This window comes from Pseudomonas sp. DF5 (genome assembly GCF_058148225.1).
On the sequence record NZ_JBYVYM010000024.1, the window covers coordinates 1 to 115343 of the forward strand.

107 protein-coding genes (1 of these 107 running past the window's edge) are annotated in these 115343 nt (G+C 59.7%); 83 read left to right on the forward strand and 24 right to left on the reverse strand.

What is annotated here, in order from left to right; all coding sequences use genetic code 11:
• Positions 1-158 precede the first annotated feature (158 nt).
• Positions 159-680, reverse strand: a complete 522-nt coding sequence (locus AC30D7_RS20795; protein ID WP_490135309.1) for a DUF2062 domain-containing protein — start codon at positions 678-680, stop codon at positions 159-161.
• A 136-nt stretch (positions 681-816) separates the two neighbouring features.
• Between AC30D7_RS20795 and AC30D7_RS20800 the strand changes: the two genes are divergently transcribed.
• The 15 genes from AC30D7_RS20800 to AC30D7_RS20870 all read left to right on the forward strand — a co-directional run bounded on the left by AC30D7_RS20800 (position 817) and on the right by AC30D7_RS20870 (position 15366).
• Positions 817-3051 (forward strand): DNA internalization-related competence protein ComEC/Rec2, encoded by a 2235-nt coding sequence (locus AC30D7_RS20800; protein ID WP_490135310.1) that lies wholly within the window; start codon positions 817-819, stop codon positions 3049-3051.
• A gap of 97 nt (positions 3052-3148) precedes the next feature.
• Positions 3149-3784 carry a MotA/TolQ/ExbB proton channel family protein gene (locus tag AC30D7_RS20805; RefSeq protein WP_007941964.1) on the forward strand — a complete coding sequence of 212 codons (636 nt, stop codon included), beginning with the start codon at positions 3149-3151 and terminating at the stop codon, positions 3782-3784.
• A complete protein-coding gene (locus AC30D7_RS20810; RefSeq protein ID WP_018926235.1) occupies positions 3781-4209 on the forward strand; it encodes an ExbD/TolR family protein in 429 nt (142 codons plus the stop codon). Before AC30D7_RS20805 ends, AC30D7_RS20810 begins: the two co-directional genes overlap by 4 nt.
• A complete protein-coding gene (lpxK, locus tag AC30D7_RS20815) occupies positions 4209-5219 on the forward strand; it encodes a tetraacyldisaccharide 4'-kinase (RefSeq protein WP_490135311.1) in 1011 nt (336 codons plus the stop codon). Before AC30D7_RS20810 ends, lpxK begins: the two co-directional genes overlap by 1 nt.
• A 25-nt stretch (positions 5220-5244) precedes the next feature.
• Complete coding sequence (locus AC30D7_RS20820) at positions 5245-5430, forward strand: Trm112 family protein (protein ID WP_003179363.1); 186 nt, start codon at positions 5245-5247, stop codon at positions 5428-5430.
• Positions 5427-6191: a 3-deoxy-manno-octulosonate cytidylyltransferase gene (gene kdsB / locus AC30D7_RS20825; protein WP_490135312.1), complete on the forward strand. Its 765-nt coding sequence runs from the start codon at positions 5427-5429 to the stop codon at positions 6189-6191. The genes AC30D7_RS20820 and kdsB overlap by 4 nt, the downstream gene beginning before the upstream one ends.
• Positions 6191-6655 (forward strand): low molecular weight protein-tyrosine-phosphatase, encoded by a 465-nt coding sequence (locus tag AC30D7_RS20830; RefSeq protein ID WP_490135313.1) that lies wholly within the window; start codon positions 6191-6193, stop codon positions 6653-6655. The genes kdsB and AC30D7_RS20830 overlap by 1 nt, the downstream gene beginning before the upstream one ends.
• Complete coding sequence (gene murB, locus AC30D7_RS20835; RefSeq protein WP_490135314.1) at positions 6652-7671, forward strand: UDP-N-acetylmuramate dehydrogenase; 1020 nt, start codon at positions 6652-6654, stop codon at positions 7669-7671. The genes AC30D7_RS20830 and murB overlap by 4 nt, the downstream gene beginning before the upstream one ends.
• Before the next feature lie 242 nt (positions 7672-7913).
• Positions 7914-8384, forward strand: a complete 471-nt coding sequence (locus AC30D7_RS20840; RefSeq protein ID WP_007941956.1) for a (2Fe-2S)-binding protein — start codon at positions 7914-7916, stop codon at positions 8382-8384.
• Positions 8381-10702, forward strand: a complete 2322-nt coding sequence (locus tag AC30D7_RS20845; RefSeq protein WP_490135315.1) for a xanthine dehydrogenase family protein molybdopterin-binding subunit — start codon at positions 8381-8383, stop codon at positions 10700-10702. The genes AC30D7_RS20840 and AC30D7_RS20845 overlap by 4 nt, the downstream gene beginning before the upstream one ends.
• The gene (locus tag AC30D7_RS20850) at positions 10702-11685 is read left to right on the forward strand and encodes an XdhC family protein (RefSeq protein WP_490135316.1); all 984 of its coding nucleotides are present in this window, start codon (positions 10702-10704) and stop codon (positions 11683-11685) included. Before AC30D7_RS20845 ends, AC30D7_RS20850 begins: the two co-directional genes overlap by 1 nt.
• Complete coding sequence (locus AC30D7_RS20855; protein ID WP_490135317.1) at positions 11682-12275, forward strand: nucleotidyltransferase family protein; 594 nt, start codon at positions 11682-11684, stop codon at positions 12273-12275. The genes AC30D7_RS20850 and AC30D7_RS20855 overlap by 4 nt, the downstream gene beginning before the upstream one ends.
• A 195-nt stretch (positions 12276-12470) precedes the next feature.
• Positions 12471-13832 (forward strand): acyltransferase, encoded by a 1362-nt coding sequence (locus AC30D7_RS20860; protein ID WP_490135318.1) that lies wholly within the window; start codon positions 12471-12473, stop codon positions 13830-13832.
• 11 nt (positions 13833-13843) lie between these two features.
• Positions 13844-14761, forward strand: coding sequence for a DMT family transporter (locus AC30D7_RS20865; protein WP_490135319.1), 918 nt, complete (start codon positions 13844-13846; stop codon positions 14759-14761).
• A complete protein-coding gene (locus tag AC30D7_RS20870; RefSeq protein WP_490135320.1) occupies positions 14761-15366 on the forward strand; it encodes a hypothetical protein in 606 nt (201 codons plus the stop codon). The genes AC30D7_RS20865 and AC30D7_RS20870 overlap by 1 nt, the downstream gene beginning before the upstream one ends.
• Positions 15367-15381: 15 nt before the next feature.
• Here the strand turns inward: AC30D7_RS20870 and AC30D7_RS20875 are convergent, their stop codons facing one another.
• Together AC30D7_RS20875 and rne are read right to left on the reverse strand one after the other, a co-directional pair.
• Complete coding sequence (locus AC30D7_RS20875) at positions 15382-16269, reverse strand: LysR family transcriptional regulator (RefSeq protein WP_490135321.1); 888 nt, start codon at positions 16267-16269, stop codon at positions 15382-15384.
• A 260-nt stretch (positions 16270-16529) separates the two neighbouring features.
• Complete coding sequence (gene rne / locus AC30D7_RS20880; protein WP_490135322.1) at positions 16530-19733, reverse strand: ribonuclease E; 3204 nt, start codon at positions 19731-19733, stop codon at positions 16530-16532.
• Between the two features lie 700 nt (positions 19734-20433).
• Here rne and rluC point away from each other — a divergent pair.
• The 3 genes from rluC to sppA are packed head-to-tail and all read left to right on the forward strand — an operon-like array spanning position 20434 to position 23056.
• Positions 20434-21393 carry a 23S rRNA pseudouridine(955/2504/2580) synthase RluC gene (rluC, locus tag AC30D7_RS20885; RefSeq protein WP_205889447.1) on the forward strand — a complete coding sequence of 320 codons (960 nt, stop codon included), beginning with the start codon at positions 20434-20436 and terminating at the stop codon, positions 21391-21393.
• On the forward strand, positions 21380-22042 hold the full coding sequence (locus tag AC30D7_RS20890; RefSeq protein ID WP_490135323.1) for an HAD-IA family hydrolase: 663 nt from the start codon (positions 21380-21382) through the stop codon (positions 22040-22042). Before rluC ends, AC30D7_RS20890 begins: the two co-directional genes overlap by 14 nt.
• Before the next feature lie 24 nt (positions 22043-22066).
• Positions 22067-23056, forward strand: a complete 990-nt coding sequence (sppA, locus tag AC30D7_RS20895) for a signal peptide peptidase SppA (protein ID WP_490135324.1) — start codon at positions 22067-22069, stop codon at positions 23054-23056.
• Positions 23057-23117: 61 nt separating this feature from the next.
• Here sppA and AC30D7_RS20900 read toward each other — a convergent pair whose 3' ends face one another.
• Positions 23118-23696: a Maf family protein gene (locus AC30D7_RS20900; protein ID WP_490135325.1), complete on the reverse strand. Its 579-nt coding sequence runs from the start codon at positions 23694-23696 to the stop codon at positions 23118-23120.
• Positions 23697-23802: 106 nt separating this feature from the next.
• Between AC30D7_RS20900 and AC30D7_RS20905 the strand changes: the two genes are divergently transcribed.
• The 17 genes from AC30D7_RS20905 (at position 23803) to AC30D7_RS20985 (ending at position 37474) form a co-directional block, all read left to right on the forward strand.
• On the forward strand, positions 23803-24330 hold the full coding sequence (locus tag AC30D7_RS20905; RefSeq protein WP_007942001.1) for a YceD family protein: 528 nt from the start codon (positions 23803-23805) through the stop codon (positions 24328-24330).
• Between the two features lie 13 nt (positions 24331-24343).
• The gene (gene rpmF / locus AC30D7_RS20910; protein ID WP_003179396.1) at positions 24344-24526 is read left to right on the forward strand and encodes a 50S ribosomal protein L32; all 183 of its coding nucleotides are present in this window, start codon (positions 24344-24346) and stop codon (positions 24524-24526) included.
• A gap of 4 nt (positions 24527-24530) precedes the next feature.
• Positions 24531-25541: a phosphate acyltransferase PlsX gene (plsX, locus tag AC30D7_RS20915; RefSeq protein ID WP_490135326.1), complete on the forward strand. Its 1011-nt coding sequence runs from the start codon at positions 24531-24533 to the stop codon at positions 25539-25541.
• 125 nt (positions 25542-25666) lie between these two features.
• A complete protein-coding gene (gene fabD / locus AC30D7_RS20920; protein WP_490135327.1) occupies positions 25667-26605 on the forward strand; it encodes an ACP S-malonyltransferase in 939 nt (312 codons plus the stop codon).
• A 16-nt stretch (positions 26606-26621) separates the two neighbouring features.
• Positions 26622-27365 (forward strand): 3-oxoacyl-ACP reductase FabG, encoded by a 744-nt coding sequence (gene fabG, locus AC30D7_RS20925; RefSeq protein ID WP_490135328.1) that lies wholly within the window; start codon positions 26622-26624, stop codon positions 27363-27365.
• A 192-nt stretch (positions 27366-27557) separates the two neighbouring features.
• Positions 27558-27794: an acyl carrier protein gene (acpP, locus tag AC30D7_RS20930; protein ID WP_003175607.1), complete on the forward strand. Its 237-nt coding sequence runs from the start codon at positions 27558-27560 to the stop codon at positions 27792-27794.
• A gap of 109 nt (positions 27795-27903) precedes the next feature.
• Positions 27904-29148, forward strand: coding sequence for a beta-ketoacyl-ACP synthase II (gene fabF / locus AC30D7_RS20935; protein WP_007942005.1), 1245 nt, complete (start codon positions 27904-27906; stop codon positions 29146-29148).
• On the forward strand, positions 29148-29963 hold the full coding sequence (gene pabC, locus AC30D7_RS20940) for an aminodeoxychorismate lyase (protein ID WP_490135329.1): 816 nt from the start codon (positions 29148-29150) through the stop codon (positions 29961-29963). Before fabF ends, pabC begins: the two co-directional genes overlap by 1 nt.
• A gap of 3 nt (positions 29964-29966) precedes the next feature.
• Positions 29967-31151 (forward strand): endolytic transglycosylase MltG, encoded by a 1185-nt coding sequence (gene mltG / locus AC30D7_RS20945; RefSeq protein WP_490135330.1) that lies wholly within the window; start codon positions 29967-29969, stop codon positions 31149-31151.
• Positions 31152-31170: 19 nt separating this feature from the next.
• Positions 31171-31803, forward strand: coding sequence for a dTMP kinase (gene tmk / locus AC30D7_RS20950; protein WP_490135331.1), 633 nt, complete (start codon positions 31171-31173; stop codon positions 31801-31803).
• Entirely contained in the window at positions 31796-32782 is a 987-nt protein-coding gene (locus AC30D7_RS20955; protein WP_490135332.1) for a DNA polymerase III subunit delta', read from the forward strand. The genes tmk and AC30D7_RS20955 overlap by 8 nt, the downstream gene beginning before the upstream one ends.
• A gap of 41 nt (positions 32783-32823) precedes the next feature.
• Positions 32824-33180, forward strand: coding sequence for a PilZ domain-containing protein (locus tag AC30D7_RS20960; RefSeq protein ID WP_019650437.1), 357 nt, complete (start codon positions 32824-32826; stop codon positions 33178-33180).
• A gap of 14 nt (positions 33181-33194) precedes the next feature.
• Positions 33195-33986, forward strand: a complete 792-nt coding sequence (locus AC30D7_RS20965; protein ID WP_490135333.1) for a TatD family hydrolase — start codon at positions 33195-33197, stop codon at positions 33984-33986.
• A gap of 382 nt (positions 33987-34368) precedes the next feature.
• A complete protein-coding gene (locus AC30D7_RS20970) occupies positions 34369-35007 on the forward strand; it encodes a TetR/AcrR family transcriptional regulator (RefSeq protein WP_007942012.1) in 639 nt (212 codons plus the stop codon).
• A 146-nt stretch (positions 35008-35153) separates the two neighbouring features.
• Positions 35154-36122 carry a GTP 3',8-cyclase MoaA gene (locus AC30D7_RS20975; protein ID WP_490135334.1) on the forward strand — a complete coding sequence of 323 codons (969 nt, stop codon included), beginning with the start codon at positions 35154-35156 and terminating at the stop codon, positions 36120-36122.
• 169 nt (positions 36123-36291) lie between these two features.
• Complete coding sequence (locus AC30D7_RS20980) at positions 36292-36897, forward strand: DUF4823 domain-containing protein (RefSeq protein WP_490135335.1); 606 nt, start codon at positions 36292-36294, stop codon at positions 36895-36897.
• Positions 36898-36913: 16 nt separating this feature from the next.
• Positions 36914-37474 (forward strand): DUF1285 domain-containing protein, encoded by a 561-nt coding sequence (locus AC30D7_RS20985; RefSeq protein WP_490135336.1) that lies wholly within the window; start codon positions 36914-36916, stop codon positions 37472-37474.
• A 60-nt stretch (positions 37475-37534) separates the two neighbouring features.
• Here the strand turns inward: AC30D7_RS20985 and AC30D7_RS20990 are convergent, their stop codons facing one another.
• Entirely contained in the window at positions 37535-38407 is an 873-nt protein-coding gene (locus AC30D7_RS20990; RefSeq protein ID WP_490135337.1) for an esterase/lipase family protein, read from the reverse strand.
• A 254-nt stretch (positions 38408-38661) separates the two neighbouring features.
• Here AC30D7_RS20990 and AC30D7_RS20995 point away from each other — a divergent pair, with 254 nt between their 5' ends.
• From AC30D7_RS20995 to AC30D7_RS21040, 10 genes are all read left to right on the forward strand, one after another.
• Positions 38662-39378 (forward strand): FadR/GntR family transcriptional regulator, encoded by a 717-nt coding sequence (locus tag AC30D7_RS20995; protein WP_490135338.1) that lies wholly within the window; start codon positions 38662-38664, stop codon positions 39376-39378.
• A 132-nt stretch (positions 39379-39510) separates the two neighbouring features.
• Complete coding sequence (locus AC30D7_RS21000; protein ID WP_490135339.1) at positions 39511-40386, forward strand: SMP-30/gluconolactonase/LRE family protein; 876 nt, start codon at positions 39511-39513, stop codon at positions 40384-40386.
• 273 nt (positions 40387-40659) lie between these two features.
• The gene (locus AC30D7_RS21005; RefSeq protein WP_490135340.1) at positions 40660-41478 is read left to right on the forward strand and encodes an SDR family oxidoreductase; all 819 of its coding nucleotides are present in this window, start codon (positions 40660-40662) and stop codon (positions 41476-41478) included.
• Between the two features lie 130 nt (positions 41479-41608).
• Complete coding sequence (locus tag AC30D7_RS21010) at positions 41609-42613, forward strand: substrate-binding domain-containing protein (RefSeq protein WP_490135341.1); 1005 nt, start codon at positions 41609-41611, stop codon at positions 42611-42613.
• Positions 42614-42678: 65 nt separating this feature from the next.
• Positions 42679-44223 carry an L-arabinose ABC transporter ATP-binding protein AraG gene (gene araG / locus AC30D7_RS21015; protein WP_490135342.1) on the forward strand — a complete coding sequence of 515 codons (1545 nt, stop codon included), beginning with the start codon at positions 42679-42681 and terminating at the stop codon, positions 44221-44223.
• A gap of 9 nt (positions 44224-44232) precedes the next feature.
• Complete coding sequence (gene araH / locus AC30D7_RS21020) at positions 44233-45201, forward strand: L-arabinose ABC transporter permease AraH (RefSeq protein WP_018926203.1); 969 nt, start codon at positions 44233-44235, stop codon at positions 45199-45201.
• Positions 45202-45400: 199 nt separating this feature from the next.
• A complete protein-coding gene (locus AC30D7_RS21025) occupies positions 45401-46114 on the forward strand; it encodes a GntR family transcriptional regulator (protein WP_490135343.1) in 714 nt (237 codons plus the stop codon).
• A complete protein-coding gene (locus tag AC30D7_RS21030) occupies positions 46111-47109 on the forward strand; it encodes an ADP-ribosylglycohydrolase family protein (protein ID WP_490135344.1) in 999 nt (332 codons plus the stop codon). Before AC30D7_RS21025 ends, AC30D7_RS21030 begins: the two co-directional genes overlap by 4 nt.
• A 218-nt stretch (positions 47110-47327) precedes the next feature.
• Positions 47328-48794, forward strand: a complete 1467-nt coding sequence (locus AC30D7_RS21035) for a purine-cytosine permease family protein (protein WP_490135345.1) — start codon at positions 47328-47330, stop codon at positions 48792-48794.
• Positions 48787-49716 carry a PfkB family carbohydrate kinase gene (locus tag AC30D7_RS21040; RefSeq protein ID WP_490135346.1) on the forward strand — a complete coding sequence of 310 codons (930 nt, stop codon included), beginning with the start codon at positions 48787-48789 and terminating at the stop codon, positions 49714-49716. The genes AC30D7_RS21035 and AC30D7_RS21040 overlap by 8 nt, the downstream gene beginning before the upstream one ends.
• Before the next feature lie 111 nt (positions 49717-49827).
• Here the strand turns inward: AC30D7_RS21040 and AC30D7_RS21045 are convergent, their stop codons facing one another.
• The 3 genes from AC30D7_RS21045 to AC30D7_RS21055 all read right to left on the reverse strand — a co-directional run bounded on the left by AC30D7_RS21045 (position 49828) and on the right by AC30D7_RS21055 (position 51260).
• On the reverse strand, positions 49828-50208 hold the full coding sequence (locus AC30D7_RS21045; RefSeq protein WP_490135347.1) for a Rho termination factor N-terminal domain-containing protein: 381 nt from the start codon (positions 50206-50208) through the stop codon (positions 49828-49830).
• Between the two features lie 17 nt (positions 50209-50225).
• Positions 50226-50480, reverse strand: coding sequence for a hypothetical protein (locus AC30D7_RS21050; RefSeq protein ID WP_490135348.1), 255 nt, complete (start codon positions 50478-50480; stop codon positions 50226-50228).
• Positions 50481-50606: 126 nt separating this feature from the next.
• On the reverse strand, positions 50607-51260 hold the full coding sequence (locus AC30D7_RS21055; protein WP_490135349.1) for an HD domain-containing protein: 654 nt from the start codon (positions 51258-51260) through the stop codon (positions 50607-50609).
• A 250-nt stretch (positions 51261-51510) separates the two neighbouring features.
• Here AC30D7_RS21055 and AC30D7_RS21060 point away from each other — a divergent pair, with 250 nt between their 5' ends.
• The 6 genes from AC30D7_RS21060 (at position 51511) to AC30D7_RS21085 (ending at position 57413) form a co-directional block, all read left to right on the forward strand.
• Positions 51511-51993, forward strand: coding sequence for a GNAT family N-acetyltransferase (locus tag AC30D7_RS21060; protein ID WP_019582750.1), 483 nt, complete (start codon positions 51511-51513; stop codon positions 51991-51993).
• Between the two features lie 216 nt (positions 51994-52209).
• Entirely contained in the window at positions 52210-53202 is a 993-nt protein-coding gene (locus AC30D7_RS21065; protein ID WP_490135350.1) for a 2-dehydro-3-deoxygalactonokinase, read from the forward strand.
• A 19-nt stretch (positions 53203-53221) separates the two neighbouring features.
• Positions 53222-53842 carry a 2-dehydro-3-deoxy-6-phosphogalactonate aldolase gene (locus AC30D7_RS21070; RefSeq protein WP_018926189.1) on the forward strand — a complete coding sequence of 207 codons (621 nt, stop codon included), beginning with the start codon at positions 53222-53224 and terminating at the stop codon, positions 53840-53842.
• 47 nt (positions 53843-53889) lie between these two features.
• The gene (gene dgoD / locus AC30D7_RS21075) at positions 53890-55038 is read left to right on the forward strand and encodes a galactonate dehydratase (protein WP_007903915.1); all 1149 of its coding nucleotides are present in this window, start codon (positions 53890-53892) and stop codon (positions 55036-55038) included.
• 200 nt (positions 55039-55238) lie between these two features.
• Positions 55239-56549 (forward strand): MFS transporter, encoded by a 1311-nt coding sequence (locus AC30D7_RS21080; RefSeq protein ID WP_019582752.1) that lies wholly within the window; start codon positions 55239-55241, stop codon positions 56547-56549.
• A gap of 60 nt (positions 56550-56609) precedes the next feature.
• Positions 56610-57413: an IclR family transcriptional regulator gene (locus tag AC30D7_RS21085; protein WP_018926186.1), complete on the forward strand. Its 804-nt coding sequence runs from the start codon at positions 56610-56612 to the stop codon at positions 57411-57413.
• Here the strand turns inward: AC30D7_RS21085 and AC30D7_RS21090 are convergent.
• Positions 57410-58462 (reverse strand): NAD(P)-dependent alcohol dehydrogenase, encoded by a 1053-nt coding sequence (locus AC30D7_RS21090; RefSeq protein WP_490135351.1) that lies wholly within the window; start codon positions 58460-58462, stop codon positions 57410-57412. The genes AC30D7_RS21085 and AC30D7_RS21090 overlap by 4 nt on opposite strands.
• Positions 58463-58652: 190 nt before the next feature.
• Between AC30D7_RS21090 and AC30D7_RS21095 the strand changes: the two genes are divergently transcribed.
• Positions 58653-59543: an AraC family transcriptional regulator gene (locus AC30D7_RS21095; RefSeq protein ID WP_490135352.1), complete on the forward strand. Its 891-nt coding sequence runs from the start codon at positions 58653-58655 to the stop codon at positions 59541-59543.
• Between the two features lie 183 nt (positions 59544-59726).
• Here the strand turns inward: AC30D7_RS21095 and AC30D7_RS21100 are convergent, their stop codons facing one another.
• Positions 59727-61391, reverse strand: coding sequence for an electron transfer flavoprotein-ubiquinone oxidoreductase (locus AC30D7_RS21100; RefSeq protein WP_490135353.1), 1665 nt, complete (start codon positions 61389-61391; stop codon positions 59727-59729).
• 547 nt (positions 61392-61938) lie between these two features.
• Here AC30D7_RS21100 and AC30D7_RS21105 point away from each other — a divergent pair.
• The 10 genes from AC30D7_RS21105 (at position 61939) to AC30D7_RS21150 (ending at position 71443) form a co-directional block, all read left to right on the forward strand.
• The gene (locus AC30D7_RS21105) at positions 61939-62688 is read left to right on the forward strand and encodes an electron transfer flavoprotein subunit beta/FixA family protein (RefSeq protein ID WP_028938957.1); all 750 of its coding nucleotides are present in this window, start codon (positions 61939-61941) and stop codon (positions 62686-62688) included.
• A gap of 2 nt (positions 62689-62690) precedes the next feature.
• Complete coding sequence (locus AC30D7_RS21110) at positions 62691-63620, forward strand: electron transfer flavoprotein subunit alpha/FixB family protein (RefSeq protein ID WP_019582611.1); 930 nt, start codon at positions 62691-62693, stop codon at positions 63618-63620.
• Positions 63621-63701: 81 nt separating this feature from the next.
• Positions 63702-64550 carry a substrate-binding periplasmic protein gene (locus AC30D7_RS21115; RefSeq protein WP_490135354.1) on the forward strand — a complete coding sequence of 283 codons (849 nt, stop codon included), beginning with the start codon at positions 63702-63704 and terminating at the stop codon, positions 64548-64550.
• Between the two features lie 9 nt (positions 64551-64559).
• Positions 64560-64916 (forward strand): DUF4398 domain-containing protein, encoded by a 357-nt coding sequence (locus tag AC30D7_RS21120; protein WP_490135355.1) that lies wholly within the window; start codon positions 64560-64562, stop codon positions 64914-64916.
• The gene (locus tag AC30D7_RS21125) at positions 64913-65725 is read left to right on the forward strand and encodes an OmpA family protein (protein ID WP_490135356.1); all 813 of its coding nucleotides are present in this window, start codon (positions 64913-64915) and stop codon (positions 65723-65725) included. The genes AC30D7_RS21120 and AC30D7_RS21125 overlap by 4 nt, the downstream gene beginning before the upstream one ends.
• Before the next feature lie 201 nt (positions 65726-65926).
• Complete coding sequence (locus AC30D7_RS21130) at positions 65927-67366, forward strand: aminotransferase-like domain-containing protein (protein ID WP_490135357.1); 1440 nt, start codon at positions 65927-65929, stop codon at positions 67364-67366.
• An 87-nt stretch (positions 67367-67453) separates the two neighbouring features.
• A complete protein-coding gene (locus AC30D7_RS21135) occupies positions 67454-67924 on the forward strand; it encodes a translation initiation factor 2 (RefSeq protein WP_490135358.1) in 471 nt (156 codons plus the stop codon).
• 166 nt (positions 67925-68090) lie between these two features.
• A complete protein-coding gene (locus AC30D7_RS21140) occupies positions 68091-68345 on the forward strand; it encodes a YkgJ family cysteine cluster protein (protein ID WP_019582607.1) in 255 nt (84 codons plus the stop codon).
• A gap of 41 nt (positions 68346-68386) precedes the next feature.
• Positions 68387-68989 (forward strand): START domain-containing protein, encoded by a 603-nt coding sequence (locus tag AC30D7_RS21145; RefSeq protein WP_490135359.1) that lies wholly within the window; start codon positions 68387-68389, stop codon positions 68987-68989.
• A 360-nt stretch (positions 68990-69349) separates the two neighbouring features.
• Positions 69350-71443 (forward strand): LTA synthase family protein, encoded by a 2094-nt coding sequence (locus tag AC30D7_RS21150; RefSeq protein ID WP_490135360.1) that lies wholly within the window; start codon positions 69350-69352, stop codon positions 71441-71443.
• 60 nt (positions 71444-71503) lie between these two features.
• Here the strand turns inward: AC30D7_RS21150 and AC30D7_RS21155 are convergent, their stop codons facing one another.
• Positions 71504-71662, reverse strand: a complete 159-nt coding sequence (locus tag AC30D7_RS21155; protein ID WP_177324963.1) for a DUF3309 family protein — start codon at positions 71660-71662, stop codon at positions 71504-71506.
• Positions 71663-71951: 289 nt separating this feature from the next.
• Here AC30D7_RS21155 and AC30D7_RS21160 point away from each other — a divergent pair, with 289 nt between their 5' ends.
• The 3 genes from AC30D7_RS21160 to csrA all read left to right on the forward strand — a co-directional run bounded on the left by AC30D7_RS21160 (position 71952) and on the right by csrA (position 73503).
• Entirely contained in the window at positions 71952-72767 is an 816-nt protein-coding gene (locus AC30D7_RS21160) for an SDR family oxidoreductase (RefSeq protein ID WP_490135361.1), read from the forward strand.
• 64 nt (positions 72768-72831) lie between these two features.
• A complete protein-coding gene (locus AC30D7_RS21165) occupies positions 72832-73164 on the forward strand; it encodes a YnfA family protein (RefSeq protein ID WP_490135362.1) in 333 nt (110 codons plus the stop codon).
• Between the two features lie 153 nt (positions 73165-73317).
• Positions 73318-73503 carry a carbon storage regulator CsrA gene (gene csrA, locus AC30D7_RS21170; protein ID WP_064616631.1) on the forward strand — a complete coding sequence of 62 codons (186 nt, stop codon included), beginning with the start codon at positions 73318-73320 and terminating at the stop codon, positions 73501-73503.
• A gap of 5 nt (positions 73504-73508) precedes the next feature.
• On the opposite strand, the gene AC30D7_RS21175 is transcribed toward csrA, so the two are convergent.
• From AC30D7_RS21175 to mnmC, 5 genes are all read right to left on the reverse strand, one after another.
• Positions 73509-73736: a YheU family protein gene (locus AC30D7_RS21175; RefSeq protein ID WP_003199186.1), complete on the reverse strand. Its 228-nt coding sequence runs from the start codon at positions 73734-73736 to the stop codon at positions 73509-73511.
• A 188-nt stretch (positions 73737-73924) separates the two neighbouring features.
• Positions 73925-75115 (reverse strand): osmoprotectant NAGGN system M42 family peptidase, encoded by a 1191-nt coding sequence (locus AC30D7_RS21180; RefSeq protein ID WP_490135363.1) that lies wholly within the window; start codon positions 75113-75115, stop codon positions 73925-73927.
• Between the two features lie 37 nt (positions 75116-75152).
• Positions 75153-76901, reverse strand: coding sequence for an N-acetylglutaminylglutamine synthetase (ngg, locus tag AC30D7_RS21185; protein ID WP_490135364.1), 1749 nt, complete (start codon positions 76899-76901; stop codon positions 75153-75155).
• Between the two features lie 3 nt (positions 76902-76904).
• Positions 76905-78677 carry an N-acetylglutaminylglutamine amidotransferase gene (locus tag AC30D7_RS21190; protein ID WP_230175289.1) on the reverse strand — a complete coding sequence of 591 codons (1773 nt, stop codon included), beginning with the start codon at positions 78675-78677 and terminating at the stop codon, positions 76905-76907.
• 122 nt (positions 78678-78799) lie between these two features.
• Entirely contained in the window at positions 78800-80782 is a 1983-nt protein-coding gene (gene mnmC, locus AC30D7_RS21195) for a bifunctional tRNA (5-methylaminomethyl-2-thiouridine)(34)-methyltransferase MnmC2/FAD-dependent 5-carboxymethylaminomethyl-2-thiouridine(34) oxidoreductase MnmC1 (RefSeq protein WP_490135365.1), read from the reverse strand.
• Positions 80783-80989: 207 nt separating this feature from the next.
• On the opposite strand from mnmC, the gene pap reads away from it, so the two are divergent.
• Both pap and AC30D7_RS21205 read left to right on the forward strand, forming a co-directional pair.
• The gene (gene pap, locus AC30D7_RS21200) at positions 80990-82513 is read left to right on the forward strand and encodes a polyphosphate:AMP phosphotransferase (protein WP_490135366.1); all 1524 of its coding nucleotides are present in this window, start codon (positions 80990-80992) and stop codon (positions 82511-82513) included.
• A gap of 105 nt (positions 82514-82618) precedes the next feature.
• Positions 82619-83803 (forward strand): thiolase family protein, encoded by a 1185-nt coding sequence (locus tag AC30D7_RS21205; RefSeq protein ID WP_490135367.1) that lies wholly within the window; start codon positions 82619-82621, stop codon positions 83801-83803.
• 136 nt (positions 83804-83939) lie between these two features.
• Here AC30D7_RS21205 and AC30D7_RS21210 read toward each other — a convergent pair whose 3' ends face one another.
• Positions 83940-84134 carry a DUF6316 family protein gene (locus AC30D7_RS21210; protein ID WP_490135368.1) on the reverse strand — a complete coding sequence of 65 codons (195 nt, stop codon included), beginning with the start codon at positions 84132-84134 and terminating at the stop codon, positions 83940-83942.
• 200 nt (positions 84135-84334) lie between these two features.
• Between AC30D7_RS21210 and AC30D7_RS21215 the strand changes: the two genes are divergently transcribed.
• Entirely contained in the window at positions 84335-85294 is a 960-nt protein-coding gene (locus tag AC30D7_RS21215) for a DMT family transporter (RefSeq protein ID WP_490135369.1), read from the forward strand.
• A gap of 131 nt (positions 85295-85425) precedes the next feature.
• Here the strand turns inward: AC30D7_RS21215 and AC30D7_RS21220 are convergent, their stop codons facing one another.
• Positions 85426-86820, reverse strand: a complete 1395-nt coding sequence (locus tag AC30D7_RS21220; RefSeq protein ID WP_490135370.1) for a class II fumarate hydratase — start codon at positions 86818-86820, stop codon at positions 85426-85428.
• A gap of 192 nt (positions 86821-87012) precedes the next feature.
• Here AC30D7_RS21220 and AC30D7_RS21225 point away from each other — a divergent pair, with 192 nt between their 5' ends.
• The 5 genes from AC30D7_RS21225 to AC30D7_RS21245 all read left to right on the forward strand — a co-directional run bounded on the left by AC30D7_RS21225 (position 87013) and on the right by AC30D7_RS21245 (position 91349).
• Complete coding sequence (locus AC30D7_RS21225) at positions 87013-87543, forward strand: DUF2059 domain-containing protein (protein WP_490135371.1); 531 nt, start codon at positions 87013-87015, stop codon at positions 87541-87543.
• Positions 87544-87555: 12 nt separating this feature from the next.
• Positions 87556-87855 (forward strand): BolA family protein, encoded by a 300-nt coding sequence (locus AC30D7_RS21230; protein WP_490135372.1) that lies wholly within the window; start codon positions 87556-87558, stop codon positions 87853-87855.
• A 103-nt stretch (positions 87856-87958) separates the two neighbouring features.
• Positions 87959-88900, forward strand: coding sequence for an oxygen-dependent tRNA uridine(34) hydroxylase TrhO (gene trhO / locus AC30D7_RS21235; protein WP_018929865.1), 942 nt, complete (start codon positions 87959-87961; stop codon positions 88898-88900).
• A gap of 36 nt (positions 88901-88936) precedes the next feature.
• The gene (locus AC30D7_RS21240) at positions 88937-89539 is read left to right on the forward strand and encodes a DsbA family protein (RefSeq protein WP_172901241.1); all 603 of its coding nucleotides are present in this window, start codon (positions 88937-88939) and stop codon (positions 89537-89539) included.
• On the forward strand, positions 89532-91349 hold the full coding sequence (locus AC30D7_RS21245) for an ABC transporter ATP-binding protein (protein WP_490135373.1): 1818 nt from the start codon (positions 89532-89534) through the stop codon (positions 91347-91349). Before AC30D7_RS21240 ends, AC30D7_RS21245 begins: the two co-directional genes overlap by 8 nt.
• Before the next feature lies 1 nt (position 91350).
• Here the strand turns inward: AC30D7_RS21245 and AC30D7_RS21250 are convergent, their stop codons facing one another.
• Positions 91351-95526 (reverse strand): hypothetical protein, encoded by a 4176-nt coding sequence (locus tag AC30D7_RS21250; protein ID WP_490135374.1) that lies wholly within the window; start codon positions 95524-95526, stop codon positions 91351-91353.
• Positions 95527-95745: 219 nt separating this feature from the next.
• On the opposite strand from AC30D7_RS21250, the gene AC30D7_RS21255 reads away from it, so the two are divergent.
• Complete coding sequence (locus tag AC30D7_RS21255; RefSeq protein WP_490135375.1) at positions 95746-98205, forward strand: EAL domain-containing protein; 2460 nt, start codon at positions 95746-95748, stop codon at positions 98203-98205.
• Positions 98206-98282: 77 nt separating this feature from the next.
• Positions 98283-99044 carry an iron-containing redox enzyme family protein gene (locus AC30D7_RS21260; protein WP_490135376.1) on the forward strand — a complete coding sequence of 254 codons (762 nt, stop codon included), beginning with the start codon at positions 98283-98285 and terminating at the stop codon, positions 99042-99044.
• Between the two features lie 138 nt (positions 99045-99182).
• Here AC30D7_RS21260 and AC30D7_RS21265 read toward each other — a convergent pair whose 3' ends face one another.
• The 5 genes from AC30D7_RS21265 to AC30D7_RS21285 form a co-directional block, all read right to left on the reverse strand.
• Positions 99183-100109 carry a GGDEF domain-containing protein gene (locus AC30D7_RS21265; protein ID WP_490135377.1) on the reverse strand — a complete coding sequence of 309 codons (927 nt, stop codon included), beginning with the start codon at positions 100107-100109 and terminating at the stop codon, positions 99183-99185.
• Between the two features lie 374 nt (positions 100110-100483).
• Positions 100484-101224, reverse strand: a complete 741-nt coding sequence (locus AC30D7_RS21270; protein WP_490135378.1) for a YciK family oxidoreductase — start codon at positions 101222-101224, stop codon at positions 100484-100486.
• A 182-nt stretch (positions 101225-101406) separates the two neighbouring features.
• A complete protein-coding gene (mupP, locus tag AC30D7_RS21275; RefSeq protein WP_490135379.1) occupies positions 101407-102078 on the reverse strand; it encodes an N-acetylmuramic acid 6-phosphate phosphatase MupP in 672 nt (223 codons plus the stop codon).
• Between the two features lie 4 nt (positions 102079-102082).
• Positions 102083-102781, reverse strand: coding sequence for a bifunctional 2-polyprenyl-6-hydroxyphenol methylase/3-demethylubiquinol 3-O-methyltransferase UbiG (gene ubiG, locus AC30D7_RS21280; protein ID WP_018929858.1), 699 nt, complete (start codon positions 102779-102781; stop codon positions 102083-102085).
• A 57-nt stretch (positions 102782-102838) separates the two neighbouring features.
• Positions 102839-104173: a TRZ/ATZ family hydrolase gene (locus tag AC30D7_RS21285; RefSeq protein ID WP_490135380.1), complete on the reverse strand. Its 1335-nt coding sequence runs from the start codon at positions 104171-104173 to the stop codon at positions 102839-102841.
• Between the two features lie 108 nt (positions 104174-104281).
• On the opposite strand from AC30D7_RS21285, the gene mtnA reads away from it, so the two are divergent.
• From mtnA to rpsA, 8 genes are all read left to right on the forward strand, one after another.
• Positions 104282-105358 carry an S-methyl-5-thioribose-1-phosphate isomerase gene (gene mtnA / locus AC30D7_RS21290; protein ID WP_490135381.1) on the forward strand — a complete coding sequence of 359 codons (1077 nt, stop codon included), beginning with the start codon at positions 104282-104284 and terminating at the stop codon, positions 105356-105358.
• A 336-nt stretch (positions 105359-105694) separates the two neighbouring features.
• Entirely contained in the window at positions 105695-108364 is a 2670-nt protein-coding gene (gene gyrA, locus AC30D7_RS21295) for a DNA gyrase subunit A (RefSeq protein ID WP_490135382.1), read from the forward strand.
• Positions 108365-108630: 266 nt separating this feature from the next.
• Entirely contained in the window at positions 108631-109716 is a 1086-nt protein-coding gene (gene serC, locus AC30D7_RS21300; RefSeq protein ID WP_086944626.1) for a 3-phosphoserine/phosphohydroxythreonine transaminase, read from the forward strand.
• Positions 109716-110810 (forward strand): prephenate dehydratase, encoded by a 1095-nt coding sequence (gene pheA / locus AC30D7_RS21305; RefSeq protein WP_007939916.1) that lies wholly within the window; start codon positions 109716-109718, stop codon positions 110808-110810. The genes serC and pheA overlap by 1 nt, the downstream gene beginning before the upstream one ends.
• A gap of 12 nt (positions 110811-110822) precedes the next feature.
• Positions 110823-111935: a histidinol-phosphate transaminase gene (hisC, locus tag AC30D7_RS21310; RefSeq protein WP_490135383.1), complete on the forward strand. Its 1113-nt coding sequence runs from the start codon at positions 110823-110825 to the stop codon at positions 111933-111935.
• A gap of 28 nt (positions 111936-111963) precedes the next feature.
• The gene (locus tag AC30D7_RS21315; RefSeq protein ID WP_433786743.1) at positions 111964-114171 is read left to right on the forward strand and encodes a bifunctional prephenate dehydrogenase/3-phosphoshikimate 1-carboxyvinyltransferase; all 2208 of its coding nucleotides are present in this window, start codon (positions 111964-111966) and stop codon (positions 114169-114171) included.
• Positions 114168-114857 carry a (d)CMP kinase gene (gene cmk / locus AC30D7_RS21320; protein ID WP_007939921.1) on the forward strand — a complete coding sequence of 230 codons (690 nt, stop codon included), beginning with the start codon at positions 114168-114170 and terminating at the stop codon, positions 114855-114857. Before AC30D7_RS21315 ends, cmk begins: the two co-directional genes overlap by 4 nt.
• A gap of 119 nt (positions 114858-114976) precedes the next feature.
• Positions 114977-115343: the 5' end (the start) of a 30S ribosomal protein S1 gene (gene rpsA, locus AC30D7_RS21325; RefSeq protein WP_018929851.1), read on the forward strand. Its footprint extends 1325 nt past the window's final position; 367 of the gene's 1692 nt are visible here — the first part of the coding sequence; the start codon lies at positions 114977-114979; its stop codon lies beyond the right edge, outside the window.

Below are 115343 nucleotides of genomic sequence, written 5' to 3' on the forward strand. Positions count from 1 at the left end.
CATGTTTCAACGGACCGGGTAATCAAGGCCGCCAAAACGAAAAGACCTTGAAAGGGATGGCCGTAAGGGCGGAACCCTAAGTGGTCGTTACAGAAAAAACGGATATGTACGCCACCAAAAAGCCATAAAAAAACGGCCTCCCAAGTGGAGGCTGTTTTTCATTCCTGCATCCGGCTGCGCTTACGCCGTGCCCACTGCCGACTCACCCACCAGCGCCAATACATCATCACCAGACAATAAGCCAACGCCCCAAGCACCAGCCCCGTTACCACCGAGCCCAGTAAAAACGGCTGCCACAAAGTCGAGAGCTCACCGCTGATCCATTCCCAGGTCAACTCGTCCGGCAAGCTTCTGGCGGGGACGTCCATCAGCCAGGCGCCAGTCTGGTAAGTGCAGAAGAACACCGCAGGCATGGTAATCGGGTTGGTCAGCCAGACCAGGCTGACGGCAATCGGCAGGTTGCCGCGCACCACGATGGCGAGGATGGCAGCCAGTAGCATTTGCAACGGGATGGGCAGGAACGCCGCGAACAGGCCGACGGCCATGGCCCGCGCGACGGAATGGCGATTGAGGTGCCAGAGGTTCGGGTCATGCAACAGGGTGCCAAGAAAGCGTAAGGATTTGTGTTCCCTGATGCTGGTCGGGTCTGGCATGTAGCGTTTGAATAAGCGCCGGGGCATAAGGCTTCTCGGTCGGTTAAGGCGGCAAGTATGTCTGGATTCTACGAACCGCCCATTCAGACTTTGTGACAATTGTTAACGACGCCTGTGCGGCGCGACGGCTAAGCCTAGGGAGGGGACTCTCAAGGACGGGTTTATGCGCACAGGGATGATGGCGCTGGCGTTGGGTCTGCTGGCCCTGCGTTTTTTGCCGGCACTGCCGCCGGCAGGGTTGTGGCTGTTGTTGCCGGTAGTGGGTTTGATGTTGCTGCCGTTTCGAACCTTTCCACTGGCATTTTGGTTGTTCGGTTTCAGTTGGGCGTGTGCGAATGCGCAGTGGGCGCTGGATGATCGCCTGGCGCTGAAGCTCGATGGCGAGACTCGCTGGGTCGAAGGCCGGGTTACCGGGTTGCCGCAGCAGACCGAGGGTGTAGTGCGTTTCGAACTGACAGACAGTCAGTCGCGTCGCGCCCAACTGCCTCGGCACCTGCGTCTGGCCTGGTATGGCGGGCCGCCCGTCAACAGCGGTGAACATTGGCGGCTGGCGGTCAAGTTGAAGCGTCCTGCGGGGCTGCTCAACCCCCATGGTTTTGATTACGACGCCTGGTTGCTGGCCCAACGCATCGGCGCCACCGGAACGGTCAAGGACGGTCAGCGACTGAGGGCGGCGCAGTGGGCCTGGCGCGACGGCATACGTCAGCGTTTGCAGGCCGTCGACGCGCAGGGGCGAGCGGGGGCGCTGACGGCGTTGGTGCTGGGGGACGGCGCCGGGCTGAGCCGTGAAGACTGGCAGGTGCTGCAAGACACCGGCACCGTGCATCTGTTGGTGATTTCCGGGCAGCACATTGGTTTGCTGGCGGGGCTGGTGTATCTGCTGATCGCCGGGCTGGCGCGCTATGGCTTATGGCCCAGGCGCTTGCCGTGGCTGCCATGGGCGTGTGGGCTGGCGTTCGCGGCGGCGCTCGGTTATGGGCTGCTGGCCGGTTTCGAGGTGCCGGTGCGTCGGGCCTGCCTGATGATTGGTCTGCTGTTGTTGTGGCGGCTACGGTTTCGTCACCTCGGCGCCTGGTGGCCGCTGTTGCTGGCGCTTGACGGTGTTTTGCTGCTGGACCCGCTGGCAAGCCTGCAACCGGGTTTCTGGTTGTCCTTTGCGGCAGTAGCGGTGCTGATTTTCACCTTTGGCGGGCGATTGGGCCCGTGGCGTTGGTGGCAAACCTGGACCCGTGCCCAATGGCTGATCGCAATCGGTCTGTGCCCGCTGCTGTTGGTACTGGGGTTGCCTATCAGTCTCAGCGGGCCGCTGGCCAATCTTCTGGCGGTGCCCTGGATCAGCCTGCTGGTCTTGCCGCCGGCCTTGCTCGGAACGCTGCTGTTGCCCGTTCCCTATGTGGGCGAGGGGTTACTGTGGTTGGCTGGCAGTCTGATCGACCTTTTGTTCAAGGGGCTGGCGTTGGTGGCCGGGCAATTGCCCGCGTGGGTGCCGGTGGCGGTTCCGTTGTGGGTTTGGGCGTTCGGCGCGCTGGGCGCATTTCTGCTGTTACTGCCACCGGGGGTGCCGTTGCGCCTGCTGGGCTGGCCGATATTGCTGTTGCTGGTTTTTGCGCCCCGGCACACGCTGCCTGAAGGCGTCGCCGAAATCTGGCAACTGGATGTCGGCCAGGGGTTGGCCATTCTGGTGCGCACCCGCCATCACACACTGCTGTATGACGCCGGACCACGGTTCGGCGATATCGACCTGGGTGAGCGGGTGGTGTTGCCAACATTGCGCAAACTGGGGGTGAATGGACTTGATCTGATGCTGATCAGCCACGCCGACGCCGACCATGCTGGTGGCGCGCGAGCCATTGCCGGGGGATTGTCGGTGACGCGGGTGCTAAGCGGCGATCCATTGGCCCTGCCGGACGAGCTACACGCCGAGGGCTGCGAGAGCGGTCAACAGTGGACCTGGGACGACGTGCGGTTCCAACTCTGGCAGTGGCCGTCGGCCAGTGACAGCAATCAGAAATCCTGCGTGCTACAGATCGAAGCCAACGGTGAACGATTGCTGCTGACCGGCGATATCGATACCGCAGCCGAGCGGGCGCTGCTCGACAGTCCACTGGCGGTGCCGACGGACTGGTTGCAGGCCCCGCACCACGGCAGTCGCAGTTCATCTTCGATGGCGTTACTCAGCGCTCTGCAACCCAAAGTCGTGCTGATCTCTCGCGGCAACGGCAATTCTTTCGGCCATCCCCATCCCACGGTCGTGGCGCGCTATCAAAAACGTGGCATGGCGATCTACGACAGCGCCGAGGAGGGCGCCATTCGTCTGCAACTGGGGCGCTTCAAACCACCGTGGACGATGCTTCAGGAACGGCGCTTCTGGCGCGATCCGCCAGCATTGCGCCAGTAACCAGCGTCATCAAACCCCGACCGGATGCGACATCGCGGTCTTCGGTGCGCTCACCCCCTATGTTAGAGTGGCGCACTTTTTCGAGGGGACTGTCACTGTGTGGGAATTGGTCAAATCCGGCGGCTGGATGATGCTGCCGATCATTCTGAGTTCCATCGCGGCCATGGCGATCGTCGCCGAGCGTCTCTGGACCCTGCGCGCCAGCCGCGTGACCCCGGAGCACTTGCTCGGGCAGGTCTGGGTCTGGATCAAGGACAAGCAACTCAATAAAGAAAAACTCAAGGAACTGCGCGCCAACTCCCCGCTGGGCGAGATCCTGGCCGCCGGTCTGGCGAACTCCAAGCATGGTCGCGAGATCATGAAAGAGTGCATCGAAGAGGCCGCCGCGCGGGTGATTCATGAGCTCGAACGCTACATCAACGCCCTGGGCACCATCGCCGCCATGGCCCCGTTACTGGGGCTGCTGGGTACAGTGCTGGGCATGATCGATATTTTCAGTGCGTTCATGGGCACGGGCATGGGTACCAACGCCGCCGTGCTGGCCGGTGGTATTTCCAAGGCCTTGATCACCACCGCCGCTGGCCTGATGGTCGGTATCCCGGCCGTGTTCTTCCACCGCTTCCTGCAACGCCGGATCGATGAGCTGGTGGTGGGCATGGAGCAGGAAGCGATCAAACTGGTCGAGGTCATACAGGGCGACCGCGATGTGGACCTGGCCGAGGGTAAAGCGTGAAATTCCGTCGTAAACCACGGGAAACGGTAGACATCAACCTCGCGTCGCTGATCGACGTGGTGTTTATCCTGCTGCTGTTTTTCGTCGTGACCACCACTTTCACCCGTGAAACCCAGTTGCGCGTCGACCTGCCGGAAGCGGTCAGCGGCTCCCCGGCCGAAGACCAGCAGCTCAAGCAGCTGGACATCGCCATCAGCGCCGACGGGGCGTATTCGGTCAACAACCAGCTGTTGCCGAAGAACGACCTGACCAGCCTGATGGAAGCGCTACAGAAAGAGTCCAACGGCGACACCAATCTGCCGCTGTCCATCAGTGCCGATGGCAAAACCCCCCATCAGTCCGTCATCACGGCGATGGACGCTGCCGGCAAGCTCGGTTTCAGCCACTTGCGCATGACCACCGTCGAGGCGGCGCCGGCGTCCTGATGGCCATGTCCGATCGATTGCTCGCCGCGTGGTACGAAGGTCATCCGGCGTTGAAGCTGTTGCAGCCGCTGGAGTGGCTGTATCGACGCGTGGTCACCGGCAAGCGTGAGCGCTTTTTGGCGGGCGAGGGCGAGATCTACCAATCGCCGGTGCCGCTGATCGTGGTCGGCAACATCACCGTGGGCGGTACGGGCAAGACGCCACTGATTCTGTGGATGATCCAGCACTGCCAGCGCAGCGGCCTGCGGGTCGGTGTGGTCAGCCGTGGTTACGGCGCCAAACCGCCGCAATTGCCGTGGCGGGTCGCGGCAGATCAAGGCGCGGACGTGGCGGGCGATGAACCGCTGTTGATCGTCCAGCGCACCGGCGTGCCGCTGATGATCGACCCGGACCGCAGCCGTGCGGTCAAAGCCTTGCTGGCGAGTGAGCCGCTGGACCTGATTCTGTCCGACGACGGCATGCAACATTACCGGTTAGCCCGGGACCTGGAACTGGTGCTGATCGACGCCGCCCGGGGTCTGGGCAACAAACGTTGCCTGCCGGCCGGACCGTTGCGCGAACCGGTCGAACGTCTGCAAAGCGTCGATGCGGTGCTGTACAACGGCGCTGCCAATGATCGCGAAGACGGTTTTGCCTTTCAGTTGCAACCCACCGAACTGGTCAACCTGCACAGCGGCGAACGGCGGCCTCTGGACCACTTTCCCGCTGGTCAGGCCCTGCACGCCGTGGCCGGGATCGGCAATCCCCGGCGTTTCTTCACGACCCTCGAAACGCTACACTGGCGGCCAGTGCCCCATGCATTTGCCGACCACGCCGAGTACAGCGTGCAGGCCTTGAATTTCACACCGTCATTGCCCGTGGTGATGACAGAAAAGGACGCGGTGAAGTGCCGTGCCTTCGCCGCCGCCGATTGGTGGTACCTGGCGGTCGATGCTGCGCCGTCGCCGGCCTTCGTGGCCTGGTTCGATACGCAACTGATGCGCCTGTTGCCGGCTCGTATTTTGCCTTAACTCCGTTTCTATCCAGGGAATGTACATGGACACCAAATTGCTCGACATCCTCGCTTGCCCGGTCTGCAAAGGCCCGCTCAAGCTCAGCGCCGACAAAACCGAGCTGATCAGCAAGGGCGCCGGCCTCGCGTACCCGATTCGCGACGGCATCCCGGTGATGCTCGAAAGCGAAGCGCGCACCCTGACCACCGACGAGCGTCTGGATAAATGACCACAGCCTTTACCGTTGTCATTCCATCGCGCTATGCCTCCACCCGACTGCCGGGCAAACCGCTGCTGCTGATCGCCGGCAAGCCGATGATCCAGCACGTCTGGGAACAGGCGAGCAAAAGCAGTGCCCAGCGCGTGGTGGTTGCCACAGACGATGCGCGCATCGTCGAGGCCTGCAAAAGCTTTGGCGCCGAAGTGGTGCTGACCCGCGAAGATCACAACTCCGGTACGGATCGCCTGGCTGAAGTGGCGGCGAAACTGGGCCTGGCCCCCGACGCCATCGTGGTCAACGTGCAGGGCGACGAGCCGATGATTCCGCCAAGCGTGATCGATCAGGTCGCCGCCAACCTGGCCGCTCACACCGAAGCGCGCATGGCCACCCTGGCCGAGCCGATCGAGGACGTTGAAACCCTGTTCAATCCCAATGTGGTCAAAGTGGTCAGCGACCTCAATGGCCTGGCGTTGACCTTCAGTCGTGCCACCTTGCCGTGGGCCCGGGACGCGTTTGCCAAAAGCCGCGAGCAATTGCCGGAAGGCGTGCCGTATCGCCGTCACATCGGTATCTACGCTTACCGCGCCGGTTTCCTGCATGACTTCGTCATCTGGGGCCCTTGCTGGCTGGAAAACACCGAGTCTCTGGAGCAGCTGCGTGCCCTGTGGCACGGCGTGCGGATTCACGTCGCCGACGCGCTGATCGCGCCGCCCACCGGCGTCGACACCATTGAAGACCTCGAGCGCGTTCGTCGCTTGCTGGAGGCTTGATGCGGGTTCTGTTCGTTTGCCTGGGCAACATCTGCCGGTCCCCCACGGCCGAAGGCGTATTGCGGCATAAATTGCGTGAGGCGGGGCTGGCCGATCAAGTCGAAGTGGCTTCCGCCGGCACTGGCGATTGGCATGTCGGCAAGCCCCCGGACAAGCGCAGCCAGGCTGCGGCCAAACGGCGCGGCTATGACCTGTCCGCCCAGCGTGCCCAGCAAGTGACCCGCGCCGATTTCGCCACCTACGACCTGATCCTGGCGATGGACAACAGCAACCTGCGCCACCTCAAGGCCTTGCAACCGGCCAAGGGCAAGGCCGAACTGGATTTGTTCCTGCGTCGCTTCCAGTCGGAAATCGATGAAGTGCCGGATCCTTATCATGATGGCGAACAGGGCTTCGAGCAGGTACTGGACCTGATCGAGCGCGCCAGCGAACTGCTGGTGATCGAATTGAAGGGACGGTTATGAGTTTGCAGGTTCAACCCCAGGTTTCGCTCAAGTCGTTCAACAGCTTTGGTGTGGACGTTCAGGCTCGGCTGTTTGCCGAAGCCCATAGCGATGCCGACGTGCGCGAAGCCCTGGCCTACGGGTTGGAACATGAAGTGCCTGTGCTGGTGATCGGCGGCGGCAGCAATTTGCTGCTAACCGCCGATATCCAGGCGCTGGTGCTGCGCATGGGCACTCGGGGGATTCGCCTGCTGAGCGATGACGGCAACCAGGTGGTGATCGAAGCCGAGGCGGGCGAGCCGTGGCATCCGTTTGTGCAGTACACACTGGCGCAAGGGTTGGCGGGGCTGGAAAACCTCAGCCTGATTCCCGGCACCGTCGGCGCTGCCCCGATGCAGAACATCGGTGCTTACGGTGTCGAGATCAAGGACGTATTCGCCGGCCTGACGGCCCTCGATCGCCAGACCGGCGAGTTGCGGGACTTCACGCTGGCCGAGTGCAACTTTGCCTACCGCGACAGTCTGTTCAAACAGGAGCCGGGGCGGTGGTTGATCCTGCGGGTGCGTTTCACCCTCACGCGCATCGCGCATCTGCATCTGGAGTACGGCCCGGTTCGTCAGCGCCTGACCGAGCAGGGTATTGATCACCCGACGCCGACCGATGTCAGCCAGGCCATTTGCAGCATCCGCAGCGAAAAACTCCCGGACCCGGCGGTGCTCGGCAATGCCGGCAGCTTCTTCAAGAATCCCTTGGTCCCGGCGGCCTTGGTGGCGCAACTCAAAGAGCAATATCCCGACCTGGTGGCCTACGCGCAACCCGATGGGCAAATGAAGCTCGCGGCGGGCTGGCTGATCGAACGCGCCGGCTGGAAAGGCTTTCGTGACGGTGATGCCGGTGTGCATAAATTACAGGCGCTGGTGCTGGTCAACTACGGCAGCGCAACGGGCCTGCAATTGCTGAATTTGGCGCAGCGTATTCAGAAAGACATTGCAGAGCGTTTCAAAGTCGACCTGGAAATGGAACCCAACCGGTATTGAGGCTACGCTTTCAGGCGGATTCCAAAGCCCTGCGCATCTTCAAATGTGCAGGGCTTTTTTGTTAATGCTGGGTTAACTTAGCTACCTAACGATGCAAGCATTTGCTCCATCAAAGGCCCGGTGCAGACGTCGCGTCTACATAAGAGAGCCGATTAGCCTGAGTCGATCTGCGTGTAGTGAACCGCGAACCCCAGCGGCAGATTGCTCGACCCCATAACCTCTATAACTATGCGGGCGTGCCCATGATTACCCTGAAACTCAATGGTCAAGATCATCAACTCGATGTCACCGAGGACATGCCGCTGCTCTGGGCGATTCGTGACGTGGCCGGTTACAACGGCACCAAATTCGGCTGCGGCATGGGCCTGTGTGGCGCCTGCACCATTCATATCGACGGCGCGCCAGCGCGCAGTTGCATCACACCGATCGGCTCGGTGGTCGGCCAGAACGTCAGCACCATCGACAACCTGCACGCCGACCCGGTGGGCAAAGTCGTCCAGCAAGCCTGGCTCGACAGCGCCGTGGCCCAGTGCGGTTACTGCCAGGGCGGGCAGATCATGTCGGCCACCGCGCTGCTGAAAACCAACCCGAATCCCAGCGACGAGCAGATCGAAGAAGCGATGGTTGGCAATATTTGCCGTTGCGGCACCTACAACCGGATCAAGACCGCCATCCGCCAGGCATCCACTCACCTGAAGGAGGCCAAGGCATGAGCCAGCTACCGAATGATTTTGCGCTGAGTAATCTCAGCCGCCGCGGTTTCCTCAAAGGCGTGGGCGCCACCAGTGCGCTGGTGCTGGCTGCCAGTTGGGGCTGGCAAGACGCATTGGCCGCCGAGAAAGAGCAGAAGTTCGGCGCCGATGGCATGCCCAACGGCTGGGTCGATGACCCGAAGGTTTACGTCAGCATTGCCGTCGATGGCAGCGTGACGGTGATTTGCAACCGTTCGGAAATGGGCCAGGGTGTGCGCACCAGTCTGTCCATGGTGGTGGCCGATGAACTGGACGCCGATTGGGCACAGGTCAAAGTGCAACAGGCGCCGGGCGACGAAGTACGTTTCGGCAACCAGGACACCGACGGTTCGCGCAGCATGCGTCACTGGTACGAGCCGATGCGCCGTTGCGGTGCTGCCGCGCGGACCATGCTTGAGCAAGCCGCTGCCGAGCAATGGAAAGTGCCGGTCGGCGAGTGCCATGCGCAACTGCACAAAATTATCCATAAACCGACCGGCCGTGAACTGGGCTACGGCGCGTTGGCCGCGGCTGCCAGTGCGCTGGCGGTGCCGGCACGCGACAGCCTGCGGCTCAAGCAGCCGTCGGAGTTTCGCTACATCGGCAAGGAAGGCACCAAGGCCATCGACGGTGCGGACATCGTCAACGGTCGCGCGGTCTACGGCGCTGATGTGCATTTCGACGGCATGCTTTTCGCCACCATCGCCCGTCCGGCGGTCTACGGCGGCAAGGTCAAATCCTTCGATGCCAGCGCTGCGATGAAAGTCCCTGGTGTGATCAAAGTCCTGCAGATCGAAAGCCGTCCATTGCCGTCTGAGTTCCAGCCTCTTGGCGGTGTGGCCGTGGTGGCCAGCAACACCTGGGCGGCGATCAAGGGCCGCGAAGCGCTGAAGATCGAGTGGGATGACGGCCCCAACGCCAGTTACGACTCGATCGTCTACCGCAAGGAACTCGAAGCCGCGTCGCTCAAACCCGGCAAAGTGGTGCGCAATACCGGCAACATTGACCAGGCCATGAGTGCTGCCGACAGCACCCTCGAAGCGTCCTACTATCTGCCGCACCTGACGCAATCGCCGATGGAGCCGATGGTCGCCATCGCCCGTTTCAAGGACGGTGTGTGTGAGGCCTGGGCGCCAAGCCAGGCGCCGCAAGTCACCCGCGAGCGGATTGGCGAGCGCCTGGGCATTCCGTTCGATAACGTCACGTTCAACGTCACCTTGCTCGGCGGTGGTTTCGGTCGTAAGTCCAAGCCGGATTTCGTCATTGAAGCGGCGATCCTGGCCAAGGAGTTTCCGGGCAAGGCCGTGCGGGTGCAGTGGACCCGTGAAGACGACATCCACCACTCGTATTTCCACACCGTGTCTGCCGAATACCTCAAGGCCAGTCTGAACAAGGACGGTCTACCTTCCGGCTGGCTGCACCGCACGGTGGCGCCGAGCATCACCGCGCTGTTCGCGCCGGGCATGAACCATGAAGCGGCTTTCGAGCTGGGCATGGGTTTTACCAACATGGCTTATGCGATCCCCAATGTGCGCCTGGAAAACCCTGAGGCGACGGTTCACACGCGGGTCGGCTGGTATCGCTCGGTGTCGAACATCCCCCACGGCTTTGCGATTCAGTGCTTTGTCGATGAACTGGCGCATAAGGCCGGCCAGGACCCGCTCAAATACCAGATCAAGCTGCTTGGCCCGGACCGTCAGATCGATCCGCGTACCTTGAGTGAAGAGTGGAACTACGGCGAATCCCCCGAGCGTTATCCGATCGATACCGCGCGGATGCGCACCGTGCTGGAAACCGCCGCCAAAGCCGCCGGATGGGGGCGTAAGCTGCCCAAGGGCCGTGGCTTGGGCCTGGCGGTGCATTACAGCTTTGTCACTTATGTGGCAGCGGTGATTGAAGTTGAAGTCAAAGACGATGGCACGCTGATTGTGCACAAAGCCGACATCGCCGTGGATTGCGGCCCGCAGATCAACCCCGAGCGAATTCGCTCGCAGTTCGAAGGCGCCTGCGTGATGGGCCTGGGCAACGCGGTGCTGGGGGAAATCAGCTTCAAGGACGGCAAGGTCCAGCAGGACAACTTCCACATGTACGAAGTGGCGCGCATGTCCCTGGCACCGAAGGAAGTCGCCGTGCACCTGGTCACGCCACCGGGCAATGTACCGTTGGGCGGGGTCGGTGAGCCGGGCGTGCCGCCGATTGCGCCAGCGCTGTGCAACGCGATCTTCGCCGCCACGGGCAAACGCATCCGTAACTTGCCGGTTCGCTATCAGCTGCAAGGCTGGCAGAAGGCTGACGCCTGATGGACAGCGTCGATCTGAACGTCCTGCGCAGCGTGCTGGAATGGCGCCGCACCGGTCAGCGGGTGGTGCTGTACAGCGTGGTTCAGACCTGGGGCACCGCGCCCCGGGCACCTGGCGCCATGCTCGCCTTGCGTGAAGACGGCGTGGTGATTGGCTCGGTGTCCGGTGGCTGTGTCGAGGATGACCTGATTGCCCGGCTGCACGATGGCCGTATCCCGGCTGATGGGCCGCCGGTGCAGTTGATTACCTATGGCGTCACCCGTGAGGAGGCCGCGCGGTTTGGTTTGCCCTGCGGCGGCACGTTGCGCCTGACCGAGGAGCGCGTCGGCGATCCGGCGTGGGTCGCCCAGTTGCTGGCGCGCTGCGAGGCGCATGAAATCGTGGCGCGCTCGCTGGATATTGCGAGCGGTGAAGTGGTTTTGCAGTCGGCGAACAAACACGATGTGCTGAGCTTTGATGGCAACACACTGCGCGCCATCTATGGCCCGCGTTGGCGTTTGTTGCTGATCGGCGCGGGGCAGCTATCGCGGTATGTCGCCGAGATGGCGCGGCTGCTGGATTTTGAAGTGCTGATCTGCGATCCGCGCACCGAGTTCGTCTACGGTTGGGAAGAGCAACACGGTCGCTTCGTCCCGGGCATGCCCGACGAAGCAGTGCTGACCATCCAGACCGACGAACGCACCGCCATCGTCGCCCTGACCCACGATCCACGCCTGGATGACATGGCGCTGCTCACGGCCCTGGACTCCAGGGCGTTTTATGTCGGTGCGTTGGGCTCGCGAGTCAACAGCCAGAAGCGCCGGGACAACCTGGCTCAGCTAGGCTTGTCCCAACAGGCCATCGAGCGTTTGCACGGCCCGATCGGCTTGCACATCGGCAGCCATACTCCGGCGGAAATCGCCCTGTCGCTGCTGGCCGAGATTGTGGCGATCAAGAACGGCATCGAGCTCAAGCAGAAGAGGCCGTTGCAGGAGGGCGTATGAGCGACTCCATTGGCGTTATCGTTTTAGCCGCGGGGCAGGGCAGCCGGTTTCGACAGGTAGCAGGTGATGACAAGGACAAGTTGCTGGTGGACTGCACCGCCCGTGACGGCATCACCGTGCACTCAATGATCGAGCAGGTGCTGGTGAATCTGCCAGCCACGCTCGAGAAGCGTGTGCTGGTCACCTCCGCGGACCGCCCGCAAGTGATTCGCATGGCGCAGGCCTATGGTTGCGAGATTGTACGAATCGAGTCGACTGGCCTGGGGGACAGCATTGCGGCGGGCGTGTCGGCCTGCTCGCACCTCGGTGGCTGGCTGATCATGCTGGGTGATATGCCGTTTATTCTGCCGTCGAGCATTGAACAGGTCGTCTCGGCCATTGCGGATGACGCCATCAGCGTGCCGGTGCATGAAGGGCAATATGGGCATCCGGTGGGGTTCGGGCGAAGCTTCGGTCCGGGATTGATGGCGTTGACCGGCGATCAGGGCGCCAAGTCACTGTTTGCGCAGGCGAGGGTGGTCGAGGTGGCGGTGGGGGATCCAGGTGTGTTGTGGGATGTGGATGTTCCTGAGGCGCTGGTTTTTCAATAACGGTTGTCAACGGGATTGCATTCGCACTTTTCTCGGAGTAATCGACTCTTCCTTTCGCCCATTCGTATTTATCGATGGGTACCAGATATAGAACTCGTTATTCAGCGGGTTCTATCCGACATACGATCATGTGGCGTGTGGTGTTCACAGTTGGGGTGAACATCCGGTCAGTACTCATTAGAAAAAAGAGCCTACATGATAAAGCACTATATGGATGCGTCGGTCAGTGTCAGTCCTTTGGAGCTGGGCAGTGATATTCAGGAGTTGGGAGCATTGGAGCGGGCATTAAGTTCTGCAGATGTTTTTCAACCTGTTCCGCGTTATGTCAAAACACTTCGGCAACTTAGAAAAGAATCGCAAACAATTAGTTGCCATCGCGACGAGATCAAGTTTGGGGTCGCTTTTGGAGAGCGTTTGAAAGAACTGGGTGACGACTTCGGTTTGTCCCCGGAACATTTTTCGGTCAATACCAGTGGCTCACCGCTGCTCGTCAAGGAGCAGGTCGGAGAACACCTTATTTCGCCCACTCATTTTGAAAACGGTGCGTATTTCAGCCACCCCCATGCCGATCATCAACTCGATCACTCGGCGCAGGAGCTACCTTCGATCAAGATTGGACAGTATGTGCGTTTTGGTCGTAACGCTGCGGTCAATGCCGGCGGCGATGTGGATATAGGCGATGGTGTCTGGCTATCGCCGGGAAGTCAGTTACTGCGTCAGGACCATGACCCGTATGGCCGGCTCTCCATCGGCTCGAGGACTGTCGCGATGACGCGCCTGCCTCCGGTGCGACTGTGCGATTACGCGTGGGTGGGGCGTGAAGCGATTGTGGGCTGGAACGCGGATTATCTGGGCAAGGCGAGCATCGTCGGGATCCGTTCCTTCCTCAATACATGGGTCGGCGACTATTCCATCGTTGGCGATCAGGGGAAGGTCCTGCAATACCTGCCGTTCAAGGCTCACCTCATGGAAACCTATCAGCCGTCGATCGAGCAGACGCTGCAAGTCAGCAATTGGGCCGCGATCAATTCTGACTGGTTGATGATCTACCGTGATGGCCCGAAGCGCGAGACGCCGATCTTGCCAGCGCCACTGGTGGAGTATCTCGATACACCGGGCAAAAAGTCCGTATTGCTGATTGCCCCGTCCGATAACGCTCAGCTTCAAGCGTTCGGCCAGCACAGCCTGGATGTCATTTCCAGTTCCAGGCAGCCGTTTGCCCACCACTTGCAGTGGGCTCAGGACTACGGCCATAAGCAGCTGAGATTGCGCGCCGATCTGGATTTTTCGAGATTGCCATTCGCCTCGGCCGGCGACTTTCACTACCGCCGTCGATTGGGTTACTCACTGATTGTCGCCAACAGTTCGCCTGTCGAGGCCGAGCCTTGCCGAGTCTATGTCAATGAACTGGCTCGGGTGCTGGCGACGCAGGCACTGTTGTTGGTGCCCATTACGGATGTGTTGCAGGCGCAACTGTCTGTGTATCAAGACTTGTTCCATCTGCAAGGGGAAGTCGAGTTCGACGGTGCCTCTTTCATGTTAATGAAGAAGATCTAACGGAGGCGTCAATGCCGTATTTGTTGCTTTCACTCGCGGCCGTGTTCTGGGGCGGTAACTATGTCGTCGGAAAGTTGATGGTAGTGGATGTTGATCCAGTGCTGCTGTCGCAACTTCGATGGCTGATTACCAGCGGTTTACTACTGCTGATTAACTATAAAGCCGTAATCGCCAGTTTGCCGGGCGCCCGTAAGTCATGGTTGACCCTGGTTATGTTGGCGGTCTGTGGCCAAGTTATATTTCCGCTGACCTTGTATATCGGTTTGCAATACACCAGTTCGTTGAATGCGGCGATTTACCTGTCGGCCACGCCGTGTCTGGTACTGGCTCTCAACCGTTTCGTTTTCGGTGATTTCATCTCCAGGTCGAACATGCTTGGGGTGGTCATCAGTACGGTGGGTGTGTTCTGGCTGGTGACGATGGGGCATCTGTCCGATTTGAGCTTCCTGGAAGGCTTCAACAAAGGTGATTTCTGGACCATGGCCTCGGCTGCCAGTTGGGCTGTCTATTGCTCTTTTTTGCGGACAAAGCCAAAAACCATCGCCGGCAATGCATTCGTGACATATTGCGCGGTGGTGGGGGCGCTGTGCCTGATTCCGTTCAGCCTGGGTATTTGGTTGTTGCACCCTGATCTGACGTTCAACCTGGGGCAGGGCGCTGCACCGTGGCTGGGCCTGGCGTATCTGGTGATCTTCCCGTCCTGGCTGTCGTACTTGTTCTGGAGCAAAGGCATCGGTGAAATCGGTGCCACCCGTGGTGAGATCTTCACTCACTTGGTGCCACTGTCCGGTGGGCTGTTCAGTATCGTGTTCCTCGACGTGCAACTGCACGCCTATCATCTGGTCAGTCTGGTGCTGATCGTATTTGGGGTGATCCTCTGTTCCATTAAAAGACGGGCACCGGTGATACTGCGCACGGAGGCGACTTGATGGACAGAATCATCGATTCGCTCGACCGTCACGGTGTGCGGTGGGTGGGGATTGTGCAGGGCAAGGGGGCATCGGCTACGGTCTGGCAGGTCGAAGATGCCGAAAGTTCTCAGGCGCTGGCTGTGCGATTCATGCGTAGCAAGCAAAGCTGGGAGCACTTCAAAAGCAACTTGTCCTTGGTGGCGGTGCCGGTGGATTTTTCTGACCCGGTGCTGCGTCACACTCAACCCGGGCTGGCCGGTCTCTCCAAGTTGCGCAATACCGCGTTGTGCCACGAACTGGTGATCGCAGAACCACCGCGTTACTCAGTGGTGAGGAGTTCGATTGTCCGGCGTGGTGAAACCGTGTGGGACAAACAGTCGCTATTGGGCCTGGATCAGTTGATGTTTGCCAAACATGAACTCGAAGCCCTGTTGTTCCAACATGAAGAGCTTTGCGAGCCCGGTACGGTTCACTATGTTTTGCTCGGTGCCTCATTAAGCACCGACAAGGATGCCTTCGAGTTGCAGCACGGTGACGTCATTCGGGCGAGCAGTCAGGAGGATGGACTGCAATTGTCCAATTTCTTCGAAGACGACGTGGTGCGGCAATCGTGTAACTGCTGACGGGTGCCCGGCCCATTACCCTTCCGTCAGCGGTAAGCGTGCCGGTCTTTCGAAGTCCAGCACCCATTGCGCCAGCGCTCTGGGGGCTGGTTTGCCAGGGTGATCGAAAAACACAAATTCGGTGGTCAGTGAGGCATATGAACCACTCAGGAAATACGTTTGCACCTGTTCACTGCGGCAGCACGAATCGACCAGTGACAACGGCACCAAGGCAACGCCCACGCCGTTGATCACATTAGAAAACAACAGCGGATAAGAGCCACACTCGATGATTTTCTCCGGGGTGATATTACCCATCATGAATAGTTCGTCGAGATTACGTTGCGAAGCGCTGCGTCGGCTGTTGACCAGGAACACTTGGCCACTGAACGCTTTCAGGTCCTGGATGGCGGGGTGTGCTGCGCTGTAGATCAAGGCCAGCGGATCGTTAAACAGCGTTACCCGGCGATAATGTGAAGGTGCAAAGCCTGCACCGACAATCACTGCGTCGAGCTTGCCGGCCTCTAGATCCTTGAGTAGCGACTGTGTATTACCAATGCTGACATCCACTGCCAGCCCGTCGGGATTGGCAACGATGCTCTGCAACAGGTTCTGGCGAGTAATAGTGAGGTTTTCGATGACACCCAAACGCACCCGTGTTTCGGTTTTTGTCTGGCTCAGGCTGGCTTGAGCGCGAGCAACCAGTTCGAGGATTTGTGAGGCGTAGGCATAGAGCTCCTTGCCTGGCGCCGTCATCGTGATACCGCGACCGGAGCGTTCGAACAGTTTGGTATCGAGCCGTGATTCGAGTGTCTTGATGCGGAAGGAAATACTGGATTGAGCGCGGTTTAACCTGATTGCTGCTTGTGTGACGCTGCCGTAGTCAACAATCGCTTTGAAAGCGTCCAGTTCAGCAATTTCCATAGTCACGCACTCTTTGCTCCATAACGGGCCGAAGGCTTTCGGACCGTGGCGGGACCGATTTTGAGCCCTGCACCGCTCTATTCTGCACGTTGCACAACTATTTCGTAATACTTGCTTACAAATATTTAAACGGATGTTTAGCGAGGAACGCAATCGCCTCGGCAATAAAGCGTTGCCAGGTAGCGACAGGCTTCAGTTTCTATAAGTAAAAAAAAGCCCCGCCTGGATCACCAGGCGGGGCTTTTTAGTGGCCGATGGAATCAGGCGAGGGGTTTAGGCTCGTGCTCTTTTTCCAGGGCTTGCTCGTGTTGCTCTACCGCTTCTTGAACGGAGCGCGGTGCTTCGTCAATCGCGGATTCAACCGGCTCGGCAGGCACTTCAGCGGCCGGGGCAGGGGCTGCCTCGACGACTTCAGCAACAACCGGTGCTGGCTCGACAGCAGCCGGAGCAGCAGCGGCAGCCAGTTCGGCTTCCTTCTGCAGGCGCTCGGCTTCACGCTTGCGACGACGTACTTCACGCGGGTCGTTCGGCGCACGGCCACTTGGGGTCAGAGCGCTGACAGGGGTGGCTTCGACCACGGGTGCAGCTTCGGCAACCACCGGTGCTTCAAGCAGCGGAGCAGGCTCGGCAGCCGCAACCACTGGCTCGGAGGCCAAGGTTTCAGCCGCTGGGGCTTCAGCAACCGGAGCCTCAGCGACTGGCGCTGGAGCTTCGACAGCAACTGGTGGCTCGGCAACCCAGTTGAACGTGGTTTGTTCTTCACGAACTTCGCGAACTTCACGTACCGGTTCAGCCACTGGTGCTTCAACGACAGGTTCTGCGGCAACCACTGGTTCGGCGGCAGCTTCAACTTCAGGCTGCGCTTCACGAACCGGGGCCACTTCGATTTCCGGAGCGGCGATGACTTCTACCGGCGTGGTCGCTTCAACCACTGGCGCTTCAACCTGAGCGGTTTCCAGGGTGGCGGCAGTGGCGCGTTCGGCTTGCTCGTTGGCTTGTGCTTCAGCAGGTGCGCTGATCACGGTGCTGGCAACGGCTGCGGTAACAGCCAGGCCGGCGGCCAGATCGGCAGCGCTTGGGGCTTCGGCGTTTTCAGCGGATTCGGATTCTTCCGAACCTTCGATCACGTTGCCGTTGGCATCGCGCTGACGCTCACGACGATTGCTGCGACGACGCTGGCCACGGGAGCGGCGGCGTGGACGATCGCCTTCGGCGACTTCCTGACCGTCTTCCTGCAGTTGCTCTTCGTTGGTTGGCAGCTCTTCTTCGGCAACAGCGGCAGCGACTTGCTCGGTGCGTGGCTGACGTTCTTCACGCGGTGGGCGTGGAGCGCGTTCCTCGCGTGGCTGACGGGCCGGACGCTCTTCAGCGGTGGCAGCGGCGGCCGGAGCGGCATCCAGAGGCTCGCGCAGTTCACGGACCGGACGTTCTTCACGCTCGCCACGAGGCTTGCGATCTTCACGCGGTGCGCGCGGTGCACGTTCTTCACGAGGAGCGCGTGGTGCACGTTCTTCACGGGCTACTACAGGCGTTTCTTCGCGGGCTTCGCGTGGTTGACGCTCTTCGCGTGGCTCACGTGGTGCGCGCTCTTCACGCGGTGCACGTTCCTCACGAGGCTTGCGCTCTTCATCGCGGCGACCGTTACGGTTGCGGCTCTGCTGACGACCGTTGCGACGCTCTTCGTTGCGGGCAGGGCGCTCGGTGGTCGCTGGTTTTTCAACCACAACCGGTGCAACAGGCTCTTCCTTGGTCGCGAACAGGCTGATCAGCGACTTCACCAGACCCTTGAACAGGCTTGGCTCAGGCGCGGCAACCGGTGCAGCCACTGGCGCGGCGACGACTTCGGTCGGAACCGGAGCGTTGGCGCGGGCCGGTGCAGTCTTGACCGCGGCTTCCTGGCGAACCAGGGTGCGGGTCGCGGCGGCTGGCTGGACTTCTTCGACTTCCGCAGCGGCAGCAGCGATCTCGTAGCTGGACTGGTTGATGCTGGCTTCCGGGCTGTCATCGCGCAGACGCTGAACTTCGAAGTGCGGCGTTTCGAGGTGATCGTTCGGCAGAATGACGATGCGGGCACGGGTGCGCAGTTCGATCTTGGTGATCGAGTTGCGTTTTTCGTTGAGCAGGAACGCAGCCACCGGGATCGGCACTTGGGCGCGAACTTCGGCGGTACGGTCTTTCAGGGCTTCTTCTTCGATCAGGCGCAGGATCGCCAGCGACAGCGATTCAACGTCACGGATGATGCCGGTGCCGTTGCAGCGTGGGCAGACGATGCCACTGCTTTCGCCCAGCGATGGACGCAGGCGCTGACGGGACATTTCCAGCAGGCCGAAGCGCGAGATGCGACCGACTTGCACGCGGGCACGGTCGGCTTCCAGGCATTCGCGGACTTTCTCTTCCACGGCACGCTGGTTCTTGGCCGGGGTCATGTCGATGAAGTCGATGACGATCAGGCCGCCGATGTCGCGCAAGCGCAACTGACGGGCGATTTCTTCGGCAGCTTCAAGGTTGGTCTGCAGCGCGGTTTCTTCGATGTCGCTGCCTTTGGTGGCGCGCGCCGAGTTGATGTCGATGGACACCAGGGCTTCGGTCGGATCGATGACGATGGAGCCGCCGGAAGGCAGTTCGACGACGCGCTGGAAGGCGGTTTCGATCTGGCTTTCGATCTGGAAGCGGTTGAACAGCGGAACGCTGTCTTCGTACAGCTTGATCTTGCTGGCGTACTGCGGCATCACCTGGCGAATGAAGGTCAGGGCTTCGTCCTGGGCTTCAACGCTGTCGATCAGCACTTCGCCGATGTCCTGGCGCAGGTAATCGCGGATGGCGCGGATGATCACGTTGCTTTCCTGGTAGATCAGGAACGGCGCGGCGCGGTCCAGCGAGGCTTCTTTGATGGCGGTCCAGAGTTGCAGCAGGTAGTCGAGGTCCCACTGCATTTCTTCGCTGCTGCGACCGAGGCCGGCAGTGCGAACGATCAGACCCATGTCGGCCGGGGCAACCAGGCCGTTGAGGGCTTCACGCAGTTCGTTGCGCTCTTCACCTTCGATGCGACGGGAGATACCGCCGGCACGCGGGTTGTTCGGCATCAGCACCAGGTAACGACCGGCCAGGCTGATGAAGGTGGTCAGGGCGGCGCCCTTGTTGCCACGTTCTTCTTTTTCGACCTGAACGATGACTTCCTGGCCTTCGCTCAGGACGTCCTTGATGTTGACGCGGCCTTCGGGGGCTTTCTTGAAGTATTCGCGGGAGATTTCTTTGAGGGGCAGGAAGCCGTGGCGCTCAGAGCCGAAATCGACAAAGGCAGCCTCAAGGCTTGGTTCGATGCGAGTAATCCGGCCTTTATAGATGTTGGCCTTCTTCTGCTCGCGTGCACCGGATTCGATGTCCAGGTCGTAGAGGCGTTGGCCATCTACCAGTGCAACACGCAACTCTTCGGGTTGAGTCGCGTTAATCAGCATTCTTTTCATGTAGTACCGTCGGTTTCCGGGCTGCCGGAAACGGCGTTCGGCACACACGACTTCTCACGGTCGGTGTCAGGTGCGTCGGGAGTGGTTGGCCATTCCCGTGTCCAGCGATGTCCGACCAATTGGGCCGGTATCGCGACGTACGCGTCCTGCTTGCTGTGGCTACTTAAGCACTCAGTCAGGAGGAGGAATCAACCGGCGGCTGTGGACGAGATGAAGCGTCTTGATAAAGCCTATTGCTACACAGTCCAGCGGTTGTGCATCTCCACCCTACACGTATCCCTGATAATTCGGGTGCTGCCGCGCGCAGAATCCGCAGCGGGTTGGCATTTACCGTGAGCTCCGAAAGGGGAGGTCACGCATCATGGCTAATTTAGGCGTTGTTTCCGAAGCCTTCGCTCGGGGTCGTTTGCAGCTGACTGCACTTTGTGAACTGGCCGTGAATATTTGCTCGGAAGGCGAGTGAAAACTCTGCTTTGCGGCATGATTCAGGCCTTATGTCACCTGCGCTTGTTACAACTGCAAACTCTGCCGTTACGTAGCGAAAGCCCCGTAGGACGGCCTCTCGTCCTCATGAATTGCGTTGGTCAGGGCCGGTTTTTGACCGCTAGTCCGCTGTCCAGGCCGCTTTTGGCGGCGTTCGCGACTATAGCAGCAATGATTAAGTGCTTCAATTCCATAAAAAATTGTTATCATCCGCACCATGACGACTACTGCCCCTTCGACCCCAGGCGTACAACTGCTTGAGGTCTCGCCGGAATATGCCGGCCAACGTATTGATAACTTCCTTCTCGCTCGGCTCAAAGGCGTGCCCAAGACCTTGATTTACCGCATTTTGCGTAAAGGCGAAGTGCGGGTGAACAAAGGTCGGATCAAGCCCGAATACAAGCTGCAGGCGGGCGATATCGTGCGCGTGCCGCCGGTTCGCGTGCCCGAACGCGACGAGCCCGTGCCGCTGGCCCAGGGTCTGTTGCAGCGGCTGGAAGCCTCGATTGTCTACGAAGACAAAGCGCTGATCGTGATCAACAAGCCCGCTGGCATCGCGGTTCACGGCGGCAGCGGCTTGAATTACGGGGTGATCGAAGCCTTTCGTCAGTTACGTCCTGATGCAAAAGAGCTCGAGTTGGTTCACCGCCTGGACCGGGACACCTCCGGCCTGCTGATGATCGCCAAAAAGCGCAGCATGTTGCGTCATTTGCACGCCGCATTGCGTGGCGATGGCGTCGACAAGCGCTATATGGCGTTGGTGCGCGGCAACTGGGCAACCTCGATCAAGCAGGTGCGTGCGCCATTGCAAAAGAGCAATCTGCGCTCCGGCGAGCGCATGGTCGAAGTCGACGAAGAAGGCAAGGAGGCCCTGACCGTGTTCAAGGTGCTGCGCCGCTTCGGTGACTTTGCCACCATGGTCGAAGCCAAGCCGATCACCGGGCGCACTCACCAGATTCGCGTCCATACTTTGCATGCGGGGCATTGCATTGCCGGCGATACCAAGTACGGCGATGAGGGCTTCAGCAAAGAGATTCGTGACTTGGGCGGCAAGCGTCTATTCCTGCATGCCTACATGCTGACTGTTCCGCTGCCTGATGGCGGCGAGTTGAAGTTGCAGGCGCCGGTCGACGAGATGTGGGCCAAAACCGTGGAGCGATTGAGTGCACCCATCTGATTACAAGCTGCTGATTTTCGATTGGGACGGTACGCTCGCAGACTCCATTGGTCGGATTGTCGAGGCGATGCATGTGGCGTCCGAGCGTTCCGGCTTCCAGTTGCGCGATGATTTTTCCGTAAAGGGAATTATCGGTCTTGGGTTGCCGGAAGCGATTCGTACCTTGTATCCCGAGATCAGTGATCGCGAAATGGTGGCGTTCCGTGATTATTATGCGGAGCACTACATCGCGGCGGAGGCAGTTCCTTCGCCGTTGTTCGAGGGCGTGCTCGAGTCGATGGAAGCGTTTCGTGCTGACGGCTATCACCTGGCGGTCGCCACCGGCAAGGCCCGGCGCGGGCTGGACCGGGTGCTGAAAGCCCATGGTTGGGAATCTTATTTCGATGTCACCCGTGCGGCCGACGAAACAGCCAGCAAGCCCCATCCGTTGATGCTTGAGCAGATCCTTGCCCATTGCGAGGCTCGTCCGGAGCAGGCATTGATGGTCGGGGATTCGTCCTTCGATCTGCAGATGGCACGCAATGCCGGCATGGATTCGGTCGCGGTCAGCTATGGCGCTCAATCGATTGAGGCGTTGCAGCAGTTCGAGCCGCGACTGTCCATTGATCGTTTTTCAGAATTGCGCGCCTGGCTGAGTCAGCGGGCATAACGGTTTTTTGCAGGGGTAAATGTCATGACCGACGAATGGAAAGCGCCCGCCAAGGCGGACGCGGAGAGCGGTGACGAGAAAAGCTGGAAGCTGCTGGAAAAGACTCTGCTTGCCAGCGTGCAGGAGCATCGCCGGTCCCGTCGCTGGGGGATTTTCTTCAAGCTGCTGACCTTTGCGTATCTGTTGCTTGCGTTGTTTCTGTTCACGCCGCTGATGGATATGGAAAAAAGCGCCACTCGCGGTTCCGGTTACACAGCGCTGATCGATATAACCGGCATGATCGCCGAGAAAGAGCCGGCCAGTGCTGACAATATCGTTGGCAGTCTGCGTGCGGCCTTCGAGGACAAAAAGGTCAAGGGTGTAATCCTGCGGATCAACAGCCCGGGTGGTAGTCCGGTGCAGTCGGGTTATGTCTACGACGAGATCCGTCGTTTGCGCGGCCTGCATCCCGATATCAAGGTTTACGCGGTGATCTCGGATCTGGGCGCTTCCGGCGCCTATTACATTGCCAGTGCGGCAGATCAGATTTACGCCGATAAGGCGAGCCTGGTGGGTTCCATTGGTGTGACGGCGGCGGGTTACGGTTTTGTCGGCGCCATGGAGAAGTTGGGTGTCGAACGTCGTACCTACACCTCTGGCGAGCACAAATCATTCCTCGATCCGTTCCAGCCGCAGAAGCCTGAAGAAACTCAGTTCTGGCAGGGTGTGCTCGACACCACTCATCAGCAGTTCATCAGTAGCGTCAAGAAGGGGCGTGGCGATCGTCTCAAGGACAAAGATCATCCGGAGCTGTTCTCCGGGCTGGTCTGGTCGGGTGAGCAAGCGTTGCCCCTGGGCTTGATTGATGGTCTGGGCAGTGCCAGTTCAGTGGCGCGTGACGTGATTGGCGAGAAAGAACTGGTGGACTTCACTATCGAGGAGTCGCCGTTTGATCGCTTCTCGAAAAAGCTCGGTGCCAGCGTGGCTGAGCATTTGGCGATGTGGATGGGGTTCCAGGGACCGGCGTTGCGCTGATCGTTGTCTGCATAAGAAGCCGGCCTGTGTGGCCGGTTTTTTTTGTGCGCGCGCAGTCGGTTCAGGGTATTTGCACGCCTTCAGTCAGCAACATGTCAACCAGGCGAATCAGTGGCAGGCCGATCAGGCTGGTGGCGTCAGGGCCTTCGGTGCTTTGAAACAGGCTTACCCCTAATCCTTCAGCCTTGAAGCTGCCAGCGCAGTCGTAGGGCTGTTCGGCGTGCAGGTAGCGTTCGATGCGTGCTGCGTCGAGTGCGCGCATGTGCACGGTAAACGGCACGCAGTCGACCTGGCAGTGACCGGTCTGGCTGTTGAGCAATGCCAGGCCGGTGAGGAATGTCACGCTGGCACCGCTCGATGCGAGCAGTTGTTCGCGGGCCTTTTCGAAGCTGTGTGGCTTGCCGATAATCCGCTGGCCAAGTACCGCGACCTGATCCGAGCCGATGATCAGGTGAGCAGGATGGCGGGTGGCAAGTGCGCGGGCTTTCTCTTCGGCAAGTCGCTTTACCAGTTCGATGGCTGGCTCGTCCGGGCGATGGCTTTCGTCGATATCCGGTGAGCTGCAAGTAAACGGCAGCTGCAGGCGGGTCAGCAATTCCCGGCGATAAACCGAGCTTGAGGCGAGTAATAAAGGCAGCATGCGCATCTCCAAAGGGCAAGGGGGGATTCTAGCGGAGGCCTGCAAGTGACGGACAGGGCTGAATTTCCTTTGACATGGCCGGGGGCATCCCTATAATGCTGCGCCTATGTTGAATGACCCGATTCCACCTCACGTTGACCCGCGCAAATTGGCTGACCGTGGCACCACCCTTCAAGGTGAAATGCTGCTGGCCGATTTGGAGAGACTCTGCGACCCGCTTTCCGACAATGTCGGTACGGTGCAGGCTAAATTCGTTTTTGAACGAGATGAACGTAAGTCTGTGGTGATCCACAGCTTTATCGACACCGAAGTCAAAATGGTTTGCCAGCGTTGTCTTGAGCTGGTCACCCTGCCGATCCATAGCGAATGTAGTTATGCTGTGGTGAAGGAGGGTGCGAATACCCAGTCGTTGCCGAAAGGTTATGACGTGCTGGAACTGGGCGAAGATCCATTGGATCTGCAGTCACTGATCGAGGAGGAGCTTCTGCTCGCCTTGCCCATTGTGCCTGCTCATCATCCGGAAGAATGCCAGCAGCCGGCGGGAGCAGATGAGCCCGAACCGAGCGAGGACGAGGTAACGCGGTCCAACCCGTTCAGTGTATTGGCGCAGTTAAAGCGTGACCCAAACGTTTAGGAGTTAATCAATTATGGCTGTTCAGCAGAACAAAAAATCCCGCTCTGCCCGTGACATGCGTCGTTCGCACGACGCTCTCGAGGCTAGCACCCTGTCTGTAGAAAAAACCACTGGTGAAGTTCACCTGCGTCACCACGTATCGCCAGAAGGCGTATACCGTGGCCGTAAAGTGATCGACAAGGGCGCTGACGAGTAATCACTTGTCCGCTCAAGTCATCGCGATTGACGCAATGGGCGGGGACTTCGGTCCCCGCAGCATTGTTCAGGCCAGCCTTGCTTGTCTGTCTGCTACACCCTCGCTGCACCTGACCCTTGTCGGTCAACCCTCCCTACTTGAAGAATTGATCGCTGGCCAATCGGCTGTGGATCGCTCGCGCCTGTCGATTGTGCCGGCGTCCGAAGTCATCACCATGGACGAAAAACCTGCCCAGGCTCTGCGCGGCAAGCCTGATTCGTCGATGCGTGTGGCGCTGGAGTTGTTGCGCGACGGCAAGGTCCAGGCATGTGTCAGTGCCGGCAATACCGGTGCGCTGATGGCGTTGTCGCGGTTCGTGCTCAAAACCCTGCCGGGGATTGATCGGCCAGCCATAGTTGCCGCCATTCCCACCGAGAAAGGTTTCTGTCAGCTGCTCGATCTGGGCGCCAATGTCGATTGCAGTGCTGAGCATCTGTTGCAGTTTGCGGTGATGGGCTCGGTCGCGGCGCAAGCCTTGGGGGTTGTTCGACCACGGGTTGCGTTACTGAATATCGGCACCGAAGACATCAAGGGCAATCAGCAGGTCAAGCTGGCGGCGACCCTGCTGCAAAACGCTCGTGGCTTGAACTACATCGGGTTTGTCGAAGGTGACGGTTTGTACCGGGGCGAGGCGGATGTGGTGGTGTGTGACGGTTTCGTCGGCAATATCCTGCTCAAATCCAGCGAAGGCCTGGCGACCATGATCGCTGGGCGCATCGAAGCCCAGTTCAAGAAAAATTTCGCGTCGAAACTGGTAGGCGCACTGGCGCTGCCGCTGATGAAGCGCTTACAGGCCGAGCTGGCGCCGGCGCGCCATAACGGCGCAAGCTTCCTCGGTTTGCAGGGAATTGTCGTGAAAAGTCATGGTTCGGCGGGGGTTCAGGGCTTCCAGAGTGCGATTCAGCGCGCCTTGATCGAGATCCAGGAAAACTTGCCGGAACGTCTTCATGGGCGTCTGGAAGATTTGTTGCCTTAGGCGTTTTCGTCAGACAATGCTTAAATGTGACCGCTCAGTTCAATGAGCCATCCAACTGTCAGTTTCTTGCGTTCCCCTGGCGGGACGTCAATTCTCCGACGACAAGATCATTAGGGGCTTGTTACATGTCTGCTTCCCTCGCATTCGTCTTTCCAGGACAAGGTTCGCAGTCCCTCGGCATGCTGGCCGAGTTGGGCGCGCAACATCCGGTGGTCCTTGAAACATTCAAAGAAGCTTCCGATGCTCTGGGTTACGACCTGTGGGCGCTGACCCAGCAAGGGCCGGAAGAGCAACTCAATCAAACCGATAAAACCCAGCCGGCCATTCTGACCGCCTCGATCGCCTTGTGGCGCCTGTGGTTGGCTGAAGGTGGCGCGCGTCCGGCTTACGTTGCCGGTCACAGCCTGGGCGAATATAGCGCTCTGGTGGCTGCGGGCAGCCTGAGCCTCGGCGACGCGGTGAAGCTGGTAGAGCGTCGTGGTCAGCTGATGCAGGAAGCCGTTCCAGCCGGGCAGGGCGGCATGGCCGCTATCCTGGGTCTGGACGATGCTGATGTGCTGGCAGCCTGCGCCGAAGCGGCGCAAGGCGAAGTAGTCAGCGCGGTCAACTTTAACTCGCCGGGCCAGGTAGTGATTGCCGGCGCCAAGGCTGCGGTCGAGCGTGCCATCGAAGGCTGCAAGGTGCGTGGTGCCAAACGCGCCATGCCGTTGCCCGTCAGCGTGCCGTCCCACTGCGAGCTGATGCGCCCGGCTGCCGAGCGATTCGCCGAATCGATCGCAGCGATCGACTGGCAGGCGCCGCAAATCCCGGTGGTACAGAACGTCAGTGCCGGCGTGCCGGCCGATCTGGAAACCCTCAAGCGCGATCTGCTTGAGCAGCTTTACAAGCCTGTGCGCTGGGTCGAATCGGTCCAGGCACTGGCTGCCAAGGGCGCGACCCAACTGGTCGAGTGCGGCCCGGGCAAGGTCCTGGCCGGTCTGAACAAGCGTTGCGCCGAAGGCGTGTCGACCTCTAACCTCAATACCCCAGACGCTTTCGCTGCCGCTCGTGCAGCGCTGGTCTGATCAAGGAGAAGCTTGCATGAGTCTGCAAGGTAAAGTTGCACTGGTCACCGGTGCCAGCCGTGGTATCGGCCAGGCTATCGCTCTGGAGCTGGGTCGTCAGGGTGCCATCGTTGTCGGCACTGCGACCTCTGCATCAGGCGCCGAGCGTATCGCCGCCACTCTGAAGGAAAACGGTATTCAGGGCACTGGCCTGGAACTCAATGTCACCAGCGACGAGTCCGTAGCGGCTGTGCTGGCGAGCATTCAGGAGCAGTTCGGTGCGCCGGCGATTTTGGTCAATAACGCCGGTATCACCCGCGATAACCTGATGATGCGCATGAAAGATGACGAATGGCATGACGTTATCGACACCAACCTGAACAGTCTGTACCGCTTGTCCAAGGGGGTTTTGCGCGGTATGACCAAGGCCCGTTGGGGACGAATTATCAGTATTGGCTCGGTTGTGGGTGCCATGGGCAACGCAGGCCAAGTAAACTACGCAGCCGCCAAGGCAGGTCTGGAAGGTTTCAGTCGTGCACTGGCGCGTGAAGTCGGTTCGCGTTCGATTACGGTAAACTCGGTGGCCCCAGGGTTCATCGACACCGATATGACCCGCGAACTGCCCGAGGCGCAGCGTGAAGCCTTGCAGGTGCAGATTCCGCTGGGTCGTCTGGGGCAAGCTCAAGAGATCGCGTCTGTGGTCGCTTTTCTTGCGTCCGACGGTGCGGCTTACGTTACTGGGGCTACAATCCCGGTGAACGGCGGGATGTACATGAGTTAAATGTGACGGATTGCTTCAAAAAAATGTCATACGAGCTGTCTAAAATCCGTTATAAAGCTGCAATCTATTTTATCGGCAGAGGGCCGCAGGGTTTGAGGAGTGAAGCTTTCAGTTGAAAAGCTGAAAAGTCTTTCTATACACTTACCCACTGGCCAGCTGCCTGAATTTGTCCATTAGGAGTGAAAACAAGGTATGAGCACCATCGAAGAGCGCGTCAAGAAAATCGTTGCTGAGCAACTGGGCGTTAAAGAAGAAGAAGTGGTCAACACCGCTTCCTTCGTTGAAGACCTGGGTGCCGACTCCCTTGACACCGTTGAGCTGGTGATGGCTCTGGAAGAGGAATTCGAGACCGAAATTCCTGACGAAGAAGCTGAAAAGATCACTACTGTACAAGCAGCAATCGACTACGTTACCAGCCATCAGGCGTAATAGTTTTTAGTCGTCGCTCGCTGTCATGGAAAAACCGCACTGCCATCATGGCGTGCGGTTTTTTCTTTAGGCCTTGTGCGAAGTCGTCATTTGAAAAAAGGAGAGTGCTGTGTCGCGTAGACGCGTCGTAGTCACCGGTATGGGTATGTTGTCGCCACTGGGCACGGATGTGCCGAGCAGCTGGCAGGGCATTCTGGCTGGCCGCAGTGGCATTGGTCTGATCGAACACACCGACCTTTCTGCCTATTCCACCCGTTTTGGCGGCTCGGTAAAGGGCTTCAATGTCGAGGAATACTTGTCGGTCAAGGAAGCCCGCAAACTCGACCTGTTCATTCAATACGGTCTGGCTGCAGGTTTTCAAGCCGTGCGTAACGCAGGTCTCGAGGTTACCGACGCCAATCGCGAGCGTATCGGCGTGGCCATGGGGTCGGGTATTGGCGGTCTGACCAATATCGAAGACACCAGCCGCACACTGCATGATTCCGGCCCACGGCGGATTTCTCCGTTTTTCGTGCCCGGCTCGATCATCAATATGATTTCCGGTTTCCTGTCCATTCATTTGGGTGCACAGGGGCCTAACTACGCCATCGCCACGGCGTGTACCACGGGTACGCACTGCATCGGCATGGCGGCACGTAACATCATGTACGACGAAGCCGACGTAATGATCGCCGGTGGCGCCGAGATGGCTGCTTGCGGTTTGGGCATGGGCGGCTTTGGTGCCTCCCGCGCACTGTCGACCCGCAACGACGAGCCGACCCGTGCCAGCCGTCCATGGGACAAAGGCCGTGATGGCTTTGTGCTGTCCGACGGCGCTGGCGCGCTGGTTCTCGAAGAGCTGGAGCACGCCAAGGCGCGTGGCGCGACCATTTACGCCGAGCTGATCGGTTTCGGCACCAGTGGCGATGCTTACCACATGACTTCGCCACCGGCCGATGGCGCGGGTGCTGCGCGTTGCATCACCAATGCCTTGCGCGATGCGAAGATCAATGGCGATCAGGTGCAGTACATCAACGCCCACGGCACCTCGACCTCGGCCGGCGACCTCGCCGAAGCCTGTGCGATCAAGTCCGTGTTCGGCGATCACGCCTACAAGCTGGCGGTCAGTTCGACCAAGTCCATGACCGGTCACCTGCTGGGTGCGGCAGGGGCGGTCGAGGCGATTTTCAGCGTACTGGCCATCAACAGTCAGGTAGCCCCGCCGACCATCAACCTCGATGAGCCGGACGAAGGCTGCGACCTCGACTTCGTACCCCACACCGCGCGCGGCATGGATATCGACGTGGTGCTGTCCAACTCCTTCGGATTTGGCGGTACCAATGGCTCGCTGGTGTTCCGCCGGTTCGCTGACTGATGGACGGCTGGGTCGACGGTCAACCGGCTGACGCTTTGTCGCTGAAGGATCGCGGCCTGGCTTACGGCGATGGTCTGTTCGAGACCATCGCCGTCAAGGGCGGGCAGCCGTTGTTGCTGGATCGGCATTTGTCGCGTCTGGCCGAAGGCTGTTCGCGCTTGGCGATTGCCACCGATCATGAGTTGATCCGCGCGGAGCTGCTGGCTTACGCCGCAGCGCTGGGCGAAGGCGTGCTCAAGCTCATCCTCACCCGAGGCGACGGCCTTCGTGGATACGCCCCTGATCCCTCGGCCCAGGCCCGGCGCATTCTGCAAGGCAATCCTCCCGCTGCCTATCCGGCTGTGCATGCGAAGCAAGGCGTGCGTCTGTTCCCTTGTGCAACACGGCTTTCCAAGCAGCCATTGCTTGCCGGTCTCAAGCACCTGAATCGTTTGGAGCAGGTTATCGCCCGTTCAGAATGGCAGGACACCGAGCATGCTGAAGGCTTGATGCTGGATCAGGCCGGGCGGGTGATCGAAGGTGTGTTCAGTAATCTGTTCCTGGTGCGCGATGGCGTGCTGGTGACCGCCGATCTCAAACGTTGCGGCGTGGCAGGCGTGATGCGTGCCGAATTATTGTTTCAAGCCGAGTCTATGGGGATCCCCACACAAATTACCGACATTACCCTCGAACAGCTGCAATGGGCTGATGAGGTCTTTGTCTGCAACAGCGTTTATGGCGTTTGGCCGGTGCGTGCCTATGCTGCACTGAGCTGGCCGGTTGGGCCGCTCACCCGTAAACTCCAAACCATTGCCCGTGCGCTACTGGATGCTTGATTCGTGAGACGTAAATTATTGCTGCTGCTGGAAACCGGACTGGTTCTGGCGGGGCTGTTGGCGGGCGCTTGCGCCTGGAAAATCCATTCGGCGCTGGAACAGCCGCTGAACATCGCCCAGGAAGAGTTGTTGGAAGTGCCCAAAGGCACTACGCCGAACCGCACTTTCATTCGACTTGAAGCCGATGGCGTTATCAAGGACGCTTTCTGGCTGCGTGTGTACTGGCGCTTCAACCTGGCGAATCAACCGCTGCACAGCGGCGAATACCGCATGGTTCCCGGCATGACGGTCGAAGGGTTGATCGACCTGTGGAAGCGCGGGGAAATGGTTCAGTACAGCCTGACGCTGGTCGAAGGCTGGAATTTCCATCAGGTCCGTGCAGCCTTGGCCAAGGATGAAAAACTCGAACAGACCCTCAACGGTCTGAGCGACAGCCAGGTGATGGATAAGATCGGGCATGGTGGGATTTTCCCCGAAGGGCGCTTCTTTCCCGACACATACCGTTTCGTGCGTGGCATGAGCGACGTCGATCTGCTCAAGAAGGCTTACGACCGCCTCGACGAAGTCCTCGCCAAGGAGTGGAGCCAGCGTGCTGCCGACGTGCCCTACACCGAACCCTATCAGGCGCTGATCATGGCCTCGCTGGTGGAAAAGGAAACCGGTGTGCCGCAGGAACGCGGGCAGATTGCCGGCGTGTTCGTGCGGCGTATGGAGATGGGCATGTTGCTGCAGACCGATCCGACGGTGATCTACGGCTTGGGCGATCGTTATAACGGCAAGTTGACCCGCGCCCATCTCAAGGAGCCGACGCCGTATAACACTTACCTGATCGCCGGCCTGCCGCCGACGCCGATTGCGATGGTCGGCCGCGAGGCTATTCATGCGGCGTTGAATCCGGCGCAAGGCAACAGCTTGTATTTTGTGGCACGCGGTGATGGCAGCCACGTGTTCTCCGATGATCTGGATGCCCATAACAACGCGGTGCGGGAGTTCCAGCTCAATCGCCGTGCCGATTACCGTTCCAGCCCGGCGCCGACTACCGTGCCGCCGACGGAAAATGCACAGGCGCCGATCCCGGCGGCTTCACCCGATGTGGTGCCCGAAGAGGTGCCACAGATAGCGCCGCAGAACTCTGCACAAGAGTCTGCACCATCGCCCGATGCACCCGCGCCGCAAAGCTCGCAATGACTCTGATTAAGGACTGCCTGTGACTGGCCTGTTTATTACCCTGGAAGGCCCGGAAGGTGCCGGCAAGAGCACCAATCGCGAATACCTGGCCGAGCGTCTGCGCGCCGCCGGGATCGAGGTGGTGTTGACCCGGGAGCCGGGCGGCACGCCCCTGGCCGAGCGGATCCGCGACGTGCTGTTGGCGCCGGTCGATGAGGTCATGAACCCCGACACCGAGCTGCTGCTGGTGTTCGCTGCGCGAGCCCAGCATCTGGCCGAGGTGATCCGCCCGGCGCTGGCCCGTGGCGCGGTGGTTTTGTGTGATCGTTTTACCGATTCGACCTATGCCTATCAGGGCGGTGGTCGCGGCTTGTCGCTGGAGCGCATCGCGACCCTCGAAACATTCGTCCAGGGCGATCTGCGCCCGGACTTGACGCTGATCTTCGATCTGCCGGTAGAAGTAGGCTTGGCCCGCGCCAGCGCCCGCGGTCGCCTGGATCGCTTCGAGCTTGAAGGCCGCACGTTCTTCGATGCCGTGCGCAGTGCCTTCCTCGAGCGCGCCAAAGCGGATCCTGCGCGTTATGTCCTGGTGGATGCGGCTCAATCGCTGGCGCAGGTTCAGCAGTCTCTGGATGCTCTGCTGCCACGATTGCTGGAGATGACCCGTGGCTGAAGCCTATCCATGGCAGGACAGTCTCTGGCAGCAATTAGCCGGTCGCGCACAGCACGCCCACGCCTATTTGCTGCATGGCCCGGCCGGGATCGGCAAGCGTGCGCTGGCCGAGCGTTTAATGGCCAGTTTGTTGTGCCAGCGTCCGACCGCGCAGGGCGCCTGTGGTGAGTGTAAATCCTGCCTGCTGCTGAACGCCGGTAGTCATCCCGACAACTACATCCTGGAACCGGAAGAGGCAGACAAGGCGATCAAGGTCGATCAGGTGCGTGATCTGGTCAGCTTCGTGGTTCAGACCTCGCAGATGGGCGGTCGCAAAGTGGTGCTGATCGAGCCGGTCGAGTCGATGAACATCAACGCCGCCAACGCCCTGCTCAAAAGCCTTGAAGAGCCGTCCGGCGACACCGTGCTGCTGCTGGTCAGCCACCAGACCAGCCGTCTCCTGCCGACCATCAAGAGCCGCTGCGTGCAACAGGCCTGTCCGTTGCCGAGCGAAGCCATGAGCCTGGCGTGGCTGGCCAAGACATTGCCGGACTGCTCGGAAGACGAGCGCATTGAACTGCTGACCCTCGCCGCCGGTTCGCCATTGGCCGCGGTCAAATTGCAGGCCCAGGGCGTGCGCGAGCAGCGGGCGCTGGTGGTCGAGGGCGTGAAGAAGTTGCTCAAGCAGCAGCAATCACCGACGCAACTGGCCGAGGAATGGAAAACCATTCCCATGTTGCTGCTGTTCGACTGGTTCTGCGACTGGTCGAGCCTGATCCTGCGGTATCAGTTGACTCAGGATGAAGCGGGGCTGGGGCTGGCGGACATGCGCAAGGTGATTCAATACCTGGCGCAAAAAGCCCCTCAGGATAAGGTTCTGAATATCCAGGACTGGATTCTCGCCCAGCGGCAGAAAGTCATGAGCAAGGCCAACCTCAATCCGGCGCTGTTGCTGGAGGCACTGTTGGTGCAATGGGTATCCTTGCCTACCCAGAAGTGACCTCTGAGCCTAGACTCTGATCATCAGAAATGGAGGTCAGCATGAACGAACCCATCAGTCCGGGGCCGCGCAATGGCATTTTGTCCTTGACCATCAAGGACAGGTCCGTGCTCTACGCGGCCTATATGCCATTCATCAAGAACGGTGGTCTGTTTATCCCGACCAACAAGAGCTACAAGTTGGGCGATGAGGTCTTCATGCTCCTGCACCTGATGGACGAACCGGAAAAGATCCCGGTCGCTGGCAAGGTCACCTGGATTACCCCCAAAGGGGCCCAGGGCAACCGCGCCGCTGGAGTCGGCGTGCAATTCAATGAAGGCGACGACACCGCGCGCAGTCGAATCGAAACCCATCTGGCCGGAGCCCTGAAGTCCGACCGTCCCACTCATACGATGTAAGTTGCAGCCCTTTTATGCTTGTAGATTCCCATTGCCACCTTGATCGCCTCGACCTCTCCGCCCATGACGGCTCCCTGGATGCTGCACTCGATGCGGCCCGTCAGAGGGGGGTAGGGCACTTTCTGTGTATTGGCGTCAGCGTCGAGAACGCCGCCGACGTCAAAGCCCTTGCCGAACGCTATGACGACGTCGATTGTTCGGTTGGGGTGCATCCGCTGGACGTGCAGCCGGGTGCCGCTCCGGCGCTGGATTGGCTGTTGCGCGAACTCAATCATCCGCGGGTGGTAGCGATCGGGGAAACCGGCCTGGATTACCACTACGAACCGGAAGCGGCAGAGTTGCAGCAGGAGTCGTTCCGCCTGCACCTGCAAGCGGCGCAACAGACCGGCAAACCGGTAATCATCCACACCCGTGGCGCCCGGGCCGACACCCTCGAACTGCTGCGTGAAGCGGCGCTGCCTCAAGCAGGCGTTCTGCATTGCTTCACCGAAGACTGGGAGATGGCCAGGGCCGCGCTGGATATGGGGTATTACATTTCCTTGTCCGGTATTGTCACTTTTCGCAATGCCGATGCTCTGCGCGATGTGGCCAGCAAGGTGCCGGCCGACCGATTGCTGGTGGAAACCGATTCGCCATACCTGGCGCCGATCCCGCATCGCGGCAAACCGAACCTGCCGCAATACGTACGTGAGGTAGCGGAATTTCTGGCAATGCTGCGAGGCGAGTCATACGAGCGATTTGCCGAACAGACCACCGAGAATTTCAAGCGGTTATTTCCGTTGGCGCATGTCAGGGCATCGGCGTAACGCTGGAGAAAATCGCAGCCTGCGGGGGTTTGGCCCCTGAATCGCAGGCAAAAAAAACCCGGGTTCTGGGGGGTGAATCCGGGTTAAGACCATTAGGAGTAAAACAAAGGTACGCGGTCCTTTGGTACCTTCATCGGCGCGACACTTGGGGGAGATGCCTCGCCGACAGTTGAAGTATTGATCAGTATCGCGCCGAGTCCAGTTTGGTTGGTCGGGTTTTTAAACAAATTTGGAATACGCGCGCTTCGGTTGAGTTCTCATCGACTGGCGAGGTAGCGTGAATTCATCAAGAAACACATATATGGTCGGATGATCCGTGCATTTTTGCGCAAGTTAGGCATAATACGCGGCTTCGAATTTTGACCCCTACAGACCTTTTCTTATGCATAAAGAACCTCGTAAGGTCCGTGAGTTTCGTCGCCGCGAGCAAGAAATTCTCGATACCGCGCTCAAGCTGTTCCTCGAACAAGGTGAAGACAGTGTCACCGTCGAGATGATTGCTGATGCCGTAGGTATCGGCAAAGGCACGATCTACAAGCACTTCAAATCCAAGGCGGAGATCTACCTGCGCCTGATGCTCGATTACGAGCGCGATTTGAACGAGCTGTTGCATTCCGCCGATGTCGATAAGGACAAGGAAGCCCTGTCCCGGGCCTACTTCGAATTCCGCATGCGCGATCCGCAACGCTATCGGTTGTTCGATCGCCTGGAAGAAAAGGTGGTCAAGGGCAACCAGGTGCCGGAGATGGTCGAGGAACTGCACAAGATCCGCGCCTCGAACTTCGAACGCCTGACCTTGCTCATCAAGGGCCGGATCAGCGAAGGCAAGCTCGAAGACGTGCCGCCCTACTTCCATTACTGCGCAGCCTGGGCGCTGGTGCATGGCGCCGTGGCGCTGTATCACTCGCCGTTCTGGAGCAATGTGCTGGAAGATCAGGAAGGTTTCTTCCAGTTCCTGATGGACATCGGCGTGCGCATGGGCAACAAACGCAAGCGCGATACCGATACTCCGAGCAGCTAAGCCACTCAGTTGTCTAATTGCGCCATGAGCCATGATTTAGCTACGTGGCGCAGTACCGCAGGAATATACTCAGGCATAGGGCTTGCTAAAACTTGATTTGTGAGTCAAGTTTTGCGCGTTCGAATCTTCTTTCGCCGGAGTGATCCATGATCGTTGACCGTCAAGGCAGGCGTTTTCGCAATTTGCGGATCAGTCTGACCTCCGCCTGCAACTACGCCTGTACCTACTGCGTGCCCAACGGCAAACGGCTGGTGGCTGCGCAGGATGAGTTGTCGGCCGAGGCGATGGCACGCGGCGTGGCCTATCTCATCGAAGCAGCCGGCATCGAGCGCCTGCGCATTACCGGTGGCGAGCCACTGGTCAGTCCCAAACTCGAAGCCTTCATGACCGCCGTCGGGCAGATGGGGCTGGCGGACATCAGCCTGACCACCAATGGCCAGCTGTTGGCGAAGAAGCTGCCGCTGCTGGTGGATGCCGGCATTCGGCGCATCAACGTTTCCCTCGATACTCTGGATGCCGGGGCTTTCCGCAGCATTTCCCGCGGTGGCGATCTGGCGACTGTCCTTGGCGGCATGGATCAGGCTGCGGCAGCCGGCATGAAGATCAAGGTCAATATGGTGCCGCTGCGTGGGCAGAACCTCGATCAGGTGATGCCGCTGCTCGATTACTGCCTGGAACGCGGCTACGAGCTGCGCTTCATCGAGTTGATGCGCATGGGCCACCTGGCCAACGATTCCAACGCCTTCCTGCAACAGTTCGTCAGCCTTCAGCAATTGCTGAGCCTGATCGGCGAACGCTACGAATACCTTCAGGCCGACGCACCAGTCGATGCCACGGCGGTGCGCTACGAGATTCCGGGGCAGGGCCACTTCGGTGTGATCGCCAACGAAAGCGTGCCGTTCTGCCGCACCTGCTCGCGTCTGCGCTTGTCGTCCACTGGCTGGCTGCACGGCTGCCTGTCGTCGAGCAATCGTCACTATGTCGGCGATCTGCTGGACAAACCTCGTCACCAGGCATTGCCGGCGTTGCAGCGGCTGTTGGTGAAAGCCTTGGGGGACAAGCAGGAAGTGGCGTTCTCCGGTGGCGCAACCATCATGAAGATTATTGGCGGCTGATCGGGCCTCATCGCGGGCAAGCCACGCTCCCACAGGTTTACAAATATCCTGTGGGAGCGTGGCTTGCCCGCGATTGCGTTCTGCCAGGCGACGATGCCCATGAGCTGGCGCGGAAGCTGCATCCCTCGGCCATTCGCCGGTTTTCCGTCACCGGCTTCTGGAGGGAAGGATGCGTAGCCTGGTTTTGCTGCTGGCCGTTTTGGCGCTTGGCGGCTGCATGAATGTCAGCGATATGGCCGAAGGGACTCGCTACCACATGAGCGACGCGGGGCTGCTGGACCACAGCGACAGCCGTCGCGTGAATAACATCCGCATTCAGCCGGACTCCTTCATCTACATCGCCCAGGGCGCCTTCGCGCCGCCGGGCACTGCCTATCCGCGACCTAACGTGGTGGCCGAAGAAGCCTTCAACGGCTTTATCGAATATTTCCCGATGGTGCGTCGCGCCCGCGCGCCGGAAGGTCTCGACGCGGCCATGGGTGAAGCCCGTGCCGCCGGTGCCCATTATCTGCTTTACACCCGTTTCGCCAAGGCCGACGACCGCATCGGCAACACGGACGAATTGATCGACCAGGAACGCTCGGATCGCCTCGGGATCGACAGTGGCGTGATTCAGATCATGTTGATCGAGACCAGCACCCAGTATTTGATCGATACTGCACGTATCAAGAGTCGTGGCGGTTTACTGACGTTCCACGATAACAAACCAGAAGATCTGCTGGGCCCGCCGCTGGAGCAATACGCTCGTAGCCTGCTGGGGCTCAGTGACCAGTAATTCAAAGGAGAACGCGATGAGTGGCCCGCAAAAAGCCAATGACCTGTTGGGACAAATCCCCAAAACCAAAGGCTTGCCACCGGTCCACTTGTGGAACCCCGACTTCTGCGGCGACATCGACATGCGCATCGCCCGCGACGGCACCTGGTATTACCTGGGCACGCCGATCGGGCGCAAGCCGATGGTCAAGCTGTTCTCCACCATCATTCGCCGCGACGGCGATGATTACTTTCTGATTACTCCAGTCGAGAAGGTCGGCATCAAGGTCGACGACGCACCGTTCGTGGCGATTGCCGTGGAAGTCGAAGGCGAGGGGGAGGCTCAGGTCTTGCGCTTTACCACCAACGTCGATGAAACCACCGACGCCGGTGTCGAGCACCCCATGCGCGTGGTGATCGACCCGGTGACCCAGGAACCCGCGCCGTACGTGCATGTACGCAGCAACCTTGAAGCGCTGATTCACCGCAATGTGTTCTACCAATTGGTGGAGCTGGCGGTGAGCCGTGAAATCAACGGGCAGAGCTGGCTCGGTGTCTGGAGCGGTGGCGAGTTTTTCCCGATCGGACTTGAGCCATAAGCGCTGAACTTGAAAAAACGAAACGGCCCGTTATTGCAACGGGCCGTTTTTTTTATGGGCTTACAAACCCTTGCTCTTGAGCCGGGCGGCATGTTCGAGATAGAGCCCGACCGGGCTCACGTTCCAGCTGTTGATCCCGGCCATCTGATTGACGGCGTCGAAATGGTCCATGGGGTAATCCGAGCGGATCACTTTGCCCAGGTGCGAGCTGTAGCGACCAACCAGCCCATCGTTGGCGTGCTTCTCTTTATAAAATAACTGCGACAGCACCTTACAGTTCAAATGGGTCGGGTCGAGGAGTTGCAGGCTTTGAAAGTTTTGCACGATCCCGCTCCAGGAGTAGTAGTGCACGCCGTTCTCAACTTCGTTGCCTTCCCCGCCCCAAACCTTTGGTAGCCCTTGCGGGTACTTGCGATTGAAAGCGGCCAAGCCTGCGCTGGTCAGGGATTCGAACGCCGCTTGAGGGTCTACGGGATTTTCCGGGTGGCCGCTGATCAACGAAATGAAGGTGCCGACTGCACTTAGCAGGGCCAACACGAAGGCTTCGGGTAGTTCTCCCGGTGTCAGTGCCTTGTGCAGTTGGTCGGCAATCTCGGAGCCGTGGTTAGGGCAACTGACCGAGGTGACCGACGCGACCTTTTCCGGGTACAGGGCTGCGACGTAGCGTGCAGCCAGCGGGCCTTGGCTATGGCCGATCAGATTGACCTTGGCGGCGCCCGTTTCCCGCAAGATTCGGTCGACGTCTTCGAGCAGTTTTTCACCGCGTTCTTCATTGCCGTTGACGGTTGGAATATTCACGGCGAACACCTGGGCGCCAGCGCGCTCCAGGGCTTCCTCGATTTCGAAGAAGTACGGATAACCGGCGATTCTGTCGAAGCCGAAAAGACCGTGAACCAACACAATGGGGTATTTCGTAGACGCATCCATGTCCATGTTCGTACCTATCGATAGCGGATTTATGAAAAGCAGATGCGGCGGACTGCCAGATCTGTTGCGGGCTAACCGTAGTTTACAAAGTGGGTGGGTTCAAAGTGCCGGGGGCAGTAACCGGACGAACAGTCATGTCTGCATTGGCAAGGATTCCTGAAAATCCAATTGACACCCAATCATATGATGATTAGCGTGGGCATCCATCGCGAATGGCTTTTTGTCGTTCCGTTTTTTGTCACCGGAGTGGTGAGGTAACCATGTCCAGCAGTTTTCACGCGTCGACGGTTGATTGGCTGGGGTGCTGGATTGCCGCTGGCCAGGTGAAGCCCGGCGAAACCATCAAGGTTGAAGCCGATCTGGGCGAGCAACTCGGGGTCAGCCGTACGGTCATCCGCGAGGCGATCAAGACGCTGGTCGCCAAAGGCATGCTCGAAGTCGGGCCTAAAGTCGGCACGCGGGTGTTGCCGGTACGGCGCTGGAACCTCTTCGATCCGCAAGTCGTCGGCTGGCTGTCGCGCAGTGGTCTGCCGGAAAACTTCGTCGACGATCTGCTCGACCTGCGCCGCACCATCGAGCCAATGGCAGTGCGCTGGGCCTGCGAGCGCGCGACGGTGGAACAAGTGCAAGCGGTGCTTCAGGCCTATAACGCGCTGGAACGAGCCGTAGACAGCGGCATCGATTACAACCGCGCCGACCAGTTCTTCCACGAGTGCATCCTCGCCGCCAGCCACAATCAATTCATCGAACAAATGGTCCCGGCCCTCGGCGCGCTGCTGGCGGTGTCGTTCGAAGTGTCTGCCGCCGACCCGGACGAACTGCGCCGCACCTTGCCGATTCACAAAGACATGGCCGACGCCATCGCCGCCCGGGATGCCGCGCGGGGTGTGTGGGCCTGCATGACCCTGATCGATAACGCCGACCTGGCGATCAAACGGTTTTACCCCCAAGTCGTGGCCGACAAGAAGGCTAGCTGACAATAAAGAACCCTGTAGGAGCGTGGCTTGCCCGCGAAGAATGCACCGCGATTTTTCAGGTATTACGCGTCATCGTTCTTCGCGGGCAAGCCACGCTCCTACAGGTCTGCGGTGCAAACAAGAGGAGGTTTCATGACGTGGACTGCGGTTACCGAACACCGTGCGCGACTCGGTGAAGGCCCGTTCTGGGATGCACCGACCCAGGCGCTGTACTGGGTAGACATCGCCGGCAAACAAGCGCTGCGATTGATCGGCGCCAATGTGGACATCTGGCAGATGCCGGAACACGTGTCCGCGTTCATCCCCTGCGAAAGTGGCGATGCCCTGGTGACATTGAGCAGTGGGGTTTATCGGCTGGACCTGAGCTCTCCTGGCCTGGAACCGCGTCTGACCTTGTTCTGCGTGGCCGATCCGCAACCCGGCAATCGTGCCAACGAAGCCCGCTGCGATGCCTTGGGCCAGCTCTGGCTGGGCACCATGCAAAACAACATTGGCGAGCAGGGCGAAGACTTGCCGATCGTGCGCCGCTCCGGTGGCCTGTTTCGCATCGACCGCGATGCTCGGGTCACGCCGCTGCTTCGAGGGCTCGGCATCCCTAACACATTGCAATGGAGCGACGACGGCACGACCCTGTATTTCGCCGACAGCCTCGACGGCACGTTGTACCAACATTTCATCCATACCGACGGCAACCTCGACACCGCCTGCGTCTGGTTTGGCCCCCACGAACGGGGTGGCCCCGACGGCTCGGCGATGGATGCCGAGGGCTATATCTGGAACGCCCGCTGGGACGGCAGTTGCTTGCTCAGGCTGACCCCGGACGGTCACGTTGATCGAGTGATCGAACTGCCTGTCAGCCGCCCCACCAGTTGCGTGTTCGGTGGCGAAGATTTCAAGACCTTATACATCACCAGTGCGGCGAGCCCGCTCAACCACCCGTTGGATGGTGCTTTGTTGGCGGTTCGAGTCGATGTACCTGGAAAACCTTGTCAGAGATTTGCAGGTTAAATCCCAAAATATGGGATGTAAAATTATATATTGAGATTTATTGGTGGCCGGGTTTATAGTCGGCCCCATCAGTTACACGCACTCACACTTAAAAAAACAAAACAGGTGAAGTGATGCAGCGATATTCCACCGTCCTCCCTTGGGGCGACAGTGCTTCAGGCCGCCCCGGCGCCCGGGCGTTGTCGCGCCTGCCTGCCTATTCCAAAAAGCCTTTTGACCGGACATCGACAGATGTCTGGTTTTCGTCGTGCCTTAAAACAGGAGTGTTGATCCATGGCTGACCCCCTTTCCTTGCCACCGGTGCCCGAACCGCCCAAGGGTGAGCGCCTGAAAAACAAGGTCGTGCTGTTGACCGGCGCCGCTCAGGGGATCGGCGAAGCGATTGTCGCGACCTTTGCGTCCCAGCAAGCCAAGCTGGTCATCAGCGATATCCAGGCCGAGAAAGTCGAAAAAGTCGCGGCGCATTGGCGTGAACAAGGCGCGGATGTCGTGGCGATCAAGGCCGACGTATCGCGCCAGCAAGACCTGCACGCCATGGCCAGGTTGGCCATTGAGCTGCACGGCCGCATCGACGTGCTGGTCAACTGCGCCGGGGTCAACGTGTTCCGTGACCCGCTGCAAATGACTGAAGAAGACTGGCGTCGCTGCTTCGCCATCGACCTGGACGGCGCCTGGTATGGCTGCAAGGCCGTGTTGCCGCAGATGATCGAGCAGGGCATCGGCAGCATCATCAACATTGCTTCGACCCATTCCTCCCATATCATTCCCGGCTGCTTCCCGTACCCGGTGGCCAAGCATGGCTTGCTCGGGCTGACCCGCGCCTTGGGCATCGAATACGCACCCAAGGGCATTCGGGTCAACGCCATCGCGCCGGGCTACATCGAAACCCAACTGAACGTCGACTACTGGAACGGTTTTGCCGACCCTCATGCCGAACGTCAGCGCGCATTCGACTTGCATCCACCGCGCCGCATCGGTCAGCCAATCGAAGTGGCGATGACCGCCGTGTTCCTGGCCAGCGATGAGGCGCCATTCATCAACGCTTCGTGCATCACCATCGATGGTGGTCGTTCGGTCATGTACCACGACTGAATAATCTGGGGTTCAGGCGCAAAACTACGCCTGAAATCCAATCATCATACGATATGACTATTGTCTGCATGTTTCGACCGCTGTATTGGCTTTCAAATAACGCTCAAAAAAAATAACAAGGAGTCAGCTTATGAAACGTCGTCGTGGGATCCGTTCCCTGTGCTGTGCCGCTTTGGCGGTCACCGCGGTCAGCCTGAGCAGTACGTTGCTGGCGGCCGATCCAGTGAAGATTGGTTTTCTGGTCAAGCAAGCCGAAGAGCCCTGGTTCCAGACCGAATGGGCATTCGCTGAAAAGGCCGGCAAGGACAAGGGCTTCACCGTCATCAAGATCGCCGTGCCTGATGGCGAGAAAACCCTCTCGGCCATCGACAGCCTGGCGGCGAACGGCGCCAAGGGCTTCGTGATCTGCCCGCCGGACGTATCCCTCGGCCCGGCGATCATGGCCAAGGCCAAGCTCAACGGTTTGAAAGTTATCGCTGTCGATGACCGCTTTGTCGATGCCAGCGGCAAGTTCATGGAGGACGTGCCGTACCTCGGCATGGCGGCCTTCGAAGTTGGCCAGAAGCAGGGCGCCGCGATGGCCGCCGAAGCGAAAAAACGCGGCTGGGACTGGAAAGAAACCTATGCGGTGATCAACACCTTCAACGAACTCGACACCGGCAAAAAGCGCACCGACGGTTCGGTTAAAGCCCTGGAAGATGCCGGGATGCCGAAAGACCACATTCTGTTCTCGGCCCTGAAAACCCTCGACGTACCGGGCAGCATGGACGCCACCAACTCGGCGCTGGTGAAACTGCCGGGCGCGGCGAAAAACCTGATCATCGGCGGCATGAACGACAACACCGTGCTGGGCGGCGTGCGCGCCACCGAAAGCGCCGGTTTTGCCGCCGCCAACGTTATCGGCATCGGCATCAACGGCACCGATGCCATCGGCGAACTGAAAAAACCCAACAGCGGTTTCTTCGGCTCGATGCTGCCGAGCCCGCACATCGAGGGCTACAACACCGCCAGCATGATGCACGAGTGGGTCACCACCGGCAAAGAACCGCCGAAATACACCGCCATGGACGACGTGACGCTGATCACGCGGGACAACTTCAAGCAGGAACTGGAAAAGATCGGCCTGTGGAATTGAGGGTCGGTTGATTTCATCGGCGGCCCTGGCAACGGGGCTGCCTGATCGGTGTGATGAGGTGGGTTATGCACGCACAAGTACAGACAAACGAACACAGCGCCAGCGGCAGCCTGCGCTTTAACGGGATCGGCAAAACCTTTCCAGGGGTGAAGGCGCTGGACGGCATCAGTTTCGTCGCGCATCCGGGGCAGGTCCATGCCTTGATGGGCGAGAACGGCGCCGGTAAATCCACGCTGCTGAAAATCCTCGGCGGTGCTTACACGCCGAGCAGCGGTGACCTGCGGATCGGTGAGCAGACGAGGGTCTTCAAGTCCACTGCCGACAGCATTGGCAGCGGGGTCGCGGTGATTCATCAGGAGCTGCACCTGGTGCCGGAAATGACCGTGGCCGAGAACCTGTTTCTCGGCCATTTGCCAGCAAGTTTCGGCCTGATCAATCGCGGCGCTTTGCGGCAGCAGGCACTGGCCTGCCTTAAAGGCCTGGCCGATGAAATCGATCCGCAAGAGAAGGTCGGGCGCTTGTCCCTCGGCCAGCGGCAACTGGTGGAAATTGCCAAGGCGTTGTCCCGTGGGGCGCATGTGATTGCGTTCGACGAACCCACCAGCAGCCTGTCCGCGCGGGAGATCGATCGCTTGATGGCGATCATCGGTCGCCTGCGGGACGAAGGCAAAGTGGTGCTTTACGTGTCCCATCGCATGGAAGAAGTGTTCCGTATCTGCAATGCGGTGACGGTGTTCAAGGACGGTCGCTTCGTGCGCACCTTCGAGGACATGAGCGCGCTGACCCATGACCAGTTGGTGACGTGCATGGTCGGCCGCGACATTCAGGACATCTACGATTACCGCAGCCGCCCGCGTGGCGCGGTGGCGCTCAAGGTTGACGGTTTACTGGGGCCGGGTTTGCGTGAACCGGTGAGTTTCGAGGTGCACAAGGGCGAGATTCTGGGCCTGTTCGGCCTGGTTGGCGCGGGGCGTACCGAGCTGTTCCGCATGCTCAGCGGACTTACCCGCAACACGGCTGGTCGTCTGGAATTGCGTGGCCATGAACTGAAACTGCGGTCACCACGCGATGCCATTGCGGCGGGGATTCTGCTGTGCCCCGAGGACCGCAAGAAAGAGGGCATCCTGCCACTGGCCAGCGTTGCGGAGAACATCAACATCAGCGCCCGTGGCGCTCATTCCACCTTCGGTTGCCTGTTGCGCGGGCTGTGGGAAAAGGGCAACGCCGACAAGCAGATCAAGGCGCTGAAGGTGAAGACACCCAACGCGGCGCAGAAAATCATGTACCTGTCCGGCGGCAATCAGCAGAAGGCGATTCTCGGTCGCTGGCTGTCGATGCCGATGAAAATCCTGCTGCTCGATGAGCCTACACGCGGCATCGACATCGGCGCCAAAGCCGAGATTTACCAGATCATCCACAACCTGGCCGCCAGCGGTATTGCGGTGATTGTGGTGTCCAGCGACCTGATGGAAGTCATGGGTATTTCCGACCGCATCCTGGTGCTCTGCGAAGGCACGATGCGCGGCGAACTGACCCGCGAACACGCCAATGAATCCAACCTGCTGCAACTGGCTTTGCCACGCCAACGCGCTGCCGACGTGGCGAACTGAGAGGTGACTATGACCATCCAAAACAACGCTCTGCCAACCCCGCGCAAACCGCTGGACCTGCGACGCTTTCTCGATGACTGGGTAATGCTGCTGGCGGCCGTCGGGATCTTCGTGCTCTGCACCTTGCTGATCGACAACTTCCTGTCGCCGCTGAACATGCGCGGTCTGGGCCTGGCGATTTCCACCACCGGGATTGCCGCCTGCACCATGTTGTATTGCCTGGCGTCGGGGCACTTCGACTTGTCGGTGGGCTCGGTGATTGCCTGCGCCGGCGTGGTCGCGGCGGTGGTGATGCGCGACACCAACAGCGTGTTCCTCGGCGTCAGTGCGGCGCTGGTGATGGGGCTGATTGTCGGGCTGATCAACGGGATCGTGATCGCCAAGCTGCGGGTCAATGCATTGATTACCACACTGGCGACGATGCAGATCGTTCGTGGCCTGGCTTACATTTTTGCCAACGGCAAAGCGGTGGGCGTGTCCCAGGAGTCGTTCTTCGTCTTCGGTAACGGCCAGTTGTTCGGCGTGCCGGTGCCGATTCTGATCACCATCGTTTGCTTCCTGTTTTTCGGCTGGCTGTTGAATTACACCACCTACGGGCGCAACACCATGGCCATCGGTGGCAACCAGGAAGCGGCGTTGCTGGCTGGGGTAAACGTTGACCGAACCAAGATCATCATCTTCGCCGTGCACGGGGTGATTGGTGCATTGGCCGGGGTGATTCTGGCATCGCGCATGACCTCGGGTCAGCCGATGATCGGCCAGGGTTTCGAACTGACGGTGATCTCGGCTTGCGTGCTGGGCGGGGTGTCGCTCAGTGGCGGGATCGGGATGATCCGGCATGTGATTGCCGGGGTGCTGATTCTGGCGATCATCGAGAATGCGATGAACCTGAAGAACATCGATACGTTCTACCAGTACGTGATTCGCGGTTCGATCCTGTTGCTGGCGGTTGTGATCGATCGACTGAAACAGCGCTGATTTCCCCCGGGGGAGCGGGATGTCCGGCACATGGATACTGGATGTGCCGACGCCTTCGCGGGCAAGCCTCGCTCCTACAGTACCGTGCAGATCCCCCTGTAGGAGCGAGGCTTGCCCGCGAAAGCGGTCTGTCTGTCACACAATCCAGCCACAAAATATCCCTTGCTCGCCCTAATCCCTTTCGGTTATCACTTTGTACATGATTAGACAGGTACGATTTGACAAGAAACAACGGGTGATCGACGAGCTTATCCGGCGCATTGAAAGCGGCCTGATGGAGGACGGCCTGCTATTGCCGGGCGAACATCAGTTAGCCCAGGAATTCAAAGTCAGCCGCGGCACGCTGCGCGAAGCCTTGGCCGAACTGAAACGGCGTCACTACATCGCCACGCAAAGCGGAGTCGGTTCCATCGTTACTTACGACGGCGTAGTGCTCGATCAGAGCAGCGGATGGGCCCAGGCGCTGGCCGACAGCGGGGCGTTGATCAATACCGAAGTGCTGCGGCTGGAGGCGGTGACTCGGCCTGACTTGTTGTCGCGTTTCGGCACTGATCAATTCGTTACGCTCGACCGTCGTCGCCGCGCCACCGACGGCACGCTGGTATCTCTGGAGCGCGCGTTGATGCCCGCGACTGGAGGCCTGGAAGGCTTGCCGCGAGTGGGGCTGATCGATAATTCCCTGACCATCACATTGGCCGCCTACGGCTATATCGGTGAGCACGGCGACCAGTGGATCGGTGCCGAACCCTTGAACGCCGAAGACGCCGAGTTGCTCGGGCGTCCGGTCGGCACGGTGTTCCTCAAGGCCCTGCGCACCACCTACGACCGTCAGAACCGGTTTATGGAACAGGTCGAAAGCCTGCTCGATCCGGTGCACTTTCGTCTGCATTTGCAGTTTGGAGCTCCAAAATGACCGCGCTCAACCGTGCCCTCGGCGCGTTCTATGGACTGGCCCTGGGCGATGCGCTGGGCATGCCGACCCAATCCCTGAGTCGCGCCGAAATCAAGGCGCGCTTCGTTGAAATTACCGATCTGCAAGACGCCGGCCCCGATCAACCGATCGCCGCGAACCTGCCCAAGGGCTCGATCACTGACGATACCGAGCAGGCGATCCTGGTCGGCCGGTTGTTGATTGACGGCGAGGGCCGGATCGAACCGGCGGTGTTGGCCCAACGGCTGATCGAATGGGAAGCCGGGATGCGGGCCAAGGGCTCGCAAGACTTGCTCGGCCCCTCGACCAAACGCGCGATCGAAATGATCCTCGCCGGCCACTCGCTGGAAGAGGCGGGGCGCTACGGCACTACCAATGGCGCGGCGATGCGCATCACCCCGGTGGGGATTGCAGCCGATGTTGCCGATCCCGAGCGTTTCATCCGTGCGGTGGTGCAGGCCTGTCAGGTGACCCACAACACCTCGCTGGGGATTGCCAGTGCGGCGGCGGTGGCGGCGGTGGTTTCCGCCGGGATCAACGGCTTGGACCTGGGCGAGGCGTTGAACCTCGGTCAGCAGGTTGCGCAGCAGGCTGAAAGCCATGGCCACTGGGTCGCGGGCGGGCGGATCGCGTCGCGCATCAGTTGGGCGCGAAGCATCGGCATCGACAGCGACAAGGCGTTGCTGGCGGATTTGCTGTACGACGTGATCGGCACTTCAGTGGCCTCACAGGAATCGGTGGTGGTGTCGTTTGCGCTGGCCCAGCAAGTGGCCATCGGCGAGATGAGAGCCTTCGAGGCGCTGTGCATGGCCGCGAGCCTGGGCGGTGACACCGACACCATCGCGGCGATACTCGGTGCCATGCTTGGGGCCTGTCTGGGGCTTGAGAGTTGGCCGGTGGCGATGATCGAAAAGGTCAAAGCCGTTAATTCGTTGGAGTTGGAACCGTTGGTGCAAGGACTGCTGGCCTTGCGTTGAATGTACTGACGTCATCGCGGGCAAGCCCGCTCCCACAGGAATAGTACAAACCTTGAGATGCACGCCGTACCTGTGGGAGCGGGCTTGCCCGCGATAGGCGCGCCGCATATTTGAATTTTTCACCCGCAATGGAGCGCATTGACATGGCCAGGACCGCCAAAATGTCATGTCGACTTCCTGAATTGGCCAGAACCACAACAATCGCAAGGAGCATTTTCATGAGTTCATCGAACACCGGGCAGAGTGCCGGGCAACTGGAAACCCGTGGTATCGAACCGGTGCCGGAAGGGGAGTGCAACGGTCATCCGCTGCAACTTTTCTGGGTGTGGTTTGCGGCCAACATTTCCATTCTCGGCTTGCCGTTGGGCGCCACGCTGGTGGCCTTTCGCGGCCTGGCGATCTGGCAAGCGATCATCGTCGCGATCCTTGGTGCCGCCGGTTCTTTCGCGGTGGTCGGGATCATCTCCATTGCCGGTCGTCGTGGTCGCGCACCGAGCCTGACGCTGTCGCGAGCGATCTTCGGCGTACGCGGCAATATCGGCCCGACGCTGGTCTCGCTGATGTCGCGTCTGGGCTGGGAAACCGTTAACACCACCACCGCCGCGTTCGTCTTGCTGTCGCTGTGCTCGATACTGTTCGGCTCGCCGGTGGAAGCCAAAAGCGCGCCGCTGCTGACCCTGGTGTTCATCGCGATTTTCGTGCTGCTGACGTTGTCGGTGTCCGGCCTCGGTCACGCCACGTTGCTGGTGATCCAGAAATGGGCGACTTATGTGTTCGGTGCGCTGAACATCCTGGTCGGTGGTTTCCTCTGCGCGACCATCGACTGGAGCGCCGTGTTCAACGCCACGCCGGCACCGCTGAGCGCGATGATCATCGGCATCGGCACCATGGCCGCCGGCACCGGGATCGGTTGGGCCAACGCCGGCGCGGACATGTCGCGCTACCAGCATCGCAGTGTCAAAGCCGCGCGCCTGGTGGCCTCGGCGGCGTTCGGTGCGGGGATTCCGCTGGTGCTGCTGATCACCCTCGGCGGTCTGCTGTCAGTGGGCAACAACGATCTGGCCTCGGCCACTGACCCGATTGTCGCGATCCGCGACATGCTGCCGACCTGGATGGCGGTGCCGTACCTGATCACCGCGTTCGGCGGGCTACTGCTGTCGAACAACCTGTCGGTGTACTCCGCCGGTTTGACCACCTTGACCCTCGGGCTGAAGGTCAAGCGCGTGTATGCGGTGGTGGTCGATATCGTCGCGATCTTCGCCGGCTCGATCTACTTCATGCTGATCGCCGAGAGTTTCTACGGTCCGTTCATTACCTTTATTTCCTTGCTGGCGGTGCCCATCACGGCGTGGGTCGGGATCTTCGTCGTCGACCTGATTCATCGTCATTACTACAGCCCCAAGGACCTGCTGGACGTCAGCCCGAGCAGCGCCTACTGGTATCGCGGCGGCGTTGAGTGGCGCGCATTCGGTGCGTGGGCGCTGGCGATCGTGTTGGGTTTCAGCTTCACCACCATTGGCACCACTGAGCAAGATGTCTGGTTCCGGGGCTTTCTGTCTGACTCCTGGCTTGGTCACAACGGCTTGGGCTGGATCGTGACGTTCGTGGTGGCTGGCGGGATTTACTGGGTGCTCGGCGGCGCCAAGGATCGCCGCACCGCGTTGCTCGAGCCTGCGCATGTCTAGGCTACTGCACACCGGCCAGGTCATCATCGACCTGGTCATGGCCGTGGATAAATTGCCTCATTCGGGCGGTGACGTGCTGGCGCAATCCGCCCGTTTCGAGGCGGGCGGCGGTTTCAATGTCATGGCCGCGGCCCGACGGAACGGCTTGCCGGTGGTCTACCTCGGGCGCCATGGCAACGGCCGTTTTGGTGATCTGGCTCGGGAGGCGATGACTTCCGAAGGCATTCTCATCGGCGTCGATCAGCGTTGCGAGCGCGACACCGGACTGTGCGTTGCACTGACCGAAGCCTCGGCCGAGCGTACATTCATTTCCTATGTCGGCGCCGAAGGCGAATTGACCGCTGAAGACCTGGCGAGTGTGCCAGCCGAAGCGGGCGACTTTGTCTATGTCAGCGGCTACAGCCTGCTGCATGCCGGCAAGGCTCAGGTGCTGGTGGATTGGGTGCTGGAGCTGCCGGACGGGATCAAAGTGGTATTCGATCCGGGACCGTTGTTGGATTCGCCGGACGCACCGCTGATGAAGGCCTTGCTGCCACGCATCGATCTGTGGACCAGCAACCGTGTCGAGGCGCTGCGGTTTACCGGGGCGTCGGAGATTGCCGAGGCGTTGAATATTTTGGCGGATCAGTTGCCGACGGACGCCCTGATGGTGGTTCGCGATGGGCCGCAGGGTTGCTGGATCAACCAGCATGGCGACCGTCGGCAGGTGCCGGGATTCAAGGTCTCGGCCGTCGACAGCAACGGTGCGGGGGATGCCCATGCAGGGGTGTTTGTTGCCGGGTTGGCGCAGGGCTTGTCGGCGGCTGAAGCGGCACGGCGGGCGAATGCGGCAGCGGCGTTGGCGGTCACTCGTTGGGGGCCGGCGACTTCGCCGGGGGCGGCGGAGGTGGATGCGTTGATCTTTGAGACTTTTGGCGCCTGATCCAGCGCTTTCGCGAGCAAGCCCGCTCCCACATTGGGTCTTGTGAACAACACAGATCCAATGTGGGCTTGCTCGCGAAGAGGCCCTCGAATTCACCCTCAGTCCTGACCTTTAACTCGCCTTGCGCAGCGCCTCGATCAGCTCTTGCTTGCGCATGCTCGAGCGCCCCGGAATCTTCTTCGCCCGGGCTTCCTTCATCAGGCTGTCCACCGTCTGGGTATCGCGTGAAGCCTTGCTGTTGCGCGGTTTGCCCTCTCTGGTGGCGACTGCACGGCGGGCTGATTCCTTGCGATCGGCAGACTTGGCAGCGGCCGGCTTATTGCGTCCCGAGCCACCGGCGCGCTCACCGCCACCCGACTGCTTGTTCACCGTCGCCCAGGCGCGGGCCTCGGCTTCATCTTTTGACACGCCTTTGTGTTCGTAGCTTTCTTCGATATGTTCGGCCTTGCGTTTCTGCTCGGCGGTGTATTTGTCTTTGCTTCCACGTGGCATGGGATTTCTCCTACGCGTCAGGTATCCAGTTTGCGCGCCGCCTCAACCCCAGCGGCGCTGAGTTTGATCGGCAGGTTCAGCGAGTGTTCGCCGGCTTCGTTGCAGATCACATGACCGTGCTGGATCAGCCCACGCTCCTGCAGCGTCGCAAGGGTGCTGGCCACGACTTTCTCCCCCCGGTAGTTGTCCAGAACCTCCTTGCCCAAACCGCTTGGGTGGGCATGCAGCAAGCGGGTCAGGACTTCTTTTTCCAGGTTTTTATCGACGTTCATGGTGACCTCTTGGTTGGGATGGACGAGTGTGCTCCTCGCTCGCATCGGCGAGCCGTTACTCGATATTGGTCCGTCCCCGACCGGGATTGGTGCCTGATGAACGACGAGCGGTGTAATCCAAGCCTTTCAGTCGACGCCGATTTCTTCCTTGAACAGCTCCATGAATCCCTTCAGGCGTTGATGGCGAACTTGTGCCAGACGCTGGCCGGTGGTCGTTTGGAAGCCGTCCGCCAGGTGCAGCAGTTTTGTCTGGAAATGATCGAGGCAAAAGCGCTTGTCGTCGTAGTCCCGCTCGTTTGCCTCGGGGTCCAAAGGGTCGTACAGCGCGCTGCCCATGCGCCCGGCAATGTAGAAGGTTCGCGCCACGCCGAGCATGCCAAGGGAGTCGAGGCGGTCGGCGTCCTGGATGATTCGGGCTTCTAGGGTCGTGGGCGTGATGTTGGCGCTGAAACTATGGGCCTCAATGGCATGGACGACCGCGGTGATTTTTGCGCCGGGCCAATCCATGGCTGTCAGCACTGTCGACGCTTTCCGCGCCGCCAGCCGTGACGCCTGGGAACGCAGCGGCGAGTTCTTCTCCACCGCCACGCAATCGTGCAACAGCACGGCGGCCAGCAGCACTTCAAGATCACCGCTTTCTTCAGCATGAAGCGTGCGCACGTTGTGCCATACCCGTTGCAAGTGCGACAGATCGTGGGCGCCGTCCTCGCCCGGTTCCAGCGCATGGGGCAGCAGTTTAGAAGCCAGATTCTGCAGAGGTGCGAAAGCAGCGGTGCTCATAAATGTCCTAAGTATGAAAACGCTTTTGTGGCGAGGGAGCTTGCTCCAATGCCAGTAAGTTAAACCGTAAATGCAATCCGTAGCAGCTGCCGAGCCTCGCAGGCTCGGCAGCTGCTACGGAGAGTGTGTTACCGCTGAGATTACTTAGCGAATCGACATTAGCCACAAAGGCCCCCTCCATCATTTCAAATGTGACGAGCGCCGCGCGCGGACTTAGTATGGCGTTTTCAACTTTTGACAAGGCACGTCCATGACGATCGAAATCCGCCCGGCAACCCCCAGCGATGCTCCGCAAATCCTCGCGTTCATCACTGAACTGGCCGACTTCGAACGTGCCCGCCACGAAGTCATCGCCAGCGTCGCCGACATCGAGCGCAGCCTGTTCAGCGAAGGCGCCACCGCCCATGGCCTGATCTGCCTGCGCGATGGCCTGCCGATCGGCTTCGCGGTGTTCTTCTTCAGCTATTCCACCTGGCTGGGCAGCAATTGCCTGTACCTCGAAGACCTCTACATCACCCCTGAACAACGGGGCGGCGGTGCCGGTAAAACCTTGCTGCGCCACCTGGCAAAAATCGCCTGTGCCAACGACTGCGGCCGTTTCGAATGGAGCGTGCTGGACTGGAACAAACCGGCGATTGAATTCTACAAATCCCTCGGCGCACAACCGCAGGAAGAGTGGGTGCGCTATCGGATGGATGGGGCGGTGCTAAGGGATTTTGCCGCCGGTCATTGATCCTCTAAAAGATCGCAGCCTTCGGCAGCTCCTGCACGGGATTGTGTTTCGACCGCGATATTGCGGGCGTACATCGAATCTGTAGGAATTGCCGAAGGCTGCGATCTTTTTTTGTGATGTCTCAATATGTGGGATTGATATTTATATATTGAGATTATCCCTCGTCCAGGTTTATAGTCCAGCTCACTCACTGCCAAAAACAAAACAGGTGAAGCGATGCTGGCGCAATTGATCGCGCTCGATTGGGGGACAACCTCATTACGTGCTTACAAACTCGGCTTCGGTGGCCAGGTGCTGGAACAGCGAGCGCTGTCGTCCGGGATCATGCAGTTGCCCAAGACGCCGCGAACCATCGCCGGTCAGGCGTGCGCCGACGGTTTTGAACTGGCCTTTGATGAGGCTTGCGGTGATTGGCTCGACGCGCAGCCCGATGTGCCGGTGATTGCCTGTGGCATGGTCGGCAGTGCTCAGGGCTGGCGCGAAGCGGCCTACTGCGACACGCCGGCCAACGTCGCCAATCTCGGAACTTCCCTACAAACCGTTCGCAGTCTTCGCGGTATCGATGTGCACATCGTGCCGGGTGTGATTCAGCGTTCGCACTTGCCCAACGTCATGCGTGGCGAGGAAACCCAGGTCCTCGGCGTATTGCAGAATCTGCCGGGCGAGGCGGGCAACGATCTGTTGATCGGCCTGCCGGGCAGTCATTCGAAATGGGTGCAAGTGGCCGACGGCTGCATCGTGCATTTCGATACCTTCATGACCGGCGAAGTCTTCGCCGTGCTCAGCGAATACAGCATTCTGGGGCGCACTCAGCAGCGCGGCGGGGCTTTTGATGGCGATGCTTTTGACCGTGGCGTGCAAGTGGCGCTGTCGGCGGACGGCGAGATCGGGCCGCTGTCGACGTTGTTCAGTGCCCGCAGCCTGGGGCTGACCGGCGAGCTGAGCGCCACCGCTCAGCCGGACTATCTGTCCGGCCTGCTGATCGGCCATGAACTGTCGGCCCTGGCCAATGTTCAGCGGCGTCGACGCAATAGCGTGCACCTGCCCTCGATCATCCTTATCGGCAATGCCCAACTCTGCACTCGCTACAGCCGGGCGCTCGACGCCTGCGGTTTTACCCGGGTGACCCTGGCCGAGCAGGCCACCGAACGCGGCTTGTGGCAGTTGGCGGTCGCCGCCGGACTGGTCACTGCAAACCCATCCCGTTAAACCTGACTGGAGGTCTGACATGCTCAAGCAAGCATTGGCACAAAACGGTCTGATCGCGATCTTGCGTGGCCTGCGTCCGCAAGAGGCGGCAGCCGTCGGCGAAGTCCTGTATTCAGCCGGATTTCGCGTCATCGAAGTGCCGCTTAATTCCCCTGAGCCGTACGAAAGTATCCGCATCCTGCGCAGCACATTACCCGCCGATTGCCTGATCGGCGCGGGCACGGTGTTGACGCCGGAACAGGTCGAGCAAGTGAAAGCGGCGGGCGGCCAGGTGATCGTCATGCCCCACAGCGATGCCAAGGTGTTACGTGCGGCGAAGGCAGCAGGGCTGTTCCTGTCGCCGGGCGTCGCGACGCCGACCGAAGCCTTTGCAGCCCTGGCCGAAGGGGCGGATGTGCTGAAGATGTTCCCGGCCGAACAAATGGGCCCCGCTGTAGTGAAAGCCTGGCTGGCGGTGTTGCCGGCGGGGACGGTGCTGGTGCCGGTGGGCGGGATTACGCCAGACAACATGCAGGTGTTTGTCGAGGCTGGCGTCAAAGGTTTCGGTCTCGGCTCCGGGTTGTTCAAACCAGGCATGACGGCTGACGAAGTAGCGGTGCGCGCCAAGGCATATGTCGCTGCATGGAACGCTCTGCGTTAAGACTTTCTGGCGCTGTGAGCGCTGCATCTACAAGAGAGACAATAGAGATGAAAATCACCAAACTCACCACCTTCATCGTTCCGCCGCGCTGGTGCTTCCTCAAGGTCGAGACCGACGAGGGCGTGACGGGTTGGGGCGAGCCCGTGGTCGAAGGCCGCGCGCACACCGTCGCTGCTGCGGTCGAGGAATTGTCCGACTACCTGATCGGTAAAGACCCACGCAACATCGAAGACATCTGGACCGTGCTCTACCGTGGCGGCTTCTACCGTGGCGGGGCGATCCACATGAGCGCGCTGGCCGGTATCGACCAGGCATTGTGGGACATCAAGGGCAAGGCGCTGGGTGTGTCGGTCAGCGATTTGCTGGGTGGCCAGGTGAGGGACAAGATCCGGGTTTATTCGTGGATCGGTGGTGATCGCCCGGCGGACACCGCGCGCGCCGCGAAAGAAGCGGTCAGCCGTGGTTTCACCGCGGTGAAAATGAACGGCACCGAAGAGCTGCAGTTCCTCGATTCCTTCGAGAAAGTCGACCTGGCGCTGGCCAACGTTGCCGCCGTGCGCGATGCGGTCGGCCCGAATGTCGGCATCGGCGTGGACTTCCACGGTCGGGTACACAAGCCGATGGCCAAGGTGCTGATGAAGGAACTCGACCCGTACAAACTGATGTTCATCGAAGAGCCGGTGCTCAGTGAGAACTACGAAGCGCTGAAAGAACTGGCGCCGCTGACCAGTACACCGATTGCCCTCGGCGAGCGGTTGTTCTCGCGCTGGGATTTCAAGCGTGTGCTCAGCGAAGGCTACGTCGACATCATCCAGCCTGATGCGTCCCACGCGGGCGGCATCACCGAAACCCGCAAGATCGCCAACATGGCCGAAGCCTATGACGTGGCGCTGGCGCTGCATTGCCCGCTGGGCCCGATTGCCCTGGCGGCATGCCTGCAACTGGATGCGGTTTGCTACAACGCGTTCATTCAGGAACAGAGCCTGGGCATCCATTACAACGAGAGCAACGACCTGCTCGATTACGTGAAAGACCCGCGCGTGTTCGACTACGACAAAGGCTTCGTGAAGATCCCCAATGGGCCGGGCCTGGGCATCGAGATCAACGAGGAATACGTGATCGAACGTGCCGCCGTTGGCCACCGCTGGCGCAACCCGATCTGGCGCCATGCCGATGGCAGTTTTGCCGAGTGGTGATCACCACCTGACTCAACACAGTTCCAAGTGTGGGAGCGGGCTTGCTCGCGAAAGCGTCCTGGCAGTCACATCAATGTTGGATCTGCCGCCATCTTCGCGAGCAAGCCCGCTCCCACACTTGATCTCCATGGATAGAGAGGGATCTGCGTTACCCCCCGATTTTCTCATTGACCTCAATAAACATAAGAAGAGGCACCCCCATGCAACCGCAAACCCTCACCGGGCAGGCGTCGTTGGTGACGCCCAGTCGCAAGCGATTTTTCATCATGGTCCTGTTGTTCATCACCGTGGTGATCAACTACCTGGACCGCAGCAACCTGTCCATTGCCGCCCCGGCGCTGACCAGTGACCTGGGCATCGATCCGATTCATGTCGGGTTGATTTTCTCCGCGTTCGGCTGGACCTACGCCGCCATGCAGATCCCCGGCGGCTGGCTGGTGGACCGGGTGCCGCCGCGCATTCTCTATAGCGTTGCATTGCTGCTGTGGTCGTTGGCCACGGTGATGCTCGGCTTCGCCGCCAGTTTCATTGCGCTGTTCGTGCTGCGCATGGCGGTCGGTGCCCTGGAAGCGCCGGCGTATCCGATCAACAGCCGCGTAGTGACAACCTGGTTCCCCGAGCGCGAACGCGCCACGGCCATTGGTTTCTACACCTCCGGGCAGTTCGTCGGCCTGGCGTTCCTGACACCGGTGCTTGCCTGGCTGCAACACCAATATGGTTGGCACATGGTGTTTGTCAGCACCGGTGTGGTGGGTATCCTTTGGGCGGTGATCTGGTACGCGGTGTATCGCGAACCACGGGATTTCAAGGGCGCCAATGACGCGGAAATCGAGCTGATCCGCGAGGGCGGCGGGTTGGTGGATATTCAGGCTGAAGCCGCCAGGGCCAAGGCAAAATTCAGCTGGATCGACCTCGGAATTGTCCTGAGCAAGCGCAAGTTGTGGGGCATTTACCTCGGCCAGTTCTGCCTCAATTCGACCTTATGGTTCTTCCTGACGTGGTTCCCGACTTACCTGGTGAAATATCGCGGGATGGACTTCATCAAGTCTGGCTTGCTGGCGTCACTGCCGTTTCTCGCAGCGTTTGTCGGCGTGCTGTGTTCGGGGTTCTTCTCGGATTTTTTGATCCGTCGCGGCTACACCGTAGGCTTCGCCCGCAAGCTACCGATCATTGGCGGACTGCTGATTTCCACTTCGATCATCGGCGCCAACTTCGTTGAGTCGACACCGCTGGTGATTGCCTTCCTCGCGCTGGCCTTCTTCGGCAACGGTCTGGCCTCGATCACCTGGTCGCTGGTGTCGACCCTGGCCCCGGCACGCTTGCTCGGTCTGACCGGAGGGGTGTTCAATTTCATCGGCAACCTGGCGGCGATCACCACGCCGATCGTCATCGGTTTCCTTGCCTCCGGTGATTCGTTTGCTCCGGCGATCACCTATATCTCGGTTCTGGCGTTGCTGGGCGCGCTGTCCTACGTGTTGCTGGTGGGCAAGGTCGAGCGTATCAAGTTGTAGTCGCAGCCGTCGGGCGACCATAATGCCGCCCGTTCCCTCGCTCAACGGTAAAGGCTGGATATGCAGGAAGACGCCCCAAAAATCGCCAAGGACGCCGCGCCGACCGGCACCCAGACACTGCTTCGCGGCCTGGGTGTGGTGCAGGCGGTGGCCAGTGGCGCCCGCGATCTCAAGGAAATCGCCCGGCTGATCGGTACGACGCGCAGCACCACCCATCGTCTGGCCAGTTGCCTGGTGGACGAGCGTTATCTGCGGGTAGTGCCGCAGGTGGGCTATCTGTTGGGGCCGAAACTGATCGAGCTGGGTTTTCAGGCGCGCGAAGAGCTGCCGTTGGTGACGCTGGCCGGGCCGTATCTGGATGAGTTGTCGGCGTTGACCGGCGATACCATTCACCTGGCGATTCGTGAAGGCGACGAGGTGCTGTACCTGCTCAAGAATCCGGGGCGCAATGGCCCGGAAATGCGTTCGCGGGTCGGCCATCGCATGCCGTTGGCGCGTACCGGGATTGGTAAGGCGCTGATGCTTGATGACTCGCAGGAAGAATGGCAACGGCTGTATGAAATCAGCTTGCCGGTGGGCGGGAAAAATCAGTTCTGGCCGCAGCACCCGGAGCAATCCTGGGAACAGTTTCAGCAGCGCATGATCGAGTACGTGGCCGGCGGCTACGCCTTCGACCTGGAGGACAACGAACCGTCGATTCGCTGCGTGGCGGCACCGATCCGCGATGCCAGCAAGCGCATTGTCGCCGGCATCAGCATCGCCAGCACCGTGCCGTACATGCCACTGGAAAAAATGGCCGAGCTGATTCCCCTGATCAAAGGGGTCACAGCCCGGCTGTCGGCGGAATTGGGCCTGAAGGTTTAGAGCTTCAGCGTCGCCATGTCGATCACGAAGCGGTATTTCACGTCACCGGCGATCATGCGGGTGTAAGCCTCGTTGATCTGGCGGATGTCGAGCATTTCGATGTCGCAGGAGATGCCGTGCTCGGCACAGAAATCCAGCACTTCCTGGGTTTCGGCGATGCCACCGATCAGGGAGCCGGCCAGCATGCGACGACCCAATACCAGTTTGGCAGCATGCACCGGCGGATCGATCGGCTCGATCAAGCCCACCAGAATGTGCACGCCGTCGAAACGCAGGGTATCGAGGTGGGGGTTGAGGTCGTGCTGCACCGGAATGGTGTCCAGCAGGAAGTCGAATTGTCCGGCGGCGGCCTTCATCTGTTCGGCATCGGTGGACACGATCACGTGGTCCGCGCCTTGGCGACGACCTTCTTCAGCCTTGCTCGCCGAGCGGGTGAACAAGGTCACCTCAGCGCCCATCGCCTTGGCGAACTTGATCCCCATGTGACCGAGACCGCCCATGCCAAGAATCCCGACCTTGTCACCGGCCTTCACGCCGTAGTGCTTGAGCGGCGAGTAGGTGGTGATGCCGGCACATAGAATCGGCGCGGCGCTGGCCAGGTCGAGCTTCTCCGGGATGCGCACGACAAAGTGCTCGCTGACCACGATGCTGTCGGAGTAACCGCCCATCGTGTTGCTGCCATCGACCCGGTCCGGGGTGGCGTACGTCATGGTCGGGCCTTCGAGGCAGTATTGCTCCAGATCGGCCTGGCAGGCTTCGCAATGGCGGCACGAGTCGACCATGCAACCGACGCCGACCAGATCGCCGACTTTGTGTTTAGTAACGTTCGCGCCGACGGCGGTCACTTTGCCGACGATCTCATGGCCGGGCATCAGCGGGTAAACCGCAATGCCCCACTCGTTGCGCGCCTGGTGGATGTCGGAATGGCAGACGCCGCAGTAGAGAATTTCGATCGCCACATCGTCGGCCCGAGGGCTGCGGCGTTCGAATTTCATCGGGGCGAGGGGAGTGGTGGGCGACTGAGCGGCGTATCCGATGGCGGTGTACATGGTGAACCTCGCAAAGCAGTGACAGGTGAGGCGAGCCATTCTGGGCACCGCACGGGTGACCGGCCATGGCGATTCCTCCGGGTGTCATGCCTAATCCTCCGGTATGCGCCGTTGATTGGCCGCATTGGCGTTCAGACCTGCGATGATGTTTTCATCCCTTTTTTCGCGACTTTTTTGTGAAGAGCTCTCCATGTTGTTGACCCGTCATCTCGATGCCAATGCCACGCTGGTTTCGCTGATCCAGCCGCTGACCACCCGCGATGGTTTCACGCCTACCACGTTGCCGGGCGTGCAGGTTTTGCGGGCCAGTTGTGATTTGGCCCGTGGCCCGCAAATCTACGAGCCAAGCCTGGTCATCATCGCCCAGGGCAGCAAGTTGGCGTATCTGGGGTCGCGTACTCTGGAATACGGTGCCGGGCATTATTTGATTCAAGCGCTGCCGGTGCCGTTCGAGTGCGAGACGTTTTCCGCGCCCGATGGCCCGATGCTGGGCATTTCCATCGCCATTGACCGGGTGTTGCTCGGTGAATTGGTGCTGGCCATGGGTCTGGCGTCGGGGCGCTGTATCGCGGCGCAGACGCCAGAGTCCATGACTTCGGCGGTGCTCGATGATGCGATGCGTGGTTGTGTTGAACGGTTGTTGCGCTGTCTGCACGACCCGCTGGAGAGCCAGGTTATGGGACAGGCGCGATTGCGTGAGTTGTTGTTCGTCGCCTTGCGTGGGCCGCAAGCTGATGTATTGCGGGCGCTGGTGGAGCAACAGGGGCAGTTCGCCCGGATCGCGGCCTCCCTGAGCCATCTGCATGCGCATTACACCGAGCCGCTGAACGTCGACGCCCTGGCCAGTTGCGCGAACATGAGCGCGTCGACGTTTCATGAGCATTTCAAACGCAGCACCTTGTTGTCGCCGGTGCAGTACTTGAAGCGTTTGCGCTTGCTCAGGGCCCAGCAGTTGTTGCTGGGCGAAGGACTGGGCGTGGCTCAGGTAGCGCATCGGGTGGGGTATCAGAGCACGTCGCAGTTCAGTCGCGAGTACAAGCGCTACTTTGAACGTAATCCGGGGGATGAGCGCGCTGCCTGATCCAGCGATGTCCCTTGTGGGAGCGAGCCTGCTCGCGATTGCGGTTTATCATCCAGCATTGATGCCGACTGACACACCGCTTTCGCGAGCAGGCTCGCTCCCACATGGGGTTTGTGTTGATGTCTGGATTGCAGGCAACAAAAAGGCCCCCGTTCAGGGAGCCTTGTTGTTCAAGCGATCGACTTACATGTTCGGGTAAGTCGGGCCACCAGCACCTTCCGGTGCCACCCAGGTGATGTTCTGTGCAGGGTCCTTGATGTCGCAGGTCTTGCAGTGAACACAGTTCTGGGCGTTGATCTGGAAGCGCTTCTCGCCGTCTTCCTGGGTGACCACTTCGTACACGCCGGCCGGGCAGTAACGCTGGGCAGGTTCATCGTACAGCGGCAGGTTCTTGCTGATCGGGATGCTCGCGTCGGCCAGCTTCAGATGGCACGGCTGCTCTTCTTCGTGGTTGGTTCCGGAGATGAACACCGAGCTGAGTTTGTCGAAGCTGATCTTGCCGTCCGGTTTCGGGTAGTCGATCTTCTTGCAGTCGGCCGCCAGTTTCAGGCAAGCGTAATCCGGTTTGGTGTCGTGCAGGGTGAACGGCAGTTTGCCGCCGAAGATGTTCTGGTCGATCCAGTTGAAACCGCCGCCGACGATGGCGCCGAACTTGTGGATTGCCGGGCCGAAGTTGCGGCTGGCGAACAGTTCGTCGTAGAGCCAGCTCTTCTTGAAGGCGTCGACGTAAGTAGTCAGCTCTTGCGTGCCGTCCAGATCGGCGAACAGCGCATCGGCCACGGCGTCAGCGGCAAGCATGCCGGACTTCATCGCCGTGTGGCTGCCTTTGATCTTGGCGAAGTTCAGGGTGCCGAGGTCGCAACCGATCAGCGCGCCGCCCTTGAAGACCATTTTCGGCAGCGAGTTCAGGCCGCCTTTGCAGATGGCGCGTGCGCCGTAGCTGACACGCTTGCCGCCTTCCAGGTATTGCTTGAGCACCGGGTGATGCTTGAGGCGCTGGAACTCATCGAACGGCGACAGGAAGGTGTTGCTGTAGGAAAGATCGACGATCAGACCGACCACCACCTGGTTGTTTTCCAAGTGATAGAGGAACGAGCCCCCGGTGTTCTCGGTGCCCATGATGTCCAGCGGCCAGCCGGCGGTGTGGACCACCAGGCCTGGCTGGTGCTTGGCCGGGTCGATTTCCCAGATTTCTTTCAGGCCGATGCCGTAGTGCTGGGCGTCGGCTTCGCTGTCGAGGTTGAAACGCTTGATCAGCTGCTTGCCGATGTGGCCGCGGCAACCTTCGGCGAACAGCGTGTACTTGGCGCGCAGTTCCATGCCCGGGGTGTACAGGCCTTCTTTCGGCTTACCTTCGCGGTCAACGCCCAGATCGCCGGTGATGATCCCGCGAACCACGCCGTTCTCGTCGAACAGCGCTTCCTGGGCGGCGAAGCCCGGGTAGATTTCCACGCCCAGGTTCTCGGCCTGCTGGGCCAGCCAGCGGCACAGGTTGCCCAGGGAGATGATGTAGTTGCCTTCGTTGTGCATGGTCTTGGGCACAAAGAGGTCTGGAATCTTCTGCGCGCTGTCAGCGTTTTTCAGAACGAAGATGTCATCGCGGGTGACTGGCGTGTTCAGCGGCGCGCCGAGTTCTTTCCAGTCCGGGAACAGTTCGTTCAGGGCCCGTGGTTCGAACACGGCACCGGACAGGATATGAGCGCCGACTTCGGAGCCTTTTTCGACCACGCAGACGCTGATTTCCTTACCGGCTTCGGCGGCCTTCTGCTTCAAACGGCAGGCGGCGGACAGGCCAGCGGGGCCGGCACCGACGATGACCACGTCGAATTCCATGTATTCGCGTTCCACAGGCTATCTCCTACTCAAGGCTCAACAGTTTTTTTTTCTAATTGGAGGTTAGGTGTCGCATTCATGAATTCCCCACAGTGCGGCACAGAGGACAATCGATGAACCACCTTTCTCTCTGGGTGGCGCATTATATCTACACCACTCTTAGCGTCCAATACAAACGTTTGTTTGAATCGGCTCAAAGCCAGATAAATCAAAGTCACGCGGCTTATGACTGGCCATTTTGCCGTATTGACCGGAATAGGTGTTCCGGTCAAGATACGGGCGGTTTTGCGCTCGCCGTAGGCTGAATACAGGTTCCAAGAGCACCTCTAAAGACAGGGCGATGGCAGTACAAGGTGAAGCGCCGTGCAGGTATCGCGCGCAGTTTACACGTCGCGGTAATGAATGACTTATCGGTCACCACTGACGAACGGTCATCAGCCTCGTGAGCAAGGTTCACCCGATACACCTGCCAGCGTTTTTAGAGGTGCCCTTGCGCCGATGAGCATCAACCGCCAGGTTCGCCTAGGCGACTTTCTTTTCACCGGAGAGTAACGAGGAATCCATGAAGGTTCTTGTAGCTGTCAAACGCGTTGTGGATTACAACGTCAAGGTTCGCGTCAAGGCGGACAATTCCGGCGTCGACCTCGCCAACGTCAAGATGTCGATGAACCCGTTCTGCGAAATCGCAGTGGAAGAAGCCGTACGTCTGAAAGAGAAAGGCGTGGCGACTGAAATCGTCGTCGTCTCCATCGGCCCATCCACCGCTCAAGAGCAACTGCGCACCGCGCTGGCTCTGGGTGCCGACCGCGCCATCCTCGTCGAATCCGCTGAAGATCTGACTTCCCTGGCCGTGGCCAAGCTGCTCAAGGCAGTGGTCGACAAGGAGCAGCCACAGCTGGTGATCCTCGGCAAACAAGCCATCGACAGCGACAACAACCAGACTGGCCAGATGCTCGCGGCATTGAGCGGCTACGGTCAGGGCACGTTCGCGTCGAAAGTCGAAGTGACCGGCGATACAGTTGCCGTGACCCGCGAAATCGACGGCGGCGCGCAGACGGTTTCCCTGAAACTGCCGGCCATCGTCACCACCGACCTGCGTTTGAACGAGCCGCGCTACGCGTCCCTGCCAAACATCATGAAAGCCAAGAAGAAGCCTCTCGAAGTGCTGACTCCGGACGCTTTGGGCGTTTCCACCGCCTCCACCAACAAGACCCTGAAAGTCGAAGCGCCAGCTGCACGCAGCGCGGGTATCAAGGTCAAGTCGGTGGCTGAACTGGTCGAGAAACTGAAAAACGAAGCGAAGGTAATCTAATCATGACTATCTTGGTAATCGCCGAACACGACAACAAAGTGCTGGCCCCGGCCACGCTGAACACCGTTGCTGCTGCCGCCAAGATCGGTGGCGACATCCACGTTCTGGTTGCAGGCCAGGGCGCTGGCGCCGTGGTTGAAGCCGCTGCGAAAATCGCTGGCGTGAGCAAAGTCCTGAACGCTGACAATGCTGCTTACGCGCATCAGCTGCCGGAAAACGTTGCTCCACTGGTAGCCGAGTTGGGCAAGGGCTACAGCCACATCCTGGCTGCCGCCACTTCCAACGGCAAAAACATCCTGCCGCGCGTCGCCGCTCAGCTGGACGTTGACCAGATCTCCGAGATCATCTCGGTAGAAAGCGCCGATACCTTCAAGCGCCCGATCTACGCCGGTAACGCCATCGCTACTGTGCAATCGAATGCTGCAGTGAAAGTGATCACCGTGCGTGCTACCGGTTTCGACCCGGTGGCTGCCGAAGGTGGTTCCGCCGCTGTTGAAGCGGTTGCCGCTGTTCACAACGCCGGCACTTCCAGCTTCGTCAACGAAGAACTGGCCAAGTCCGATCGTCCGGAACTGACCGCTGCCAAGATCGTCGTTTCCGGTGGTCGTGGCATGCAGAACGGCGACAACTTCAAACACCTGTACGCCCTGGCCGACAAGCTGGGCGCTGCCGTCGGTGCTTCGCGCGCTGCGGTTGACGCAGGTTTCGTACCCAACGACATGCAGGTCGGTCAGACTGGCAAGATCGTTGCGCCACAGCTGTACATCGCCGTCGGTATCTCCGGCGCGATCCAGCACCTGGCCGGCATGAAAGACTCCAAAGTGATCGTGGCGATCAACAAGGACGAAGAAGCGCCGATCTTCCAGGTGGCCGATTACGGCCTGGTGGCAGACCTGTTCGAAGCCATCCCTGAGTTCGAGAAGCTGGTCTAATCCGGCGGCTTGACTTATAAAGAGCCCGGCCTTTTGGTCGGGCTTTTTTTTGTTCCGGATTTGAGTGGGGAGAGTGTTGCCATGGATCTGCGCCGCTGGTTTGGCTGCTCTTTTTTGCCAGGATTGTGTTTAAGTCTGGCGTTGATGCCGGGGCTGTCCAGCGCTGCCGGCAAGTGCGAGCGCCTGGTGGTGACCGGCAGTCCCGACGCGCCGCCGTATCTGTGGCAAGACCCGCAAAACCCCAAGCACCTGATTGGCGCCAGTGCAGATCTGTTGCAGCAAGTGGCGGGGGAGTTGGGCATCAAGGTCGAGCTGCTTTATGCCGGCAAACGCTCCCAGGCCCTGGACGAAGTGCGCAGCGGGCGCATGGACATGCTGGCCGATGCGCCGTTGATGGTCACTGAACTGGAAAATCTGGATTACATCCATCCAGCGCTGTTGGAAAACGATTACCTGGTCTGGACCCGCAACGATTCGCTATTGGTCTACAACGAAGCGCAGGACCTTCACGGTCATCCCGGCGCGTTGTCGGAAAAGGCTCGGGTGACCCCTTCATTCGGCACTTTCGCCGAGCAGCAATTGACCCTCGTGCGCACGCCCAATCTGACTCAGGCCTTTCAGAAGTTGCTGCTCGGCGAAGTGGAGTTTGTCCTTGCCGGCCGCTACTCGGGCATGGCCCTGGCGCAATCGTTGGGCCTGGCCGATGACTTGATGGCCCACCCACAACCCATCGATAAACCCGGTCTGTATCTCGCGGTTTCCCATAACTCTGCTTGCAACGATCCTTGGTTGCGCGGACAGCTGGCTAAAAAGATGACAGAATTGCCCGCGTCCGGACTGACGGAAGCCGCGCTGCTGCGCAATATCGAGCGTTGGAAAGCACAAGGCTCACAACAGCAGCCACAACCGGTCAGTACCCCAAAACAGTAGGGATTTTTAGTGAGTATTCGACCTCTTTTCGCTGCCCTGGCCGTTCTGGCTCTGGCGGGTTGTGCAGCCGATCCGGCGCCGAATGAACAAATACGCCTGACCGAACAGGCCCTCGAACAAGCCAAGGCCGTGGGCGCTACCGCCGATGAGGTGCCGGAGCTGAAACTGGCCCAGGACAAGTTCAATCGTGCCAAGGGCAATATGGCCGACCAGTCCTTCAAGAATGCGCGCATGCGGGCCGAGCAGGCCGAGCTGGACGCGCGTCTGGCCGAAGCCCGGGTTCTGACACTCAAGAGCGAGGCGCAGTTGAACGTGCTCAATACCCGCATCACCCGCCTGCGCAAGCAACTGGGAGATGCCCAATGAGCCTGAAGACCAAAGCACTCGGCGGCTTGATCCTGGCCGGCTGCGCAAGCCTGTATGGTTGCGCCGGTCAACACAGCGAAGCTGCGTTGCAGCAGGCCGGTACCGACTTCCAGAAGGTCAAGGAAGACTCCAACGTGTTGCGTATCGCGCCCAAGGACGTGATCCGTGCCGGCGAGTCCCTGGCCCGTGCCGATCGACTGTCCAGCTATTGGGGCAGCGGTTCGGACGTGGCGCATTACGCCTACCTGAGTCAGCGCTACAGCGAAATCGCCCGGGAGCACACCAATCAGGTGCTCAATGAGGAGCGCGCAGCGAAGCTCGAGCTCGAGCGTCAGCGCCTACAACTGGCGTTGCGTGAGTCCAAGTTGCTCAGCGTGCAGCAACAGGGCAAGTGGCTCGAAGAGCAGATCGTGGCGCTGGCGACCACCCAGACCGACCGTGGTCTGGTGATGACCCTGGGTGATGTGCTGTTCGATACCGGTGAGGCGGAGCTGAAGAGCTCGGCGAACCGCGTGGTGCTGAAGATCGTCCAGTTCCTGCAGCTCAACCCCAAGCGTGTGGTGCGGATCGAGGGCTACACCGACAGCACTGGCGGTAAACAGGAAAACCTCAAGCTGTCTCGCGACCGTGCGCAATCGGTGGCTGACGTGCTGACGGACCTGGGTATCGACGACAAGCGCATCCAGGTTGAAGGTTACGGCGATGAGTACCCGGTGGACGCCAACGCTTCCGAGCGCGGTCGTGCCCAGAACCGTCGGGTGGAAATTGTGTTCTCCGACGAAAAAGGCCAGCTCGGCGCGGCTCGTTAAGGGCTGCGTCACTGGAAAACCCGGCCTGTTCAGCAGCGCCGGGTTTTTTTGCGCCCGTCAAATGCGTCGTAGAACAGTACAGTTTTTGCTGACACCGCACTGTATGGTCGACTATTGTAGTAACTGTCCCAGTACACTTCTAAACTGTTCCGGTATTGTTTCACACAAGAATAAAATGCCCGTGAAATCGAGTGCTGCGTCATGACCAATCTCTTGCTCTATCAACGTATTGCTCAGCAACTGGCCGAAGACATTCGCCGCGGTGTCTATCAACCGGGGGAGCGCGTGCCTTCGGTGCGCAAGATGAGCTCGCAGCTCAACGTCAGCCATGCGACGGTGTTGCAGGCCTACGCCAACCTTGAAGATCAAGGGCTGATTCGTGCCCGGCCGCAATCCGGTTATTACGTGCACCAGACGCCGGCCCTCACCGCACCGACCCCGGATATCGCCCGGGTCGAGCGTCCGGGCCTGGTCACCCGCAGCAGCATCATTCAGCAAGTCCTGGTCGAATCCCGCCGCGAAGGCGTGTTCCCGTTGGGCGCAGCCGTACCGAGCGTCGATTATCTGCCGGTGCGGGCACTGCATCAGCAACTGGCCAAAGTCACCCGTTTCCATAGTCCGCGCGCGTTCAGCTACATGTTCAGCCCAGGTTTCGAGCCATTGCGGCGGCAAGTGGCGATCCGCATGCGCGATGCTGGCGTGGTGGTCGATCCATCGGAGGTGGTCATCACCCATGGCTGCGTCGATGCGTTGCAGATGTCTCTGCGCGTATTGACCCGGCCGGGCGATCTGATCGCCGCCGAGTCGCCGACCTATTACGGTTTGCTGCAACTGGCCGACCTGCTGGGGCTGAAAGTCATTGAGATCCCCAGCGATCCGGCCACCGGCATGAGCCTCGAAGCCTTGCAACTGGCGGCCAACCAGTGGTCGATCAAGGCACTGGTGTTGACCACGCGCCTGAGCAATCCCTTGGGCGGCACCATGCCCGAAGAGCGGCAGAAACAACTGCTGCGCCTGGCCTCGGATTTCGATATTCAGGTTGTCGAAGACGATATTTACGGCGAGCTGATGTTCGAGCAGGGCCGCACCAAATCGCTCAAGGCCTATGACCGGCTGGATCGGGTGATTTATTGCTCCAGCTTCTCCAAAACCCTGTCGCCCGGCGTGCGGATCGGCTGGATGATTGCCGGCAAGTACCAGTCGGAAATCCAGCGCTTGCAGACCTTCAGCACGCATTCGGCCTGTAGCGTCACGCAAATGGGCATTGCGGCCTATCTGGAGAACGGCGGTTACGACCGGCATTTGCGTTATATCCGTCAGGAGTACCGCAAGAACCTCAGTGCTTTCCAACTGGCAGTGCAGCAATACTTCCCGGAAGGCACACAGATGAGCCGGCCTACTGGCGGTTTCATCCTGTGGGTCAGCCTGCCGGGGCGGGTCAACACACAGGAGTTGCATGTGCGTGCGTTGCAGCAAGGCATCAGCATTGCACCGGGGCTTATTTTCAGTAACACCGAGCAATTCAATCACTGCATTCGCCTGAATTGCGGCACACCCTGGAACCGCGAGGCCGAGCGTGCGTTGATGACGTTGGGGCTGCTGGCGACGCAACTGTGTCAGGAGACGACGAGCGGTTTTTGATCTGCCGGGCAGTTATGAACGGCCTGCTTGTCTTGTTGTCGCCAACAGGCGAGCATATGACTTTCTGCCGTTCGCGCCGTTGGGTCCATGAAACCGATTTTTCCTGTCGTTTGGCTGTTGATTTGCCTCTTGATGATGTGTCATGCAGAAGGCGTCATGGCGGCTTCCGTTCAGGAAAAGCCGACAGCCAGCGCCACTGCGAAGAAAACGCCGCCGGTCAAAAATACCGTCGCACCGGCCAAAAAGAAGGCGGCGCCGGTCAAAAAGCGCTCTCCCATTGCTTCCAAGTCGAAACCGGCCAGTGAAGTGGTGAAAGCCAGACTCCCTACCACCAATCTCGACTTGAGCTTGCCCAAGGACAAGGTCGAAGAATTGAAACCCGTCGGCACGGTACCGTTGCCTCGACACGATGCAGTGTTGCCGCAAATGTTCGGTGGCAAAAGCAGTCCGTTTCAGCTGAACGGTCGCCTGATCAGCAACGAAATGCAGCTGCAGCGGCGCAATGAAGAGCGCCGGGAAGTTGAAGGCGCGGCGCTGGAGTTCGAGTTCAAGCAGTAAATTCCCCCCGTTCGTGACCCGTGTAGCAGACGCTTTGTCGGAGACTGGTCAGTCACGTTCGTTTGAGCGTAAAAACCCGGGCCCGGGTAATTTAAAACAGTCGTTTTAGCCGTTACTCTGTGCCACGTCCCTTTAACACATTGCTCGTCGCGAGGAGCTTGTCGTCATGAGATGCCGTGAAGGCTGTGGCGCCTGTTGCATTGCCCCTTCCATCAGTTCACCGATTCCCGGCATGCCCAATGGCAAAGCCGCCGGAGAACGATGCGTACAACTGTCTGCCGATAACCTGTGCAGCATTTTCGGCAAGCCGGAACGCCCCGCGGTGTGTTCGGCATTTGAGGCCGATGTCGAGGTTTGCGGAAGCAGCAGCGACGAAGCGATCAAATTGCTGGGCTGGTGGGAGCAAATGACGGCCGCGTGATGTGTTCAACGAACGGAACTTCAACAATAAGGAATAAGACTATGGGTTCGCTGCATCGTATCGCTGTGCTGTGTGGTTTGACGGTTTTGCTGGCCTCCACGGCCCAGGCCGAAGACTGGAAAACCGCCAAGGACGAAGACGGTATCAAGGTGTCCTTGAGTGAGGTGGCCGGTTCCCAATACAAGGCTTACCGTGGTGTAACGATCATGAAGACCACCATGGCCAAACTGCGTGCACTGCAGGAAGATGTTCCGGGAGCCTGCGCCTGGATTCACGAGTGCAAGGTCCAGAAGCTGCTCAAGCATGAAGGCAACCAGAGCTGGACCTACACTCAGTTCAATACACCGTGGCCGGTCACTGCTCGTGACTCGGTGTTGCATGTCACCACCGTTGACGGCGCCGATGGCAGCCTGACCCGCGAGCTGGAAGGGCAACCGAAGTACCTTCCGGAAGAAAAAGGTTTTGTACGAGTCGACCAGGTCAAGGGTTTCTGGAAGTTCGTGCCCAAAGGCGATCAAGTCGAAGTGACTTACCAGGTTCATACTGAACCGGGCGGCAGCGTGCCGTCGTGGCTGGCCAACAAGTTCGTGGTCGATGCACCGTTCAATACCCTCAAAGCGCTGAAGGAACGTGCCGAGAAGTAACCGCGTATCCAGTTGATACGACCTGTTGAACAACGCCCCGACTTGATCGGGGCGTTTGCGTTTTTTACCAAGGGCTGGCTTTATTTTGTTTCCGGATATGCGTTGAACAAAATTTTCACAAAGTCTCCAAGACAATTCGCTCTCGCCTCAACGAGTCAACCCCGCAACTTTGTGCCATGCCCTCTTGTCCCAGAGCGCTACAAGCGGCAGTTGGGCTGTCGGGCAGTAATCAATGGCAATGCCGCTGTTGATCGTGCAACATTTGCGCACCGCGCACGCCCCGGGGCCGAGGATGGCCAACAGAGGGCAAGGCGCCACTGTATTTTTGTAACTTCAACTTCCAATGGGTCCTAAAACGACATGGCAAACCCGGACGCCCTGAATCAGCAGCGAGCTACTAGTCGCCTGCTGCAACCGACCGTCAAATCGCATATGGCCTACACGCTGTTGTGCGCCCTGATCATGATGGTCATGTTCAGCCTGCTGCGCGTCGCGCTGCTGGTCTACAACCGCTCGATGATCCTCGACACACCGGCTTCGACCTTCCTGGAAGCGTTCGCCAATGGCCTGCGCTTCGACTTGCGCCTGGTGGTTTACCTCAGCGTTCCGCTGCTGCTGGCCCTGTTCAGCGCCCGGGCCATGGCGGCCCGCGGGTTCTTCCGGCTCTGGTTGACTGTTGCCTCGAGTATCGCGCTGTTCCTCGGCCTGATGGAGATGGACTTTTACCGCGAGTTCCACCAGCGCCTCAACGGCCTGGTCTTCCAGTATGTGAAAGAAGACCCGAAAACCGTGATGAGCATGCTCTGGTACGGTTTTCCGGTGGTTCGCTACCTGTTGGCCTGGGGAGTGGGCACGTTGATCCTGACCCTCGCGTTCAAGGGCGCCGACCGCGCCACGCGTCCTCGCGGGCCGTTCAGCGGTGGCAGCATCGGCACGCGCCAGGTCGCTCCGTGGTATGCGCGCGGCGTGGTGTTCGTGGTCTGCCTGATGGTCTGTGTGGTCGCGGCGCGTGGCACCCTGCGTCAGGGCCCACCGCTGCGTTGGGGTGACGTCTATACCACCGACTCGAACTTCGCCAACCAGTTGGGCCTCAACGGCACGCTGTCACTGATCGCGGCGGCCAAGAGCCGGATGTCCGAAGAACGCGACAACATCTGGAAAGCTACACTGGAACAGCCCTTGGCCCAGCAGACCGTGCGTGACATGTTGCTGACCCCGAGCGACAAACTGGTGAGCCCAGAGACCGCCGCGGTGCGCCGCAACTACACCCCCGACGCTGGCAAGACACTGCCGATCAAGAACGTCGTGGTGATCCTGATGGAAAGCTTCGCCGGTCACTCGGTGGGTGCCTTGGGACGTCCGGGCGGGATCACGCCTTACTTCGACAAACTGTCGAAAGAAGGCCTGTTGTTCGACCGTTTCTTCTCCAATGGCACTCATACCCACCAGGGTATGTTCGCCACCATGGCCTGCTTCCCGAACCTGCCGGGTTTCGAATACCTGATGCAGACCCCGGAAGGCAGCCACAAACTGTCCGGCCTGCCGCAGTTGCTCAGCAGTCGTGGCTACGACGATGTGTATGTCTATAACGGCGACTTCGCCTGGGACAACCAGTCGGGCTTCTTCAGCAACCAGGGCATGACCAACTTCATCGGGCGCAATGACTTCGTCAACCCGGTGTTCTCCGACCCGACCTGGGGCGTGTCTGACCAGGACATGTTCAACCGTGGCCTGGAAGAGTTGAAAGCCCGCGACGGCAAGGACAAGAAACCGTTCTATGCCTTGCTGCAAACCCTGTCCAACCACACGCCATACGCCTTGCCGACGCCATTGCCGGTGGAGCGCGTGACCGATCGCGGCAGCCTCAACGAACACTTGACCGCTATGCGCTACTCCGACTGGGCGCTGGGTCAGTTCTTTGAAAAGGCCCGTAAAGAGCCGTACTTCAAGGAAACCCTGTTTGTGATCGTCGGCGACCACGGTTTTGGCAATGAACAACAGATCACCGAAATGGACCTGGGTCGCTTCAACGTGCCGATGCTGATGATCGCGCCGGGCATTCAGGAAAAATTCGGTCAGGTCGACCATACCGTGGGCACCCAGATCGACATCGTGCCGACTATCATGGGCCGCGTTGGTGGCGATGTGGTCCATCAATGCTGGGGGCGCGACTTGCTGAACCTGCCGGAAGGTGACAAGGGGTTCGGCATGATCAAGCCGTCGGGCAGCGATCAGACGGTCGCCTTGCTCACGGCGGACCGCGTGCTGGTATTGCCTAAAGAGATGCCGCCGAGGTTGTATCAATACGAACTGGGCGCTAACCCGAAAGGTGAAGTGATCCCGGCATCGGCTGATGAAGCGGCGCTCAAGCAGAAGCTCGAGTCGTTCATCCAGACAGCCACCAAGAGCCTGTTGGACAACACTGCCGGTGTGGTTGACGGCAAACCGGACTAAGTTCTCCGGACATGGAAAAGAGGCCCTTCGCAGGGCCTCTTTTTTTTGCCGGTAAAATCTTTATATCTTGCCAAGCAACAGCAGGATCAACAGCACCACCAACACCGTACCGATGATACCGGACGGGCCGTAACCCCAACTTCTGGAGTGCGGGAAGACCGGCAAACCACCTATCAGCAACAGGATAAGAATAACGATAAGAATTGTGCCCATGTCTATTTCCTTGCTGGAAAGCATTGTGGATTTGACTTGGCGTTTCAGCCGTTCAGCTGGACTGTATTAATCCGCGCTGCTTACAAAATCCGACTCGCGGCAAAGAAAAATAATTCCAAGTTTTTTTAATGTTTTTGGAAGGAACGCTTATTTCTTTGACGGCGTTTCGAAGTTGAAACAACCGAACCGCGCCGCGGTTCATCGCTGGCCATTCAGCACTCTGATGGAGCGTGGGTCGCGCATTATCCTTCGCTACACTCGGTGCATCTTCCCCGGAACAACAAGGCTGTTTGCTATGCAAAATCGCATGATGATCACTGGCGCGGGCTCAGGCCTGGGTCGCGAAATCGCGCTGCGCTGGGCGCGTGAAGGCTGGCAGCTGGCCTTGTCGGATGTCAGTGAGCCCGGCCTTCAGGAAACCCTCAAGTTGGTGCGCGAAGCCGGCGGTGACGGCTTCATTCAGCGCTGCGATGTGCGCGACTACAGTCAGTTGACCGCCTTCGCCCAAGCCTGCGAAGAGAAACTCGGCGGCATCGATGTCATCGTCAACAACGCCGGAGTGGCCTCGGGCGGGTTCTTCAGTGAACTGTCGCTGGAGGACTGGGATTGGCAAATCGCGATCAACCTGATGGGCGTGGTCAAGGGCTGCAAGGCCTTTCTGCCGTTGCTGGAGAAAAGCAAAGGCAAAATCATCAACATCGCCTCGATGGCGGCGCTGATGCAAGGCCCGGCCATGAGCAACTACAACGTGGCCAAGGCGGGTGTCGTGGCGTTGTCTGAAAGTTTGTTGATCGAACTGGCGCACGAGGAAATCAGCGTGCATGTGGTTTGTCCGTCGTTCTTCCAGACCAACTTGCTGGATTCTTTCCGCGGCCCGACCCCGGCCATGAAAGCCCAGGTAGGCAAATTGCTGGAGAGCTCGCCGATCACCGCTGCCGACATTGCCGACTACATCCATCAGCAGGTCGCCGCCGGCGAATTCTTGATCTTGCCTCACGAACAGGGCCGCATGGCCTGGGCAATCAAGCGGAAAGACCCGCAACTGCTCTACGACGAAATGACCGTGATGGCCGACAAAATGCGCGCCAAGGCCAAACAAAACGCAGGCTGAACTTGCCCGTGCGCAACACCGTCGTTAGGGTGGCCGCAATCGGTCATCCTCACGAGACGTTTGCATGCTCAATTACCTGTGGTTTTTCCTCGCCGCGCTGTTCGAAATCGCCGGCTGCTTCGCTTTCTGGATGTGGCTGCGCCAGGGTAAAAGCATGTGGTGGATCATCCCCGCCTTGCTCAGCCTGACGTTGTTTGCGCTGCTGCTGACCCGGGTCGAAGCCAGCTACGCCGGGCGCGCCTATGCCGCGTACGGTGGCATCTACATCATTGCATCGATCGGCTGGCTGGCGGTGGTCGAGCGGATTCGTCCACTGGGCTCGGACTGGATTGGCGTGGCGCTGTGTGTGCTCGGGGCGACTGTCATTCTGTTTGGTCCGCGGCTCTCCGCTTCCTGACGGACCGGTCCTTCATTCACGCAGTTTGTCGGACGCGTCCGTCAGGGCGATGCGTCCTGTGCTGTAGGGCAGGACTGATTTGCGGCGGATGCATTGTAGACCCGCTAAACGCGGGGCATCTTCAAGGGCCGGTAACCCTGAAGGATGAATGCCATGCTTGTACTCAGTCGCGTTGTGGGCGAATTGATATCCATTGGTGACAACATTTCCGTGCGGGTGCTCGCCGTCAACGGAAGCAGTGTGCGCTTCGGTGTTGAAGCGCCACAGCAGGTCAACGTACACCGCGCCGAAGTCTACGAGCGCATCCAGATCAAACAGGCAAAAGCCAAGGCTCGTTAAGGGCTTCAGTCGAACAGGTGCTTGGGCACGTCGTGCTTGAGCATCAACTGGCATTGCTCGCTTTCCGGATCGAAGACGATCAGCGCCTGGCCCTTGGTCAATGCCTGACGCACACGCAACACACGGGTTTCCAGCGGCGTGTCATCGCCGTTGTCCGTGCCGTCACGGGTCACGAAATCCTCGATCAGGCGGGTCAGGGTGTCGACTTCAAGTTGGTCGTGGGGGATCAGCATAAGGCACCTCGGTTAAACATGGAGGCGATGCTACGGTGAATGGCAGTTTACGACTAGCCTGAGCTCATCTGTCGCCTGATCCACCGCCATCGCGAGCGGGCTCGCTCCCACGGTTAACGGTGTACTCCTGTGGGAGCGAGCCTGCTCGCGATGGCGATATTCCCTGCGCTGCATATCCCAAATTTGACTCAGCTTTCCGTGCGCTGCCCCAACAGGCTATCCACCGACGGCACCCGCGTCTCGCTTTCCATCTGCGTCTCGTGCTCGATCTGGTGACTGAAGCGCTCCAGCGATCCTGTTGCCGGTTGTGCATCGCTGGCGAATACCGGCGGGCTGAGAATGTAGGCGCCGAGCAAACGGCTGAGAGCGGCAAGGCTGTCGATGTGGGTACGTTCGTAGCCGTGAGTGGCGTCGCAACCGAAGGCCAGCAGGGCGGTGCGAATGTCATGGCCGGCGGTGACGGCCGAGTGAGCATCGCTGAAGTAATAGCGGAACAGGTCCCGACGTGCCGGCAGTTCGTTGTCAGCGGCCAGGCGCAGCAGATGGCGCGACAGATGATAGTCATAAGGCCCGCCGGAATCCTGCATCGCCACGCTCACCGCGTGTTCGCTGGAGTGTTGGCCGGGCGCCACCGGCGCGATGTCGATGCCGACGAATTCGCTGACGTCCCAGGGCAGGGCAGCTGCGGCGCCACTGCCGGTTTCTTCGGTGATGGTGAACAGCGGATGGCAGTCGATCATCAACTCTTCGCCGCTGTCGACAATCGCTTTCAGCGCCGCCAGCAGTGCGGCAACGCCCGCCTTGTCATCGAGGTGACGGGCGCTGATGTGACCGCTTTCGGTGAATTCCGGCAGGGGGTCGAAGGCGACGAAATCGCCGACGCTGATCCCCAGCGAATCGCAATCGGCGCGGGTGGCGCAATAGGCGTCCAGACGCAATTCGATGTGATCCCAACTGATTGGCATTTCATCCACGGCGGTGTTGAACGCATGCCCGGAAGCCATCAGCGGCAACACGCTGCCGCGAATCACGCCGTTGTCGGTGAACAGGCTGACGCGGCTGCCCTCGGCAAAACGGCTGGACCAGCAGCCGACGGGCGCCAGGGTCAGGCGCCCGTTGTCCTTGATCGCGCGAACCGCCGCGCCAATGGTATCCAGGTGAGCGGAGACTGCTCGGTCCGGACTGTTCTTCTTGCCCTTGAGAGTGGCGCGGAGGGTGCCGCGACGGGTCATTTCAAAGGGAATGCCCAACTCTTCGAGGCGCTCGGCGACGTACCGCACGATGGTGTCGGTGAACCCGGTGGGGCTGGGAATGGCGAGCATTTCCAGCAGGACTTTTTGCAGGTAATCGAGATCCGGTTCGGGAATGTTTCTGGTCATGGAAACTCCTGATGGTGTTGGTACAGACAACACATCACTAAGGGACTGCTGGCTGACTGTGCGCAAACAACAAATCCACAAACCGCTCGGCCGTCGGCTGCGGTTCATGGTTGGCCAGGCCGGCGCGTTCATTGGCTTCGATAAACACATACTCCGGCTGGTCGGCGGCCGGCACCATCAGGTCGAGCCCGACCATCGGAATATCCAGCGCTCGCGCCGCGCGCACCGCCGCGTCCACCAAGGCTGGATGCAGAATCGCCGTGACGTCTTCAAGGATGCCGCCGGTATGAAGATTCGCCGTGCGCCGTACGAACAAGTGCTCGCCGGCCGGCAGAATGCTGGCGTAGTCATAACCCGCCGCCTGCAAGGTGCGTTGGGTCTCCTGATCCAGCGGGATTTTGCTTTCGCCGCTGGTTGCCGCCTGGCGGCGACGACTCTGGGCTTCGATCAGCGCACCGATGGAATGCTGACCATCGCCCACCACTTCCGCCGGCCGGCGAATGGCAGCCGCGACCACCTCGAAGCCGATCACCAGAATCCGCAAATCGAGGCCTTCGTGAAAACTTTCCAGCAGCACTCGACTGTCGAATGCGCGGGCGTTCTCGATGGCTTGCTGGACCTCCTCAATACTGCGCAAATCCACCGCCACCCCTTGGCCCTGCTCACCGTCCAGCGGTTTGACCACCACCCGTTCATGCTCGTCGAGAAACGCCAGGTTGTCGTCCGCGCTCCCCGCCAGTTGTTGGGCGGGCAGTTTGAGGCCGGCGTTTTTCAGCACCTTGTGAGTCAGGCTTTTGTCCTGGCACAAGGTCATGCTGATGGCGCTGGTCAGATCGCTCAGGGATTCGCGGCAACGCACCCGGCGACTGCCGTGGATCAGGGTAAACAGACCGGCTTGCGCATCATCGACCTGTACCTCAATGCCGCGCCGATGAGCTTCCTCGACGATGATCCGCGCATACGGATTGAACTCGGCTTCGGGGCCAGGGCCGAGAAACAACGGCTGGTTGATGCCGTTCTTACGCTTGATCGTAAAGGTCGACAAGCTGCGAAAGCCGAGCTTGGCGTAAAGACTCTTCGCCTGATGGTTGTTGTGCAGCACCGACAGGTCCAGATAACTCAGGCCGCGACTCATGAAGTGTTCGATCAAGTGCCGCACCAGCACTTCACCGACGCCTGGGCGGGAACATTGCGGATCGACCGCCAGGCACCACAGGCTGCTGCCGTTTTCCGGATCGTTGAACGCCTTGTGGTGATTGAGGCCCATGACGCTGCCGATAATCGCGCCGCTGTCCTCGTCTTCCGCCAGCCAGTACACCGGGCCGCCCTGATGATGGGGCGTCAGCAAACCTGCATCGATCGGCAGCATGCCGCGGGCCTGATACAGCTGATTGATCGCCTGCCAGTCCGCCTCGCTTTGCGCCCGACGAATGCGAAAACCGCGAAACACCCGGGTGGCCTGACGGTAATCGCTGAACCACAGGCGCAAAGTATCGGACGGGTCGAGAAACAGTTGCGCCGGTTCCAGCCCCAGCACTTGCTGGGGGGCGGCGACGTACAAGGCGATGTCCCGCTCACCGGGCTGCTCATTGAGCAACTCTTGGGCGAGGCTCGCCGCATCGGGAAAGGTATGGCCGATCAGCAACCGCCCCCAACCGCAATGCACGGCGATGGGCGCGGCGCTCAATGCACTGCCGTCTTCGGCCAGGCGTGCCTGCAAGCGTTCGTAGGAGGGCGCCTGACCGCGCAACAGGCGTTGGCTGTAAGCCGTGGCGTGGGGTTTCATCGATCAGATTCCTTGTTCACTGAGCCACAGGTTCAGGGCCGCCAACTGCCACAGCTTGGAGCCGCGCAATGGGGTCAACTGGCCTTGCGGATCGGTCAGCAGGCGGTCGAGCATGGCGGGGTTGAACAGACCGCGATCCTGACTCGGATCGAGCAGCAGTTCACGCACCCAGTTCAGCGTGTCGCCTTGCAAATGCTTGAGGCCGGGCACCGGGAAGTAGCCCTTTTTACGGTCGATGACTTCACTGGGAATGACCAGCCGCGCCGCTTCTTTCAACACTTGCTTGCCGCCATCCGGCAGTTTGAATTTGCCCGGCACCCGCGCCGACAATTCCACCAGGCGATAGTCGAGAAACGGCGTGCGCGCTTCCAGGCCCCAGGCCATGGTCATGTTGTCGACCCGTTTGACTGGGTCGTCCACCAGCATCACGGTGCTGTCCAGGCGTAGGGCTTTGTCCACCGCCGCGTCGGCACCGGGTTGTGCGAAATGTTCCTTCACGAAGTCGCCGGCGGCATCGTTGGCTGTCAGCCATTTCGGCTGCACTGTGGCGGCATAGTCGGCATAGCTGCGGTCGAAAAACGCATCGCGATATGCCGCATACGGATCGCTCGCGCCGTCCACCTGCGGATACCAGTGATACCCGGCGAACAACTCGTCCGCACCCTGGCCGCTTTGCACCACTTTGCAGTGCCTGGCCACTTCCCGGGACAGCAAGTAGAAGGCGATGCAGTCATGGCTGACCATCGGCTCGCTCATGGCGCGGAACGCCGCGGGCAGTTGCTCGATGATCTCTTGCTCGTCGATACGCAGTTGATGGTGCCGGGTGCCGTAGTGTTTGGCGATCAAGTCCGAATACTGAAATTCATCACCGCGCTCGCCGCCGGCATCCTGGAAACCGATGGAAAAGGTCGACAAGTCTTCGACCCCAACTTCGCGCAACAGCCCCACCAACAGACTGGAATCGACGCCACCGGACAGCAACACACCGACGTCCACCGCCGCCCGTTGACGGATTGCCACCGCTTCACGGGTGCTGTCGAGCACGCGATCGCGCCAGTCTTCGAGGGTCAGATTCAGTTCGTCGGCATGTGGGCCGTAGGGCAGGGTCCACCAGGTTTTCTGCTCGGTGGTGCCGTCCGCTTCGATACGCATCCAGCTCGCCGGCGGCAGCTTCTCGATTCCCGCCAGCAAGGTGCGCGGGGCCGGGACCACCGCGTGGAAGTTCAGGTAATGATTGAGCGCCACTGGATCGAGGATCGGGTTGATGTCGCCGCCCTTGAGCAATGCCGGCAATGCCGAGGCAAAGCGCAGGCGCTGGCCAGTGCGCGACAGGTACAGCGGCTTCACACCGAGACGGTCGCGGGCGATGAACAGACGCTGGGCGTCGCGCTCCCAAATGGCGAAGGCGAACATGCCGTTGAGCTTGGGCAACAGCGCTTCGCCCCAGGCGTGATAGCCCTTGAGCAGCACTTCGGTGTCGCCACCGGAATAGAAGGCGTAACCGAGGCTTTCCAGCTCGGTGCGCAGTTCCGGGAAGTTGTAGATCGCGCCATTGAAGGCCAGGGACAGACCCAGTTGGTTATCGATCATCGGCTGCGCCGAGCCGTCCGACAGGTCCATGATTTTCAGGCGCCGATGGCCGAGGGCTATCGGCCCTTGGCTGTGGAACCCCCACGCGTCAGGGCCGCGTGGAGCCAGGTGATGGGTGATTCGTTCAATGGCTGCGAGGTCCGCAGGCTGATGGTCGAAACGTAATTCTCCAGCTAATCCGCACATAAGTCCTTACCGGTTTTTCCGTTGGGGAGGGTCAATCGATACCTCGCCAAAACGGCGGGTACCCGAAAACTGACCCATGTGAATCCCTGGAGTTTTAGACCGATAAGTTATAAGTCTATGGATCAGACTTTTCCGCGGATCAACTGGCGCAAGGCAAAACGGTTCGGATGGCAGGCCTCGGCGACGGTTTTGGGCAAGGGCAAAGGTTCGTTCTCAAGCCATGCCGCCAGCAGTTCGCCGGACAATGGCGCGGTGATCAAACCGCGAGAACCATGACCGCTGTTGACGTAAAACCCATCAAGCCACGGGCAAGGCACATCAGGTACTTGCCGGGCATCTTTGCTCAGCGCGGCATAGGCATCGGCGAAGCTGGCCTGATCGGCCAGTGGTCCTACGATCGGCAAGTAATCCGGGCTGGTGCAACGGAACGCTGCACGTCCTTCCAACTGCTGCGGGTCCAGGTCTTGAACGTGCAGACGGGTGACCAGGTCGCTGGAGATTTCCTCGAGCAACGCCAGATTGCCGAGGTGCTCGGCGACGGTCGGGGCCAGATCGTCACTCTTGAAATCGAAGCTGGCGCCAAGCGTGTGTTCGCCCAGACGTGCGGGTGCCACATAGCCTTCGGCGCAGACAACGGTCGCCAGGCTCTGGCTTTCAGGGGTTTGCGCCAGTCGGGTGATCTGACCGCGAATGCGTTTGAGCGGCAGCTCGGCGCTCTGGGGGAAGCGCTTGATCTCGGCGGCACCGGCCAGAATCACCACGGGTGCACTGGCCAGCAGTGTCTCGCCGTCCCAGGCCTGCCATTGATCATCGACCTTGCGCAGCTCCAGCACCTCGCGATGGGGTAGCCACTGGATGTTGCTCGAGGACGCCTGCCGCTGACACAACGCGGGCGGATGAACCCAGCCGCCTTCGGGGAAGAACAAGCCGCCGTGTTCCAGTTCGATACCGGCCCGGGCCTGGGCCTGAGGTTGATCGAGCAGGTGCACCAGCTCTGGCGAAAAAGCCGTGGCCAATTGCGCCTGACGTTCGGCTTCCTTGGCATTGAAGGCCAGTTGCAAGACCCCGCAATCGTCCCAGTCGACACCACGTTGCAGCTGTTCCAGCAGGCGCCGGGTGTAGCCAAAACCGCTGACGATCAATTGCGACAGCGCGGTGCCGTGGGCCGAAAGCTTGAGGTACAACACGCCCTGAGGATTGCCCGAGGCTTCCTGCGCCAGCGCTTCGTGGCGCTCCAACAGGCTCACTTGCCAACCCCTCGCGGCGAGACTGGCGGCGCTGGCGCAACCAGCCAGCCCGGCACCGATTACCAAGGCGCGGCGCTCGCCATGCAGTGACTGCGGGCGAGCGAACCATGGTTTTGTCGCCGTCGGTTTTGCGACCTCTTCAGGCCAGCCAAGAAAGGTGCCCCGCAGAATCTCCCACTTGTGACCGATGCCTGGCGTGCGTTTCATCTTGAAGCCTGCCGCGTTCAACAGGCGGCGTACCCAGCCGGTGCTTGTAAACGTGCTGATGGTCGAGCCGGGTGCCGCCAGACGCGCCAGTTCGGCAAACAGTTCGGCGGTCCACATGTCGGGGTTTTTCGCCGGGGCAAAACCGTCGAGAAACCAGGCGTCGATCTGAGCGTCCAGTTGCGGCAACTGCTCCAGTGCATCGCCAATCAGCAGCGTCAGGGTGATACGGCCATTGCCCAGCACCAGGCGCTGGAAACCTTGATGAATCGCCACGTATTGCGCCAGTAACTGATCGGCGAACGGCTTGAGATCCGGCCATAACGCCAGGGCCCGTTGCAGATCGGTGGCGCTCAGCGGGTACTTTTCGACACTGACAAAATGCAGCCGTGCACCGGCCACTGCATGCTGTTCGAACAACTGCCAGGCACAGAGAAAATTCAGTCCGGTGCCGAAACCGGTCTCGCCAATCACCAGTCGCCCACCCGCCGGCAATGCGGCGAAGCGGTCGCGCAAATCGTTTTGCTCCAGAAACACATAGCGGGTTTCTTCAAGGCCCGACTGGTCGGAAAAGTACACATCATCGAACACCCGCGAACGCGGGCGACCTTGGTCGTCCCAGTCGAGCTGGGCGTGGGGCAATACAGGTTTCATGGCAGGCTCGGCAACGGCAAGGTGGCCATTCTAGCCGATCGCCAGCGGGGTGCTTGATCCATAACCTGTAGGAGCGAGGCTTGCCCGCGAAGAATTCGCCGCGGTTTTTCAGGTATTACGCGTCATCGTTCTTCGCGGGCAAGCCTCGCTCCTACAGGTTGTGCGGCGAATCCGCTAGTCTTGCTCAATCCTGGAAGGAGCGTCTCCATGTTCGAATCCGCCGAAATCGGTCATGTCATCGACAAAGAAACCTATGAAGCCGAAGTGCCGGCCCTGCGTGAAGCCTTGCTCGAAGCGCAGTTCGAACTTCAGCAGCAACATCGTTTTCCGGTGATCATTTTGATCAACGGCATCGAAGGGGCCGGCAAGGGCGAGACGGTCAAATTGCTCAACGAGTGGATGGACCCGCGCCTGATCGAGGTCCGCACCTTCGACCAGCAGACTGACGAAGAACTGGCTCGACCACCCGCCTGGCGCTACTGGCGGATGCTCCCGGCCAAGGGGCGCATGGGGATTTTCTTCGGCAACTGGTACAGCCAGATGCTGCAAGGGCGGGTTCATGGATTGTTCAAGGATCCGCGACTCGATCAAAGTATCAACGGCGCCGAACGGCTGGAGAAGATGTTGTGCGACGAAGGTGCGCTGATCTTCAAGTTCTGGTTTCACCTCTCCAAGAAACAGATGAAAGCACGGCTCAAGGCCCTGGCCGATGACCCGCTGCACAGCTGGCGCATCAGCCCGCTGGACTGGCAACAATCCGCGACCTACGACAAGTTCGTGATGTACGGCGAGCGGGTGCTGCGCCGCACCAGCCGTGACTATGCACCGTGGCACGTGATTGCTGGCCTGGATGCGCATTATCGCAGCCTGGCAGTCGGCAAGATTCTGCTCGAAGGCCTGCAGAGCGCGCTCAAGCGACCCAGGATTCATCCGCACAAAGTCAGCGCCGCACCCTTATTCCCCAGCGTCGATCAGGTGAATCTGCTCGACAGCCTGGACCTGACCCTGCACCTGGACAAGGACGATTACGAGGAACAACTGATTACCGAGCAGGCACGGTTTTCCGGGCTGATGCGCGACAAGCGCATGCGTCGCCACGCATTGATCGCGGTGTTCGAGGGCAATGACGCGGCAGGCAAGGGCGGGGCGATCCGTCGAGTGGCCGCGGCGCTCGACCCACGTCAGTACCACATTGTGCCGATCGCCGCGCCTACCGAAGAAGAGCGGGCGCAGCCGTATCTCTGGCGATTCTGGCGACATATTCCGGCGCGGGGAAAATTCACGGTGTTCGATCGTTCCTGGTATGGCCGGGTGCTGGTGGAGCGCATCGAGGGTTTTTGCAGCGAGGCGGACTGGTTGCGTGCCTACGGCGAGATCAACGACTTCGAAGAGCAGCTCGCCGATGCCGGGGTGATCGTGGTCAAGTTCTGGCTGACCATCGACAAACAGACTCAGATTGAGCGCTTCCAGGAACGCGAAGAGATCCCCTTCAAGCGTTTCAAGATCACTGAAGACGACTGGCGTAACCGCGACAAGTGGGACGATTACCGCGCGGCGGTCGGCGATATGGTCGACCGCACCAGCACCGAGGTATCGCCCTGGACGCTGGTGGAAGCCAACGACAAGCGCTGGGCGCGGGTCAAGGTATTGCGCACCCTCAACGAGGCGCTGGAAGCGGCATTCATAAAGTCCGACAAACGGGAGAAGAAACTGCAAAAGCGCAAACACTGAACCGATGGTTGTGCATACGCGGGGTGAATGATTGTCGCGGTGAGTCATGGGTGAGACTTATGCTCGGTCCAACTCCTGACTGACAACAACAATGAGGTGTATGCCATGCGTGAAGTGGTGATCGTCGACAGCGTGCGGACCGGCCTGGCCAAATCCTTTCGCGGCAAGTTCAACATGACCCGTCCCGACGACATGGCGGCGCACTGTGTCAACGCGCTGCTCACGCGCAATGACGTCGACCCGGCCAGCGTCGAGGATTGCATCGTCGGCGCCGGTTCCAACGAAGGCGCCCAGGGTTACAACATCGGTCGCAACGTCGCGGTGCTGTCGCACCTGGGCATCGGCACGGGTGGCATGACCCTTAACCGTTTCTGTTCGTCGGGCTTGCAGGCCATCGCGATTGCCGCGAATCAGATCGCTTCGGGTTGCAGCGACATCATCGTCGCCGGCGGTGTCGAATCCATCAGCTTGACCATGAAAAGCGTCAACACCGACCACCTGATCAACCCGCTGCTGAAAGAGCAGGTGCCGGGCATCTATTTCCCCATGGGCCAGACCGCCGAGATCGTCGCGCGTCGTTACAGCGTCAGCCGCGAAGAGCAGGATCTGTACGCCCTGCAAAGCCAGCAACGTACCGCAATGGCGCAAGCCGCCGGGTTGTTCAACGATGAAATCGTGCCGATGGCGGTGAAGTATCGCGTTGAAGACAAGGCTACCGGCCTGGTGCAGATCCTCGACGGTATTGTCGATCACGACGATTGCAATCGCCCCGACACTACCCTGCAAAGCCTGGCGGGATTGAAACCGGTGTTTGCCGAAGACGGCTCGGTGACGGCCGGCAACTCTTCGCAGCTGTCCGACGGTGCTTCGATGACCCTGGTGATGAGCCTGGAAAAAGCCCAGGCGCTGGGGCTCAAGCCCAAGGCCTTCTTTCGCGGTTTCACCGTGGCCGGGTGCCAGCCGGACGAGATGGGCATCGGCCCGGTGTTCTCGGTGCCGAAGTTGCTCAAGGCCAAGGGATTGCAGGTTGCCGATATTGACCTGTGGGAACTCAACGAAGCGTTTGCCTCGCAATGCCTGTACAGCCGCGATCGGCTGGAAATCGACAACGACAAATACAACGTCAATGGCGGTTCGATTTCCATCGGCCACCCGTTCGGCATGACCGGTTCGCGTCAGGTCGGGCACATCGTGCGTGAGTTGCAGCGACGCAACTTGCGCTACGGCATCGTCACCATGTGCGTGGGCGGTGGGATGGGGGCTACGGGGTTGTTCGAGGCTGTGCGGTAAGTACCGAGTTTTGTAGAGACTGTTGCATTGCTATCGCGGGCAAGCCCGCTCCCACAGTAATCAGCGGCGATCACAAATTCTGCGAACGCCACAAAACCTGTGGGAGCGGGCTTGCCCGCGATGCAGGCGACGCGATTTACGAGTTCATACACAAGAACTGCATCCGCTCGATATACGCCTGAATCTCACGCGCCGCGGCCTCCCGGTTTTCAAACGGCCCCTCCAACGTGCGTTCCCGCGTGGTGAAATACAGCTCTCCATTGACACGACACAACCGGTCACAGCGAAAGTGCGTGGCGGGGGCGTTGTCCTGGGCGCGCATGCCGTACATGGCGATCTCCTGCGGATGACGGTTTCAATGAGCTTATGCATGAACTAGTTGCGACGCCTGGCGAGCTGATCGACGGCATCCCGTCAATGTCATGGTGCGACCTGCACAGTTTCATTCGCGGCCCGAGGGCAACTGTCCCTGTGTCGCGCTCCGGTCTAAGCCTAGAATGAGCGTTCTTGCCAATGGGCTTCGGGGGCAGCATGCATATTTCATCGGGTCGCTGGGTGTACGGTTTATTCCTGGCCTTGCTGACCGCGTTGTTGTGGGGAATTCTGCCAATCAAACTCAAGCAAGTGCTGCTGGTGATGGACCCGGTAACGGTGACCTGGTTTCGCCTGATGGTGTCCGGCGGGTGCCTGTTCATATATCTGGCGGCGACCAGACGCTTGCCGAGTCGCAAAGTCCTCGGCCCGCGCGGTGGCTGGTTGGTGTTGATGGCGGTACTCGGACTGGTCGGCAACTACGTGCTGTACCTGATGGGCCTGAACCTGCTCAGCGCCGGCACCGCACAACTGGTGGTGCAGATGGGCCCGATCATGTTGCTGATCGCCAGTCTGTTCGTGTTCAAGGAGCGTTTCAGTGTGGGGCAGGGGATTGGCCTGTTGGTGCTGCTGATCGGCTTTGCGCTGTTCTTCAATCAGCGCTTGGGCGAGTTGCTCACTTCCCTGACCGATTACACCGCAGGTGTGTTGATGGTGCTGTTGGCGTCGACGGTCTGGACCTTCTATGCCTTGGGCCAGAAGCAGCTGCTCACGGTGTGGAATTCGTTGCAGGTGATGATGGTGATTTACCTGTTCTGCGCGCTGTTGCTGACGCCATGGGTGCATCCGCTGGAAGCACTGCAGCTGAGCCCGCTGCAAGGCTGGCTGCTGCTGGCGTGCTGCTTGAACACCCTGATCGCTTATGGCGCCTTTGCCGAAGCACTGGCTCATTGGGAAGCGTCGCGAGTTAGCGCAACACTGGCGATCACACCGCTGGTGACGTTTGCCGCGGTGGCCGTGGCGGCCTGGCTATGGCCTGATTTTGTGCAGGCCGAGACGATCAACGGTCTGGGTTATGGCGGGGCAGTGCTGGTGGTGCTCGGGTCGGCGCTGGTGGCGTTGGGGCCATCATTGATCGCCGGGCTCAGGGCACGGCGGGTGCGGATGGCAGCCAGTTAGACCGCGTTATCGTTCATCGCGGGCAAGCCACGCTCCCACAGGTTTTGGGTCGCTCACGGGTGTTGTGATTGACACAAATCCTGTGGGAGCGTGGCTTGCCCGCGATGACTGACTGTCGGGCGCTAGAGAACTCAGCCCTTGGCCCCTGCCTCCAGCATATTCTCCGGCCGCACCCACGCATCGAACTCTTCGTTGGTCAGATACCCCAACTGCAACGCCGCCTCGCGCAGCGTCAGCCCCTCGCTGTAGGCCTTCTTGGCAATCTCGGCTGATTTGTCGTAGCCGATGTGCGGGTTCAGCGCCGTCACCAGCATCAAGCCTCGCTCCAGATGCTCGGCCATTTTCTCGGCATCCGGTTCCAGGCCAGCGATGCAATGCTGCTGGAAGTTGCTGCAGCCGTCGCCCAGCAAGCGGATCGATTGCAGCAGGTTATGGATGATCACCGGTTTGAACACGTTCAATTGCAGGTGCCCCTGACTGGCGGCAAAGCCGATGGCGACGTCGTTGCCCAACACCTGACAGGCCAGCATCGACAGGGCTTCGCATTGAGTCGGGTTGACCTTGCCGGGCATGATCGAGCTGCCCGGCTCGTTGGCTGGCAGTTTCACCTCGGCAAACCCGGCTCGCGGTCCGGAGCCCAGCACGCGCAGGTCGTTGGCGATTTTCATCAGGGTCACGGCGAGGGTTTTCAGGGCGCCGGACAGCGTGGTCAGTGGCTCATGGCCAGCCAGTGCGGCGAATTTGTTCGGCGCAGTGACGAACGGCAGGCCGGAGAGGGCGGCCAGTTCGGCGGCGATCGCTTCGCCAAAACCGTGGGGCGAGTTCAACCCGGTGCCGACCGCGGTGCCGCCCTGGGCCAGTTCACAGACCGCCGGCAACGCGCTGCGGATCGCCCGCTCGGCGTAATCCAGTTGTGCGATGAACGCCGAGAGTTCCTGACCGAAGGTAATCGGCGTGGCGTCCATCATGTGGGTACGACCGGTCTTGACCAGCTTCATGTGCCGTGCGGACAGTTCCGCCAAGCCGCCGGACAACTCAGCGATCGCCGGCAGCAATTGCTGATGCACCGCCTGGACCGTCGCGATGTGCATGGCCGTAGGGAAGCAGTCGTTGGAACTCTGGGAGCGGTTGACGTGATCGTTGGGATGCACTGGCGCCTTGCCGCCACGCGGGTTGCCGGCCAGTTCGTTGGCGCGACCGGCGATCACCTCGTTGACGTTCATGTTGCTCTGGGTGCCGCTGCCGGTCTGCCAGACCACCAGTGGGAACTGGTCGTCGTGGTCGCCGTCGAGCACTTCGTCGGCCGCTTGCTCGATCAGGCGGGCGATGTCGGCGGGCAGGTCGCCATTACGATCATTGACGCGTGCCGCGGCCTTCTTGATCAGGGCCAGGGCATGTAACACGGCCAGCGGCATGCGTTCGTTGCCGATGGCAAAATTAATCAGCGAGCGTTGCGTCTGAGCGCCCCAGTAAGCGTCATCCGGGACTTCCACCGGTCCCAGGCTGTCGGTTTCGATACGGCTCATCATGCACACTCCTGTAGGTCTGATAGCGCAGTTTAGGCTGTGATCGCCGGTTGTGGTTCCATCAGTCTGGAATTTGACCGTTCAACCCCTCTAAATCAGTCGCGACAAGGCTTGGGGTTGAGCGACACACTTTTTTAGGCGCAGAATGGTCGCCCTTGGGGTTATACCTCGCCTGCTAGAAAAGGAAACTCGATGACTCGTCTTCGTGCCATCTGTACCGCGGTTGCACTGGTTTGCGCCAGCGGCCAGGTTTTTGCCGATACCGCCAGCCACAACGCCAGTGCCGAAGCTTTCCTGACCCTGGCGCACGCTGACAAATTGGGCACTCCGGTGTACATGCAAGTGCAGCAAATGTTCGCTCAGCGCTTTGAACAGACCAAAGCACCTGAAGCGAAAAAAGCCGTTCTGGAAACTTATCAAGCCAAGGCCAACGCAGCGCTGGATGCAGCCATTGGCTGGAACAAGCTGAAACCGGACATGGTCAAGCTCTACACCACCAACTTCAGCGAATCCGAGCTCAAGGATCTGGTGGCGTTCTACCAGTCGCCATTGGGCAAGAAAGTTCTGGAAAAAATGCCGCAGCTGACTCAGCAATCGGCCCAGATGACCCAAGCCAAGCTGGAAAGCGCGGTGCCTGTGGTCAACAAACTGCTGGCTGACATGACTAACGAGCTGGATCCTAAAGCCGGCGCCGCTGCTCCTGCAGCCAAGAAAAAGCCTTAAGCGGAGCCGGGTATGACCATGCAACAACGCATCGAATCGACACTGGGGCTGCTACAGCCCGAGCACCTGCAAGTGCTGGATGAAAGCCACATGCACAGCCGTGGGTTGCAGACCCACTTCAAGGCGGTGGTGGTCAGCCGGCAGTTCGAAGGGCTCAATCGCGTCAAGCGTCACCAGAAGGTGTACGGCACTTTGGGCGAACTGATGGGCGAGTTCCATGCGTTGGCGCTGCATACCTACACGCCGGAGGAATGGGCACAGGTCGACGCGGCTCCGGCCTCGCCGACCTGTGCTGGCGGCAGCAAGCATTAACCCTTGGTTTTTTGCTAGAATCCGCAACGCGCCGCTCACCCGGCGCGTTTTTTTTTCGCATCCGGTTCACCCCTTACGAGGGTAGCCACCTGGAGAATTACCCATGACACAACAGATTGTCGTGGCGGCACTGTATAAGTTCGTCACCCTGGAAAATTACGTTGATCTGCGCGAGCCACTGCTGCAAGCGATGATCGACAACGGCATCAAAGGCACGCTGCTGATCGCCGAAGAAGGCATCAACGGCACCGTGTCCGGCAGCCGCGAAGGCATTGACGGGCTGATGGCCTGGCTCAAGAACGACCCGCGCATGGACGACATCGACCACAAAGAGTCGTACTGCGACGAACAGCCGTTCTATCGCACCAAAGTCAAACTCAAGAAAGAAATCGTCACCCTGGGCGTTGAGGGCGTGGACCCGAACAAAAAGGTCGGCACCTATGTGGATCCGCAGAACTGGAACGCGCTGATCAGCGATCCGGAAGTGTTGTTGATCGACACCCGCAACGACTACGAAGTCTCGATTGGCACCTTCGAAGGCGCCATCGATCCGAAGACCACCAGTTTTCGCGAATTCCCCGATTACATCAAAGCCAACTTCGACCCGGCCGTGCACAAGAAAGTCGCGATGTTCTGCACCGGCGGCATTCGCTGCGAGAAGGCGTCGAGCTACATGCTCAGTCAGGGTTTCGACGAGGTCTATCACCTCAAGGGCGGCATCCTGAAGTACCTCGAAGAGGTGCCGCAGGAAGAAACCAAATGGCAGGGCGACTGCTTCGTGTTCGATAACCGCGTGACCGTTCGTCACGATCTCAGCGAAGGCGACTACGATCAATGTCATGCCTGTCGTACGCCCGTCAGCGTTGAAGACCGCGCATCCGAGCACTATGTGGCCGGCATCAGTTGCCCGCATTGCTGGGATAAGCTGAGCGAGAAAACCCGTCGCAGTGCCATCGACCGGCAGAAGCAGATCGAACTGGCCAAGGCGCGCAACATGCCGCACCCGATCGGTTACAACTACAAGCAATCCGCTTCCGAGGCTTGAACCATGTCTGCACGCCTGCTCTATGTGATGGATCCGATGTGTTCCTGGTGCTGGGGCTTCGCTCCGGTGGCCAAAGCGCTGGTTGAGCAGGCGCAGGCGGCGGGTGTGGAGTTGCATCTGGTGGTGGGTGGTTTGCGCACCGGCAGTGGCGCGGCGCTGGAACCGACCACCCGGCGCTACATTCTTGAGCACTGGCAGGCGGTTCACGAGGCCACCGGCCAGCCGTTCAAATTTGAAGGCGCGTTGCCCGACGGGTTTGTCTACGACACCGAGCCTGCCTGTCGGGCGCTGGTGACTGCGCGCAGCCTGGCGCCGGATTGCGCCTGGACACTGCTCGGGCTGATCCAGCATGCGTTCTATGCTGAAGGTCGCGACGTCACCCGTGCCAGCGTGTTGGTGGAGCTGGCGGAGCAGGCTGGTTTGCCGCGCATCGAGTTTGCCGCAGCGTTCGATCGTGCCGATCAGCACGCTGCGACTGCCGCCGATTTCACTTGGGTCCAGGACTTGGGCATTGCCGGTTTCCCGACCTTGCTGGCAGAGCGCAATGGTCAATTGGCGCTGCTGACCAATGGCTATCAGCCCCTGAGCGAGTTGTCACCGTTGCTCGGCCGCTGGCTGGAGCGCGCTGCCTGTGCATGATCTGCCCGATGATGCAGTGGCTCCCAAACGTGTCGATCGGCTGAGCTGGGCGGAAATCCGTCGCCTGGCCTTGCACCATAAAAAATCCCTGTGGATCGCCAACGGCGTAGCGGTATTGGCAACGCTGTGCAGCGTGCCGATCCCGTTGCTGTTGCCGTTGCTGGTGGATGAAGTGCTGCTGGGCCATGGTGACGTTGCGCTGAAAGTCATGAACCACGCGCTGCCCGACGTCTGGCAGAAAGCCGCGGGTTACATCGGTCTGATGCTGTTGGTGACCCTGGCGTTGCGCTGTGCTGCGTTGTTGTTCAACGTGGTGCAGGCGAAATTGTTTGCGGCGCTGGCCAAAGACATCGTGTACCGGATTCGGATGCGGTTGATCGAACGGCTCAAGCGCATCTCGCTGGGCGAATACGAAAGCCTGGGCAGTGGCACGGTGACCACGCACCTGGTCACCGACCTGGACACGCTGGACAAATTCGTCGGCGAAACCCTCAGTCGTTTCCTCGTGGCGATGCTGACACTGGTGGGCACCGCATCGATCCTGATGTGGATGCACTGGAAACTCGCTCTGCTGATTCTGCTGTTCAACCCGTTGGTGATCTACGCCACGGTGCAGTTGGGCAAGCGGGTCAAACATCTGAAGAAGCTCGAGAACGACAGCACCTCACGCTTCACCCAAGCCTTGACCGAAACCCTGGACGCCATCCAGGAAGTGCGTGCCGGTAATCGTCAGGGTTTTTTCCTCGGACGGTTGGGGCAGCGAGCGCGGGAAGTGCGCGATTACGCGGTGAGCTCGCAGTGGAAAACCGATGCATCGAACCGGGCCAGCGGTTTGCTGTTCCAGTTCGGCATCGATATTTTCCGCGCCGCGGCCATGCTCACCGTGCTGTTTTCCGACCTGTCCATCGGCCAGATGCTGGCGGTGTTCAGCTACCTGTGGTTCATGATCGGTCCGGTGGAACAACTGCTCAATCTGCAGTACGCCTTTTACGCCGCCGGTGGTGCGCTGTCGCGGATCAACGAGTTGCTGGCCCGTGCCGACGAGCCGCAATACACCGGCAGCGTCGACCCGTTTCAGGGGCGCGACACGGTGGGCATCGAAGTTCAGGGACTGAGTTTCGGCTACGGCGACGAGTTGGTGCTGAACCAAATGAACCTGTCGATTGCCCCCGGTGAAAAAGTCGCGATTGTCGGCGCCAGCGGTGGAGGCAAAAGTACTCTGGTGCAGTTGCTGCTGGGCTTGTACACGCCGCTGGCCGGGACTATCCGTTTCGGTGGTTCGACTCAGCAAGAAATCGGCCTGGAAACCGTGCGCGAAAATGTCGCCGTGGTCCTGCAACATCCCGCCCTGTTCAACGACACCGTGCGCGCCAACCTGACCATGGGCCGCGAACGCAGTGACGAGGCCTGCTGGCAGGCACTGGAAATTGCTCAGTTGCAACACACGGTGCGTGAACTGCCCAATGGCCTGGACAGTATCGTCGGGCGATCCGGCGTGCGTTTATCCGGCGGGCAGCGTCAACGCCTGGCGATTGCCCGAATGGTGTTGGCCGAGCCCAAAGTGGTGATCCTCGACGAAGCCACGTCCGCACTGGACGCGGCCACTGAGTACAACCTGCACCAGGCGCTGGCGCGGTTCTTGAGCCACCGCACCACGTTGATCATTGCGCACCGATTGTCGGCCGTGAAGCAGGCCGATCGAGTGTTGGTGTTCGATGGCGGGCAGGTTGCCGAGGATGGCGACCATCAGCAGTTGATTGCCGATGGTGGTTTGTACGCCAAGCTGTATGGGCATTTGCAGCAGCACTAAATTAGTGCCACAGAACGCTCAGGGCATTTTCCCCGCCGTCGTAAGCAAATTGCTTCATCACTACCGAGCACGAGTCACAAGGCGGCATGGTGGTGGCAACGTCGACTGATTTGATCGATTGGGGATCGGAGTATTTCTCGCGGATTACACCAATCAGCTTGCTCTCGCTGTCCAGTGAGGTCGGTGCACTGGTCAATGGCGGTGTATAGGTGTCGATGTTTTTTATGGTGTGCGGCACGGCCAGCAGTTTGCCCTCGGGTGTCACGCTCAGAGACATGCCGGGGAGTGGCGGATTGAGATCAATATTGAAGTACGTCGTTTCTCCGACTTTCACATGATCTGCCCCCAGGTATTGCTTGAACAATGGCAGATGTCCGGTTGTCCCCTGTGCACCTGAAACGCTCACGTAAACCTCTCGCTTTCCCGCCGCGGTGGTGACTTCGGCGTACGCGATGTTTCTCGGGTTGTGAGTGCGCTGGCTTCGAGGGATCAGGTTCTGGAGCTTTTGCATCGCGCTGTCGATCCGCAGGGCGCTGTCGACATTCTTCGGTTTGAAGGTCGGTTCAAGAAATAACGTATTGAAAATTTCCATCGTCCTCTGGCGGAGCACTTCCGGTGCCTCCTTGCTGCGTGACCAGTTTTTCGCACCGTCTGGCAGTCGGGTGACAATCATTCGGGTCGAGTGGTCGAACAGCACCGCTTCTCCCGGACTGGTATCGACCTTGAGCAGCTTGAGCGTATCGGGAGGGTTCACGTGGCCGCCAATCGGAATGGCAATTTCCTCCATGGTTTTCAACGCACGCTCCACCGCTTCCGTGCCGTAAATTCTTGCCATGTTGTTGGCATTCAACGATCCGGTGTAGACCTTCAGCAATTCTGCTTTGAGATCTTCCGGCAATGTGGAGGCTTTCTTGAAATTGAGCGTGTCTCTTATGCTTTGACCTTGTGCCAGTTCGGCGATGTAAAAAGCTCCAGCATCCAGCCGGGTGAACACATAGTGCTTCGAACCGTCCATGGCCGGGATGATGGTGGCGCCGGCCTCGAAGGTATCAAATTGATTCTGGGGCCCGTAGGGAATACTCACCTTGATCCTTCCACAAATCCCTTTTTGGAACTCCATCGTAGCCGGGAGCCGGTTTTTACTCTTCAGGGTTTTAAGCAGCATCGCCCTGTCCTCAGTAGCCGGTGTATAGATACTGTCTCCGAACCATGGCGCCCAACCTTTGTATTCGTCGAAACTGCCGACGGGCGGCGTCGGTGCCGGATCACGGGTGACGAATGTGGTGGTGCATACATCGGCACCCGGGCTACGTCGTACCCGACAAGGCAAGGATTTGAACATCGCCCGATCATCAATCAAGTCGGCACGCCGCAGTTGGTTGCCGTCCAGACGATAGGGAATGTCATCAACGAACAGCGTAGTTCGACCATCGACCTCAAGTACTTCACGGACATGGGCGTCTTTCGGGAGTTCTACCAGGGCGTGGGATTCGGTAGGAGATAACGTTTTGAAGGTTGACCGGCCCTGTATGAGGTTTTTGCTGTGATTGTGCAGGCGGGGGCCGTAGGGCAGGGACGTTACCGGGTCGACGGGGTGGAATCGGGTCAGGTCCGATGGGCTGGTATTGCGCACAAGTACATCATCGACACCGTCGACCGTTGCCAGTCGATCATTGTTTGTCAGCGGCTTCCAGCGCCCCGGATCGGTTGTCTGGGGAAGGTTGTGCACCAGTCGGTAGCTGTCGGCGTGTCCAGTCAGTTTCCTGAACCCGCTAACACCAACGCGTCCCGCCATGTGCAGTCCTTTCCAGGCACCGCTTCCCATTGACTTGAGCAGTGTCGGGACCCCGTCCAGCGGATTGAGGTTGCTCAGGGAAGCGGTCAGGAGTTTTCGGCTCAACGCTGAAAAGGAAGGCAGACTTGCTTTGACAGTCATTCGCGAGGCAGTTGCCCCGGCCCTGATCAACCGCACCGAACCCGACATGAATTTCCCGACAGGGGTGAGGAATGAAGCCAGGTCCAGCACGAGTCCGGCCACGCCTATGAGTATCTGGCCAACTTTGCCCGACAAAATGTCCTCGATGCTGCCCCAGAAGGGCACGAACCCTTTGGCTACTTCCATGGCCATATTGATCCGTTGTTCGCTTCTGATCCTGAGGGTGTCGAATGCCGTCATGCCCCGGGCCTGGGTATGCAACTGCCGTTCATCGACATACAGAAAGTTTGATGCGATGTAGTGAGCCACTGCATGCAACCGGGAGGATGCCGGCGCTCTGACTTCGCTATCGCTAACGGTTGTGATTGGCGATATGGCTGCGGGCACGTCACCTACCACGCCGAGGATCGCTATGCAGTAGGCCCGGTCAGCAGGCGGTTTGCCATCCAGGTGAGCGGCCCAATCGAGAAGCAGAACAGTGCTGATTTCAGCAGTATATGTTTGTCCGGGGATCGAGGCGTGCAACGCAAACGTGGTGCGAACTCCGTTGACTGTTGAAACTCTCAGGTGGGGTCGACAACGAATGACGCCAGCACTCGGGATCAGTTCGTAATAGGTAACTTCATGATTGTGGGTCACTTGTAGAACGAAACCCTTTCTTGGCCGGATGTCTCCCCTTGCCTTGATGTGTTTTTCGTCCAGGTGCAGGCCAAGCAAGCGGACGTCACCCCATTCAAGGGCCTGGCGGTCGGCCAGTGGCAGTGAGGTCAGTAGGCTGGTAATCAGGGTCTGATAGGCCGTCCTGATTTTCGAGAGGTAGTTTGTGAAGTCTGTTTCAAACTGCGTGTTGATATCAGGCAATGTCTTGCCTTCGTATCTGCTGAAGACACGCCTATCTTTCCCCTCATGATCCTTGCGAAATAATTCCTCATGACGCAGGGTTCGCTTGTCGTCAATCTTGATCCAGTGACTGGTTCGTGTTTTCCCGTCGGGTCGGGTTACAAACCATTTTCCCTTGTCATCGAATTGGCCGTCAGCATAGACATCCAGAAATGCATAGCCTGGCAGCTTCAATGAGGGAGTGTCTCTAGGGCCACCGCTCGGTGGATCATCCCTCAGCAACTTGCGTCCGTCCGATTCGAACATTGAACCGCCAAACAGATCATCCTTTACCCGTTTGGCCATCTTCAGTCTTTCAGGGGGCGGCAAATCCAGTGTCATAACGGCGTTGTTCAGGCTCTCGCTGTGGCTTTCCAGCGCCGCGATAGCTTGTTTCATATCGTCCTCGTCGTAATCGGATTTTCTTCGCGATTGAACGATGCCGCAGCAGACTGCCCATTCCAGCGCCGGCCCCATCCTCAGTCGAGTCATCTGCTCAAGTTGCTCGGGCGAGGCGTCGGCGCTCCGGGCCAGGGGCAAGTCGACGAGTTGTTGAAAGGACAGCGGTTGCAATCGATCAAGGCCAAGTTCATCTGCCAGCAGCACGCCGTGCATGAAGTTCACCCACACCACCGAACTTTTGTAAGGAAGGTCGGACGGGATATCGCGCACAGCGAAATCCTTTGAGAGGCGGGTCTCGAACACCCGCGCGAGAAAGGCCGCCTCTTTTGCATTAGTCACCCGGTTGGTGCGCCGCAAGTGCAGTTCAAAATCGCTGCGCAGGGCCTGGTAGCTTTTGCCCCAGTGAGCCGTGTCTTGCCAGCGGAATCCGGCGACTTCCTGAGGTTCATCCGCTGACGGGGCTTGCGAGTAAAGGCATATGGCTTTGCATACCAGCTGATGGCGCACTGACGCCGAAGTTTGTTCGCCAAGGCCTGCGCCATACCACCTGAGCATCCTGAGCAGCCTGTCCCCCAGCTCTTTTGCTTCGACTGTGTTCAGTATTCGCTGGAGGAATACGGACGGCGTCGCTCGCAGTTGATCCATGGAGGCGGAAGCCAGTACAGAGGCGCCGAGATGAACGATTAACGAACGCTTGCCGTTCAGGAAAGCTTTCACGATGTCGGTGATTTGAGCATCGATGCGTTTTGCCTTGTAAGTGTCGATGGTCGTGTGTTGCGCGAGGTTGGGGACCGCGCGTTGTATAGCCTTGAATCCTCGTCGATCCTGGGCGGTGGTGCGCAGGCTGAAGTTTTCGATATCCGGGCCATCGTCGAGTCCCAGAGCCTGTCTGGCGCGAAATTCTTCGTCTGCCGATGACAGGGCCGGTTGATCAGGTGAAGGTGAAGACGTCTCTGTCATGTTGCACTCCTTTGAAAGGGGGGCCCGTAACGGATAGGGGGAGCCCGAAGTGCCCAGTAAACAGATCTCCAAACTGGCCTTGGCGGTATATATCTATATGGGGCGCACGTGTACGGCATAGAGGTCGATCCTCTGCTTGCCGGTTTCGAGAACGCACCCTAGTCTAGCTGTAGCGATCACGTTGGATGATGATCTGGCAGTGCTAAAACAAGGGACCTCATGAATCAAGCGCGGACTCTCGGAACGCCACGGCTGTTAGGCATCGTCTGGCCATTTATCGCCGTTGTGTTGTTCCAGGCACTGTTGGGCGGCGTCAGTCTTTACGTTCTTTCAGCAGTTCGTGGCTACGTCGGCGGTGAAAGCCTGTGGTCCAAGGGCCAGAAAGACGCCATCTATTACCTCAATCTCTACGCCGACAGTCGCGACGAGACGATTTTTCTCAAATACCAGAACGCCATTGCCGTGCCGCAGGGCGGCCATGAGTTGCGTATGGCGCTGGATCATCAGCCACCGAATATAGAGGCCGCGCGCCTCGGAATTCTCAAGGGTGGCAATCACCCGGACGACGTTCCCAGCCTGATTTGGCTGTACCTCAATTTCCGGCACTTCAGTTACCTTGAAAAAGCCATCGAGCTCTGGACGATCGGTGATGCGTATCTGGTAAGGCTCGATGACGTCGCGCGGGAAATGCATCAGGGTATCGTCGAGAACCAGGCTACCGATGCCGACATCAAGCGCTGGAAGATGCAGATTCTAGCCATCAATGATGGCGTAACGCCCCCCGCCAAAGCGTTCAGCGATGCCTTGGGAGAGGGCTCGCGCATGATTCTCCGGCTGCTGCTGGCGACGAACCTCGCCACTGCGCTGGGGCTGATCGTGCTGGCCTTGCTGCGTACCCATAAGCTGCTCAAGCAGCGCCACGCCTTCGCCGATGCCTTGCAGTTGGAGAAGGACCGGGCGCAGATCACGCTGCAATCGATTGGCGACGGGGTGATCACCACTGACGTCGAGGGCGCGATTGCCTACATGAACCCGGCCGCCGAGGCCTTGACTCACTGGAAGGCCGAGCAGGCGACAGGATTGCCCTTGGCGGCGCTGTTCAATCTGCTGGACGAGAATGCTCAGGCCGACGGTTTCACTTTGATCGAGCATATTTTGAGCGGCCAGCTCGGCGGCGGCAGCGAACATTCCAAACTGATCCAGCGACTGGACGGCAGCACGGTTTCGGTCACCCTGGTCGGTGCGCCAATCCGCAATGCGGGCAAGGTCAGTGGCACCGTGCTGGTGCTGCATGACATGACCCAGGAGCGGCAGTACATCGCCAATCTGTCCTGGCAGGCAACTCATGACGCCTTGACCGGGCTGGCCAACCGCCGCGAATTCGAATATCGCCTGGAACAGGCTCTGCATGGTCTGATGCGACAAGCGGGGCGTCACGCCTTGATGTTCCTCGATCTGGATCAATTCAAACTGGTCAACGACACCTGCGGTCATGCTGCCGGCGATGAGTTGTTGCGGCATATTTGTGCGTTGCTGCAGTCAGGTTTGCGCGAAGGCGACACCCTGGCCCGGTTGGGTGGCGACGAGTTCGGCATTCTATTGGAAAACTGTGCGCCGGAAGCGGCCGAAAAAATCGCCGAAGTCCTGCGCCAGACTGTGCAGAACCTGCATTTTGTCTGGAAAGGCCGGCCCTTCGTGACCACGGTGAGTATTGGCCTGGTGTATGTCACTCAGAGTCCGGCCACCCTCGAAGCTTCACTGCGCGCCGCTGATATGGCCTGTTACATGGCCAAAGAAAAGGGCCGCAACCGGGTTCAGGTCTATCACGCCGACGACTCGGAACTGTCCGTGCGTTTTGGCGAGATGGCTTGGGTGCAGCGTCTGCACATGGCACTGGAGGAAGACCGCTTTTGCCTGTACTCCCAGGAAATCGCGCCTCTGGGCTCTGGCGAGCGGGACGGCGGACATATCGAAATCCTGCTGCGCCTGCATGACGAAGCCGGGCGCATGATTCTGCCGGACAGTTTCATTCCAGCCGCCGAGCGTTATGGTTTGATGACGTCGCTTGACCGCTGGGTGGTGGAGAACGTTTTCAAAGTCATTGCCCAGGCCATCGCCCAAGAGAGCGAAAGGCCGCTGGCCATGTGTGCGATAAATCTGTCAGGTATTACTATCGGAGATGAGGCGTTTCTGGACTTCCTTCGTGAACAGTTTGTTGCATATTCAATTCCACCTGAAATGATTTGTTTTGAAATTACAGAGACCAGCGCGATTTCCAATTTGCCTAGCGCAATTAGATTTATTAATGAACTCAAAGGCTTAGGTTGTCACTTTTCATTAGATGACTTCTGCGCCGGTATGTCCTCATTCGCTTACCTGAAACATTTACCTGTAGACTTCCTGAAGATCGATGGGAGTTTCGTAAAGGATATGCTGGACGACCCGATTAACCGCGCCATGGTCGAAGTGATCAATCACATCGGCCATGTCATGGGTAAGCGCACGATTGCCGAGTTCGTTGAAACACCTCAGATCGAGCAGGCATTGCTGGAGATCGGGGTGGATTACGCTCAAGGGTATGTGATTGAACGCCCGCATCTGTTTACCTGCGACAGTTTACAAAGTCGTCCTGCCAGCCTCCGGCCTTTGTTATTCAAGGCGCCCGGCACGTTCCGTTGAAATCTCTTGTCGATCTTCAAATCACAATCAAAAGGAGCGCGACAGTGATCGACACATTCAACAGAACCGGCCCCCTCATGGAAGCTGCAAGTTACCCCGCCTGGGCTCAGCAATTGATTCAGGATTGCAGCGAGAGCAAGCGCCGGGTTGTCCAACACGAACTGTATCAGCGTATGCGCGATAACAAGCTCAGCGCAAAAACCATGCGTCAGTACCTTATTGGTGGCTGGCCGGTGGTCGAACAGTTTGCCTTATACATGGCACAGAACCTGGCCAAGACGCGTTTTGCGCGCCACCCTGGCGAAGACATGGCGCGTCGATGGCTGATGCGCAATATTCGTGTCGAACTGAACCATGCCGATTACTGGGTGCACTGGAGCCGTGCTCACGGTATCAGCCTGGAAGATCTGCAGGCGCAACAGGTGGCCCCTGAGCTTCATGCCTTGAGCCACTGGTGCTGGCACACCAGTTCATCGGACTCGCTGATCGTGGCCATCGCCGCTACCAACTACGCCATCGAGGGCGCGACCGGGGAGTGGTCGGCACTGGTCTGCTCCAATGGTGTCTACGCGGCCTCATTCCCCGAGGAGGATCGCAAGCGCGCCATGAAGTGGCTGAAGATGCATGCCCAGTACGACGATGCCCATCCTTGGGAAGCGCTGGAAATCATCTGCACCCTGGCGGGGCTGAACCCGAGCAAATCCCTGCAAATGGAATTGCGCCAGGCGGTCTGCAAAAGTTACGACTACATGTACCTGTTCCTGGAGCGATGCATGCAGTTGGAACTGGCAGCAAAAGCCCCGGTAGTCCGTGAGCGGATGGCGTTGGCCGAAGGCTGATCCTCGGCAAACAATACAAAATAAATGTGGAGGGGCTTGCTCGCGAAAGCGGTCTGACATTCAGCATCTCTGTTGGATGTTAAGCCGTCTTTGCGAGCAAGCCCGCTCCCACATGGGGCATGCAGTGTTGCTGAAACTTCAGCCAGCCATCGCCAACCGGTTGCGCCCCTCGCGCTTGGCCACATACAGCGCACTGTCGGCTCGTCGCAACAGGCTCTCGGCAGACTCGCCGGGCAGCAGGGTCGAGCAACCCAGGCTGACCGTCAGCTCGATGGCCTTGCCTTCGGCCACATAGTCCTGAGCCTGCGCAGCGAACCGCAGTCGTTCGCCGACCATGGCCGCGGCTTCCCGGCTGGTGTTGGACAGCAGGATCATGAACTCTTCGCCACCAAACCGGAACACCATGTCCACGTTACGCAATTGGCTTTTGATCGAGGCTGCGACGGCCTTGAGCACATCATCGCCGGCGCTGTGCCCGTAGGTGTCATTGATCTGTTTGAAGTGATCGATGTCCAGCATCAGCAGCGACAGGGGCTGTGAGTGTCGGCGCGACATCTCGATTTCCCGTTGCAGCGTCTGATCCATGGCGATGCGGTTGCCCGTGTCGGTCAGCGGGTCACGCAAGGCGCTTTGGGTGGCGGCACGGTAGAGCAGGGCATTGCGCATCGGGTACAGAAGCGCTGATAGCAGCGACTCCAGATGGCCTTGCTCTTCATCGCTGAAACGCTGATTGCGACGGAACACCAGTTCACCCAATTGCTCGCCTTCATGACTGAGGCTGTAGCTGATCGAATGATGACCCCGCTGGCCGAACAGCAGGCGCAGGTCGCTGGGCTGATGCTCATAATTCAAGGCATCCAGCGGCACAAGACGCTGAATTTCACGGAAGAAAAGTCCGAGAATGCGTTGCGGCTCAAGACTGGTTTGCAGTTGCAGCCCAAGCTCCTGTCGCAACTGCGCAAGACTGACGGGCCGCTCCAGAAGGGGAGACTGCTGACCAAAGCCCAGGCGTTGCAATTTGGCACTGTCGAAGTCAATTGCGTTGGTCTGGGAAGGCGATTTCATATGGCGTGAGCCCCTAAACAGTAAGACTGTCTTACAGGCTGGGTGAGAGCGGCTTTGGGCTGCGCGTCATACTGGTCCATCAGTCCCGTAGGACATTTGGCACGAGTTTAGTCCGCTTTGCCGAAGATTAGTAACCTCTCGGCTCAAGCTCTGCCCCGTCTGCTTTCACACGGCGTGTCTGAGCAAATTTAGAGCGAAAGTCGTGCCATTCAGTTCAGTCGGCTAAAAAGCGTTATAAATCAACAAGGTTTTGGAGGTTGCGAAAGATGGTGTCGGGGATGTTGGCATTTATTTGACTTGAAACAGCCGCAGTTATCACCGGCTATGCGTGCCGCGACGGGAAGTCGTCGCGGCACAAAAGCGACGCACGGGCATTACTGAGCGTTGAACGCCTGGCCATTGATGCCGGTGCTGTCCGGACCCATCAGGTAAAGATAGACCGGCATGATCTCCTCGGGCGTCGGGTTGTTCAGCGGATTTTCCCCAGGGTAGGCCTGAGCACGCATGCTGGTGCGGGTAGCGCCGGGGTTGATGCTGTTGGAGCGCACGGGGGCCACGGTGTCTACTTCGTCGGCCAGGGTTTGCATCAGGCCTTCGGTGGCGAACTTGGACACGCCGTAAGCGCCCCAATACGCACGCCCCTTGCGACCGACGCTGCTGGAGGTGAACACCACCGAGGCGTCCTGCGACAGCTTGAGCAGCGGCAGCAGGGTGCTGGTGAGCATGAACATGGCGTTGACGTTGACTTGCATGACGCGCATGAAATTCTCGCCAGACAACTGCTCGATCGGTGTGCGTGGGCCGATGATCGACGCATTGTGCAGCAAGCCGTCGAGATGACCGAATTCGGTTTCGATCATGGCCGCCAGTTCATCGTATTGATGGGGCAGGGCGGTTTCCAGGTTGAACGGGATCACCACCGGTTGTGGGTGCCCAGCCGCTTCGATTTCGTCGTAGACCTGCGTCAGATTGGCTTCGGTCTTGCCCAGCAGCAACACGGTGGCGCCATGCGCGGCGTAGGTTTTCGCGGCGGCAGCACCGATGCCTCGGCCAGCGCCGGTGACCAGGATGACCCGGTCCTTGAGCAATTCAGGACGGGCGGAATAATCAAACATAAAAAAACCTCAACACAATTCAACAGGCAGGCATCGTATTTGTGGCGAGGGAGCTTGCTCCCGCTCGGCTGCGAAGCAGTCGTAAACCTGCAAATGCGACATACCTGACACTGCGCGATAATAAAAGGGGCCGCTTCGCAGCCCAGCGGGAGCAAGCTCCCTCGCCACAAAAGCCTCTGTAATCAGCAACTGCACAAAGCGCTATCCAGCACCAGACGCAACTCCAGTGGATGATCGACCACCACATCCGCCCCCCAATGCCGCGGGTTATCCTCCGGATGAATATAGCCGTAGGTCACGGCGGCTGTTCTGGTGCCGGCATCGCGGCCGGATTCGATATCGCGCAGGTCATCGCCGACAAACAGCACGCTGGCCGGATCGAGGTCGAGCATCTTGCATGCCAGGATCAACGGCTCAGGGTCCGGTTTGCTGTTCTTCACGTGATCCGGGCAGATCAGCAGCGCCGAACGCTCGGCCAGCCCCAATTGCTGCATGATCGGCTCGGCGAAGCGCAGCGGCTTGTTGGTGACCACGCCCCAGACCAGGTTGGCCTTCTCGATGTCGGCCAGCAATTCGCCCATGCCGTCGAAGAGCTTGCTGTGCACCGCACAACCTTTGACATAGCGCTCCAGAAATTCCAGGCGCAGCTCCTCGAAGCCCGGCGATTCCGGGTCCATCGAGAAAGTCACTGCGACCATCGCCCTGGCGCCGCCGGAGATCTCGTCACGGATGTGCTTGTCGTTCATCGGCGGCAAGCCGCGCTCAGCACGCATCGCCTGGCAGATGGCGATGAAGTCCGGCGCGGTGTCGAGCAGGGTGCCGTCCATGTCGAAGAGAACTGCTCTGATACGCATCGGCTTACTCCTCGCGCAGGGTCTGGATCATGTAGTTGACGTCGACATCGGATGCCAGTTTGTAATGCTTGGTCAGCGGGTTGTAGGTCAGGCCGATGATGTCCTTGACGGTCAGGCCGGCCATGCGACTCCAGGCACCGAGCTCGGAAGGGCGGATGAATTTCTTGAAGTCGTGAGTGCCTCGCGGCAGCAGCTTCATGATGTATTCGGCGCCGACGATGGCGAACAGATAGGCCTTCGGGTTGCGGTTGATGGTGGAGAAGAACACCTGGCCGCCAGGCTTGACCATGCGGAAGCAGGCGCGGATCACCGAGGACGGATCCGGAACGTGTTCGAGCATTTCCAGGCAGGTGACTACGTCGAACTGCTCAGGCATTTCTTCGGCCAGCGCTTCGGCGGTGATTTGGCGGTATTCGACGTTTACGCCGGATTCCAGCTGATGCAATTGCGCGACCGCCAGCGGCGCTTCGCCCATGTCGATGCCCATCACGGTGGCGCCGCGCTGGGCCATGGCTTCGCTGAGGATGCCGCCGCCGCAACCGACGTCGAGGACTTTCTTGCCGGCCAGATTGACGCGCTCGTCGATCCAGTTGACCCGCAGGGGGTTGATGTCGTGCAGCGGTTTGAACTCGCTTTCGCGGTCCCACCAGCGATGGGCCAGGGCTTCGAATTTGGCGATTTCGGCGTGGTCGACGTTGCTCATGGTGTCAGTCCTCTAAAACTTGAAAAATTCTGTTGCCCCGGTTTTGGTCCAGGGTGCTTACGATTCGGTGTGGCCGCTGATGCGCCTGCCCCAGGCCTTGGCGGTGGCGCACAGTTGCGCTTCATCCAGGCGGGTCAGGCGGCGGTCGTCGAGCAGTTGCTTGCCGGCGACCCAAAGGTGTTTCACGCAGTCGCGGCCAGTGGCATATATAAGTTGCGAAACCGGGTCGTAGACCGGTTGCTGTGCCAGGCCCGACAGGTCGAATGCGACGATGTCCGCCGCCTTGCCGATTTCCAGCGAGCCGGTTTGCGCTTCGATTCCCAACGCGCGGGCGCCATTGAGCGTGGCCATGCGCAGGGCGCGATGGGCGTCCAGCGCGGTGGCCGAGCCGGCGACAGCCTTGGCCAGCAATGCGGCGGTGCGGGTCTCGCCGAGCAGGTCCAGGTCATTATTGCTGGCCGCGCCATCGGTACCGATCGCCACATTGACTCCGGCCTGCCACAAACGCTCGACCGGGCAGAAGCCGCTGGCCAACTTCAGGTTCGACTCCGGGCAATGAATCACATTGGTGTTACTTTCTACCAGCAGCGCCAGGTCTTCATCGCTGATCTGGGTCATGTGAACGGCCTGGAAGCGCGGCCCGAGCAGGCCGAGGCGGCCGAGGCGGGCTAGCGGGCGTTCGCCGCGCTGCTCCACCGACTGCTGCACTTCGAAGGCGGTTTCGTGGACATGCATGTGAATCGAGGCGTCCAGTTCTTCGGCGATCACCCGGATTTTTTCCAGGTTTTCGTCGCCCACGGTGTACGGGGCATGGGGGCCGAAGGTGACTTTGATCCGTTCGTGATGCTTGAGATCGCCGAATAATTCGACGCCCTGACGAATGGCTTCATCCGCCGTGCTGGCGCCTGGAATCGGGAAATCGAGGATCGGAATGGCGATCTGGGCGCGAATGCCGCTGTTATGTACGCGTTCGCTGGCGACCTTCGGGAAGAAATACATGTCAGAGAAGCAGGTGATGCCGCCTTTGATCTGCTCGGCGATGGCCAGGTCCGTGCCGTCGCGTACGAAAGCTTCGTCGACCCATTTGGCTTCGGCCGGCCAGATGTGGTTTTCCAGCCAGGTCATCAGCGGCAGATCGTCGGCCAAACCACGGAACAGCGTCATCGCCGCATGGCCGTGGGCATTGATCAGGCCAGGGCTGAGCAGCATGCCCGGCAATTCGCGCACGTCGGTTGCGTTAAGCTTCAAGGCTGCTGCGCGTGGGCCGATAAACACGATACGACCGTCGCGGATACCCAGGGCATGCTCTTTAAGGACCACGCCAGCCGGTTCGACGGGTACCAGCCAGGTCGGCAGCAATAATAGGTCGAGCGCAGCGGTGGGGGTCGGCATCGAGAGTCGGTTCCAGTGCTTTTGTAAAGGATGGCGAAGTATACCCGAGCGTCTTCGCGGGGGGATCGCTATAATCGGCGGCTTTTGTTCATGAGTGCGGGGTGTGGGATGCGCGATCGACTGTTGGCTGCGGAGAAGGTGAAGGCCATCGATTGGCGTGATGGCGCACTGTACCTGCTGGATCAGCGTATTTTGCCGTTCGAGGAAACCTGGATCGCCTACACCAGCGCTGCGGGTGTGGCCGAAGCCATTCGCTCGATGGTGGTGCGCGGTGCGCCGGCCATTGGCATCAGCGCCGCCTATGGCGTGGTGCTGGCGGCCCGTACCCGTTTTGCCGAAGGCGGTGACTGGCAGGCGGCGCTGGAAGAGGATTTCGCGCTGCTGGCCGACTCCCGTCCGACCGCGGTCAATCTGTTCTGGGCCTTGGGTCGCATGCGTGAGCGGCTTGAGCGCCTGAGGGAGCACGCCGATCCGCTGTCGGTGCTGGAAGCCGAAGCCATCTCTATCCATGAAAGTGATCGCGAAGCCAACCTGACCATGGCCCAGTTGGGCGTCGACCTGATCCGTAAACACCAGGGCAACGCCCAGGCGATCCTTACGCATTGCAACACCGGTGCACTGGCCACCGGTGGTTTCGGCACGGCGCTGGGGGTGATTCGCGGGGCGTTCATTGAAGGTATGGTCGAACGTGTCTACGCCGACGAAACCCGGCCATGGCTGCAAGGTTCACGATTGACCGCGTGGGAATTGGCCAATGAAGGCATTCCGGTGACCCTCAATGTCGACTCTGCCGCTGCACACATAATGAAAACCAAGGGTGTGACCTGGGTGATCGTCGGCGCCGACCGGATTACCGCCAATGGCGATGTGGCGAACAAGATCGGCACCTACCAGTTGGCGGTCAACGCCATGCACCACGGGGTGCGCTTCATGGTGGTGGCGCCGAGTTCGACCATCGACATGAACCTGGCCAGTGGCGACGAGATTCCTATCGAAGAACGTGATGGCCGCGAGTTGCTGGAAGTTGGCGGCAAGCGGGTGGGGGCAGATGTGGAAGCGTTCAACCCGGTTTTCGACGTGACCCCGGCCGACCTGATCGATGCGATCGTCACCGAAAAAGGCATCGTCGAGCGCCCGGACACTGCGAAAATGGCCCAATTGATGTGCCGCAAGCGTCTGCATTAAATCATTCAGGCTGTACGAAATCGGTGTTTACAAGTGAAAAATACGGTTGAATGCCGGTTGATCACGCCTCTAAGCCCCTCTCGTCTCCTTCAAGCCTGTCACCGGTCAACTAACTATGCTCCATGCGCATCTGGGGGATAGGTGCGTGGCGGCTCTTGTGATAACATCCGGCGGTTTCCAGGGTAGCCTGATGTGGCTGCCTTTACTGCGCAGATCCATGGCATAACTCGTTGATTTGTCGTAAGTCGGTGCATGGCACTCAGTCTGCATCGGCGAGCTTCGTTCGTCCCATATGGATGTGACGAAGTTTCACCAGAAAAAGGAATCAGGCTTCTCATGGGCGAACTGGCCAAAGAAATCCTCCCGGTCAATATCGAAGACGAGCTGAAGCAGTCCTACCTCGACTACGCGATGAGCGTAATTGTCGGGCGGGCACTGCCGGATGCGCGCGATGGCTTGAAGCCCGTGCACCGGCGTGTGCTGTTCGCGATGAGCGAGCTGGGCAACGACTTCAACAAGCCGTACAAGAAATCTGCCCGTGTTGTCGGTGACGTGATCGGTAAGTATCACCCGCACGGTGATACCGCGGTGTACGACACCATCGTTCGGATGGCGCAGCCATTCTCGCTGCGTTACCTGCTGGTGGACGGTCAGGGCAACTTCGGTTCGGTGGACGGCGACAACGCCGCGGCCATGCGATACACCGAAGTGCGCATGACCAAGCTGGCGCACGAGCTGCTGGCCGACCTGCATAAAGAAACCGTGGACTGGGTGCCGAACTACGACGGCACCGAGATGATCCCTGCGGTCATGCCGACCAAGATCCCCAACCTGCTGGTCAACGGCTCCAGCGGTATCGCCGTGGGCATGGCGACCAACATTCCGCCACACAACCTCGGTGAAGTCATCGACGGTTGCCTGGCACTCATCGACAACCCGGAACTGACTGTCGATGAGCTGATGCAATACATCCCCGGTCCGGACTTCCCGACTGCCGCGATCATCAACGGTCGCGCCGGCATTATCGAAGCCTACCGCACCGGTCGCGGGCGCATTTACATGCGTGCCCGCTCGATCATCGAAGACATCGACAAGGTCGGTGGCCGTCAGCAGATCGTCATTACCGAACTCCCTTACCAGCTGAACAAGGCCCGTCTGATCGAGAAGATCGCCGAGCTGGTCAAAGAGAAGAAGCTTGAAGGCATCACCGAGCTGCGCGACGAGTCCGACAAGGACGGTATGCGCGTCGTGATCGAGCTGCGTCGCGGTGAAGTGCCTGAGGTGATTCTCAACAACCTCTACGCCCAGACTCAACTGCAAAGCGTGTTCGGCATCAACATCGTTGCGCTGATCGATGGCCGCCCACGGATTCTGAATCTCAAGGATCTGCTGGAAGCCTTCGTACGTCACCGTCGCGAAGTCGTGACCCGCCGTACCGTGTTCGAACTGCGTAAAGCGCGCGAACGTGGCCACATCCTGGAAGGTCAAGCAGTTGCCCTGTCGAACATCGACCCGGTCATCGCCCTGATCAAGGCTTCGCCGACGCCATCGGAAGCCAAGGAAGCGCTGATCAGCACGCCTTGGGAATCCTCCGCCGTGGTCGCGATGGTTGAGCGTGCCGGTGCCGATTCGTGCCGCCCGGAAAACCTCGATCCGCAATACGGTCTGCGCGACGGCAAGTACTTCCTGTCGCCAGAGCAGGCGCAAGCCATTCTGGAACTGCGTCTGCACCGTCTGACCGGTCTGGAGCACGAAAAGCTGCTGGCCGAGTACCAAGAGATCCTCAACCAGATCGGCGAGCTGATCCGCATCCTCAACAGCGCCACGCGCCTGATGGAAGTGATCCGCGAAGAGCTGGAAGTGATCCGCGCCGAGTACGGCGATGTGCGTCGCACCGAGATTCTCGATGCCCGTCTCGACCTGACCCTGGGCGACATGATCCCGGAAGAAGAGCGCGTCGTGACCATTTCCCACGGTGGCTACGCCAAGACCCAGCCGCTGGCGGCGTACCAGGCCCAGCGTCGTGGCGGTAAAGGCAAATCGGCTACCGGCGTGAAGGATGAGGACTACATCGCTCACCTGCTGGTCGCCAACAGCCACACCACGCTGTTGCTGTTCTCCAGCAAAGGCAAAGTGTACTGGCTGAAAACCTACGAAATCCCGGAAGCCTCCCGCGCGGCCCGTGGTCGTCCGCTGGTCAACCTGCTGCCGCTGGACAGTGATGAATACATCACCACCATGCTGCCGGTCGAGGAATACACCGAAGGTCACTTCATCTTCATGGCTACCGCCAAAGGCACCGTGAAGAAGACCCCGCTGGAATCCTTCAGCCGTCAACGCAGCGTTGGTTTGATCGCGCTGGAGCTGGATGAAGGTGACGTGCTGATTTCCGCTGCCATTACCGATGGCGAGCGCGAAGTCATGCTGTTCTCCGACGGCGGCAAGGTCACTCGCTTCAAGGAAACCGACGTTCGCGCCATGGGCCGTACCGCTCGCGGTGTCCGCGGCATGCGTCTGCCGGAAGGCCAGAAGCTGATTTCCATGCTGATCCCGGAAGAAGGCAGCCAGATCCTCACCGCTTCGGCGCGTGGTTTCGGCAAGCGCACCGCGATCACCGAGTTCCCTGAGTACAAGCGTGGCGGTCAGGGCGTTATCGCCATGGTCAGCAACGAACGTAACGGCCGTCTGGTCGGTGCGGTCCAGGTGCTCGACGGCGAGGAGATCATGCTGATCTCCGACCAGGGTACGCTGGTTCGTACCCGTGTCGACGAAGTGTCCAGCCTGGGTCGTAATACCCAGGGCGTGACCCTGATCAAGCTGGCCAACGATGAAACGCTGGTGGGCCTGGAGCGGGTTCAGGAGCCGTCGGAAGTCGAAGGCGAAGAACTGGAAGCCGAAGGGCTCGAAGGTGAAGAGGGTGCAGTGTTCGACGGTGAGGTCGTGATCGACGATGTTGCCGACGACCAGCAACTCGACGCCGCCGCCGACGAAGAGCCGCAGGAGTAAGCGGGCAAGCAGGGGGCGGATGAAGATTCGCCCCCTTGTTGTTTGTCCCGGTTGAAAATATCGACACCCACGAAGATCCTGTGTGGAAGGGCTTTTGTGGGAGCCGGGCTTGCCCGCGATGCAGGCGCTGCGGTGTTTCTTGCACACCGCGGTGATGCAATCGCAGGCAAGCCAGCTCCCACAAAAGCTTGCTCCAGCAAGGGGTTGTGTTGACTGATATCGTGATTTTTATTGCGTGATACCACCAAATCAGAGCGAGATTGGATGTGAGCAAGAGAGCCTATAACTTCTGTGCCGGTCCTGCGGCGCTTCCCGAAGCTGTCCTGAAGCGCGCCCAGGCTGAACTCCTTGATTGGCACGGCAAGGGCCTGTCGGTCATGGAAATGAGCCATCGCAGCGATGAGTTCGTGTCCATTGCCACCAAGGCCGAGCAGGATCTGCGTGATCTGCTGAATATCCCCTCGAACTATAAAGTGCTGTTTCTGCAAGGTGGCGCGAGCCAGCAATTTGCTCAGATTCCGCTGAACCTGTTGCCGGAAAGCGGCACCGCCGACTATATCGACACCGGTATCTGGTCTCAGAAGGCGATCGAAGAAGCCTCGCGCTACGGCCACGTCAACGTTGCCGCAACCGCCAAGCCTTACGACTATTTCGCTGTGCCGGGTCAGAACGAATGGAACCTGTCGAAAGATGCGGCCTACGTTCACTACGCACCGAACGAAACCATCGGCGGCCTGGAATTCCAGTGGATCCCGGAAACCGGTGATGTGCCGCTGGTCGCCGACATGTCCTCGGACATTCTTTCGCGCCCGGTGGATGTCTCGCGTTTCGGCATGATCTACGCCGGCGCCCAGAAAAACATCGGCCCGAGCGGCATCGTCGTCAACATCGTTCGCGAAGACCTGCTGGGTAACGCCCGTTCCATCTGCCCGACCATGCTCAACTACAAGGTCGCGGCCGACAACGGCTCGATGTACAACACACCGCCAACACTGGCCTGGTACTTGTCCGGCCTGGTGTTCGAGTGGCTGAAAGAGCAGGGCGGCGTCGAAGCCATCGGCAAGCTCAATGAAGTGAAGCAGCGCACGCTGTACGACTTCATCGACGCCAGCGGCTTGTACAGCAACCCGATCAACAAGTCGGACCGCTCGTGGATGAACGTGCCGTTCCGTCTGGCCGACGATCGTCTCGACAAGCCGTTCCTGGCCGGTGCCGACGAACGTGGCCTGTTGAACCTCAAAGGTCACCGTTCCGTGGGCGGCATGCGTGCCTCCATCTATAACGCCGTCGATATCGTTGCGGTCAACGCACTGGTTTCGTACATGGCAGAGTTCGAGAAGGAGCACGGCTAATGTCTGAGCAAGAACTCAAGGCACTGCGCCTGCGCATTGATGCTCTGGACGAAAAGGTCCTGGAGCTGATCAGTGAGCGCGCACGCTGCGCCCAGGAAGTTGCGCGAGTAAAGATGGCCTCGCTGGCCGAAGGCGAAGTGCCGGTGTTCTATCGTCCTGAGCGCGAAGCTCAGGTGCTCAAACGCGTGATGGAGCGTAACCAGGGGCCGCTGGGCAACGAAGAGATGGCGCGGTTGTTCCGCGAAATCATGTCCTCGTGCCTGGCGCTCGAACAGCCGCTGAAAGTGGCTTACCTCGGCCCTGAAGGCACCTTCACTCAGGCTGCGGCCATGAAGCACTTTGGTCACGCGGTGATCAGCAAGCCAATGGCGGCGATCGACGAAGTGTTCCGTGAAGTGGCGGCCGGTGCGGTGAACTTTGGCGTGGTCCCGGTGGAGAACTCCACCGAAGGCGCGGTCAACCACACCCTCGACAGCTTCCTCGAACACGACATGGTGATCTGTGGCGAAGTCGAGCTGCGTATTCACCATCACCTGTTGGTTGGCGAAAACACCAAGACCGACAGCATCAGCCGCATCTATTCCCACGCCCAGTCCCTGGCCCAGTGCCGCAAGTGGCTGGATGCTCATTACCCGAATGTCGAGCGCGTGGCGGTGTCCAGCAACGCCGAAGCGGCCAAGCGGGTCAAGGGTGAGTGGAACTCGGCGGCGATTGCCGGTGACATGGCTGCCGGCCTCTACGGGTTGACCCGTCTGGCCGAGAAAATCGAGGATCGCCCGGACAACTCCACGCGATTCCTGATGATCGGTAACCAGGAAGTGCCGCCGACCGGTGACGACAAGACCTCGATCATCGTTTCCATGAGCAACAAACCCGGCGCTCTCCACGAGTTGCTGGTGCCGTTCCACGACAATGGCATCGACCTGACACGGATCGAGACCCGTCCGTCGCGCAGTGGTAAATGGACCTACGTGTTCTTCATCGACTTCGTCGGCCATCACCGCGACCCGCTGGTCAAAGGTGTGCTGGAAAAGATCAGTCAGGAAGCAGTGGCACTCAAAGTGCTGGGTTCCTACCCGAAAGCAGTTCTCTAAGGGCGGTAGCAAATGAGTGGCAACTTCCTCGCTCTGGCACAGCCGGGCGTGCAACAACTTTCGCCTTACGTTCCGGGCAAGCCTGTGGACGAACTGGCTCGTGAGCTGAACCTCGATCCGGCCAGCATCGTCAAGCTGGCGAGCAACGAAAACCCGCTGGGCGCCAGTCCCAAGGCGCTGGCGGCGATTCGTGAAGCGCTGGCTGAGCTGACGCGCTATCCGGACGGCAACGGTTTTGCGCTCAAGACCCTGCTGGCCGATCAGTGCCGCGTCGAGTTGAGCCAGGTGACGCTGGGCAACGGCTCCAACGACATTCTGGAGCTGGTGGCGCGTGCCTATCTGGCGCCGGGTCTGAACGCGGTATTCAGCGAGCATGCGTTTGCGGTCTATCCGATCGTGACCCAGGCCGTTGGCGCCCAGGCAAAAGTGATCCCGGCCAAAGACTGGGGGCATGATCTGCCGGCGATGCTGGCCGCGATCGATGCCGATACCCGCGTGGTGTTCATCGCCAACCCGAACAACCCGACCGGGACCTGGTTCGACGCCGAGGCGCTGGATGAATTCCTGCAGGACGTTCCGGCCCATGTGCTGGTGGTGCTGGACGAGGCCTACATCGAGTACGCCGAAGGCAGCGACTTGCCAGATGGCCTGGATTATCTGGCCGCTTATCCGAACCTGCTGGTCTCGCGCACCTTCTCCAAGGCCTATGGTCTGGCGTCGCTGCGGGTCGGCTACGGTTTGTCCTCGGCCATCGTCGCCGATGTGCTCAATCGCGTGCGTCAGCCGTTCAACGTCAACAGCCTCGCGCTGGCCGCCGCTTGTGCCGCGCTGCAAGACGTCGAGTACCTGGCTGAAAGTCGTCGCCTGAACCAATCCGGCATGCAGCAGCTTGAGGCGGGTTTCCGTGAGTTGGGGCTGAGCTGGATTCCATCCAAAGGCAACTTTATCTGTGTCGATCTGGGTCGCGTTGCTGCCCCGGTGTTCCAGGGGTTGCTGCGCGAAGGCGTGATCGTGCGTCCGGTGGCCAACTACGGCATGCCAAACCACCTGCGCATCACCATCGGTTTGCCAGCGGAAAACAGCCGCTTCCTCGAGGCGCTGACCAAGGTTATGGCTCGTGGTTGATGTCACTGCACTGCAATCTGCTGAACCTATGATCGGTCGCCTGGTGGTGGTCGGTCTGGGGTTGATCGGCGGTTCGTTTGCCAAAGGCCTGCGTGAAAGCGGTCTGTGCCGCGAAGTGGTCGGGGTCGATCTCGACCCGCAGTCGCGCAAGCTGGCGGTCGAGTTGGGTGTGGTGGATCGCTGCGAAGAAGACCTGGTGGCGGCTTGCCAGGGCGCGGACGTGATTCAGTTGGCGGTGCCGATCCTGGCCATGGAGAAACTGCTCGCGCTGTTGGCGGGCATGGACCTGGGGCAGGCGATTCTGACTGACGTCGGCAGTGCCAAGGGCAATGTGGTGCGCGCGGCGACCGAAGCATTTGGCGGCATGCCGGCGCGTTTCGTGCCGGGGCATCCGATTGCCGGTTCCGAGCAGAGCGGGGTGGAAGCCTCCAATGCCGACCTGTTTCGTCGCCATAAAGTGATTCTGACGCCGCTGGATCAGACCGATCCGGCCGCGCTGGCAGTGGTCGACCGGTTGTGGCGCGAATTGGGCGCCGACGTCGAGCACATGCAAGTCGAGCGTCATGACGAAGTGTTGGCGGCAACCAGCCATTTGCCGCACTTGCTGGCGTTCGGTTTGGTCGATTCATTGGCCAAACGCAATGAAAATCTTGAGATCTTCCGTTACGCTGCGGGCGGTTTCCGCGATTTCACAAGAATCGCCGGTAGCGACCCGGTCATGTGGCACGACATCTTCCTCGCCAACCGCGAAGCTGTCCTGCGCACACTCGATACATTTCGCAGCGACCTCGACGCCTTGCGCGACGCGGTCGATGCAGGGGATGGGCACCAATTGTTGGGCGTGTTCACTCGCGCCCGGGTTGCCCGCGAGCATTTCAGTAAAATCCTGGCCCGCCGGGCCTATGTGGACGCTATGAATTCCAACGATCTGATTTTCCTGGCACAACCTGGTGGCCGCCTGACTGGGCGGATTCGTGTACCGGGCGACAAATCGATTTCCCACCGCTCGATCATGCTCGGTTCCTTAGCCTGCGGCGTCACCGAAGTGGAAGGTTTCCTCGAGGGCGAAGACGCCCTGGCGACCTTGCAAGCTTTTCGCGACATGGGCGTCGTCATCGAAGGTCCGCACCACGGTCGTGTGACTATTCACGGCGTCGGCCTGCATGGCCTGAAGCCTGCGCCGGGCCCGATCTATCTGGGCAACTCCGGCACTTCGATGCGCCTGCTGTCTGGCCTGCTGGCTGCGCAGAACTTCGACAGCACCCTGACCGGCGACGCTTCGTTGTCCAAGCGTCCGATGAATCGCGTGGCCAATCCGCTACGTGAAATGGGCGCTGTGATTGAGACCGCCGCTGACGGTCGTCCACCGATGACCATTCGTGGCGGCAACAAGCTCAAGGGCCTGACTTACACCATGCCGATGGCCAGTGCCCAGGTTAAATCCTGCCTGCTGCTGGCGGGTCTGTATGCCGAAGGCAAGACCACGGTCACCGAGCCGGCACCGACTCGTGACCACACCGAGCGCATGTTGCGCGGCTTCGGCTACCCGGTGACCGTTAACGGGGCGACCGCCTCGGTCGAGTCCGGCCACAAGTTGACCGCGACCCACATTGAAGTGCCGGGCGATATCTCGTCGTCGGCGTTCTTCCTGGTGGCGGCGTCGATTGCCGAAGGTTCGGAGCTGGTGCTCGAACACGTCGGCATCAACCCGACCCGCACTGGCGTAATCGACATCCTGCGCCTGATGGGCGCTGACATCACTCTGGAAAACCAGCGTGAAGTCGGTGGCGAGCCGGTAGCCGACCTGCGCGTACGGGCAGCTAAACTCAAAGGTATCGAGATTCCCGAAGCGCTGGTCCCACTGGCTATCGACGAGTTTCCAGTGCTGTTCGTGGCGGCTGCCTGTGCCGAAGGTCGCACTGTGCTGCGTGGTGCCGAAGAGTTGCGCGTGAAGGAATCGGACCGGATCCAGGTCATGGCGGACGGTCTGCTGGCGCTGGGCGTCAAGTGCGAGCCCACTCCGGACGGCCTCATCATCGACGGCGGCCAGATCGGCGGCGGCGAAGTGCACGGTCACGGCGATCACCGGATTGCCATGGCCTTCAGCGTGGCTTCACTGCGCGCCACTGCGCCGATCCGCATCCATGATTGCGCCAACGTCGCGACCTCGTTCCCGAACTTCCTCGCGCTGTGCGCGCAGGTCGGTATCCGTGTTGCACAAGAGGCTCAGTCGTGATCAGCATTGCACCGGTCATCACTATTGATGGGCCAAGCGGCTCTGGCAAAGGTACTGTCGCCGGGATTCTGGCCAAGCGCCTGGGCTGGAACCTGCTGGATTCCGGTGCACTTTATCGACTGCTGGCTTTCGCCGCGCATAACCATGGCGTCGACCTGACCAATGAGGAATTGCTCAAGAAGCTCGCCGCTCATCTGGATGTGCAGTTCATCGCGGCGACCGATGGTCAGCTGCAGCGCATTATTCTGGAAGGCGATGAAGTCAGCGATGTGATCCGTACCGAGAGTGTCGGCTCGGGTGCCTCGCAGGTCGCCGCGTTGCCTGCGGTTCGCGAGGCGTTGCTGCAGCGTCAGCGGGCTTTTCAGGAGGCGCCGGGTCTGGTGGCCGATGGTCGCGACATGGGTACGGTGGTATTTCCCGACGCACCCTTGAAGATTTTCCTCACTGCCAGTGCCGAAGAGCGTGCGCGCCGACGTTACTTGCAGTTGAAGGGCAAAGTCGATGGTGTTAGTCTGTCGAGTCTGCTAGATGAGATACGTGCGCGCGATGAGCGTGACACCCAGCGAGCGGTAGCCCCGCTTAAACCGGCGGCTGACGCCATACAGCTGGATTCCACGGAATTATCCATCGACCAGGTGCTGGAACGCATCATGAGCGAGATCGCCATTCGCGATATCGCCGGGTGACCAAGAGGGCCGCAGGGGACCAGTCATAGTCCTGCGGAGCTTCTTTTAAATGAAACTAACCCACATCGTCTGGGATGTGGAGATGGGCGTATTCTTCGCCCTTATCAACAGGAATTAAAATGAGCGAAAGCTTTGCGGAACTCTTTGAAGAAAGCCTAAAAACCCTGAACCTTCAGGCAGGCTCCATCATCACCGGTGTTATCGTTGATATCGATTACCAAGCTCGCTGGGTAACCGTTCACGCTGGCCTGAAGTCTGAAGCACTCATCCCGCTTGAGCAGTTCTACAACGACGCTGGCGAACTGAACATCAACGTCGGTGACGAAGTTCACGTTGCTCTGGACTCGGTTGAAGACGGCTTTGGTGAAACCAAGCTGTCCCGTGAAAAAGCCAAGCGCGCTGAATGCTGGATTGTTCTGGAAGCAGCCTTCGCAGCCGAAGAAGTGGTCAAGGGCGTTATCAACGGTAAGGTTAAAGGCGGCTTCA

Coding starts and splice junctions, on each gene's coding strand:
- AC30D7_RS21215 (WP_490135369.1), top strand. CDS start 84,335: ATGCATATTTCATCGGGTCGCTGGGTGTACGGTTTATTCCTGGCCTTG.
- AC30D7_RS21230 (WP_490135372.1), top strand. CDS start 87,556: ATGACCATGCAACAACGCATCGAATCGACACTGGGGCTGCTACAGCCC.
- ubiG (WP_018929858.1), bottom strand. CDS start 102,781: ATGAGCAACGTCGACCACGCCGAAATCGCCAAATTCGAAGCCCTGGCC.
- araG (WP_490135342.1), top strand. CDS start 42,679: ATGCACGCACAAGTACAGACAAACGAACACAGCGCCAGCGGCAGCCTG.
- AC30D7_RS20900 (WP_490135325.1), bottom strand. CDS start 23,696: ATGCTGCCTTTATTACTCGCCTCAAGCTCGGTTTATCGCCGGGAATTG.
- AC30D7_RS20800 (WP_490135310.1), top strand. CDS start 817: ATGCGCACAGGGATGATGGCGCTGGCGTTGGGTCTGCTGGCCCTGCGT.
- AC30D7_RS20820 (WP_003179363.1), top strand. CDS start 5,245: ATGGACACCAAATTGCTCGACATCCTCGCTTGCCCGGTCTGCAAAGGC.
- AC30D7_RS21085 (WP_018926186.1), top strand. CDS start 56,610: ATGCAGGAAGACGCCCCAAAAATCGCCAAGGACGCCGCGCCGACCGGC.
- AC30D7_RS21055 (WP_490135349.1), bottom strand. CDS start 51,260: ATGAGCACCGCTGCTTTCGCACCTCTGCAGAATCTGGCTTCTAAACTG.
- AC30D7_RS21130 (WP_490135357.1), top strand. CDS start 65,927: ATGACCAATCTCTTGCTCTATCAACGTATTGCTCAGCAACTGGCCGAA.
- AC30D7_RS20855 (WP_490135317.1), top strand. CDS start 11,682: ATGAGCGACTCCATTGGCGTTATCGTTTTAGCCGCGGGGCAGGGCAGC.
- AC30D7_RS20860 (WP_490135318.1), top strand. CDS start 12,471: ATGATAAAGCACTATATGGATGCGTCGGTCAGTGTCAGTCCTTTGGAG.
- AC30D7_RS21050 (WP_490135348.1), bottom strand. CDS start 50,480: ATGAACGTCGATAAAAACCTGGAAAAAGAAGTCCTGACCCGCTTGCTG.
- AC30D7_RS20845 (WP_490135315.1), top strand. CDS start 8,381: ATGAGCCAGCTACCGAATGATTTTGCGCTGAGTAATCTCAGCCGCCGC.
- pap (WP_490135366.1), top strand. CDS start 80,990: ATGTTCGAATCCGCCGAAATCGGTCATGTCATCGACAAAGAAACCTAT.
- pabC (WP_490135329.1), top strand. CDS start 29,148: ATGGACGGCTGGGTCGACGGTCAACCGGCTGACGCTTTGTCGCTGAAG.
- AC30D7_RS21025 (WP_490135343.1), top strand. CDS start 45,401: ATGATTAGACAGGTACGATTTGACAAGAAACAACGGGTGATCGACGAG.
- AC30D7_RS20980 (WP_490135335.1), top strand. CDS start 36,292: ATGCGTAGCCTGGTTTTGCTGCTGGCCGTTTTGGCGCTTGGCGGCTGC.
- AC30D7_RS21145 (WP_490135359.1), top strand. CDS start 68,387: ATGGGTTCGCTGCATCGTATCGCTGTGCTGTGTGGTTTGACGGTTTTG.
- AC30D7_RS21005 (WP_490135340.1), top strand. CDS start 40,660: ATGGCTGACCCCCTTTCCTTGCCACCGGTGCCCGAACCGCCCAAGGGT.
- murB (WP_490135314.1), top strand. CDS start 6,652: ATGAGTTTGCAGGTTCAACCCCAGGTTTCGCTCAAGTCGTTCAACAGC.
- AC30D7_RS21010 (WP_490135341.1), top strand. CDS start 41,609: ATGAAACGTCGTCGTGGGATCCGTTCCCTGTGCTGTGCCGCTTTGGCG.
- AC30D7_RS21080 (WP_019582752.1), top strand. CDS start 55,239: ATGCAACCGCAAACCCTCACCGGGCAGGCGTCGTTGGTGACGCCCAGT.
- AC30D7_RS20975 (WP_490135334.1), top strand. CDS start 35,154: ATGATCGTTGACCGTCAAGGCAGGCGTTTTCGCAATTTGCGGATCAGT.
- AC30D7_RS20965 (WP_490135333.1), top strand. CDS start 33,195: ATGCTTGTAGATTCCCATTGCCACCTTGATCGCCTCGACCTCTCCGCC.
- AC30D7_RS21150 (WP_490135360.1), top strand. CDS start 69,350: ATGGCAAACCCGGACGCCCTGAATCAGCAGCGAGCTACTAGTCGCCTG.
- hisC (WP_490135383.1), top strand. CDS start 110,823: ATGAGTGGCAACTTCCTCGCTCTGGCACAGCCGGGCGTGCAACAACTT.
- AC30D7_RS20795 (WP_490135309.1), bottom strand. CDS start 680: ATGCCCCGGCGCTTATTCAAACGCTACATGCCAGACCCGACCAGCATC.
- AC30D7_RS21045 (WP_490135347.1), bottom strand. CDS start 50,208: ATGCCACGTGGAAGCAAAGACAAATACACCGCCGAGCAGAAACGCAAG.
- AC30D7_RS21030 (WP_490135344.1), top strand. CDS start 46,111: ATGACCGCGCTCAACCGTGCCCTCGGCGCGTTCTATGGACTGGCCCTG.
- mupP (WP_490135379.1), bottom strand. CDS start 102,078: ATGCGTATCAGAGCAGTTCTCTTCGACATGGACGGCACCCTGCTCGAC.
- pheA (WP_007939916.1), top strand. CDS start 109,716: ATGTCTGAGCAAGAACTCAAGGCACTGCGCCTGCGCATTGATGCTCTG.
- AC30D7_RS21060 (WP_019582750.1), top strand. CDS start 51,511: ATGACGATCGAAATCCGCCCGGCAACCCCCAGCGATGCTCCGCAAATC.
- AC30D7_RS21220 (WP_490135370.1), bottom strand. CDS start 86,820: ATGAGCCGTATCGAAACCGACAGCCTGGGACCGGTGGAAGTCCCGGAT.
- AC30D7_RS21225 (WP_490135371.1), top strand. CDS start 87,013: ATGACTCGTCTTCGTGCCATCTGTACCGCGGTTGCACTGGTTTGCGCC.
- AC30D7_RS21065 (WP_490135350.1), top strand. CDS start 52,210: ATGCTGGCGCAATTGATCGCGCTCGATTGGGGGACAACCTCATTACGT.
- AC30D7_RS20995 (WP_490135338.1), top strand. CDS start 38,662: ATGTCCAGCAGTTTTCACGCGTCGACGGTTGATTGGCTGGGGTGCTGG.
- AC30D7_RS21270 (WP_490135378.1), bottom strand. CDS start 101,224: ATGTTTGATTATTCCGCCCGTCCTGAATTGCTCAAGGACCGGGTCATC.
- AC30D7_RS20990 (WP_490135337.1), bottom strand. CDS start 38,407: ATGGACATGGATGCGTCTACGAAATACCCCATTGTGTTGGTTCACGGT.
- AC30D7_RS21205 (WP_490135367.1), top strand. CDS start 82,619: ATGCGTGAAGTGGTGATCGTCGACAGCGTGCGGACCGGCCTGGCCAAA.
- kdsB (WP_490135312.1), top strand. CDS start 5,427: ATGACCACAGCCTTTACCGTTGTCATTCCATCGCGCTATGCCTCCACC.
- ngg (WP_490135364.1), bottom strand. CDS start 76,901: ATGAAACCCCACGCCACGGCTTACAGCCAACGCCTGTTGCGCGGTCAG.
- AC30D7_RS21135 (WP_490135358.1), top strand. CDS start 67,454: ATGAAACCGATTTTTCCTGTCGTTTGGCTGTTGATTTGCCTCTTGATG.
- rpmF (WP_003179396.1), top strand. CDS start 24,344: ATGGCTGTTCAGCAGAACAAAAAATCCCGCTCTGCCCGTGACATGCGT.
- rne (WP_490135322.1), bottom strand. CDS start 19,733: ATGAAAAGAATGCTGATTAACGCGACTCAACCCGAAGAGTTGCGTGTT.
- AC30D7_RS21095 (WP_490135352.1), top strand. CDS start 58,653: ATGTTGTTGACCCGTCATCTCGATGCCAATGCCACGCTGGTTTCGCTG.
- araH (WP_018926203.1), top strand. CDS start 44,233: ATGACCATCCAAAACAACGCTCTGCCAACCCCGCGCAAACCGCTGGAC.
- mnmC (WP_490135365.1), bottom strand. CDS start 80,782: ATGAAACCTGTATTGCCCCACGCCCAGCTCGACTGGGACGACCAAGGT.
- AC30D7_RS20840 (WP_007941956.1), top strand. CDS start 7,914: ATGATTACCCTGAAACTCAATGGTCAAGATCATCAACTCGATGTCACC.
- AC30D7_RS21210 (WP_490135368.1), bottom strand. CDS start 84,134: ATGTACGGCATGCGCGCCCAGGACAACGCCCCCGCCACGCACTTTCGC.
- AC30D7_RS20970 (WP_007942012.1), top strand. CDS start 34,369: ATGCATAAAGAACCTCGTAAGGTCCGTGAGTTTCGTCGCCGCGAGCAA.
- AC30D7_RS21070 (WP_018926189.1), top strand. CDS start 53,222: ATGCTCAAGCAAGCATTGGCACAAAACGGTCTGATCGCGATCTTGCGT.
- gyrA (WP_490135382.1), top strand. CDS start 105,695: ATGGGCGAACTGGCCAAAGAAATCCTCCCGGTCAATATCGAAGACGAG.
- fabD (WP_490135327.1), top strand. CDS start 25,667: ATGTCTGCTTCCCTCGCATTCGTCTTTCCAGGACAAGGTTCGCAGTCC.
- AC30D7_RS21260 (WP_490135376.1), top strand. CDS start 98,283: ATGGAAGCTGCAAGTTACCCCGCCTGGGCTCAGCAATTGATTCAGGAT.
- AC30D7_RS21140 (WP_019582607.1), top strand. CDS start 68,091: ATGAGATGCCGTGAAGGCTGTGGCGCCTGTTGCATTGCCCCTTCCATC.
- csrA (WP_064616631.1), top strand. CDS start 73,318: ATGCTTGTACTCAGTCGCGTTGTGGGCGAATTGATATCCATTGGTGAC.
- sppA (WP_490135324.1), top strand. CDS start 22,067: ATGACCGACGAATGGAAAGCGCCCGCCAAGGCGGACGCGGAGAGCGGT.
- AC30D7_RS21315 (WP_433786743.1), top strand. CDS start 111,964: ATGATCGGTCGCCTGGTGGTGGTCGGTCTGGGGTTGATCGGCGGTTCG.
- trhO (WP_018929865.1), top strand. CDS start 87,959: ATGACACAACAGATTGTCGTGGCGGCACTGTATAAGTTCGTCACCCTG.
- AC30D7_RS21040 (WP_490135346.1), top strand. CDS start 48,787: ATGTCTAGGCTACTGCACACCGGCCAGGTCATCATCGACCTGGTCATG.
- AC30D7_RS20865 (WP_490135319.1), top strand. CDS start 13,844: ATGCCGTATTTGTTGCTTTCACTCGCGGCCGTGTTCTGGGGCGGTAAC.
- acpP (WP_003175607.1), top strand. CDS start 27,558: ATGAGCACCATCGAAGAGCGCGTCAAGAAAATCGTTGCTGAGCAACTG.
- AC30D7_RS20870 (WP_490135320.1), top strand. CDS start 14,761: ATGGACAGAATCATCGATTCGCTCGACCGTCACGGTGTGCGGTGGGTG.
- AC30D7_RS21240 (WP_172901241.1), top strand. CDS start 88,937: ATGTGTTCCTGGTGCTGGGGCTTCGCTCCGGTGGCCAAAGCGCTGGTT.
- AC30D7_RS21165 (WP_490135362.1), top strand. CDS start 72,832: ATGCTCAATTACCTGTGGTTTTTCCTCGCCGCGCTGTTCGAAATCGCC.
- AC30D7_RS21190 (WP_230175289.1), bottom strand. CDS start 78,677: ATGTGCGGATTAGCTGGAGAATTACGTTTCGACCATCAGCCTGCGGAC.
- AC30D7_RS21180 (WP_490135363.1), bottom strand. CDS start 75,115: ATGACCAGAAACATTCCCGAACCGGATCTCGATTACCTGCAAAAAGTC.
- AC30D7_RS21105 (WP_028938957.1), top strand. CDS start 61,939: ATGAAGGTTCTTGTAGCTGTCAAACGCGTTGTGGATTACAACGTCAAG.
- AC30D7_RS21035 (WP_490135345.1), top strand. CDS start 47,328: ATGAGTTCATCGAACACCGGGCAGAGTGCCGGGCAACTGGAAACCCGT.
- fabG (WP_490135328.1), top strand. CDS start 26,622: ATGAGTCTGCAAGGTAAAGTTGCACTGGTCACCGGTGCCAGCCGTGGT.
- AC30D7_RS21110 (WP_019582611.1), top strand. CDS start 62,691: ATGACTATCTTGGTAATCGCCGAACACGACAACAAAGTGCTGGCCCCG.
- AC30D7_RS21285 (WP_490135380.1), bottom strand. CDS start 104,173: ATGCCGACCCCCACCGCTGCGCTCGACCTATTATTGCTGCCGACCTGG.
- mtnA (WP_490135381.1), top strand. CDS start 104,282: ATGCGCGATCGACTGTTGGCTGCGGAGAAGGTGAAGGCCATCGATTGG.
- AC30D7_RS21115 (WP_490135354.1), top strand. CDS start 63,702: ATGGATCTGCGCCGCTGGTTTGGCTGCTCTTTTTTGCCAGGATTGTGT.
- AC30D7_RS20905 (WP_007942001.1), top strand. CDS start 23,803: ATGTTGAATGACCCGATTCCACCTCACGTTGACCCGCGCAAATTGGCT.
- AC30D7_RS20985 (WP_490135336.1), top strand. CDS start 36,914: ATGAGTGGCCCGCAAAAAGCCAATGACCTGTTGGGACAAATCCCCAAA.
- AC30D7_RS20960 (WP_019650437.1), top strand. CDS start 32,824: ATGAACGAACCCATCAGTCCGGGGCCGCGCAATGGCATTTTGTCCTTG.
- AC30D7_RS20875 (WP_490135321.1), bottom strand. CDS start 16,269: ATGGAAATTGCTGAACTGGACGCTTTCAAAGCGATTGTTGACTACGGC.
- AC30D7_RS21255 (WP_490135375.1), top strand. CDS start 95,746: ATGAATCAAGCGCGGACTCTCGGAACGCCACGGCTGTTAGGCATCGTC.
- AC30D7_RS21175 (WP_003199186.1), bottom strand. CDS start 73,736: ATGCTGATCCCCCACGACCAACTTGAAGTCGACACCCTGACCCGCCTG.
- AC30D7_RS21125 (WP_490135356.1), top strand. CDS start 64,913: ATGAGCCTGAAGACCAAAGCACTCGGCGGCTTGATCCTGGCCGGCTGC.
- AC30D7_RS21000 (WP_490135339.1), top strand. CDS start 39,511: ATGACGTGGACTGCGGTTACCGAACACCGTGCGCGACTCGGTGAAGGC.
- lpxK (WP_490135311.1), top strand. CDS start 4,209: ATGGCCATGTCCGATCGATTGCTCGCCGCGTGGTACGAAGGTCATCCG.
- AC30D7_RS20830 (WP_490135313.1), top strand. CDS start 6,191: ATGCGGGTTCTGTTCGTTTGCCTGGGCAACATCTGCCGGTCCCCCACG.
- AC30D7_RS21250 (WP_490135374.1), bottom strand. CDS start 95,526: ATGACAGAGACGTCTTCACCTTCACCTGATCAACCGGCCCTGTCATCG.
- AC30D7_RS21265 (WP_490135377.1), bottom strand. CDS start 100,109: ATGAAATCGCCTTCCCAGACCAACGCAATTGACTTCGACAGTGCCAAA.
- AC30D7_RS21090 (WP_490135351.1), bottom strand. CDS start 58,462: ATGTACACCGCCATCGGATACGCCGCTCAGTCGCCCACCACTCCCCTC.
- rluC (WP_205889447.1), top strand. CDS start 20,434: ATGACGACTACTGCCCCTTCGACCCCAGGCGTACAACTGCTTGAGGTC.
- AC30D7_RS21160 (WP_490135361.1), top strand. CDS start 71,952: ATGCAAAATCGCATGATGATCACTGGCGCGGGCTCAGGCCTGGGTCGC.
- AC30D7_RS20850 (WP_490135316.1), top strand. CDS start 10,702: ATGGACAGCGTCGATCTGAACGTCCTGCGCAGCGTGCTGGAATGGCGC.
- dgoD (WP_007903915.1), top strand. CDS start 53,890: ATGAAAATCACCAAACTCACCACCTTCATCGTTCCGCCGCGCTGGTGC.